Source organism: Sphingobium sp. YR768 (assembly GCF_900111125.1).
Lineage (GTDB): Bacteria > Pseudomonadota > Alphaproteobacteria > Sphingomonadales > Sphingomonadaceae > Sphingobium.
On the sequence record NZ_FOGE01000015.1, the window covers coordinates 1 to 107,609 of the forward strand.

A 107,609-nucleotide genomic window follows, 5' to 3' on the forward strand; every position below is an offset into this window, starting at 1 on the left:
ATGCTCGCTGGCCTCCATGCCCAGCAAGCATCTTGAATCAGAAAATCACCCCAAAGGGAATCCCGCTTGAATCAGCCAAACGTCATCCCGCTCTAACGCGCCGGACGGGGCCTGAACTCCAGCGCGACCGGGCGCATGACGCCATCGGGGCGCACCCGGACGCGGACCAGCCCTTGCAGCTTGGGATCGGCCAGGCGACGGGACAGGGTGATAGCCTCTGTCTGCGAAGCGTAGAAGATGCCGCTGTCCAGCCCGCGCACTTCGCGCCGGGCGCCCAGCGTCGCGCGCAGCACGATGGCGCAGTCCTTATCGTCCGATGCCCGGCTCCTGCCCGGCAACGCCGACAGGGCGCGTACCGATCGAATATGCGGTGCCTCGCCAAGGACGCACAGGGCACTGGCATAGGCCGGCTCCCAGCGGGATTCGTCTTCGTTCGGTTCGGCGACCGGCCAGTCATAGCGATATTGGACATAATGGCCGCGTAACAGGTCGCGCGGATCATAGCCCTGGATCGGGATCAGCCACTCCTCGCCGCTGCGCGACAGCCTGTATGTATCGCCCCAGTTCCAGGCGAAAGCGGCGAGCGGCAGCAGCAATGCGGCAGCGAGCCATGTGCGTGGCGACGGGGCGAGAGTCATGCGTCGGCCTCCCTGCGCGGAGCATGGCGCCCACTGATCCGGATCGTCGCCCATGCCACCGCCAACGCAAACAGGCCTGACAGGATCAGGCCGACGCCGCTGCTGAGCAGATCGTCATTCAGCTCGAAGCTCAGGATGATGATCCGTAACGCCACCAGGGCAATGGCGGTCTGAAAGATGCGGCGCCAGCGGGCATGGAGCGCGCCGGCGGCGATCGCGCCCCACAGAGCGCAGAAAAACAGGCCGCCGATCCAGGCGCGCGCCTCGCCCCGCATCTCGGGAAGCATCGCCTGGAGGATATGAAGGAAGGCCGCGACGATCAGCAGCGCAGCGGTCGTGCTGCCTGATGGGGTCCGGCGGGCATGACCGATGGCAAGGGCTGCGCCCGACAAGGCGGCGCTCTGGATCGCGGCGCTGCCCGGCAGGACGTCGCTATGCCGGTCCCACCCATGGATGACAGTGAAGAGACTGAGACCAGCGAAAATCACCGCGATGGCGATCTGTTCCAGCAGGCGCCAGAAGGCGGGGCGCGCGCTCCGGTCGCGCATCGTCGCGGCAAAGGCGGCGGCGGCCATCGGCGGGCAGGCGATGAGGCCCCAGTAAAGCGCCGAACGGGTCGGTCCCGACGCGCCCATGACGGTCCACGCATGGCCATAATCCTCTGCATGGGACCAGATAGTGCCGATCAGACCTGCCATCCACAGCCCGGCGACCGTCCATCCCCGCCCGAACAGCAGGAGCAGCGGCGAGAAGAGGATGAGCCAGACCAACAGAGGTTGCCATAACGGGGCGCTGCTCTGGTAGACCTGGCCCAGATGGCCGAAGAAGGTCAGGCCGAGCACGGCCGCGACGAACAGCAGGCCATCATGATAATGATCATTGTGCCCGCTTCGCGGCAGCCGCAGCCAGAGGAAAAGGGCAAGCGCGGCCATCAGCATGAAATGGATCGCCAGGCGCGTTTCGCCGGAGATCGCATCCCAGTTTGCGGCCACGACGGAGATCAGGCCCAATCCGATTGTCAGGGCGCCCAGGCCGACAACCGCCCAGGTGCCGATCGGGCGGCTATGTTCGGCTTCCCAGGTGCGAATCTTCTCGGCGATCGCGGCGTCGACGAGTCCCGCTTCCTGCCAGGCTCTGATTTTCCGCTCCGACATCGCGTCCTCTCCATCCCAATAACCGTTGCCGAAATGATCCCAACAGGGTGGGCGCTATCGGGAGACCCTGATCTCGAACAATTTCGACCAGTTCTTTCCGGTGATGAAGACGCGGTCGGTCTTTGCGTCATAGGCGATGCCGTTGGCCACTGCCTCGCTGTCGGTCGCCCCGGCGGCCTTGCGCAGGGCGGCCACATCGATCCAGTCGATGATCGCGCCGGTTCTGGGATCGATCCGGGCGATCTTCGTATCATACCAGATATTGGCCCAGATCTCGCCCTTCACATATTCCAGCTCGTTCAGCCGATCGACCGGCCGACCGTTCCAGGTCACGGTGATCCGGCGCTCTTCGGCTAGGCTGTCGGGGTCGAGGAAGCGGATTTGCGCAGTGCCGTCGCTCATGATCAGCCTATGCCCGTCCTGGGTCATGCCCCAGCCCTCGCCATCATAGCGAAAGTCCGACACCGGCGTGAAATCGGCCAGCTTCCAGACGAAACCCTGCCCGTGGCGCCAGGTCAGGCTGACCAGCCGGTCCTTCCAGTTGACGATGCCCTCGCCGAAATAGGGACGCTCGATGACGCGGCGTTGCAGCACCTTGCCGGTTTTGAGCGCGACCTTGCGAATCTCCGACTGCCCCTCCAGCCCGGTGCTCTCATAGAGCGCGCCATCGAGATAGAAGAGCCCTTCGGTAAAGGCGGAGCTGTCGTGCGGATAGCTGCGCACCAGTTTCCACGGCGTGTCGGCCTGCGCCGGTGCGATCAGGACGAGCGCGCTGACAAGCGCAAGAGTTAGACGCTTCATTCCGCCGCCTGGCTTTCGATCGCGGCGGCCAGCCAGCCGGGCAGGGTGGCGGGATCGATGCTTTCGACCCGGCGCAGTTCGATCGACAGGCCGACATCTTCCAGCGCCGCGCGCTGGCGCTTTTCATCGGCGGCCGCCAGCGGCACGGCGACCAGACGGCGGCTCACCTTGTTGCGATAATGCATGCGCGCGGTATTTTCCTGCCCGACATAGCAGCCCTTGTCATAATCGACGCCGTTCAGCTCTTCCGCATTGGTTTCGAGCCACAATATCTGGTCCTGCCCCAGTTCGGCCACCCCTTCGAAAATGCCGAGCGACAGCCGATGGGCACGGAAGGTCGCGGATGCATCCCCTTCACCGGCCGGTGCAAGCCAGCGATGGCCAAGCGCGGGCAGGCGCGGGTCATGCGGCTGGTCTGCCGCATCCGGCGACCAATGCACCGCCAGCGTTTCGTCGCGCGCGATCATCACCTTGCGGCGCAGGCGATAGAGGGTCAGGCGCTTGCCCAGCATGTCCGCCTGTGCCGCCTCGCAATCGATCAGCACATCGTCGCCGTCGCCCCACAGGATGAAGTCGAACAGCGCCTTGCCCTGCGGCGTCAGCAGCCCGGTCCAGCGCGGCTCGCCTTGCGCCAGCGTCACCACGTCGCGGGTCAGCAGGCCCTGAAGGAAGGGACGGGCTTCCTCGCCCGAAATTCGTAAGAGCGCGCGGTCGCGCAGGGTGGTGCCGGTCATCGGCTTTAGGTAGGACACTCCCGCACAACATCCAAGCCGTCCCGGCCGAGAAGAGAGTCGAAAGCCATGACCCAGACCTATGACCTGATCCTCAAGAACGGCACCGTCCATACGCCGGGCGGCGCGGAGAGCGTGGATGTGGGCGTGCGCGATGGCAAGATCGTGGCGATCGGCACGTCGCTGGGCGATGCGGGCGAGGTGATCGACTGCGCCGGGCTGGACGTACTGCCCGGCTGCATCGACAGCCAGGTCCATTTCCGCGAGCCGGGGCTGGAATATAAGGAAGATCTGGAATCGGGCAGCCGCGCGGCGGTGCTGGGCGGCGTCACGGCCGTCTTCGAAATGCCCAATACCAATCCCAATACCGACACCGCCGAGCGGGTGCATGACAAGCTGAAGCGCGCACATCATCGCATGTGGTGCGACCATGCCTTCTATGTCGGCGCGACGGCGGAAAATGCCGAGCAGCTCAAGGAACTGGAGCGCATTCCCGGCACGTCGGGCGTGAAGATCTTCATGGGCGCCTCGACCGGCAGCCTGCTGGTGGATGATGACAATGCGCTGGCCCGCGTGCTGGCGAGCGGCACCCGCCGCGTCGCCATCCATGCCGAGGATGAGACGCGCATGAACGCGCGCAAGGATTATCGCGTGGAAGGCGACCCGTCCTCCCACCCGGTCTGGCGCGATGATGAAAGCGCGCTGATCGCTACCAAGCGCATCATCGCGCTGGCCCGCAAGGCGCGCCGCCGCATCCATATCCTGCACATCACTACGCCAGCGGAACTGGACTATATCGGCCAGAACAAGGATATCGCCACTTGCGAGGTGACGCCGCAGCATCTGACGCTGGCGGGCGAAGATGCCTATCCGCGCCTTGGCACCTATGCGCAGATGAACCCGCCGATCCGGTCGGGCGCGCATCGCGACGGGCTGTGGCATTTCCTCAATCAGGGCGTGCCCGACGTGTTGGGCAGCGACCATGCGCCTCACACGATCGAGGAAAAGGCCAAGACCTATCCCGCCTCGCCCAGCGGCATGCCCGGCGTGCAGACTCTGGTGCCGCTGCTGCTCAACCATGTGGCGGAAGGGCGGCTGACGCTGCGCCGCTTCATCGAACTGACCAGCTCCGGGCCGCAGCGCGTGTTCGGCCTGACCGGCAAGGGACGGATTGCGCTCGGCTATGATGCCGACTTCACCGTGGTCGACCTCAAGAAGCGCTGGACCGTGGGCAGCGAATGGCTCGCCTCGCGCTGCAACTGGTCGCCCTTCGAAGGCATGGACCTGACCGGCAAGGCGATCGGCACCATCATCCGCGGCCATCGCGTGATGTGGGAAGACACGCTCGCCAATGCCGCGGTGGGCGAACCGGTGCGTTTCGAAGCGACCCAGTTCGCCTGACGCCTGTCTATTCGAAGAAAGCGACGGCGCGGACCTCGATACTGGATCGGGTCCGCGTATCCGGCAGGCTGCTGTCGTGAAATGCGGTATGGGGGCAGCGCCATGTCACATCATGGTCGCTGTCCTGAAATTTGAACAGCAGCACATCGTCCGCCGCCATGTTCGAAAAATACCACCAGCGATGGCGCGCCCGGTAACGGAAGATGGAGGCGGCGATCATCTGATCCTCGCCATCGACCGGCACTGTCAGCGCCTCGCCTGTCGGCAATTCGTCCACCACGAACAAAGTGTTGGACGTCGCCTCCTCATCCGACACGGTGCGCCCGTCGCACACCGCCAGCGGCCAGTCCTGCGGGCCGGGTGAGAATGTGCGCCAGAAGCTGACGCAGACAGACCGTCTATAGCCCGGACCATCGGGGAAAGCGGCGGCATAGGCCCGCTCCGCCGCGCGCCGCCCGGTAATCTCATTATAATCGACATGCGCTTCGCCGGCTGGCGGCTGGATGCCGCCTTCATGGCGATAATTTTCCACCTTCTCTTGCGCTCGCGCGGTAAGGTCAGCCGATGTGCGGATCATCCACCCGCCCGCCGATACGCAGGACGCGCCGGTGAGCGCCTTTATCGCGTCCTCGCATTCGCGCAGATAGAGGCGATCGACCTCTTCCTTGTCGAAGAAATCGCGGATCGCGCTGCGATGCCGGCCCAGCATGAAGCCATGGGTGTCGAAGTCGAAATGATCGCGGATCGGCATCCCGTCGCGCACCATCATGCGATGGTCGCTATAGGTGCCGGTGTTGATCTCCACCCCCTGCGACACATAGCGCCGCGTGACGAAATCGCCCTCGTCCAGATAGCGGATCAGCGCGGGCGCCTGCCGCGCGCTGTCCTCGACATCGGCTTCGACCGGCAGGCTCGCCATCACGCCACCTCTTCGGGCAGCGCGCCGATCACCGATTTGACCTCCAGAAATTCTTCCAGCCCGAACTTGCCGAATTCCCGGCCATTGCCCGATTGCTTGTACCCGCCAAAGGGCATGTCGAAGGCAAGCCCACCCGCATTCACGAACACCGCGCCGGCGCGCAGGCGGCTGACGAATTTGCGGGCATGGGCCGGGTCGCCCGCAACATAGGCGCCCAGGCCATAGGGCGTGTCATTGGCGATGCGGATGGCGTCCTCATCGTCGTCATAGGGCATGAGGACCAGCACGGGGCCGAAAATCTCTTCCTTCGCGATCGTCATGTCCGGCGTCACATTGGCGAAGACGGTCGGCTGCACATAGTTGCCCGCCTCCAGCCCTTCCGGCCGCCCGGTGCCGCCGGTGACGAGGGTGGCGCCTTCGTCGATGCCGGTCTGGATCAGGCTCTGAATCCGGTCCCATTGCCGCTGGCTGACGACCGGGCCGATATGATCGCCCTCCGCCTGTGGATCGCCGACCTTCCTGGCGGCGAACAGCGCGCCGACCTTCTGCGCCGCTTCGTCATGCTGCGAACGATGCACCAGCATGCGGGTGGGGGCCACGCAGCTCTGGCCGCTGTTGAGCAGCACGCCGCCCACGCCGCCGGGCAGCGCGACATCCAGCGGCGTGCCCTCCAATATGATGTTGGGCGACTTGCCGCCCAGTTCCTGTGCGACCCGCTTGACCGTATCGGCGGCGTTCTTCGCCACCATGATGCCTGCGCGGGTCGACCCGGTAAAGCTCACCATGTCGATATCGGGATGCTTCGCGAGCGCGGTGCCCACGCCTTCGCCATCGCCCTGCACCAGATTGAAGACGCCGGCTGGCACGCCAGCCGCCTCCAGCACTTCGGCGAAGATCGCGGCGCAGCTTGGCGCCTCTTCCGAGGGCTTCAGGATCATGGTGCACCCCGCCGCCAGCGCCGGACCGACCTTGGCGACGATCTGGTTCATCGGCCAGTTCCACGGCGTGATCAGCGCCACCACGCCGATCGGCTCGCGCACCACGCGATTGTCGCCGATCTTCTCGCTAAACTCGTAATTTTTGAGCGCCGCCAGCGCCTGCCCCAGATGGCCTAGACCTGATCCGGCCTGCGCCGTCTGGGCGATGGAGATGGGGCAGCCCATTTCGGTCGCGATGGCGCGGGCGATATCGGGCACGCGCTTCTGATATTCACCGATGATGCGTTCCAGCAGCGCGACGCGCTCCTCCCGGCTGGTCAGCGAGAATGTCTCGAACGCCCGGCGGGCGGCGATCACGGCTGCATCGACATCGGCGGCCGTGCCCAATATCAGGTCGGCGGCGCTCTGGTCGGTCGCGGGGTTGATGACGGCAATGGTCCGGCCGCCCTGGCTGTCGATCCACTGGCCATCGATATAATGCTGAAGCGTGTTGGGCATGATGAATGTCCTTATGCGGGAAGAAGGCCGAGTTCGGCGTCGGTGGCGGGCGTGCCCCATTTGTCGCGCGGCGGCAGGGGGCGGCTGTCCCAGGGCGGATCGAGCGTGAAGCTGGAGATGGTGCGGCCTTCGGGCAGGCGCCCGTTGCCGCCACCCTGGCTATAATCATAATAAAGCGTCATCAGCTCGCGATGGCCATGATGCCGCTGGGCGACCGGATGCGACAGACAGGCGTCGCGCCAGCGCAGCAGCCGGGTCAGATGCTGGGGGATCTGATAGGCCTCATAATAATCGAGGAACCACAGCCGCTTGAACATCGGCGTGAAGGCGACTTCGGCCCAGCCGAACCGGTCGAACAGAAAATCCCCGTCCGGCGCATAATGGCGCAGATAGTCGTCCAGCCGCGCATATTGGGCGTCGATCTCGCTCTTATGCTCATCACGCTTCGCCGGGTCGCGGTTCAGGATCATGCGATATCCCGCCCCGGTATATTGCCCGTCGGTCGCGCACAGCATCGCCTCGACCGCATGCTCATAGGGGTCTTGCCGCGCCGCCGGCGGATCGGGAAAGCGATCCTCGAAATAGCGCATGATGACCATGCTTTCCTTCAGCGTCTCGCCATTTTCCAGTTCCAGCGCGGGCAGCGAAGTGGTCCCGCGGGTCTTGGCGAGCAGCCAGTCGGGCCGGGGCTGTGATATGTCGATCTCATGATCGGCCATGATGCCGTGCAGCCCTTTCAGATCGAGCAGCAACTCGATCCGCTCCGAAAAAGGGCAACCGGGAATATGGTACATGCGCAACTGCCCGGCGGGCGGTTCGTCCTGCCAGCTCATGGATCAGGCCGCCGTCGCGGTGGGGCGGGCTGGCATTTCGCTCTTCGATTTGGAGAACATGGCCTGCGTGGCCGGCCGGGCATTGATCCGGTCGATCCAGGCGACCAGATGCGGCGTCGCCGTCTTGTTGACGATGTCCGAATAGCCAAACTGCATCCCGTTCGCGATCGCGAAGTTGCAGATGTCGGCCAGCGTATAGTCTTCGCCAGCGAGCCAGGGGCTTTGCGACAGCCGCTTTTCCAGCCGGTCGATCGACACGCGAATCTTGCGCATTTCCTCGTCCAGCACCGCTTGCGGGAAGCCGGCGCGGGCGCTGCGCCATTTGGCCTGCTGCTCCGGGATCGGTATATGCTTCAGCTTCTCCTCGAACTCGGCGTCGGACAATTTGCGCGCCATCGGGCCGATCATCCGCTCCCAGCCGATGGTCGACACGCACCAGCAGAAATATTCGTCCACCCATTTGGTCCAGACGCGCATTTCCGCAATCTGCACCGGATCGACCGGGCGCAGGCGCGGCGCATCCGGAAAGGCGTCCTCCAGATATTCGCAGATCACGGTCGATTCGGTGATGATATGCCCGTCATGGTCCAGCGCGGGCACCTGACCGCGCGGATTGATCGCCTTGAACCAGTCTTCATGATGTTCGAACCGGGTCGGGTCGACAAAGCGGGGGGTGAATTCCAGCCCCTTTTCATACAGGGCCAGCAGGGGTTTCAACGAATTGGCGGCCGGACCGAAGCTGTAGAGCGTCAACATGCGCTGGTTCATCCTCACCTTGTGGTTATGGCGTCTTTGGCGCCTTCGAACGGGAAAGTGGCTGGCGTTCCGGCGGGTCGCAAGTCCTCTGTCGATACTATCAGTGCCACTACCCGGCATCTTAACCTGTCAGTTTCAATGATAGCGCCGCCACTCGTCTTGCAGCGGGGACAAGCCTTTGCTCTGGATGGGGAAAGACATTTGGAGAGGAAGATGCTGGAACTGCTGACGTCGGAAACGCCCAATGGCTGGAAAGTCGCGATCCTGCTGGAGGAACTGGGCGTGCCCTATCAGGTGACGCCGATATCCCTGACCGACCGGGTGCAGAAGCAGGACTGGTATGTCGCGCTCAATCCCAATGGCCGCATCCCGACGCTGGTCGATCATGACGCCGGCGACTTCGCCATCTTCGAATCCGGTGCGATCCTGCTCTATCTGGCCGAAAAATTCGGGCGGTTCATCCCTGCCGACGCGCAGGATCGCAGCCGCGTCATCCAGTGGGTGATGTGGCAGATGTCCGGCCTTGGCCCGATGATGGGGCAGGCGGCCGTCTTCAACCGTTACTTTGACGAGAAATTGCCGTCGGTGATCGATCGCTATGTCCGCGAAAGCCAGCGCCTGTTCGGCGTCATGGATGCGCGCCTGGCCGATAACGACTATCTGGTCGGGGACTATTCGATCGCCGATATCGCCTGCTTCCCCTGGATACGCGGCCATGACTGGGCCGGCGTCGACATGGGCGGCTTTCCCCACCTTCAGCGCTGGTTCGACAGGATTTCAGCGCGGCCCGCGGTGCAGCGCGGGCTTCTTGTCCCCACGCCGCCGACCGACGAGGAAATGGCGGAAAAAACCACCAAGCAGGGAAAGACCATTCTCGCGTGAGCGCCTTCCTCCAGCGGATCGTCCGCATCGAATGGGGGCATTGCGACCCCGCCGGTATCGTCCATGCGCCCCGCTATTTCGACATTTTCGGCGAGAGCACGATGTTGTTGTTCGAACATGCCGGTCTGCCCAAGAAGCGCCAGATGCTGGCCACCATGCCCTTTGCCGGTTTTCCCATGGTCGATGTGTCGGCCCGCTTCTTCATTCCCACCGCCTATGGCGACGATGTGCTGGTGGAAGCGGATGCGCCGTCCTTCGGCAATAGCAGCTTCACCGTCGCCCATCGCCTGTCGCTGGATGGGAAATTATGTGTGGAATGCACCGAAAAACGGGTTTGGACCGTACCGGATGCCAGCCGTCCGGGCGGACTGCGCGCGGAACGGGTGCCGGATTCGGTACGGACGTTGTTCGCCTGAAGTTTCGTCATTGCGAGCGGAGCGAAGCAATCCATGGTGCGCCCATGGATTGCTTCGCTCCGCTCGCAATGACGGGATGGCGTTCACCGTCCGGCAAGCCTCACCGCGCCATAGCATCCCCAGCAAAAAGGGAGATGCGGCATGGAACAATCATTGGGCCTTTCCGACCGGCGCAGCCTGATCGCGACGCTGGCGTTGCTGCCGCTGGCGGCCTGCGCCACGCCGATGGGCCGCTATACGGTCGAGGATGCGGTGCGCCGCCTGCTCGAACTGTCGAGCCAGCGCGCCTTCGCCCGGCTGACCGAACCGGGCGGTTTCTATGACGACCAGCTGACCCGCATCGTCCCGCCTGATCTTGCAGGCGGGAAAGGAGGCGCCGTGCTCGCCGCCCTGCTGCGCACCAACACCGTGCGCAATCAGGTGTCGCGTGCGCTCAATGACGTGGCGGTCGATCTGGCCGACAATGCGACGCCGGTGGTGATGGATGCGGTGCATCGCATGACGCTGGCCGATGCGGTGTCCGTGCTGCGCGGCGGGCCGACGGCGGCGACCGATCTGCTGGCGCGCGAAGCCCGCGGCTCCGTGGTCGAAGCACTGTTGCCCGGCGCGTCGCGGGCGCTGCGATCGGACCTGTTCGACATGCTGTCGGTCGCGCTGGCAGCGGCCGGGAACAAGGATATCGTCGCAATGGCCGACAATGTGTCGGGGCAGATCGGCGATGCGATCTTCCGGGCGATCGGCCGCGAAGAGGCGGAAATCCGGCGCGATCCCGCCGCCACGCGCGATCCGATGCTGATGGCGCTTCTTCGATAGTTTTTGATGGCGCGATTTCCAGGTAAATCGCTTAGGTCTTGATTTCCACGCCCCGGCATGGTGTCCCCGCGTCATGGAACAGAAATATCCCGGTGTCGCCGGCATCCCCTGGGAACAGCCCGCGACCATGATCGACCTGGACGGCAAGCCGCCGCTGATCGGCACGATTCGCGACTGCGCCGTCCATTTCGGCCTCTACAAGGATCATGCCAAGGCGCAGGCCCGCGTCCTGCTAACCCAGCCGGTCCATCGCGAAGGCCGCAAGACCCGCACCTGGCTGCTGGAACCCGAAGAGATCGGGGCACTAGCCGAACGGCTGAAGCGCGAGACGAACTGACCGGCGACCCTATGCCAGCGCCGGCGCCTCTTCGTCCGCCACCAGCCGGGCGAGGCGCGCGGCGCTGACATCGTCCAGCGGCGCGAACAGCAACAGTCGCTGGCCGGGCGCCTCTTCGATCGCATAGCTGGTGTGGCGGAACATGATTTCGCCCACGCCCGGCATGTCGGCGATATTCGTATCCTCGAAATGGGCCATGATTTCCGAATCCTGCCAGTATCGCTGGAAGAATTCGGACTGCTCCATCATGTCCGCGATGATCCCTTCGAACACGTCGGGCTGGGCGGTGCGGCTATAATCCCATTTGAACCGGGCGATCAGCCGCCGACACATATCCTGAAACTTGTCCGGATCGGCGCGATAGCGCGGATGCAGCATCAGGATACGGAACAGGTTGCGCTCCTCGCGCGGCAACAGGCTGTAATCGCGAAAGGCCTGCCCCACATATCGGTTCCAGCCGATCACCGTCCAGTCCTCCACGATCACCAGCGCGGGGAAGGACAGCGCGTCCATCAGATGCTGGGTGCCGGCATGGATCGTCTCGTCCGCGCGGCGGGCCAGCGGCGGCGGCCGGTGCTGGGCCAGCGCAAACAGGAATTCCCGCTCATTGGGGCTGAGGCGCAGGGTCCGGCTCAACCGCTCCAGCATCGGCGCGGACAATTGCACTTCCCGCCCCTGTTCGAACCAGGTGTACCAGGTCACGCTCATCCCCGCGAGCGTCGCCACTTCCTCCCGCCGCAGGCCGCGCGTGCGGCGACGCTCGCCCGCCGGCAGCCCGACTTCGGATGGCGCCAGCTTCGCGCGTGCGGCTTTCAGAAACCGCGTCAATTCTTCCCGTTGTGCCATGCCTTATCCAGTTACTCGCAATAATGTGACATCCACCGGCCTTCTTGCGGGCCATCTCCTCTGCAAGACTTTCTGGTCTGCGGTCGGCAGCATAGCCGAGATGACACAGGAGAGCGATATTGGCTGGCAAGCTATTTGTGACATGCGCGGTGACGGGAAGTTCGCCCATGCCGTCACATCCCAATTTCCCCTTCCGCCCCGATCATGTCGCGGCGGAAGCACTGGCGGCGGCGGAGGCCGGAGCGTCGATCATCCATCTGCATGTCCGCGATCGGGAAACCGGCGCGCCGTCGCAGGCGCTGGAGGATTATCGCGAGGTCGTCGGCCTCATTCGCGCAAAGAATAACGAAGTCATCCTGAACGTCACCACCGGGCCGGGTTGCACCTGGATGCAGGGCGATGAAGACCCGGCCGTCTGCGGGCCGGGCACATTGATGTTCACGGCCGAACGGCGGCTGGAGCATATTCTCGACCTGAAGCCAGACATGTGCACGCTCGACATCTGCACCATGCAGCTATGGGGCGGGGTGGCGATCAATCTGGATCCGATGATCACGAAAATGGGCCATATGATTCAGGATGCCGGGGTGCTGCCGGAAATCGAATGTTTCGAGGCGGGCGATTTCGTCTTCGCCGACGATCTGATGGCCAAGGGCGCGATTCCGAAGAATGTGCCTTTCACCTTCGTTCTGGGCACCAAATATGGCCTGCCCGCCACGCCGGAGGCGATGCTCTACGCGAAGAACCAGATTCCGCGTGGCGCGCAGTTCACCGGCTTCGGCGTCAGCCGCCACAGCTTCCCCATGGCGGCGCAATCCGCGCTGCTGGGCGGGCATATCCGGGTGGGCTTTGAAGATACCATCTATCTGCGGCGCGGTCGGCTGGCGGCGGACAATGCGGAACTGGTGCGCTGGGGCGTCGACATCATTGAAAAGATCGGCGGCGACCTGGCAAGTGCGGGCGAAACACGGGCCATGCTGGGCCTGAAACAATAAGGGAGTGGACAGGATGACGCAGGCAAAGGCGCCGATGGGCGACGTGCGGGGCCGGACGGCCTTCATCACCGGGGGGGCGAACGGCATTGGCCTTGGCATCGCCCGCGCGCTGGTGCGGGCCGGGGCCAATGTGGTGATCGCCGACATTCGGGAGGACGCGCTGGCACAGGCGAAGGCTGATCTTGGCGCCGACGCACAGGTGGAAATAGTGCAACTGGACGTCACCGACCGCGCCGGTTTCGCTCGCGCCGCCGACGCGGCGGAGGCGCGCTTCGGCAAGATCCACATGCTGATCGGCAATGCCGGCATCGGCGTGATGGGGCCAGTGCTGGACGCGCGGTTCGATGACTGGGACTGGGGCATGGGCGTCAATCTGGGCGGGGTGATCAATGGCCTCGTCACCATATTGCCGCGCATCAAGGCGCATGGGCAGGGCGGTCAGATCGTCACCACATCGTCGCAATCGGCGCTGATCCCGATCAGCTATTCGGCCATCTACACGGCAGCCAAGGCGGCCGTGCTGGGCATTTCCGAAGCGATCCGGGGCGAACTGGCGGCGGAGAATATCGGCGTATCCGCTTTCATGCCGGGACCGGTGCAGAGCAATATCGCCCATAGCGGCGAATTGCGTCCCGCCGAATATCGCAACGACAGCGGCTATCGCCAGCGCGAGGAGGATCTGGAGAAGCGCCCGATATCGCCGCTTTGGATGAGCGCGGACGAAGTCGGCGAACGGGTCTTGGCGGGGATTTGCGCCAATGACCTTTATATCCTGACTCACCCCGAATTTGCGGACGGCATGCGCACCCGCTTCGACGCGATATTGGCGTCGGTGCCGGACGAAACGGTCAATCAGGACCGGGCGAAGGAAATCAGCTTCCTGCTCGGCAACCCGGTGTTTGACGACCAGCTTGCCCGGCGGAGCACCGGGCAACTTCTGCCATCCTGATGGACGGGCACCGGTCCCGATGAAAGCGGGACCGGTGTTTCAGGCCGTCGCCAGCCGGTTTCGCCGCGCGGTGATAAAACTGTCGCTGGCGAACAGGATCAGGCCCAGCCAGATCAGGCCGAAACTGGCCATCTGCCCGCCGCTCAGCTTCTCGCCAAAGATGATGATGCCGCACAGAAATTGCAGCGTCGGCGCCAGATATTGCAGCAAGCCCAGCGTCGCCATCGGCAGGCGCTGCGCCGCCATCGCGAACAGCACCAGCGGCACCGTCGTCACCGCACCGGAAATGATCAGCAGCGCGGTGGTCGGCACATCCTGCCCGAAGCCGACACCGCCATGACTGATTTCCCACAGCAGATAGGCGATGGCCGGTGGCGTCAGAAGCAGCGTTTCGACGCCAAGGCCCGTCATCGGCGCGACCGGCGTCAGTTTGCGCAGCAGCCCGTAAAAGGCGAAGCTGAAGGCCAGCGCCAGACTTATCCACAGGGTCGTCAGCGCCGATGCCGCCAGAATCGCGACCCCGATTGCCGCGACGCCAATGGCCAGCATCTGCGACCGGCGCAGCTTTTCCTTCAGTACCACCACGCCCAGCGTGACGACGACCAGCGGGTTGAGGAAATAGCCCAGGCTCGCCGCGACGACATGGCCGTCATTGACCGCCCAGACATAGGTCAGCCAGTTGATGCCGATCATCAGGGCCGAACCGGCCAGCGGCAGCAGCAATCGCGGCGTGCGCAACGCCGCCAGAAAGGGCGGCAACCCGCTCCGCAGGGCCAGCAGCGCCAGAATCAGCAACAGCGACCACAGCACGCGCTGGGTCACGATCTCCACCGGGTCGACATGGTGCAACAGGCGGAAGAAGAGCGGCAACAGCCCCCACAGCCCATAGGCGCCGGCTGCGGCCATCAGTCCGCGCCGCGTTTCTGCATGGGCGTCGGTCAGAAAATGCCTCCGCCCAGAAACAGGCGCAGCGCACCGAACGCCGCGACGATCAGGCAGAAATTGCGCCCGCCATTCCGGGAAGAAATCATGCCGATAAAGGCGCCGAACAGCGCGAGCGGCACGAACAGCCAGTTGAGCGCTCCCAGCAGCGGCAGCACCGCAGGGATCATCAGGATGAGGGCGACAAGGCCGATGAAGCCGGACAGGATGTTGAGCATCGTCAACACATGGCCTTCAACCTGTCCCAGAGCAAGACATGCGCATGGCGCCAGTCATAGGAAACTGGCATTTTACAGGAAAATCGGCCAATTCCACTTCATCCTAATCGAAGATCAACGCTTCCTGTTCATGGCCCGGTGGCGAAGGAGTAGAATATGACGCTTGTCCGGTCCGCCGCTTTGTTGTCGCTCGTGCTGGCGCTCGCCGCCTGTGGCAAGGGCGACAAGGATGCCAGCCTCGCCGCGCTCGACGCGCAATTGACCAACAATGTCGCCGATCCCGCGCTCAAGGGCGCGCTGGCCGATCCGATCGTGGTCGATCCGCAGTTGGTGGGCCAGTCCAACCGCAACGCCGTGCGCCCGGCCGACAAGCCCGCCAATGGCGCGGTGCCGGTATTGGCGGGCGATGCCGGCGCGGCGCAGGCGCAGGCGGTGAAGCAGGCCGGCGGCAAACTGCTGCCCGCGCCGACCGCGACCGAAGGGGAAGCGATGGCCTCCGCCGTGACGCTGGGCGCGGTCGCGCGTGAACAGGCGACCCGGCGCGGCGGCAACGGCAATTGCGCGAAGAAACTGAACTACGGCATGGAATGGGCGCATCGTCTGCCCGAACCCTTCGCCCTCTATCCCGGTGCGCAACTGACCGAAGCGGCGGGCACGCAGGTCGACGGCTGCACCCTGCGCGCGGCCAGCTTCGTGACGCCGGTCCCGCGTCAGGGCGTGATGGACTATTATTACACCCTCGCGCGCCGCGCGGGCTATGACGGCGAACATCGCATATTGGGTGGAGATCATGTGCTGGGCGGCACCCGCGGCGCGGACGGCAGCGCCTATTTCATCCTCTTCACCGACGCGCCGGGCGGCAAGACCAGTGTCGATATCATCGCGGATAATGGGCGGTAAGGGGCGAAGGGGTGATAGGTGCCTCATTGCGGGCACGCCTTCTTCAAGGCCCTATCGCGAACTTTAATGAGGTGACGATGCTCGCTTTGAATAAAGTGACGAAATGGTTGCTGCTGCTGTCTTATGTCGGCCTGATGGCAAGCCTTGGGCTTCAGCGCCTTGATGGCCCGCTTATGGGCAACTGGCCGCTTGTGCTGCTGAGCATTTCAGCCTTCAGCCTGGCCTTCATATGTGAAAGTCTTCTCCGTCGTGAGAAGAAGTGACGGAATGCTACCAGTTCGTTGACAGAGTGCAGACCTTGTTCCCCCTCCCGTTTACGGGAGGGGGTTAGGGGGTGGGCCAGCGCGACGCTGCAAATGCCCACCCCGCTGCGACTAAATTCGCTCCGCTCATTAAGTCTCGCTCCCCCTCCAGCAAGCGGGCGGGGAATAGAAAGTCACCAGTCGCCTTTCTACCCGAAATGGCCGCACACGCCGTTGGAGAAAAAGCGGCACATGGTCCATGCGTGCTGCCTCTTACCCCGCCGCGCCGGTCAGCGCGTCGATCGAAGGGCGGTTGGCGGCATCGATGCTACCGTCGGCGATCATTTCCTTGCCGAGGTTAATCGCTTCGTCACGCATGCCTTCCACCATTGATGTCTGGCAGGCGCCGATCAGCACCGCCAGCAACTGGTTCCGCGCCGCCGGATCGCCCGGCTTTTCTTCCACGCCCTGCCGCGCCAGCGGCAGCGCTTCGTTATAATAGGGGTCGGCCCCGGCGACATCCGCATCGGCCAGCTTCTGATTGCCGATCTGGACCAATATGCCGGTCAGGATCGTGCGGGTCGTCGCATCCTCCGGCTTCGCTTCGGCCAGCTTGCGCCAATAGGGCAGCGATTCTTCATGCAGCGGGATCACCTTGTCCATCTGCCCCAGCGCGCCATAGGCGGCGGCATCGGCATAAAGCGCGTTGGCGAGGAAATTGACATTGTCCATCTTTGCCGCATCGGCCTCCACCGCGACACGGATGGCGGGCAGCGCGGCGTCATATTTGGCGACCGCGCCCTGATTGTCGCCCTGCTGCTGGGCGGTCTGACCGGCGGTGAAGTCGGTCACGGCCTGATTGAAGGCAGCGATTTCGGCAGAGGTCAATTCGCGCGCGACCGGGGCCGCTTCCTCGACCGGAGCGGCTTCCTCCGGCGGCGTCTCGGGCGGGGGCGCTGGCGGGAGTTGGGCCAGAACAGGGGTCGCAAAGGCGAAAAGGGCGGTCAGCACGGACCTGGTCAGCATCTGCGCCAAGCTCTGGGTCTCCTCATGGCGTGAAAGTCGGTCGGGGCCTATCGCCCGCATCATCGATCGGCAGAATGACCGAAAGGGCGCGCGGGTTCCAGCCTCTCAGGCGCGGGCAAGTGCGCAAAAAGCGGCGGCCGTGGCGAAATCGGCCGCGCGGCCGGCGCTGCGGGCGCTGGCTTCGGCATCCTCGCCCCATTGTTCGACCTGCCAGGCCTCGTCAATCTCCGCCGCCTGCCAGATCGTATCGCGATCCTCCCCGCCCTCGACCAGCGCCAGACCGCAGACCAGCGATCCGCTCAATGTTACCAAAGTCGACAGGCCGGTCAGGGTGAAGGAATCAAGCGCGACGACGGCCGCCTCCAGCCGGGCCAGCGTCTCGTCCGGCTGGGGCACGGGGATGATTCCCTGCGTCACGGCGAAGGCGACACCATAGCGCGCCCGCGCCCAGTCGAGCAGCGGCTCCCACGCGGCGGCCTGCCGCGCGACCAAAGTATCGGGGCCATCGGCGCGATAGCAGAGCAGGTCGCTCTGCGCATAGCGGGCCACCCCGGCGGCGAAATCCGCCTTGTTGGCCGCGACATGGTCGATCGCCGCATTGGCAAGCCCGGTCATCGGCATGGAGGCGGGTTCGACCGTCTCGCCCTGCGCCCGCCATTCCTCTGCAACCGCCTCCGCCAGCGCCTGCGTCGGCAGCGCCAGAAGGGCGCGCGCCGGGGTGCGGACCGGGCGGCCATCCAGCTGGATCGCGAAGCCGCCCTCGACCTCGACGATCGTCACCTCACTATAGAAACGCTTCATTGCGGCGGCCTCTGACGGAACAGCGCCAGCAGCAGGCGCGGAACGACGACGAACTGGAACAGGCCGGTGACGACCATGATCGCGCCGAACGCCTTGGCCCGGTTGCCCTGTACCCAGTCGAACCGCTGCATGATGGCGAGGAAGCCGAACATCACGATGAAGGCGCCCGACAGGCGAAAAATGCCGATAGCGAAGTGGCGCTGGCGCGCAATCTTTTCGGGATCGACGGGCGGGGGCGGGGGAGGAAGGTCGGTCATGGCGCGCCGATATGGCCGCGCAAGGCCGCGCTGTCCATCGCCACGGCATGGGCGCCGGCCGCGACCAGTTCATCGGGCAGATGATAGCCCCAGCCCACGCCGATCGTGCGCGCGCCCGCCGCCAGCCCCATGTCGATGTCGAAACTGGTGTCGCCGATCATAACCGTGGTTTCGGGCGTCGCGCCCGCTTCCACCATGGCGGTCAGCAGCATGGAGGGGTGTGGCTTGGACGGGTGGCGATCGGCGGTCTGGAGCGTCACGAACCGGTCGATGATGCCATGATGGGTGAGGCAGAGGTTCAACCCGCGATCGGACTTGCCGGTCGCCACGCCCAGCAACCATCCGGCCGCATCCAGCTCCCGCACCAGATCGCCAATGCCGGGATAGAGCGGTTCCGACACCGCATTTTCGCGCCGCAAGGCGTGGAAGGCCTGTTTGTAGCGCTCCGTCAGATGATCGTGGAAATCGCTCTCCGCCTCCGGCAACAGCCGCGCCATCGCCGCGGGCAGCGACAGGCCGACCACCGACAGGATCGCCAGCCGCTCCGGCGGGGCCAGCTTCACATCCTCGAACGCGCGGGCCATCGCCGTGCAGATGCTATGCTGGCTGTCGACCAGCGTGCCATCGCAATCGAAGACGACCAGGGGATTGCTCATGCCACGTCCGCCCCAATGTCCGCCCCAGTCGCCGCCGCGCCCGTCATCGTTGCCCGCATCAGCGCCGCCAATTCTCCATTACCGCCGGCCTCCAGCGCATCCGCCACGCCGGCGCGCGCGGCTTCCGGCTTGTCCTGCCCCAGCTTGGCGGTGCCCTGCATCGTCTCCACCTGCATGGAAAAGCCGATCAGGCCGCCCAGCAGCCGGTCGAAACTATCCGGCGTCATCTTGTCGCGCGACCACACCGGCTTGGGCGCCAGCCGCGCTTCCTGATCATGGCTCAGCGCGTCGATCTGCGCGATGGTTGCGTCATCACCCAACCGCGCCATCGGCCCGCGCAGTTCGGCGGACAGATAATTCCAGGTCGGCACCTTGTCGGGCAGGCCATACCAGTCCGGGCTGACATAGCCATGCGGGCCGGTGACGACGATCAGCGCGTGATGGCCCTCCAGATGCCGGACTATCGGATTGGCGCGATGGATATGCACCCCGATCCGCCGGTCATCCAGCCACAGGAGCGGCAGATGCACGACATGCACCCTGTCCGGCTCCGCGACGCACAGCAGGCCAAAGCCCGCTTGCGCCACGAAGGCCCGGATCGCCGACTCGTCACGCCAGCGATAGGGCGCGCCCGGCGTCATCCCTTATTCGGGCCGCCTCGCGACCGGCGCTCACCCTTGCGATCCTTGCGAACCTGCTTGGCATGCTGGCGCGCGAACCGCTTTTCATCCTCGCGGGTCGGGGTGCGATCGATCTCGTCGTCCAGCGGCATGTCGCCGAGGGAAAGGTCGAAGCCCAGTTCGTGCAGACTGTTGGCGAAATGCGTCGGCAGATCGGCCATCACGTCGACCCGCCCACCATCGGGATGGTCAACCCGGATGCGGCGGGCGTGCAGATGCATCTTGCGGCTGATCGTGCCGGACAGGAAGGCATCCTTGCCGCCATATTTGCCGTCGCCCACGATCGGGAAGCCGATCGCGGCCAGATGCACGCGCAACTGGTGGGTGCGGCCGGTATAGGGTTGCAATTCGACCCAGGCCGCGCGGTTGCCGGCGCGTTCGATCACGCGATAGCGGGTGCGGGCGGGCAGCCCCTCCTCCTGATCGACATGCATCTTCTCGCCGCCGGTGCCCGGCTGCTTGGCGAGCGGCAATTCGATCATGCCGTCATTGATGGACGGCACGCCCATCACCAGCGCCCAATAGACCTTGCGCGCCGTGCGGCTGGAGAAAGCCTTGGCGAAATGCGCGGCGGAGCGGCTGGAGCGGGCCAGCAGCAGCGCGCCCGACGTATCCTTGTCCAGCCGGTGGACCAGCTTGGGGCGCGATTCGGCGTCGAACAGCAGTCCGTCGAGCAGCTTGTCGACATGTTCGTCGGTCTTGGTGCCGCCCTGCGTGGCGAGGCCGGGGGGCTTGTTGATGACGATCGCCTGTTCGTCGCGATGGATCACCATCTCCTGCGCATAGGCGATCTCGTCCGGCGTCAGATCGATCACGCGGACGCGCTTGGGCTTTTCCGCCGCTTCGGGCTTCGCTTCGGCGGGGGGCACGCGGATCATCTGGCCTTCGACGATGCGGTCGCCCGGCGCGGCGCGCGCGCCATCGACGCGGAGCTGGCCGGTGCGCGACCAGCGCGACACCAGATTGAAGCCGACATCGGGCAGATGGCGCTGGAACCAGCGGTCGAGGCGGATGCCGTCATCATCCGCCTTCACCCGGAACTGCCGCACGTCGAGCGAAACGCCCTTGGCGGGATTGGGCTTGGCGGGAGCGGGCTTTGGCGCGGCGGGCTTGGCGACGGCCGATTTGGCTGCGGCGGGCGCCTTGGGCCGGAAAGCGGGCTTGTCGCCGTCGCTTCTGCGCGGGCCGGAAGGCTTGCCGCGACCCGGCGCGCCGACGGGCTTGCGATCGGCGGACTTGCGGTCCGATGGACGACCGGTCGACGGTTTGCCGCCCGTCGGCTTGCCGCCGCGCGGGCCGGTGCCGCTTTTGCCCGTGCCACCCTTGGCTGGAGGACGTCCCTTCATGCCACGGCACTCCGTATCACGGTCAGGCCCAGCGCCAGCGCGCCGACCGCGCCGATCACCGAAGCGACCGCATAGGCCATGGCCAGCGGCGCTTGCCCGCGTTCGATCATCAGCATGGTTTCCAGGCTGAAGGCGGAAAAGGTGGTGAAGCCGCCCAGCACGCCCACGCCCAGCAACAGGCGGATCGGTTCGCCTGATGCGGCGCTGCCGCGCGCCAGCCATCCGGCGAGCAGCCCCATGGCGAAGCCGCCGATCAGGTTGACGGAAAAGGTGCCCCAGGGCCAGGCTGCGCCGGGCATCAATTGCCCCGCCAGCCGCCCGGTCAGATAGCGCGCCAGCGAGCCAATCGCGCCGCCGCCCATCACAAGAAACATGTTGGTCATGAAAAGCGCCCTATAGCGATTCCGTCAAAGGGGAAAGGACGCAATCAGGCCGCGATCGTCGCGTCCGCCGCCACCGGCCGCCGGTGCGCGGCAATGCAGGTGATCACGCTGCCGATCACGAGCGCGAAGGCGGTCCCTTCCAGCGGCGTCGGCAAGCGCTGTTCCCAGAGGAAGCCATAGAGCAGCGCAAAGCCGGTTTCGAACAGGATCATCTGGCCGACCATGGTCAGGGGCAACAGGCGGCTCATGCGGTTCCACAGCGCATTGCCGACGATCGAGGCAAGCAGGGCGACAGCGAAGGAGACAGAAGCGAACTTCGTCCAGGCCGCCGCATCATGATCGCCCAGGCCGATCAGCAGCACGACCGGCAGGAACAGCAGGGCCTGCGCTCCGGTGGCCAGACCGATCAGCAGATTCCAGTCCTGCGCCTGCATATCCGGCTGCCGCCGCAGCCAGTGATTATTGCCGATGGCGAAGGCGGTCCAGGATAGGAGCGCGCCGACCGCGCAGAAAAAGCCCGTCAGCCGCGTGGCGACCGGCCCGTCTCCCGGCATCACAACCGCCTGCCAGCCGATGCAGAGCGCGCCCGCGACGCACAGCAGCAGCGAGGGCGCCAATTGCCGCAGCGGGAGCGCCCCGGCTTCCCGACTTCCGATGATCGTCACCGCCACCGGCAGGAAGCCGACCACCAGCGATGTCATGGCGATGCCGCCCATCTGCACCGCGCTCGCCAGCAGCACATAATAAAAGAGGTTGCCCGCCAGCGCGAGCCAGGCCAGCGCCCAGAGCAGGCGCGGCGTCAGGCGCCCGGCGATCGATCGCCAGCGCGGCGCGATCAGGATCAGCGACAGCGCGCCATAGGCCAGATAGCGGCCGACCGCCTGCTGCAACGGACTGAAGCCGCGGATCACTTCCGGCGCCAGGAACACCAGTCCCCACAGCGCGCCCGCGCCCATGCCGCAGGCGATTCCCGCATAAATATTGCTATTGTCCGTCCTGCTCATGCCGCGTCTGCCCTGCCCCTTGTGCGATGCGGGTTTTATCATCATTGGGGCGGGAAAAATGCTCTTGATTGGGCAGCTAAATGCAACAATTACTCGTTCATGCCCGCTATTCGCCCCTCCTATCGCCCTCTCGATGCCTTCGACCGGGCGATCTTGCGACTCGTCCAGCGTGACAATCGCATGCCGCAACGCGCCATTGCGCAAGCGGTGAACCTGTCCACCGCCGCCGTGCAGCGCCGCATCGCTGCGATGGAAAAGGATGGGGTAATCGCCGCCAATGCCGCGATCGTCGATCCCGATGCGGTGGGGCTGGGCGTCACATCGATCGTGGAGGTCAATCTGGTCGATGAAAAGGCGACGCGGGTGGATCAGGCCAAGGCGCTGTTCCGCGCGGACCCGGACGTGCAGCAATGCTATTATGTCACCGGCGGCCGCAGCTTCATCATACTGATCGTCGCGCCGGACATGCGCAGTTACGAAGCAATCACCCGCCGCCTGTTCGCCGAGAATGACTCGGTCGCCAGTTATAGCAGCTATCTGGCGCTCGACCGGGTGAAGGCCGGGATGGAACTGGTCATCCCCTGATCCTTGCAGGATGCAGGCAGAGTTGTTCTTTGGAAAATGCGCCTCTGCACCGGCCCACACCGCCACCCGATCGCCCAGACATAGTATTCTAGATGGGAGGTCGGGTGGGGGTGTGGGCCGGTGCGGCATCGAAAATGCGCTCTTTCGCGCATTTTCCAAATAGACGCTCAGGCCGTGCCCAGCCTGTCCGCATAGAGCATCCGCCCCGGCCCCAGCAGCGCCAGCACCTGCGGCACCAGATGCGGCGCCACGGCGAAACAGCCTTCGCTGCGGCCGCATTTGCCCCAGGCGGCGACATGATCCTCGCTCACATAATCGGCGCCATGGACGACGATGGCGCGCGATTCGGCATTGTTGTTCTGTGCGTCCAGGCCGATCAGCCGCATCGACCGGCCATGCTGGCCGACATAGATATCGCCGGTCTTGAACGCGCCCTGGCTGCTGGCCAGCGAATTGGGTTCGTTGGAAAAGCTGTGCAGCCAGCCCGAATGGGCCGGATCGGACCCGCGCCCGTGCGACACCAGATAGCTGCTGGTCTGCCCGCCGATCAGGTCGACGATATGCATCCGCATATCCTTTGACGGGGCGTCGAAATCGACGATCGCCACCCGATCGCGCAGTTCGAACCGATGGGCATGATTGTCGAGCGCCGCCTTGGCCCGCTCCAGCAGCGGGGCATAGGGTTTTTCTGCGACGGCGCGCGGCGTCGCCGGAACCGGAGCGAGGCTCGCGGGTTCAGGCGCCAGAGCTTTCGATCCAAGCGTTTCTGATGCTGTCGGCAGAGCGGCGCGACCTATGCTGTCCGACAGAAACGAAAAGGCGAGTCCGCTTAAAGCGAACTTCGTAAAATTGCGGCGATCCATGGCCGCAATATAGCAAAGCCGTCGCCCCGGTTGAAGACCGGGGCGGGCGGTTTCAGTTGCCTGTCGTGCTCGATCCGTCCACTGGCTGGCTCTGTTCGCCGCCTTCGGGCAGGCGCGACGTCATCCCGGTGGCTTCGGCATCATCCTGAATCTGTTGCTGTTCCGATACGGAAGGCGGCGGCGCGACCGGAGTCGCGACGGCATTATTTTGCACTTCGGGCAACGGTGCTTCGGGTTCGTCGACGATCACATTTTCGACCGGCGGCTCGACCAGATTGTTGGTCATGGGCGCTTCCTCTTCCTTCTTGCCGCAGGCGGCAAGGGCGAGGGCGCCAGCGAGGGCGATAAGGGCAATTTTGCGCATGGGGTGTCAGTCCTTCGATGCGATAGCGGGGGATGGGGCGGCGGTGGGATCGACCCGGCGGCTCGATGCCTCGATTTTCTGGGCCAGCAGCTTGTCCCAGCCATAGGGATCGGCGCGGAAGCTGACCGTGCCATTATTGCCGGCAAAGGCGGTCCAGTAGAGCAGATAGACCGCGACCTGGCTGGGCAGCGAGACGCGCTGCGTCTTGCCCTCATCGATCAGCGTCTGGATCTGGCCGTTCAGATTGGGGTCGGCGGATACCATGCGTTCGGCCAGCGCCACCGGCTTTTCCAGCCGGATGCAGCCATGGCTGGCCAGCCGGTCATAGCTGGAAAATTTGCCGCGCGACGGCGTGTCGTGCAGATAGACGGCGAAGGGGTTGTTGAAATCGAACTTCAACCGGCCGAGCGCGCTGCCGGGGCCGGCTGGTTGCACGATGCGTTCGCCGCCTTCGGGCGTCTTGACGATCTTGTAACCCTGCTTGATCAGCGTCGCTCGCCCCTTGGGGAACAATTCCCGATTGGCGATCGACATCGGTACGTTCCAGGGCGGATTGACCACGATCGAATGGATGCTGGACGTCAGCATCGGCGTCTGGTTGGTCGGGCTGCCGGTGACGGCGCGCATCGACGTGACCGGCTGGTCGCCTTCGAACACGGTCAGCACGGCGGCGGCGATATTCACCTGCACCCGGTTGACCGGCAGGCTGCGCGGCATCCAGCGCCACCGCTCCATATTCGCCATGATCGCGGCGATCCGGTCGTCCACGCTGACATTGAGCGCTTCGAGCGTGCGGGCGCCCAGCGCACCGGTCGGCTCCAGCCCATAGCGGCGCTGGGCGCGCTGGATCACGTCGACCAGATTTTCATTCTGGGTGACGGCGGGGTCTTCCAGCGCGATGCGCGCGCGCACCACGTCGGGCGATGTGCTGGCGGTCAGGGTCGGCCAGCCGCCCTTGTCGCGGATCGCCTCATATTTGATAAGGCCCTTGCGCAGCGTGTCATAGCCCGACCAGGGCGGCGTCAGGCCATTAGCCCATTGTTGCAGCCGGTCCTCGCTGACCGCCTTGGCCAGGGCAGGGCGGGGATCGATGGCGGCAGGACGCAGCGCCCAAACTTCCAGAAAATCGGCGCTGTCGACCCGGCCAGTGCCCAGCGCCTTTGCGCGATCGAGCAGGGCATTGACCAGCGCCTCGCCCTTCAGCGGGCCGCTCGCCTTCTGCCGCGCCATCAGCCCCTGCGCCGCGCCGGTCTGCAACCAGCCATTGGCCCAGTCTTCCTGCGAAGGTGACAGGGCCGGGATCGGCACCGGCGGCGGTGGCACGGGCAGCGGCTGGACGGTTTGCGGCGTCAGCGTCGGCGCGACCACGGGTGGCTGCGTCTGTGCCGCAAGCGGAGTTGTGCCGACGCCAAGCAGCGTCAGCAGCGAAAAACGGATCAAATCGGGACGGTTCATGCTGGACCAGATAGCGCAAAGCCGCCACGGTTCAAATCGCGATAGCGGGAAAAGATCATGCTGCACGTTATTCACCATCCCGCCTATGTCTCTCCTGCAACGGATGGGAGCGCTTTTCGTTTCGACAAATATGGGCTGGTGATGGATGCGCTGGCGGAAAGCGGCGTCGTTTTTCAGCGTCATACCCCACAGCCAATGCCCCGTTCCTGGATAGAAGCGGTGCATGATCCCGCCTATGTCGAACAGGTATTGACCCTGTCGGCGCCGCCGGAAAAGGAACGGCGGATCGGCTTTCCCGTGACCGACCGGGTGATGCGTCGATCGCTGCTGTCGCCCGGCGGCACCTGGCTGGCGGCGAAACTGGCGCTGACCCATGGCTATGCCGCCAATGCGGCGGGCGGCAGCCACCATGCGCTGGCCGATACCGGCGCGGGCTATTGCGTGTTCAACGACCTTGCCATCGCCGCCAACCGGTTGATTGCGGAGGGGGATGCGGCGCGCATCCTGATCCTCGACCTCGACGTGCATCAGGGCGACGGCACCGCGTCGCTGCTGGCGGGGCGCAGCGACATCTTCACTCTGTCGATCCACGCGGAAAAGAATTTCCCGGTGCGAAAGGCGCGATCGACGCTCGACATCGGGCTGGAAGACGGGACCGGGGACGACGCCTATCTGGCGGTGCTGACGGACATATTGCCGCGCGTGCTGGACGATTTCCGTCCCGACCTCATCCTCTATCAGGCCGGGATCGATCCGCATGAAGATGATCGTCTGGGGCGACTGGCGCTGAGCGATGCCGGTCTGGACGCCCGCGACCGCTTCGTCATGCGACAGGCGCGGGGGCGGGGTCTGCCCGTCGCCAGCACCATGGGCGGCGGCTATGGCGCGGACCGTATGGCCATCGCCCGCCGCCATGCCGCCTGCATGATCCGCATGGCGGAACGCGACCGCTAAATCCTTGCAAATCGGGCGGGATATTGAGATCACGGGATGACCGGCGGGCTTCGTGGGGACGGAGCGTCTTGCGCCGAACGGGGGTTTATGAAGCATCTTGCCATATTGCTTGCCGCAACCAGCCTGACCACCATCGGCGCCAGAGCAGCCGACAAGCCGGTGCTGGCGCCCGCGCCTGCCTGGGTCGTGGCGCCGGGTGACTTGCCGGAAGCGAAGAAGGACGGCGACCTGCCGGTCGAGCTGCTCCGTTCGGACCAGCAGGTGAAGCTGGAGAAGGGGCGGGAGACCGTCTATGCCGACGTGGCGATGCGGATCGGCACGCCCCAGGGGCTTGCGGCCGGCAATATCTCCTTCCCCTGGCGACCCGAAACCGAAGAGTTGACCGTCCACAAGTTGGTGATCCGGCGCGGTGACCAGTTGATCGACGTGCTTGCCAGCCAGAGCTTCACGGTCATGCGCCGCGAGCAGAATTTGGAAAGCGCGACGCTGGATGGCGTGCTGACCGCCAATATTCAGCCCGAAGGGCTTCAGGTTGGCGATATCGTCGAATTTGCCATGTCGGTCAGCAGTTCCGATCCGACCATGCAGGGGCATGTCGAACAGGTGGCGGGCGCCTGGAACGCCATGCCGATCGGCCAGGCACGGCTGCGCATGCAATGGCCCGCCAGTCTGCCCGCCCGCCTGCAGGCCAGCCGGGACATGCCGTCGGTCAGGCCGGTGCGCAAGGGCGACATGATGAGCGTCGATTATGCGCCCGGCGCGATCGAACCGATCATCCCGCCCAAGGGCGCGCCGGCCCGCTATGCCATGGGTCGCTATGTCGAACTCAGCGACTTTGGGTCATGGGCGGATCTGGGCGCCTTGCTGGCGCCGCTCTATGACAAGGCGGCGGCCCTGCCGGCGCAGGGCGCGTTGAAGACGGAACTGGACCGGATCGCTGCGCTCTCCGCCGATCCCAGGCTGCGGGCACAGGCGGCGCTGGCGCTGGTGCAGGACCGGGTGCGTTATGTCGCGCTGGCGATGGGGACGGGCGGGCTGGTCCCGGCCGATGCGGAAACCACATGGTCGCGCCGCTATGGCGATTGCAAGGGCAAGACGGCGCTGCTGCTGGGCCTGCTCCATGCGCTGGACATCGCGGCCGATCCGGTCGCGGTCAATTCCCTGTCGGGCGATGGCATCGACCAGCGACTGCCGATGGTCGGCCTGTTCAACCATGTGCTGGTGCGCGCGACGATCGGCGGGAAGACCTATTGGCTGGACGGCACCCGCACCGGCGACACCAATCTCGACCGGCTGGAAGTGCCCGCCTATGGCTGGGGCCTGCCCCTGACGCCCAAGGGCGCAGCACTGGTGCGCATGGTGCCCGAACCGTCCGCCACGCCCGACGAAACAGTGACGATCCGGATCGACGCGACCGCCGGCCTCACCATCCCCGCGCCGATCAAGGTCGAGGCGGTTTTGACCGGCGATTCGGCGATCGGCACGAAAAATGCGCTCGCCAGCCTGACTGGTGCCGCCCGTGAGGAAGCGCTGCGGCGTTACTGGAAGGAGCAATATGACTTCGTCGACGTCCAGTCGACCAGTGCGACCTTCGATCCCGCGACAGGCGAGCAACGGCTGACGATGCAGGGTCTGGCGAAGATGGACTGGGACGATGGCTGGTATGAAACCGACAAGATGCGTGTCGGGTACAAGGCCGATTTCAGTCGGCAGACCGGGCAGGACCAGAAGGCGCCCTTCGCTGTGCTCTTCCCTTATTATAATAAGGCGAGCGAAACGATCCTGCTGCCGCCGGGCTTTGTCGACAAGGCGGGCGCGGACAATGCCGATGTGGACGAAACGGTCGCCGGCATCGCCTATAAGCGGACCGCCAAGCTCGACGACAATGTCTTCCACATCGAACGCACCGAACGCAGCCTGATGCCGGAATTCCCGGCAGCCGATGCGCCCGCCGCGCAGGCGGCGCTCAGAAAGCTGGCGGACAAGGTCGTCTATCTGCGCAAGCCCGCCGGCTATCGCGCGACGCCGCAGGAACTGGCGGCGATGAATGCCGCCACGCCCGCCGATGCCAAGGCTTATTTCGAACGTGGCCGGATGCGCATGGACAACAGCCAGTTCAAGGAGGCGATCGTCGATTTCAACAAGGCGCTGGAACTGGACCCGAAAAATGAATGGGCGCTCGCAAATCGCGGGATGAGCCAAGTCTGGACCGGTGATTATGCCGCCGCCAAGGCGGATCTGGATGCGGTGGCCGCGCTCAATCCCAAAAATCCGGTCGTGCCGAGCGCGCAGGGGCTGATGGCTGAACGCAATGGGCAATGGCCGGAAGCGGTTGAGGCATACACCCGATCGCTCGCGTTTGGCGAGAATAACGGCTTCGCGCTGGGGCACCGCGCCTTTGCCCAGCGTTCTGCCGGGAATGACGATGCTGCCTTGGCGGATGCCGCTTCGGCGCTTCGGCTCGATCCGCGCTGGAGCGAACTTTACATGTTCCGCGCCACCATTTTCCGGGGCAAGGGCAACACCGATGCCGGTCTGAAGGAGGCGGAGGCGTTGGAAAGCGCTCTGCCGAACGACGGCTATGCCCATGTCGCTGCCGCCAGCATATATCATAGTTTCGGCCGCTGGGATCAGGCGCTCAAGGCCTATGACCGGGCGATCGCCATCAAGCCGGAAGCCTATATCTACCTCAATCGCGGACAGCGGCGCCCCCGAACCGATCTGGCCGGGAAGAAGGCGGATTTCGCCGAAGCCCTGCGTCTCGACCCGGAGGATGTGAATATTCTAACGGCCAGCGCCAGCCTGCAACTGGACAATGGCGATGCGGATGGCGCGGTCCGCACCTATTCCCAGGCGCTCTCCAAATTCCCCGACGTTGCCCAATATCTGGCTGGCCGGGGCCTTGCCTATGATCGGATGGGTAACCGGGCGGCGGCGGACAAGGATTTCGCCAGTGCGCGGACAAAGGTGGCGGGCGTACCGGTCCTGCTGAACAATCTATGCTGGATGAAGGCGACATCGCCGGCCGCATCGCGCGCGGCGTTGGAGGCCGCGCTGGCCGACTGCGACGCCGCCCTTGCCCCGCAGCAGGATGCCGCGCCCTATCTCGACAGTCGTGGTCTGGTGCTGCTGCGCCTTGGCCGGCTGGATGATGCGATCCGCGATTATGATGCGGCTCTGTCCAAACGGGGCAGCTTCCCCGGCTCCTTTTACGGTCGGGCACTGGCCTGGGCGGCCAAGGGCGACCGCAGCAAAGCTGATGCCGACCGCGTGGCCGCCATCAAGCAGAATGCCAGGGTCGCGGAAGAATTTGAAGACTATGGCCTGTCGTGGTCGGCGGATGCCGCACCACGCTGATCCCGTCCGTCAATGCAGGGTGTCGTCCGGCCGGGCGATCCCTGCCTTGCCCTCCATCAGCTTCGCGGCGATCAGGCCGGCCAGCGCCAGCGCCACGAAATCGCTGAAGGCGAGGTAGAGGATATAGCCCCAGGGCGCATGGTTGAACACGGCCTGCCCGATATGCAGCCACAGCACCGCCGCCAGCGCAAACAGGATGCTCACCCGCACCCGGCTGGCGAAATCGCTCAGGGCAAAGCGCAGCGCCAGCGCAATCAGCACGCCAACGATCAGCGACAGGATCAGTCCGCCGATCAGCGCGCTGCCATCCATCACCGGAAAACCGCTGCTATTGTAGAAGACCTGCGCCACCGGGCCACGGCCATAGAGGATCGTGCCCTGCGCCGTCGCCGGATCGGGAATGATATAGACGCCGGTGCCGGTCGGGGTGAGCGCCTGTGCCATGGCGGCTTGCAGATTGGCGCTGGCCTCATCGCCCGCGCGGCTGAACGCCAGCGCGGACAGCGGCGTCCCCCAGAAGATAAATCCGGTAATGAACATGGCGATCCCGCCAAGCAATCCGCCGATGACTGTCCGGACCATGATGTCTTCCCCTGCGCCTGATGCCAAACTGCATCAACGCAAAGCGGGCCACATCTTTCCGTTCAATCCTTCTGGCGCGCGGCTTTCTCTGCGACACCCGAAACGCCCTCGCGCCGGTCCAGTTCGTTCAGCACTGCGTCGAACGGCACGTCCAGATCGGCCAGCAACATCATCAGGTGAAAGATCAGGTCGGCGCTCTCGCCGATCAGTTCCTGTCGATCGTCCGCCATGGCGGCGATGACGGCTTCCACCGCTTCCTCGCCGACCTTCTGCGCAATCTTGGCGCGGCCCTTTGCGGCGAGCTTGGCGACATAGGAGGCGGACGGGTCGGCCTTCCGTCGCTGGAGGATGGTCTGTTCCAGGGTTTGAAGGGTCGCGCGCATGGCCCTGCATCAAGCGCCGCGCGCGCGGCCCGTCAACTATATTATTTGCGCTTGCGGTTCGCGATGAACAGGCGGCCGACCAGTACGGCTGCGCCCATGCCGAACAGCGCCATCTGTTCCGGTTCGGGCACCGGGGTCGGCGTGCCGCCCGAAGATCCGCCCGAACTGGTCGTGCCACCCGAACTGGTGGTGCCGCCGGAGCTGGTCGTGCCGCCGGAGCTGGTCGTGCCGCCCGACGAAGAGCCGCCGCACTTGCCGAACCAGCACCACCAGGTGGCCTGCGCCGGTGCGGGCACGGCGGCGCCCATCAGTCCTGCGGCCCCGATCGCGAGGAGAGTTTTGCTGATTTTCATAATATTCACCCCTGTCTCAAGAAGAAATAATCGCTTTGAAACGACCCTGATCTTCCCTTCGCAGGTTGCGTGCCAATTTTGCGAGATGACGTTTTTCCGGGGCCGGCCGGATGGCCCGCTGCGCCGAAAATATGGTTACTGTAAATTAACCCGACATAAGCCTGCTTTTCCAGAGCTTAGTGGTGGCGGACCGGAATGCCCGCCGCCGCCAGAGCCTGATGCGCCTCAGCAATAGTGTGTTGACCGAAATGAAATATGGAGGCGGCCAGCACCGCACTGGCATGGCCTTCGACCACGCCTTCGACCAGATGATCGAGCGTGCCGACGCCGCCGCTGGCGATCACCGGCACCGATACCGCGTCGGCAATGGCGCGGGTCAGGGCCAGGTCATAGCCCTGCTTCGTGCCATCCCCGTCCATCGACGTGACGAGCAGTTCGCCCGCGCCCAGTTCGGCCAGCTTCAGCGCATGCTCCAGCGCGTCGATGCCGGTCGGCTTGCGTCCGCCATGGGTGAAGATTTCCCATTTATCGTCGCCCACCCGCCGGGCGTCGACCGATCCGACGATGCACTGGCTGCCGAAGCGGTCGGCAATGTCGGCGACCAGTTCGGGCCGCACCACCGCCGCGCTGTTGACCGCCACCTTGTCCGCGCCGGCCAGCAGCAACGCGCGCGCATCCTCGGCGCTGCGCACGCCGCCGCCCACGGTCACGGGCATGAAGCAGACTTCGGCGGTGCGGCGCACCACGTCCAATATGGTCCCGCGCGCCTCATGGGTGGCGGTGATGTCGAGGAAGCAGAGTTCGTCCGCCCCCGCCGCGTCATAGAGCTTGGCCTGTTCGACCGGATCGCCGGCATCCTTCAGGTCGACGAAATTGACGCCCTTCACCACGCGCCCATTGGCAACGTCGAGGCAGGGGATGACACGGGTGCGGACGGTCATCATTCCTCCCCTGCAAGGGGAGGGGGACCGCCGGCGCAGCCGGTGGTGGAGGGGGTTGGCCCCATGGCGATGCGCAAGGGGCAAGCCCCCTCCACCATGCTTCGCATGGTCCCCCTCCCCGTACCGGGGGGGACCAGGCCGGCGCCGCTCACGCCGCCGCCTGCGCAACCGCTAGCGCGGTTTTCAGGTCCAGCCGCCCGTCATACAGCGCGCGGCCGGTGATGACGCCTTCGATCCCTTCGTCGGCATGGAGGCTCAGGATACGGATATCCGCAATTCCTGCCACGCCGCCGCTGGCGATCACCGGCATGTCGGTGGCGCGAGCCAGATCCACGGTCGCGTCGATATTCACGCCTTTCAACAATCCGTCACGTCCCACATCGGTGAAGAGCAGGCTGGCGACGCCCGCATCCTCGAACCGGCGGGCCAGGTCGATGACCGGCATGTCGCTCTTTTCCGCCCAACCGTCGGTCGCGACGAAGCCGTCGCGCGCATCGACCGCAACGACGATGCCGCCGGGAAAGTCGCGCGCCACCGCCTTGACGAAGGCCGGGTCTTTCAGCGCCGCCGTGCCGATGACGATGCGCGATACGCCCAGGTCGAACCAGCGCTCCACCGCTTCCCGGTTGCGGATGCCGCCGCCCAGTTGCACATGGCCGGGAAAGGCTTCCACGATCGCCTCGACCGCTGCGGCGTTGACCGCATGCCCCGCAAAGCTGCCGTCGAGATCCACGACATGCAGATGCTGCGCGCCGCTCTCGGCAAACAGCAGCGCCTGCGCGGCCGGATTGTCGCCATAGACGGTGGCACGATCCATATCGCCCTCGGCCAGGCGGACGACCTGGCCGCCTTTAAGGTCGATGGCGGGAAAGACGATCAGGGACATGCGCTCACCAAATCTGCAAATGACGTGCTCCAGCGAAAGCAGGAGCCCAGTTGAAACGACGGACCTGGGCTCCTGCTTTCGCAGGAGCACGCAGCTCCAAATGACTCACGGCTTCCAATCCAGAAACCGCGACAGAAACGATAGCCCGTAGCGCTGGCTCTTTTCCGGGTGGAACTGGCAGCCGATGATGGTGTCGCGCGCCACGGCGGCGACCAGCGATCCACCATGATTGGTCACCGCAGCGACATGCGCCGGATCAGCGGCTTCATAATGATAGCTGTGCAGGAAATAGGCTTCGCCCGCTTCGATCAAAGGGGGGGCGCCATTCAGCACCACATCGTTCCAGCCCATATGCGGCACCTTCACGGTCGCATCGGTCGGCTCGACCAGCCGCACCGTGCCGGGAATCCAGCCCAGCCCCTCATGCCGGCCAAATTCCTCGCCCGCATCGGCCAGCAACTGCATGCCCACGCATACGCCCAGAAAAGGGATGCCGCGCCCGTGCACCGCTTCGCTCATCGCGTCCACCATGCCGGGGATCGCGACCAGCGCATCGCGGCACGCGCGAAAGGCGCCCACGCCCGGCAGCACGATGCGGTCGGCCTTCGCCACCACATCGGCATCTGCGGTGATGATCACATCCGTCGCACCCGCCTTGCGCAGGGCATTATGCACCGAATGGAGATTGCCCGCGCCATAATCAATGAGGGCGATGGTCATGTCAGCAGCGTGTCCAGATTGACGCTGGCGGCGCGCGCCGGCAGAAATTCGATCAGCTCGAACGATGCCGCGCCGTTCACCACGAAGGGATCGGTCGCCGCCTTTTCCTGAATATCCGCCTTTGTGCCGCGCGCCAGCAAGATACCGCCGGTGCGCGGTTCGCGCCGCCCGGCGAGCAGCAGCCAGCCGTCCGCAATTCCCTGGTCGAGCCACGCCCGATGATCCGCCAGATGCCCGTCCAGCACTTCGATCGAAGCGGTATAGGTCAGCGCGATGACGAACATGGAATGGCCCTTTCTTCAGGCTTACAAAATGCCCTTGGTGGACGGGATCGCATCCGCCTTGCGCGGGTCGATCTCCACCGCCTGCCGCAGCGCGCGGGCCAGGCCCTTGAACGCGCTTTCGACGATATGATGATTGTTGCTGCCATAGAGCAGCTCGATGTGGAGCGTAATGCCGGCCGCCTGCGCGAAGCTGTGGAAGAAATGCTCCACCATCTCCGTGTCCCATTCGCCGATCTTGGTGACGGTGAAGGGCAGTTTGCACACCAGCCAGGGGCGGCCCGAAATGTCGAGCGCCACGCGGCTCAGCGTCTCGTCCATCGGCGAATAGACGCTGCCGTAACGACTGATGCCGCGCTTGTCGGCCAGCGCCTTGGCCACCGCCTCGCCGATCGCGATCGCGGTATCCTCGGTCGTGTGATGCTGGTCGACATGCAGGTCACCGACCGTCTTCACATCCATGTCGATCAGCGAATGGCGCGACAACTGCTCGATCATATGATCGAAGAAGCCGATGCCCGTCGACACCGTATAGAGGCCAGTCCCGTCGAGGTTGACGGTGACGTCGATCTGGGTTTCCGCCGTGTTGCGGTGAATCTCGGCCGTGCGCATGGCCGCCCTATAGCGCGTGTCGCCATTCATGCAATCTGTCAGGACGGGGTTGACCGTCGGTTTCGTGCCGTTAGGACATTGCGCCATGAGTGAAGACCTGCCCGATAGCCTGATTCCCTATGACGAAATCGTGCAGGAGGCCCTGCGCGCAGTCGTCGGCCGCGTGCTGGGCGAAGTGCAGCAGTCGGGCGGCCTGCCCGGCGCGCATCATTTCTACATCACGTTCAAGACGCAGGCGCCCGGTGTCGACATTCCCAAGCATCTGATCGAGCGCTTCCCGGACGAAATGACCATCGTCCTCCAGAATAAATATTGGGATCTCAAGGTCAGCGATCGCCATTTCGAGGTCAGCCTGACCTTCAATCAGGTCGCGGCGCACCTCTACATCCCCTTCAGCGCGATCACCGCCTTCGTCGACCCGGCCGTCAATTTCGCCCTCCAGTTTCAGGTTGCGGCGGATGAACTGCCCGAACCCCATGACGCCGCTGAAAATGACGCGCCGACGGTGACGAGCGAAGATGGCTCCAACGTCGTGACGGTGGACTTCGGGAAGAAGAAGTAAAAGGGCTGTTGCGAGTATGGGTTGGTTGTAGCGAACCGATTGACCTCTACTCCTTCGTCTGCTTCTTCAACTTGTGTGTAAGCGAGAGATTTTCCATCTCGTCAGCAGGCATGTCGAGAGTCCATCTCTCGTGAAACAGCTTAAAGAACGTCACAGCGTTGACCCAACTCTCATGGGCGTCCTCGCGTGTCGCGCCGCCGTTAACCATCCCGTAATCGGCTTTAACCCGCAATGCGCGCGCTTGATTGAGCCACTCTGCTGTCTCTGAAAGTGGAGCGATTTCGCCCTCCACCAATTTGGCATAATGCTGAAGCACGTGCTCGTGGCTCTCGACCACCATCCCACTTTTGCCGGTCTTGCCTTCGAGATAGAGAGCCGCCGCGGCGCAATGGTGCATCGCATAGTAGGCCGCATGGGCACAGGCGTTCGGCGTGTCATTTCTCTTGATGAGCAATTCAGCTTCGCGAAGATGAAGCTCTCCTAGCCGGAGCCGCCCTCGGGCGAAGTTAAGAAGGAAGGCGAGTTCCTCTGGCCGAGGCTTCTTGGCCTTTTCCTTCTTGCTAGCCATTTGCCTAACGGATTGAAACACCGTCACGCACGATGTTCCGTGCGAGCGGATGCAAGTCAGCTTGATCGAATAAATCATTGGTTAGAACGATCGGCCGAAAGTGAAAGCCTGCTCGGATGAACGGCAATGCGAGCGCCGTCACGGCACGATCAATCTGATGTTGATCTTGGTCAGGTGAGATCAAAACGGCGATGTCGTAATCCGATCCTCGGCGCGCATCGCCTCGTGCTCTCGATCCAAAAAGAACCACGTCTGCGACTCGACCTATCTCTTGTTCAATCTTCGACCGGAGAGAACGCAGCTGCGCAGCGGCCTTAACGCCGGTGATCGAGTCCAGTGAGTTGATCGCTTGCAGCACGCTGGGATTGTACCGCGGTACGCTTATTCTGCCAACGGGCGATTTCTGTTCGATTGGGTGCGCATTGCCGTGGCACTTCGCAGATGCCTATTTCCGAGCCTAAGCGCTGACGAACTAAATGGCCAAGCTAGCTGCCACAAATCATTCGTTCTCCACATTAACCCTTGGATTTCCCCTATATCCCCCTACATCCAACCCAGTTTTGCGACTGATTCTTAACTGGGAGTAATGCATGTCCGCCACCCGCACCGAAACCGACAGCATTGGCGCGATCGAAGTTCCTGCCGACGCCTATTGGGGCGCACAGACGCAGCGCAGTATCGAAAATTTCCCCTTCGGCCTGACCGAACGCATGCCGATCGGCATCGTCCATGCGCAGGCGATCGTGAAGCAGGCGGCGGCGCGGGTGAATGCCAGGCATGGTCTGGATGCCGGGATCGTCGCGGGAATCGAGAATGCCGCGCAGCAGATCGTCTCCGGCGCGCTGGACGACCAGTTTCCGCTCGTCATCTGGCAGACGGGCAGCGGCACCCAGACCAATATGAACGTCAATGAAGTGATTGCCGGCTATGCCAATGAGCAACTGGCCGGCACCCGCGGCGGCAAGAGCCCGGTCCACCCCAACGACCATGTGAATATGAGCCAGTCGTCCAACGACAGCTTCCCGACCGCGCTGCATGTCGCGACCGTGATCGCCACGCGCGACCTGCTGATCCCGGCGCTGGAAAAGCTGACCGCCTCTCTCACGGCCAAGGCGCAGGGCTGGGGCCATATCGTCAAGATCGGCCGCACCCATACGCAGGATGCCACGCCGCTGACGCTGGGGCAGGAATTTTCCGGCTATGCCGCGCAGCTTGTCAGCGCGAAGGCGCGGATCGAAGGCGCATTGAACGGCAATATCCGCAAGCTGGCGATCGGCGGCACGGCGGTCGGCACCGGCCTCAACGCGCCTGAAGGCTGGGCGGAGGATATGACGGCGGCGATCAGCGACATTGCCGGCACCGCCTTCGAAAGCGCGCCCAACAAGTTCGAACAACTTGCCGCCAAGGACGGCCTCGTCTTCTTCTCCGGCGCATTGAGCACGCTGGCGGTGGCCCTGACCAAGATCGCCAACGACATCCGCTTCCTTGGCTCCGGGCCGCGCTCGGGGCTGGGCGAGTTGGACCTGCCCGCCAATGAACCGGGCAGCTCGATCATGCCGGGCAAGGTCAACCCGACCCAGTGCGAGTCGCTGACCATGGTGGCCGCGCAGGTGATCGGCAATCATCAGGCCGTCACCGTCGGCGGCATGCAGGGCCATTTCGAACTGAATGTCTTCATGCCCTTGATCGGCGCCAATGTGCTGCGCTCCATCCATCTGCTCAGCGTCGGCATGGAGAGCTTCGCCGAACGCTGCGTCGACGGCTTGCAGGCCAATGAAGCGCGGATCGCCGATCTGGTGAACCGGTCGCTGATGCTGGTGACGGCGCTGGCCCCCGAAATCGGCTATGACAATGCCGCCACCATCGCCAAGCATGCCCACAAGAAGGGGCTGACGCTCAAGGAAGCCGGGCTGGAACTGGGGCTGGTGGATGAAGCGACCTTCGATCGCCTCGTGCGCCCCGAAAATATGGTCTGATCCAGATCAACTGGCGGAACCGGTGGGGCTGCGGTACATTAATCCTCTATGAAGAGGAAAGCCCCCCGCCCCGTCTCTGGCCCCGCCGCACCGCTGGTGACGATCCGCCCGCCGAAAAAGGCCGGGCTGTTGCGAAAGGCGGCCCGTGTCGGCGCGACGATCGTCGCGGCCCGGGTCGCGGCAGCCACGGGCAAGAAGGGCGTGGTCGGTCTGCTCGCCGGGGCCGGAGCCAAGCGGTTGATCATGCGCTACCCCGCCGGCGCGCTGTTCGTGACCGGCGCCTATATGGCGGGCCGGGTATATGAAGCGAATCGGGAGTTGAAGCGCAAGAAGGCGCAAAAGCTGCTGTCCGACCAGAGCGGCGGCGCCATCCCGATCGAAAGCGCGCGCAAGGCGCTCAAGGGGCAGTAAGCCCGCACGCCGCCTCTTGCAAAAAGGGCGCTCTGGCGTCACTAGCGGCCATGGCCGACACGAACCTTTCCGAGACTCCCGATTTCAAGCGCCGCGGCGTGCTGTTCGTCCTTTCCTCGCCCTCGGGCGCGGGCAAATCGACGATCGCGCGCAAATTGCTGGCGGCCGAGGCGGATCTGTCCATGTCGATTTCCGCCACCACCCGGTCGATCCGGCCGGGCGAAGTCGATGGCAAGGACTATCATTTCGTCGATCTGGAAGAATTTCGCCGGATGACGGGCGAGCAGGAATTTCTGGAATGGGCGCATGTCTTCGGCCAGCGCTACGGCACGCCGCGCGCGCCGGTCGAAGAAATGCTCAAGTCCGGCAAGGACGTGCTGTTCGATATCGACTGGCAGGGCGCGCAGCAATTGCACCAGATTGCCGGTGGCGATGTGGTCCGCATCTTCATCCTGCCGCCCTCGATGGAGGAACTGGAGCGCCGCCTGCGCGGCCGCGCGACCGACAGCAATGAAGTGATCGAGGGCCGCATGGCCCGCGCCGCCAACGAGATCGCGCACTGGGACGGCTATGACTATGTCCTGTGCAATGTCGATGCGGAGGATTGCTTCCAGCGGGTGCAAACCATCCTGCACGCCGAACGCATGAAGCGCAGCCGCCAGACCGGCCTCATCGGCTTCATCCGCCGCCTCAGCCGCTATCATCAGGAAGATTGAGTCTTCCTCTATAAGTTATGCTTGGAGTTCGGAGATACCTAACCGCCGTTCGTCCTGAGTAGCCATTGAGCGAAGTCGAAATGGCGTATCGAAGGATAGATGCTTCGATACGGGTCTCCGACAAGCTCAGGCCCTACTCAGCACGAACGGTACTTAACGCGGGATGCTCTGAAATTCGACGCTCTACCGCGCAAAGCCCGCCGGATCGGCCCAGTCGGGATGCGTCCAGGCCATCGCCTTGAACAAAGTCCCCATTTCCTGCTCCCCCGTCAGGCGGCGGCGGGCCGCTTCCACTTCCGCGGCCCGTTCCGGCGCGGTGCGGGCCAGTTGATCGGCGCGCCCGTCAATGCCCAGCTGGCGCAGAAATTCGCCCTGACCCACCGGGCCATGCACGCGCAGCCCCGCCTGCCGCGCCATATTGCCCAATACGGTGAAGTCGACATGGGTGGTCAGGTCCACTTCGCCCGGATCGGCGAAGGGATCGGCAAACTGGTGCGCCTTCACCGCCTGCAACGTGTCGCCCAGCGCCGGCCCTTCATAGCCATAGTCGATGATGATCGCCGCGCCGCCCTGCCTGGCGATGCGATGGGCCAGCGCATAGGCGATGCTGGCGCCCGCGATCGGGCTTTCGATGATCGCGCCATCGGGCGCTTCGCTGGCGATCGGCGGCAGGCCCGATTCGATCCGGCGATACCCGGCCACGGGGATAAACCGCCCTTCCTCCTCGCGCCGGATGACGACGCGCTCGCGCCATTCGTCGCCGACGCGGATGCACTGGCGCACGGGCAGGGCATCAAAAAATTCATTGGCGACGATCAGCAACGGCCCCTGATCGGGCAGGCTTTCGATGGAATCATGATGAACCGCATGCGGAAGCAAGGCGCGCTGGCGGCCGCGCAGCGTCGGGCTGGTTTCCACCAGATGCACCTTGGGCGCCAGCGCCGTGCGCTCCATCGCCCGGATCGCGTCCGACGCCAGCGTGCCACGCCCCGGTCCCAGTTCGGCATAGACGGGATCGGCGCGCCGCCCCGACCGCATCCACACGTCAGCCAGCGCCAGTCCCACCAGTTCGCCGAACATCTGGCTGATTTCCGGCGCGGTGGTAAAATCGCCTTCCGCGCCCAGCGGGTCGCGGGTGGCGTAATAATGCTGGTTCGCCTCGCCCATATAGTGCGCGACGGAAATCGGCCCGCCCGAATCGATCTGTCGCGCCAGCCGTTCGGCCAGCGGGATCGATCCGGGCGGAAAGGGATCAGGCGACACTGCTGGTCCCGGCCACCGGCTCGACGCGCAGGCGGCGGCCCTTGGCGGTGACGATCAGGTACAGGCCGCCGACGATCATCGGGATGCACAGCCACTGGCCCATATGCAGGCCGGTGCGGGCGGCGAACTCCATCAGCTGGGAATCGGCTTCGCGCACATATTCGATCGCGAAGCGGAAGCAGCCATAGCCAAAGACGAAGATGCCGACCAGCATGCCGGGCTTGTAGCGCGCGCGGGTCTTCCAGAAGGCGAAGGCGAGGATCAGGAACAGGACGATCCCTTCCAGCGCGGCTTCATAAAGCTGGCTGGGGTGACGGGGGAAGGGGCCGCCGGTGGGGAAGATAATGGCCCAGGGCACGTCTGTTTCCTTGCCCCACAATTCGCCGTTCACGAAATTGGCGAGCCGGCCGAAGAACAGGCCGAAGGGCACGACGCAGGCGACATAGTCATGGATGCGCAGCCAGCTCAGCTTTTCCTTCCACGCCATGTATAATATGCCCAGCGACACGCCTAGCGCCCCGCCATGGAAGGACATGCCGCCATTCCAAAGCTTGAAGATATCGATCGGGTTGCGCAGGATTTCGGGCTGGTAGAAGATCACATAGGCCAGCCGCCCGCCGATGATGATGCCCAGCGTCGCATAGAAGATCATGTCGTCGGCATGGCGCCGCGCCATCGGCGATCCGGGCTGCTCCACCAGTTTCAGCAGATACCAGTAGCCGATCAGGATGCCCGCCAGATAGGCGAGGCTGTACCATTTCAGCGTGAAGAAGCCCAGATTGAGCGCGACCGGGTCCAGACCCAGATCTTTGAATTGAATGGCGCCCGAAGCGGCGGCGGCAAGGTCCAGGATCAAAATGGCGTCCTTCTGGAATGAGGATTGCGGCCATAGAACAAGCGGACGGCAAGATGAAGGGGGATGACGCCGCGCGCGGGATTTGCCGATGAGGGAGAAGGGAAGAGGGGCTTGTGTCTCAAACCCCTTCGTCAGCCTTCAACAGCCGCATCCTCCCGCCCCTTGGCGCCACGAACCCCGGCACGCCCACGCTCCGCCAATATCCGTTTCAATGCCGTGGGGTGCGGCGCGATCAGAAAGCCGAAGCTGACCGTGCCTTCCTTCGTTTCCACCGCATGGTGCAGGCGATGGGCCTGCACGATCCGCTTCATATAGCGCGATCGGGCCACGTAACGGTGCCTGACCCGCTGATGCACGATGATGTCATGGAAACCCAGATAAATGGCGCCATAAGCGGCGATGCCCGCGCCGCACGCCGTCGCCCAATTGCCCCAGTCCCATTGCACCCCGCCCAGCAGCATCAGGATGGAGGGCAGGGCGAAGATCACGAAATAGAGGTCGTTCGCTTCGAAGAAGCCGGTGCGGGGACGGTGGTGGCTGGCGTGCAGGAACCAGCCGGGGCCATGCATCACCCAGCGGTGCATGACATAGGCAAAACCTTCCATCGCAGAGACCGTGGCGACGAAGATCAGGAGCAGGGATAGGGACGACATGGCGCGACTATAGGGTGCGGCGCTGCCGGAGGCGACCGGTAAAGCACCTTATGACAGTTGCCATGGCGGCCGGCATGGGCGTGGCGGCAATCTTCGCGAAAAATTGTGCGATGCAATATTGAAGCTGATCAGAATGATCTGGTGCCAGGTCTCAGATCGCGAGAATCTGTCGCGCCGCCTCGTCGCACGCGTATTTTATCTTTCCGCAGGGATTAACCAGAAATTGCAGCTCTCGCTGCGCCGGAATGCCGCACCTGCGAGATGGCGCGATTTGCCTTTGGCGGCAAAGCCCTTATCATTGCGCTCTCGATACTATTGGAGGAAGCATGGCGTCCGCGGCTAAAAGCAAAAAACTGTTGATGGACCTTGATGCGGCCCGGCTTGAAGCGATTCTGGTCGGACAGGGCATTGATTGCTCCACCCAGGAATCGCGCGATGGCACCGTCCTGCGCGTGAATGGGAAGGATCAGCATGGCCCTGTGCTGGTGCCGCTCGATTTCCCTTCTTATGTGAAAGCGGTGAAGGCAGAGGCTATCGTCACGGGACGCAAGGCCAGGTCGGCCGTGGCGATCGACAGTCTGGCCTTGTCCTTCGTGCAGGATGGGGTCGATGGCGCCGCGACACAATTTGCGCTGGAAGCGGAATTGGCGGAATCCAGCCTCAGCGTGGAAAAGGCGCTGCCGACGGCCCTGTCCATCGCCATTCCGTCGGGAACCGGCAGCTATGTGCTTCAGCGGCTTCAGATCAGCTATGCCAGCGTACCGGTACGCAAGGGCGGGTCGAAGAAACGCAAATAGCCTTGGCCATGCGACCTTGCTAGTGGTCCGATTCTGACATTCGATACCGCTTGAAGCCATGTGGCACAGAAATGTCAGAATCTGTTCGGACCACTAGAAATATTTGATCCTAGTGGATTTCACGATTTTGACATTTGCAGACCCAACCCAGTCGCCAGGGGATGCAAATGTCAAAATCAATCCACTAGGCGAGGTCGCATGACCCTGAAGACCATTTTGCCCGCATGATCGCTGTCCTGTTTCGCCGACTGCTGTTCCTGCTCGCCTTCTGGCCCGGCCTTGCCGCTGCGCTTCCCGCCAACCGGCCGACGCCCGGCTTCGTCCGGGTGGCGATCGAGACGTCGGTCGGCACGATCATCGTTGCCGCCGATCAGAAACATGCGCCGCGCACCGCGGCCAATTTCCTGACCTATGTCGATGATGGCCGCTTCGACGGTGTCACCTTCTACCGCGCCGCGCGGCGCAAGAGCGATCCCAAATATGGTCTGATTCAGGGCGGCATCGATACCGACGCGCGCCGGTCGCTGCCGCCAATCCCGCATGAACCGACGACCCAGACCGGCATCCGGCATCTCGACGCCACTTTGTCCATGGCCCGGCCCAATCGACCGGATTCGGCCATGGGCAATTTCTTCATCACCATCGGCCCCACGCCCAATATGGACGCGCGCGGCGACTATATCGGTTACGCCGCCTTCGGCCATGTCGTGGGAGGCATGGATGTAGTGAAGAAGATATTGGCGGTGCCGACCTGCTGCGGATCGGGGCCGATGCGCGGGCAGATGATCATCAAGCCGATCACCATATTGCGCGCCCGGCGTCTGGACGGCACGCCCAAGCCCTCGCGCGGCGTGAAGCCTTGGCTGATCGGCCTCAACCGCAAACCGGCGAAATAACCTTTCAGGCAAACGCCGCCTGATCCCGCAGCCATGCCCGCCCGCTGCCCTTGGGCGGCCGGGCCTGAATCTTCTTCCAGGCCTGTTCGTGGAAGAAGAAGGCGACGGCGTTGATCATCGGTTCGATCAGCGCAATGCCACCGGCCAGCGCGAGCGATCCGGTCATCATATAGGCGACGGTGAAACCGACGGTCAGGTGGATGGTCAGGTAAGTTCCGGTCTTGATCAGGTCGAGCGACATGGGGCGTCTCCTTGTTGCGCTTCATTTAAGATTCGTTCGCAATAAAGGCCAATGCGTCTTTCCACTGGCTCTGATCGATTCGGGCGATCACTATGCTGCGGCAAAAGGAGATGGCGACATGGCGGGATCGATCCGGGTGGGCATTGGCGGCTGGGTCTATGAACCCTGGCGCGGCAGCTTCTATCCGGCTGGCCTGCGCCAAAAGGATGAGCTGGCCTATGTCGGCACCCACCTGACCGCGACGGAAATCAACGCGACCTATTATAGCAGCCAGAAGCCCGCGACCTTCGCCAATTGGGCGAAGGCGGTGCCGGACGGCTTCCAGTTCGCGGTCAAGGCGTCGCGCTATTGCACCAATCGCAAGATACTGGCCGATGCGGGCGATTCGGTCGCGAAATTCGTGGGGCAGGGCATCGCGGAACTGGGCGACCGGCTCGGGCCGATCCTGTGGCAATTCATGGCGACCAAGCAATTTGATCCGGATGATTTCGGCGCCTTCCTGAAGCTATTGCCGTCCAGCATCGATGGCGTGCCGCTGCGTCACGCGCTGGAGGTGCGCCATGACAGTTTCGACGATCCCGCTTTCCTCGCGCTGGCACGGGATGCCGGGGCGGCGATCGTGCTGGCCGATCATGACAGCTATCCCGCGATCCGGGGACATGATGTCGGCCTGTCCTATCGACGGCTAATGCGCACGCAGGCGGAAGAGCCGACCGGCTATGCGGCGGCAGACATTGCTGGCTGGGTGAATGATGCCCGGCAGGCGTCGGCCGATGGCGGCGACGTCTTCACCTTCTTCATCAGCGGCGCGAAGGAGAAAAACCCGCAGGCTGCGCAGGCGATGATCGTGGCTTTGCGGTAACAGTTCTGTTGCGTTTGATGCAATCGGAAAGCTGTACTTTGCGATTGTTACAAGAATATGACGGGCGTAGAGGCGCCCTCCACCCGCATTAGGTGGATAATTCTTGTCATGATGGAGTCAAATATGCGTCCTGCTTTTCAGGGTACGGTGCTGGCGATCGCAGTCGGCGTTCAGATGCTCACCTTCTATTCGGTGCTCTATGCCTGATCGCGCCGATAACGCGATCTTTATCCCGATTCGACGGGATAGCAAAAGGCCGCTTCTGGGTTAACCAGAGCGGCCTTTTTACTGTCTGATGACTTTGGATCGGTGTGGCGCCAGGCCGGGAAGGCATCAGCCCTCCGCCAGCCAACCGGCGAGCAGATAGGCCACGACGCCGATCGGCCCCAGCGCGCACAGCGTCAGCAGCACAAGCGCGACGCGGATCAGCGTGACGTCGAAGCCGGTCCGGTTGGCAATGCCCGCGCAAACGCCCATGATCTTGCCATTGCGACGGTCGAGGGTGAAGCTGTTGTTCATGTGTCTGGCCTTCTGTCTGAATGATCGTGTGGGGGAAGGGGTGGTCCGGTCAGGCGACCGGCACTACCGGCAGCGCCGCGCCGACGAACAGGCTGGCGAAGAAGACGGCGCCAACGAGGGCGAAGGCGGCGTTCTGGATCTTGGCGATGGTCATGATGGATACTCCCTGATGTGGTGGCCGGATCGTCCGGCCTTGATGTCAGGCGACATAGCAGGGGGTGTGCCAATTCCGATTAATGACGGAAATCTGCCGATTTTTACAGATGGCGCAAATGGTGGACGTAGAAAAAACTCCCGCTATTGGGGAAAAATACCGCAACTTGGTGAAAATGTCGGATGCGGCAATGGCTGACGCGCTTCTGTTCGTCTATGGTACCCTGCGCGTCGGCTTTGACGGCCCGATGGCCCGGCGGTTGCAGGACGAAGCCCGTCATCTCGGCGCCGCGCGCATCCAGGGCAGCCTCTACCGCGTCGATCATTATCCGGGTTTCGTACCGGGCGGCGCGGATTGGGTAACAGGTGACCTGTTCGCGCTCTCTGATACTGAGGCGACGCTCGCTTGGCTCGACGAGTATGAGGAATGCGGTCCGGCCTTTCCCGCGCCGCAGGAATATCGCCGCGACCGGCTGACGGTCGAGGCGGCGGACGGCCCGGTGCGAGCCTGGTCCTATATTTATGTGCAGAGCGTCGACGGGCTGGAGCGGATCGCCGGTGGCGATTTCCTGGCGGTCGGCTAGCGATTCAGCCCCTTCCTGTCACATGGAGCGAAGCCGAAAGTCGCTCGTGCGACCATGCCCGACCTCGCCCTGGAATATCCTGTGTCAAATCGGGGGGGGCACCCAGTCTCCGTTCGCTCTCAGGCTGAACGAAGCTGGATTTACCCCGCCTCCGCCAAAGCCTCCAGAGCAGCCTTGTCCGCCAGCCTTACGCCGCGCCGGCCGACCAGGTCGATCACGCCTTCGCGCTTCATTTCGGTCATCTGCCGCGACACGGTTTCGATGGTGATGCCCAGCACATCGGCGATCTGCTGGCGCGACAAGGGCAATTCGATCACCCCCTCCGCGTCGGCGCGCAGCCGCCGCCCCATGTCGAGCAGGAAGGTGGCGACCTTCTCCCGCGCGGTCTTGCGGCCCAGCAGCAGCATCCAGTCGCGCGTGCGATCCAGATCGTCCAGCGTCCGTTGCAACAGGCGATGCTGCAATTCGCCATGCCGCATCGCAAAGCCGTCAAAGGCGCCGCGCGGGAAGAGGCAGAGCCGCGCATCGGACAGCGCCGTCACGCTGTGCGGCGTGCGCGCGCCAAAGGGGCGGCCGATGAAATCAGACGCATAGACCACGCCGACAATCTGTTCGCGCCCATCGCCGGTGGAGGTGGCGAGCTTCAGCGTTCCTTCGATCACATTGGCGACGACGGTGCTGTCGTCGCCCTCCCACATCACCGTCTGCCCGGCATGCAGCGCTACCCGCCGCCCGATCCGGCTGAGCGCCTCCCGATCGGTGTCGGACAGGTCAGCGCAAATGGCATGGTCCCGCACGATGCAGCTATCGCAGGACTGCCCGCCGCAGGTGCGGGCCATCGGGGCGGCGCCGTCCTTTTGCGCCATGTCAAATCGCATATCCATGACCGCTGCATGACGTTGGAGCAGGCGATGACCTATCCGTAAATATGCGTAGGTGCGGTGCGATCGGCGAAGACGGAATAGGACTATGGCCGCTTAACTTCGCACTTTTCCCGCAAGTTTCGACATTTCAGAACAAATGTAGGAAATTTTATTACGAACAAGGGCGTATGCAGAGGAAGCCTTGTTAGAAAAGGCAGCGGGAATAGGACAGTTGCAGCTCCGGCGCCCTGTCGACATAGGCGAGCAGCGAAGCCGGGACGAGCAGGGCAAAATATAGCAACCAGCTTGCTATCAGCCAATGCCGCGCCGACGGCTCAGAGGTTGCACCCACCATATCCCAACTATCCGTGATCCGTCCGATGTCTGCAATCATGATCCTTTCGATCATCTCCTCGTCGCGCCAGCGCAGGTTGAATATGCCAGGATCATGATCGATTATGGCCTGATCATACCCCTTGCATCGGAGCGTCCTGACATGACCATCGACCTTGCCGACTATGAACAGGGCGCGAAATACAAGGGCGATTATGAGGCGGACCTTGCCGCCCTCCAGCATCGCCTCGCCAAGATTCAGGTCGCCCACATCCTCCACGGCCGGCGCAGCGTCATCCTGCTGGAGGGCTGGGATGCGGCGGGGAAGGGCGGCATCATCAAGCGACTGAGCGCCGACTGGGACCCGCGTTACTATCAGGTCCATCCCATATCCGCGCCGACGCAGGAGGAGCGCGACCATCATTTCCTCTGGCGTTTCTGGACCCGTTTGCCCGCCAGCCGCAACATCGCCATCTTCGACCGTAGCTGGTATGGCCGCGTGCTGGTGGAGCGGGTCGAGGGCTTTTGCAGCAAGGCCGACTGGAAGCGCGGCTATGAGGAAATCAACGCTTTCGAAGCGCAACTGGCGCAGGCGGGCACCAATTTCGTGAAGCTGTTCGTCCACATCACCCAGAAGGTGCAGGACGAACAACTCGCCCAGCGGCTCGACACGCCGTGGAAGCGATGGAAGACCGGCGCTGACGATTATCGCAACCGCGCCCGTCGCGACGATTATCTCGACGCCATGCACGCCATGTTCAAGAAGACCGACAGCAAGGTCGCGCCCTGGCAGGTGATCGACAACAACAACCGCAAGGCCGGCCGGATCGCCGCGCTGACCTATGTCGCCGATCGGCTGGAGGCGCTGGTGCCGATGGATTTCCCCGAAGCCGATCCGGCCGTCGTCAGTCTGGCGCGGGAGGCGTTCGGATATAAATCGAGGTAAATCAGTTACTTGTCATAAAAGTGTCACGAAATTCTAACGCGGCATTTACCATTGCGGCGCTAATCCGGGGTTATGTCCCCACGCCGTTCCGTCCTGTCCGCTATGTCCGATCGTCCTCCGGCCGACCGCTCGCCCGTCGTGCGGCTTGGTCAGCCGCTCAGCGAGGCGGTCGACTGGTTTCAGCGCGATTCGGCGCTACGCCTGCTGCCGGTGCTGGATGCGGTCGATCGCCCCGTCGGCGCCATCTACGAACGCGACATGCGCCGCATCCTGTTCAACCCCTTCGGCCATGCGCTGCTCCGCAATCCCAGCTTCGGCGGGCGGCTGGACGATCATGTCCGGCCCTGCGCCCATGTCGATCAGGCGACCGACATAGAGGTGCTGGTCGACCTATTCGCCGGGCAGGGGGCGGGCTGTGAAGGGCTGATCGTCACCGCAGATGGCCGCTATGCGGGGGTGCTGGGCGGCACGTTACTGCTGCGCCTCACGGCCGAGCGGGATGCGCACGTGGCGCTGGCGCGGGCCGAACGGGCCGATCGTATCACCCGCCAGAGCGCCGATTTCCGGCAGGACATTGCCAGCATGATCACCGACATGGCCACCATGGCCGATCGGCTCGCGAGCCTTGCCAGCCAGTCGGCCGAGCGGGCCGCCGGCGACAGCGCCGATTCCGTCGCCATGGCCGTCGCCGCCGCCCAGACCGCCGAACGGCTGGCGCAACTCGCGGCCGGGGGCGTGGACCTCAGCCAGCTTTTCCAGTCGATGGAGGCCGAAGCGCAGGATGCTGGCGCCACCATCGCCGAAGCCGCCGCCCACAGCCGGTCCGGCATGCTGCGCAGCGACGCGCTGCGGGTCGAGGCGGACGGTATCGGAGAAGTCGTCGCCCTGATCGATGACATCGCCCGCGCCACCGCCATGCTCGCGCTCAACGCGGGAATAGAGGCGGCGCGCGCCGGCGAAGCCGGGCGGGGCTTCGCTGTGGTCGCCCGCGAAGTCCAGTCGCTCGCCCAGCAAACGCGGGAAGCCGCCGCCGGTATAGCCGGTCGGATCGACCATATCCGCGCCACCATCGCCGACGTCGCATCCGGCCATGCGCATATGGACGCCACCATGATCCGCGCCGATCGCCTGTCCGCTGCCGTGTTCGAAGCGGTCGCCCGGCAAAGCGCCTTCAGCCGCGCCATTGCCGACAGCGTGGCGGAGGCCGGTGCCTCCAGCGCCCATATCCGCGCCGGCGCCCGCCAGATCAGCGACAATGCGCAGGCGAGCGTCCTGGCCGCACGTGGCATGCGCGACATGGCGGACCGGCTGGCAGACGAAGCCCACCGTCTGGAACAGCGCGCCGGCGGCTTCATCGCGGCCATGCACGCCGCCTGAAGCCCTCGGCCAGAATCTCCGCTGGCGCGCGCGTCGGAAAGCGCTAGCATGGTCGCCCATAAAAAGGAGAGGACGCCATGCTCGTGATGTTCGTCGGCACCGATCGCACCCAGACTGCGGTCAACCCTGCGCAAGTCACCTTCGTCACACAGGTCAGCGACGGTACCCGCATCCGCTTTGGCGAGGGACGCAGCGTCACCGTGACCGAACCGATCGCCGCCGTGCTGGAAGGCCTCAATCAGGCCCTCCGCCCGCACGAATAAAGCGCCCTCCGTTCGGTTCGAGCCTGTTGAGAACCCGACGCGCGAACCGACCGGATCGCGTCACTCCGCCAGCTTCTTCCCAAGCGCTGCCTCTGCCCGCTCGGCGTAGCGGCGGCAGGCGCCGGGATCGATGAAGGGATTGGGCGTGCGCGCCTTCATCAGGCGCGCCACCCGCCCGGCATCGCCATCCAGCGGATGCGACGCGATCAGCATGTCGCATCGCATCGCCTTCACCCGCGCGAAACTCCCGCGAAACGCATCGACGAAACGCCGGTGCCCGGGGTTGGCAAAGCGCCAGCCTTCCACCGCGATCGGGTTGAGACTGGCGGCGAACACGATCGTCCGGCAATCCTTCCCCTCACAGCTTTTCCAGCTCCAGCTCATGCTACCCAGCGTATGGCCCGGCGTCGCATGGGCGGTGATGGCCGTATCGCCCAGCTTTATCACCTCGCCATCGCGCGCCACGCGCAGTTTCGTGACAGCCGGAAAGCGCTCCAGCCAGGCTGCCTGCGGATCGTCCGGATCGCCACCACCCTGCCGCAGCACGGCAGCAGCCGGTCCACTGGCCACCACGCTCGCGCCACTATCCCGCGCCAGCGCAGCGATCCCCCCGGCATGGTCGAAATGCGGCTCCGTGCTCAGGATCAGCTTCACCTGCCTGACCGAAAAGCCCAGCTTGCGCATCTTCGCCTCGATATCCCCCACCGCCTGCGGCACCGCCCCGTCGATCAGGATCAGCCCCGCGCTGGTGCGAATCAGCGCGACATTCAGCCCGCCAAAGCCGATCAGATAGGTCCGGCCATGCAGTCGCACCGGCGGTTGCGGCGCCAGCCAGCGCTTTGCCGATTCCGGCGCAATCGGCCGGGTCAGCATATCGTCCGCCTTGCCGGCCCCCATCGCCATAAACCCAGACAGACTAATAGCCGCTATCGCCCAATTCCGCATGCTCTCGCCTCCATTCCCTTGTGAAGGCGAGATTGCCGCCTGCCATCGCCCGCGACAAAGCATCATTTCTCGACAGAGCCATGAGGTCAGCTTATGCCTTCTGCCCCATGGACCGCGCCCAGCTCCCGCTCAACGCCCTGCGCGCCTTCGAGGCGGCGGCCCGCCATCTCAACTTCACCAAAGCAGCGATCGAACTCTGCGTCAGTCAGGGCGCCGTCAGCCAGCAGGTCGCCCAACTGGAGGCGCGGCTCGGCGCACCGCTCTTCCGCCGCCTGCCGCGCGGGCTGATGCTGACGGATGAGGGGCGCGCCTTGCTACCGGTCATGGGCGACGCGCTCGATCGGATCGGGGCGATGCTCGGCCGGATCGAGGGCGGCCGCCCCCGCGAAATCCTGAACCTCGGTGTCGTCGGCACCTTCGCGGGTGGCTGGCTGCTCGACCGGCTTGACGATTTCGCCCGCGCCTGCCCGCATGTCGATCTGCGCGTCATGACCAATAATAATCGCGTCGATCTGGCGGGGGAGGGGCTGGACCTCGCCATCCGCTTTGGCGACGGCGCCTGGCACGGCACCCATGCCGACCCGATCCTGCGCGCGCCACTCGCCCCGCTCTGCACATCGGACTTGGCGGCGCGCCTGCCCGATCCCGCCGCACTCGCCCGCGAAACCCTGCTGCGCTCCTATCGCGCCGACGAATGGCCCCGCTGGTTCGCCGCCGCCGGTGCGCCATGCCCACCCCTGCGCGGGCCACTGTTCGATAGCTCGATCCTGATGGTGCAGGCGGCCTTACGCGGCCTCGGCGTCGCACTCGCGCCGCCTGCCTTGTTCGACCATGAACTGCGCACCGGCCAGCTGGTCCAGCCCTTCGCCGTCTCGGTCGACCTGGGCGGCTACTGGCTCACCCGCCTCATGTCCCGCCCCGACAGTCCGGCCATGGCGGACTTCCGGGCATGGCTGCGCGCAGCGGCTCAGGCCGGATAGGCGATGTCCATCACTTCATATTCCTTCTCGCCCGCCGGCAGCCGGACGCGGCGCAGATCGCCCACCGCCGCGCCGCGCAGGGCACGGGCCATGGGCGATCCCCAGCCGATCCGGCCAGCATCCACATCCGTCTCGTCATTGCCCACGATCGTCACGGTGCGGTGGTTGTCATCCTCGTCGGCGATGGTGACGGTGGCGCCGAAATAGACCTTGTCCTTGTCGGGCTGCTGCCGGGGATCGACGACCTTGGCGTCCTTCATCTTCTTCGACAGGCGCTTCAATTGCCCGTCAATCTCGCGCATCCGCTTGCGCCCATAGAGATAGTCGCCATTCTCGCTGCGATCGCCATTACCCGCCGCCCAACTCACCACCTCGACGATCGCCGGCCGCTCCACGCCCAGCAACTGGTCATATTCGGCTCGCAGCTTCGCGAACCCTTCGGGGGAGATATAATTGGGATAGGGCGTGGTCATGCCGCTGCCTTATCCTGTGACGGGCATGTTGCGCAATTTGGTTCGCGCAGAGGCGCAGAGGACGCTGAGCTATACTATGTTCACGCGGAGGCGCGGAGGCGTGGAGATTTTCTGAAGCGGCCTGCGGCCGAAAGCCAGCCGCGTAGCGGCCCTCAAATCTCTCTGCGCCCTCTGCGCCTCTGCGCGCAAAGAAATCATCAGGACCAGCCTGCTGGCCAATCCCCTCCGCGTCTTCGCGCCTCCGCGTGAACCAGAATCACCCCGGCGTCTGCTTCCCCAGATACCGGCTCAGCACCGCGCTGGTCCCCCGGAACTTCGCCCGCTCCGGGTTCATCGCCTCATAGACGACGGCATTTTCCAGCACCCGCTGCACATAGTTGCGCGTCTCGAAAATCGGAATCTGCTCGATCCACCGCAGCATGTCCGCGCCGGGCAGGCGGGGGTCGCCATTGGCGCGCACCCATTTGTTCACATTGCCGGGGCCTGCATTATAGGCCGCCACGGCCAATGGGTAACTCCCGCCATAATAGTCCAGCATCCGCTGGAAATAGGCCGATCCCAGCATGATATTATAGCCCGGCTCGTTCAGCGATCCGGGGTTGTAGCCCATGCCCAACTTCCCCGCCTGCTCGCGCGCGGTGCCGGGCATCAGCTGCATCAGGCCCCGAGCGCCCGCATGCGACACGATCTGCTTGTCGAACTGGCTTTCCTGCCGGGCGATGGCATGGACCATGGTCCAGTTATATTGCGCTTCGGATGGCACCGGCACGCGCGGGAAGGCGCTCTGGCCATAGCCGGTCAGCCCGCTCGACACCGCGCGGCGCCCCACCATCACGCCCATGTCGGGGCGGCCGATCTTCTGCGCCAGTTCGGCCGCCAGATAATGGTCGGTATCGCTATCGGCATTGTTGGCGATGGCGCGGGCGAATTTGCTCTGATCTTCCCAATAGCCCATCTGCCCCAGCGCCGCGACCGCGCGCACGACCGACCGGCTATCGAAAGCGGCGCGCTCGGCGGCGGAGATCGGCACCGGCCGCTCTACCGTGGCGGGGGCGGGGATCGGCCGGCTCAGCCGCTCCAGCGCCAGCTGCCCGTAAAACTGGTCGGGATAGACGCCCGCCTGACTGAAATAGCTGTTCGCGCCGGCCGCATCCCCGGCATGAAGCGCGGCACGACCGGCCCAATAATAGCCCTTCGACCGGGTCTGGGGCGATTTGGCCGCGTCGGCATAACGGCGGAACATCGTCACCGCGTCGGTCGGGCGATTGAGATTATAGAAGGCGGTGCTGCCCGCCAGCCAGGCCAGACTGGTATAATCGTCACGCACGCCGATCGGCTGGTCGCTCATCGCGATGCCGGGTGCGACCGCATCGTCGATCTTGCTGGCGATGCCATAGGCGAAGCTCCACTGGCTGTCACTCGCGGCGGCCCGCGCCTGATTCAGCAGCACTTCATAGAATTTCTCGGCATTGCTCGGCCGATATGTCACGGCGTTGCGGTTCGCCAGATATTGCCGCGCCGCGACCCAATTGCCGCTGTCGCGCAGCCACACCGCCTTGTCGGCGACGAAACCGGCATCGCTCGCGCCGGTCGATTCGGCCGCCTGCATCAGCATCGCCGCATCGGGCGACTTGCGGCGGAAGGCGATCCGCGCCTCGAACGCGGCCCGCCGCGCCGGGCTGACATAGGCGATCATCCGCATGGCGCCGGTCGTGTCATTGGCCCACAGCAGCGCATCGGCGCGCAGATCATGATCGGCCGGCGTCAGGCTCGATCCGAACAGCGACAGCAATCGCGCCTCGTCCGCGGGGGAGAGCGATTCGCCGATCCAGGCATTGCGCGCGGCGACCTGCGCCTCGCCCATGCGGCCCATCTGCATCAGCGCCACGGCGTTGCGGGCATGGCCGGTCGCCGTGCGCGCCGGAAAGCGGGCGAAGAAGGTCGCGACCTGCACCGGATCGAAACTGTCGGGGTTGATGCCCGTTTCGGCCAGCCGCCGCATCCGGTCCTCGCCCGGCCAGCCGGGATTGGCGATCATGAAGCTGGCATAGGTGGAAAAGCCCAGCCCGTCGCTCGATTGCAGCGCGCGCCACTGGCTGATCGTCCCGGCGATGCTACCATCCTGCGCCACGCCGATCCGGCTCTGCACCTGTTGCCAGGGGCTGGGATGCGCGTCCTGCGAGGGAAGCTGCTGCACCACCGGTCCCTGCGCCGGATATTCGGGCGGCAATGGCTGCACGACTTCGGTCTGCGCGCCTGCACCGGCGGTCATGAGCAAGAGGGCAATAATCGGCATGCGGATGATGTAACTTTCGACATGGGTTGAGGCGCGCATGCTGGACATTATCCCCATTGCATCCTTATCAGGCCCTGAATGACGCGCTATAGCGCCCCGCTGATTTGATCATGCCCCGGCCGCCCGGAGATTTGAAGGAGTTTAATGATGTTTTCGGGCTCGATTCCGGCTCTGATCACCCCATTTCGCGATGACCGGATCGATGAAGCGGCGTTTCGCGCCTTTGTCGACTGGCAGATTGCCGAAGGATCGAGCGCGCTCGTCCCCTGCGGCACCACCGGCGAAAGCGCCACCATGACGGTGGAGGAGCATAACCGGGTCATCGCCATCTGCGTCGATCAGGCCGCCGGGCGCGTGCCGGTGATCGCCGGTTGCGGGTCCAACGATACGCGAATCGCGCTGGAACATATGTATGCGGCGCAGGCCGCCGGGGCGGACGCCGCGCTGGTGGTTGCGCCTTATTATAACAAGCCGAATCAGGACGGCGTCTACCAGCATTTCGCCTATCTCGCCGAACGCTGCGACCTGCCGATCGTGCTCTATAACGTCCCGGGCCGCACCATCACCGATATCGGCGTGCCGGTGCTGTATCGTCTGGCGGAAGATTATCAGTCGATCGTGGGAATCAAGGACGCCACCGGGAATCTGGGGCGTGTCACCGCGCAGCGTCTGGCCTGCGGTCCGGACTTTTGCCAGCTTTCGGGCAATGACGAAACGGCGCTGGGCTTCAACGCGATGGGCGGCAGCGGGTGCATCAGCGTCACCGCCAATGTCGCGCCGCGCCTCTGCGCCGATTTTCAGGCGGCGATGGCCGCGCATGACTGGGATGGCGCCTTGGCGCTTCAGGATCGTCTTTATCCCCTGCATGACGCGCTGTTCAGCGATTCTTCACCGGGTCCGGTCAAATATGCGCTTTCGCGGGTTCGCCCCGACATGCCCGGCGCGGTCCGTCTGCCGATCACCTGGCCGTCGGAATCGAGCCGCGCCGCGGTCGACCGCGCGCTGGAGATTGCGGGATTGGTTTAAGGCGCAGCCGACACCATATCCTGACGGGTCCGGGCACTGGCACGGAATAAAGGAGAGGCGGGCCGCGTATAATGAGCGACCGCGTTCGACACGAATGGAAGACTAGAAAAGACCGATGGCCCGTCCCCGCCCTGCCACTTTCGACAAGAAGAAGATCGTCGCCGAAAACCGGCGCGCGCGTTTCGATTATTTCATCGAGGACGTGTTCGAGGCCGGCATCGCCCTGCAAGGGACCGAGGTGAAGGCGCTGCGTGGCGGTGAGGGCAATATCGCCGAAAGCTATGCCGAGGTGAAGGGCAATCAGGTGTGGCTGGTTAACAGCAACATCCCCGAATATAGTCATGGCAACCGCGAAAATCACACGCCCAAGCGCCCGCGCAAGCTGTTGTTGCATGAGCGAGAGATCCAGAAGATGCACGGCGCGGTCGAGCGCAAGGGCATGACGCTGGTGCCGCTGATGGTCTATTTCAACAGTCAGGGCCGGGCCAAGGTCGAACTGGCGCTGGCCAAGGGCAAGCAGAATCACGACAAGCGCGACAGCATCAAGGAACGCGACTGGAAGAGGGATCAGCAGCGCATCATGCGGGACAAGGGCTGATCCGATGAGCAACCGGCAACAGGGTCGTCTGGCCCGCTGGTGGCACGCCAATGCCCCGACCCGCGAATCGCTGGAAAAGAGCAAGGTGCTGGCCCCGGTCGCGCACCGGGTGCTGGAACCCTCGCTCTGGCGCTTCACCCGCCGGTCGGTGCCGCGCGGTGTGGCGCTGGGCCTGTTCGTCGGCATCTTCTTCCTGATCCCCGGCGTGCAGATTGCCGGGGCGGCGCTCTTCGCTTTGCCGTTCCGCGCCAATATCCCGGTCGCCGCGGCGATGACCTTCCTCTCCAACCCCGCCACCACGCCGCTGATCCTGATGGCGTCGGTGTGGCTGGGCAATTGGATATTGGGTCGCAGCGCGGACGCCACCGGCTTCATGGCGCTGGTCGATGGCCATGCCACGGTCCGCGAATGGACCACCTGGCTGCTGTCCGAAGCGGCCCCTGCCATGCTGCTCGGCCTGTTCCTCATTTCGCTTGCCAGCGCCGTGATCGGCTATTTCCTGTCGGACTGGTTCTGGCGCCATCGCATGGGCCGCAAATGGCAGGCGCGCAAATTGAGGATTGGCAAGGTCCACCAAAGCAGCGCATTGGAGGAAACCGCCCGCGTCTGACGCTGGCTGTTCGACTTGCGCATCAGGGGTATGGGTTTGAAAAGAGGTGAAGAGGCCTGGCTGATCCAGCCGCGCTCGCGCATTGCGTTGCCGCTGCTGGTTCTCGCCGCTTTGGCCTCCGCCGCTCTGGTCCTCTATGCGGTGGGCAGCTGGGCGCTGGCCGCCGGCTTTGGCGCGACCATCCTGACCGCCGCCGCGCTGCTCACCTGGTATCAGCATCTCTACCCGCCGCAGATTTCCGACCGGGAAGCCACGCCCGACTGGACCGTCGCCCGTGCCGCCGCCGATGCGTCCAGCATGGCGATCGCCGTCACCGACCGCACCGGCCGTCTGGTCTGCGCCAGCGACCTGTTCGGCGAATGGTTCCCCGGCTATCCCACGCCGCCTGCCGTCACGGCGGACGAAGCGCTGGCCGCCAGCCTCTCCACCGCCGCCCGCGCCGCCTGGCGCGATGGCGAGGCGCGCTACGAAGGCATGGTGCAGGGCGGCCTGCGCCTGGACGTCGATATCACCCGCACCGGCCGGACGGAGGATTATCTCCTCTGGCGCTTCACGCCCGTTCGCCAGCCCAGCGCGCTGGACGACGTGCATCGCTTCCTGACCGGGGAAGCCGGCCGCCAGCTTGGCGAGGCAGGCATCATGGCGGTGATGATCGGCGGGGAAGGGCGCATCCGCGCCGCCAATGGCGCCTTCCTGTTGCGCGCTGCGGGCCGTATCGACGCCAATATCACCGGCCGCGATTTCGCCGCCCATATGCGCGTGGATGACAAGGGGCGCCTGTTCCTCGCGCGCGAGGAGCAGGGCGGCCTGCCGCTGCGCCTGCTGCAAGTGCCGCTCAAGCGCGCCGCCCAGCCCAACGGGTCACAAGCGTCGGCGCAGGACGGCCCGATGCTGCTGCTGCTGATCGATGAACCGGCGGGTGGCGGCGGCACCTCCGCGCTCTCCTATATCGAAACCCTGCTCTCGCTTCTGCCCTTCGGCCTTGCCATGGCGGATCGGGACGGCCGCGTCCTCTTCGTCAACAATGCCTTTGCCCGTGTCGCTGGCCTCAAGGATGGCGAAAAGCCCAGCTATCCGGGCGACCTCGTCGTGCGGGAGGATCAGGCGGCGGTGGCCGATGCGGTGCGCCGCTTCGCCGTCGGCCCGCAAATGTCCGGCGACATCGCCGTGCGGATGCGCGACACGCCCGACGATCCGGTCGCGCTCAGCCTGGCGGGCGTGCGCGGCCTGGGCGAAGCGGCCGTACTCCTCAGCCTCAAGGACAATAGCGAGGAATCCAAGCTCAAGCGGCAGGTCGCGCAGGCGACCAAGATGCAGGCGATCGGCCAGCTCGCCGGCGGCGTCGCGCATGACTTCAACAATATCCTGACCGCCATCATCGGCCATTGCGACCTGATGCTGATGCGCCATACGCCGGGCGACAGCGACTATGACGATATTCAGCAGGTCAAATCGAACAGCAACCGCGCCGCCGGCCTCACCCGTCAGCTTCTGGCCTTCTCCCGGCAACAGACGCTGCGCCCACAAATCCTCCAGTTGCCCGATATCGTCGCCGACGTCTCCACGCTTCTGAAGCGCCTGCTGGGCGAAAATGTGAAGCTGGACGTCACCCATGGCCGCAATCTGGGCGCCGTGCGCGCGGACCCCGGTCAGATGGAGCAGGTGATCGTCAACCTGGCGGTCAACGCCCGCGACGCCATGCCCGAAGGCGGCACCGTCAATATCCAGACCTATGCGGTGCCCGCCGTCCGCGTCCGCGAGATGCGCCAGCAGATCCTGCCCGTCGGCGATTACAGCGCGCTGCGCGTGTCCGACACGGGCCTTGGCATCCCGCCGGATATCCTCGCGAAAATCTTCGAACCCTTCTTCACCACGAAGGAACTGGGCAAGGGCACCGGCCTTGGCCTCTCCACCGTCTATGGCATCGTCAAGCAATCGGGCGGCTATATCTTCGCCGAATCCGAACTGGGACGCGGCGCCAGCTTCGTCATCTATCTCCCCGTCTATGCCGGGGCCGACGCCGAACAGCCGGTGGAGGTGAAGCCCGCCGCGCCCCGCACCGAAACCTGGGGCACCGGCACGGTGCTGCTGGTGGAGGATGAGGATATGGTCCGCGCCGTCGCCGAACGCGCACTCACGCGACAGGGCTATAAGGTGCTGACCGCCAATGACGGCGAACAGGGGCTGGAAGTGCTGAACGGCGGCGAGCAGATCGACCTGCTCATTTCCGACGTGGTGATGCCCAATATGGACGGCCCCGCCATGGTCGCCCACGCCCGCCGCACCCATCCCGACCTGCCGGTCCTCTTCATGTCGGGCTATGCCGAGGAGCAACTGCGCAAATCGATCGACATCGCCAATGTCGCCTTCCTTCCCAAGCCCTTCTCGGTCAACCAGCTCGCCGAAGCGGCGCGCGACGCGCTGCTGACCCGGCCGGCGGCGGAGTGATCTTGCGCCAGATCAAGCGGAATGGGCTGGGCAAGGCGCGGCCAATCGTTTAGCGATTCGTTGTTACGAATAAGGGAAAACAGGGCATGTCGGACGCAAAGAGCATTTTGATTGTCGAGGATGAGGCGATGATCGGCATGATGCTCGAAGATTATCTCGATGCGCTCGGCTATCGGCTGCACGCCATTGCCGCCACGGTCGATGAAGCCTGCGATCAGGCGCGCGCGGGCGGCTTCGACGCGGCGCTGGTCGACTGCAATTTGCAGGGCGAAAAAAGCTGGCCGGTGGCCGACATATTGGCGCAGGCCGACATTCCTTTCATCTTCGCCACCGGCGGCATGGCGGACGATCTGCCATCGGATCATGCGGGGCGACCGACACTGGCCAAGCCCTTCACCATCGGCGCGGTCGAACGCGCGCTGGGCAAGGTGCTGGGCGGTTAAACTATCGTTCGGTCAATTTCGTCATTGCGAGCACAGCGAAGCAATCCATGGTGCGCCCGTGTATTGCTTCGCTGTGCTCGCAATGAGGGATTTCATCGGCTAGAGAGGCAGTCGAAGCTGGGAACCGCAGGCGAATAGGAAATTTCCGTTCCCCTCTTGTTCTTGTGGAACAAACAGGATACATCATCGTCCAGACGCACGATATCATGCGTTTCCCTTGACAGAGGACTGGCCGATGACTGCACTGCTCTCACTCATCGATTCCAAGAAGACGGGAAACATGGACAGACAGAAAGCATTGGACGCGGCGCTCGCACAGATCGACCGCGCCTTCGGCAAGGGCAGCGCCATGAAGCTGGGCAGCCGGGAAAAGCTGGAGATCGAGGCGATCTCGACCGGCTCGCTCGGCCTCGACATCGCGCTCGGCATCGGCGGCCTGCCCAAGGGGCGGATCATCGAAATCTATGGCCCGGAAAGTTCGGGCAAGACCACGCTGGCGCTCCACGCCATCGCCGAAGCGCAAAAGGGCGGCGGCACCGCCGCTTTCGTCGACGCGGAACATGCGCTTGACCCTGGCTATGCCAAGAAGCTGGGCGTCAACATCGACGAACTGATCGTGTCGCAGCCGGACACCGGCGAGCAGGCGCTGGAAATCGTCGACACGCTGGTTCGGTCCAACGCCATCGACATCCTCGTGATCGACTCGGTCGCCGCGCTGGTGCCGCGCGCCGAAATCGAGGGCGAGATGGGCGACAGCCATGTCGGTCTTCAGGCCCGCCTCATGTCGCAGGCGCTGCGCAAGCTGACCGGTTCGATCTCGCGCTCCAAATGCATGGTGATCTTCATCAACCAGGTGCGCATGAAGATCGGCGTGATGTACGGCAATCCGGAAACCACGACCGGCGGCAACGCGCTCAAATTCTACGCCTCGGTCCGTCTCGACATCCGCCGCACCGGCCAGATCAAGGACCGCGACGATATCGTCGGCAACGCGACCCGGGTGAAGGTGGTCAAGAACAAGGTGGCGCCGCCCTTCAAGCAGGTCGAATTCGACATCATGTATGGCGAAGGCATCTCCAAGATCGGCGAGATGCTGGATCTGGGCGTCAAGGCCGGGCTGGTCGAAAAATCGGGGGCCTGGTTCTCCTATGACTCGGTCCGCATCGGCCAGGGTCGTGAAAACGCCAAAACCTATCTCAAGGAACATCCCGAACTGGCGGACAAGCTGGAAAAGGCGATCCGTGGCAAGACCGAAGAGGTCGCCGAAGGGATGATGACTGGACCCGATGCGGAGGATGATGGCGAATAAGCACGGGATCGGCGCCCGGCCGGATCAGCCGGACGCCACCCATGCAGGCTCGCCCGCCTTGCGCATCACGCACCGAAAAGGCCCGCCGCGCTCCCCGCGTGACGGGCCTTTTACCGTTCGGGCGGAAGGGCGGTGGGGGTAGAGACTTTCCAATAGGATCAATGCATCGTAAGAAAAGAACAGTATTTGCGGGAAATATGTGAAGCTAACGGTGGCTCTTTGGGTTCGTCTGCGAAGTATTTCTGATAAATTGCCTCGATTGCGCACCGTCTCAACTTCACTAGAATGATGCTCATGAAGCCAATTCTTACGGTCGATGATATCTTTGATGTTCCTGCATGGGGTGGTCTGGTCGTTGTTCCTGGACCACTTGTCGCGGAAGGACCAGTACGACCAGAAGGTCCGGTTGTCCTGAAGAGGCCAGATGGTTCGACAATTGCCGCGATTCTACGGATGGGAGGAATCTCGCAATCTCCTCCGTCGATGAAGGAGCCACGCTGGGCTTGTTTGCTCAAAGGGGTCGACAAGGTTGATGTGCCGATAGGCACGAAGATAATGCCGACGGATTAAATAGAACTTTTGGTGCAAGAGGCATTTAGTTCAATACCGATGTCAGCCCAGCTTCAGGGGGCAACTCTTCCTCGCTTAACCCGCATCATATGCAATCCGCTTGCTAACCCCTTGCCACCCAACGATGCTGCCCGTTGCAGGCCGACTCGGTCCTGCCTCCTCTGACATCTGGACCCCATCGCCATGCGCGTCGCGATCGAAGCGATTCTCGACTATGATTTTGCCGAGCAGACCGACGTCCTCCTCGCGGTGGAGGCGGCCGCGCTCCCCGACCAGCGGGTGATCGAACAGTCGCACATCATCAACAATGCCGGGCCGCTCACCAACAAGGTCGGCGGCAGCGGCGTCGGCCGCCGCACCTGGACCCGCACCGGCGTCGGCCGCATGGTCAGCACCTATCGCGCCACGCTCGACGTCGAGCGCCCGAGCGTCGATATCGCCAGCCTCCACAAAAGCCCGCTCGCCAGCCTGCCCGAAGATGTGCTGCCCTTCATCTGGCCCAGCCGCTATTGCGAGGCGGACCGGTTCGTCAGCTTCGTTTGCGGCCATTTCCCCGATCTGGAAGGGGGCGCGCTGGTCCATGCGCTGGTCGAATGGGTGCACGCCAATCTCGTCTATGTTCCGGGCAGTTCCAACGTCACCACCACCGCCGCCGACACCTTCGTCGCGCAACAGGGCGTGTGCCGCGACTATGCCCATCTCACCGCCGCGCTGATCCGTTCGCGCGACATTCCCGCCCGGCTGGTGTCGGTCTATGCGCTCGATCTCGACCCGCCGGACTTCCACGCCGTGGTCGAAGTCTGGCTCGACGGCGCCTGGCACATTGTCGACGCGACCGGCCTCGCGCCGGTCGAAACCATGGTCCGTATCGCCGTCGGCCGGGACGCCACCGACATCGCCTTCATGACCGCCTTCGGCAATGCGGTCATGAACGCTCAGTCGATCACGGTAACTCGACTATAGAGACTGCAAAGCGATCACCGCCAGCCGGTCGGCGGATGTCAGGAACAGCCGCCCGCCGGCCGCATCGATGGCGCAATTGGCGATCGCCTTGCCGGTGCGGATCATCCCGAGCAACTGCCCGTCCGGCGCGCAGACATGCACGCCGCCCGGCCCGGTCGCAAACACATGCCCCCGCGCATCGACCTTGATCCCGTCGGGCAGGCCCGGCAGCCCCTGCGCCAGTTCCGCCCGCATGTCCCGGAACAGCCGCCGCTCCGTCGCCAGCCCGTCGCCATCCAGCGCATAGGTCAGCACCTCCGGCTGCCTCTCGTCCGACAGCGCCAGATAGAGGGTGCGCCCGTCCGGCGACAGGGCAACGCCATTGGGCCGCCGATGATCGCCATCCAGCAAGTTGACCGTGCCGTCGGGCGCCAAGCGGTACAGCCCGCATTGGTCCAGTTCGCGCAAGGGGGACGCATCGCCCTCCGCCAGCCCATAGGTCGGATCGGTGAAGTAGATCGCCCCGGACGCCGCGATGCACAGATCATTGGGGCTGTTGAAGCGCTTGCCCTCAAACCGGTCGGCCAGGATGCGGCGCTCCCCGCTGGCAAGGTCGATCCGCACGATCGCCCGCGTCCCGCTGTCCGCCGCGATCAGTGCGCCGTCTGCATCGATCGCCAGCCCGTTCAGCCCGGCTTCCCGTATCCCGGTGGGAACCGGCGTCTGCAAACCCGACGGAGAAAGGAAAGGCTTCGCCCCGTCCCCCGCGCGCCAGCGATACAGGATGTTGGAGGGCGGATCGTTGAAGAACAGGCAATCCTGCCGCGCCGCCCAGACCGGCCCTTCGGCCCAGCGAAAACCGCTCGCCAGAAACTCGACGCGGGCCGATGGCGCGATGATCCGGTCCAGCCCCGGATCGATCCGCATCACGCCCGCCGCGTCCGCCGCCCGTGCAACAGCCGCGATCGGCAAACAGCCAAGCCCCGCCAGCAGCGTCCGTCGCCCGATCATGCGCCCATCCGCACGCTGCGCCCTTCCGCGGCCGATCGATAGATCGCCTCGATCACCCGCAGATCGGCCAGCCCTTCCTCGCCTGGCACGATCGGCGTCGTCCCGCGCTGGATGCATTCGGCCAGATGATCGAGTTGGCCCGCAAACTGGTTCTTCGCCGGCGCGGGCAAAGTGCGTGGCGCGGTCACGCCATCCTTGCGGATCGTCATGCTCTGCCCGCTATAGGGTGTCGCCGGTTCCATATCGATCCACCCCTGCGTGCCGATCACGCGATAGCCATTATGCCCCGAACTATAGCTGGAAATGCAGTTGGCGATGATCCCCGACGGGAAGCGCAGCATGAAATTGATCCGGTCCTCCACCGTGACAAAGCGCGGATCGTTGCGGTCCGTACTCTCCACTGCGCTCACCTCCACCGGCTCCTCCCCGGTCAGGTAGCGCGCCGCGTTCAGGCTGTAGATGCCGATATCCATCAGCGATCCGCCGCCGGACAAAGGCTTGTCCAGCCGCCACTGATTGGGCTGCGCCGAAAAGCCATGCTCGGCCGTGATCAGTCGCGTCGGCCCGACATGCCCGCCCCGTGCCAACTCGATCGCCAGCCGGTTATAGGGCTCGAACCGCGATCGATATCCGATCATCAGCTTCTTGCCGGCCTTGGCGCAGGCGGCGATCATCGCCTCGCATTCCGCCGCCGACACCGCCATCGGCTTTTCGCATAGCACATGCTTGCCCGCCTGCGCGGCGCGGATCACATATTCCGCATGCAGGCTGTTGGGCAGCACGACATAGACGGCGTCGATATCGGGATTGTCGCGAATGCGATCGAAATCGGCATAGCTATAGCGGTGCGTCGCCGGGATGTCGTACTGATCGCCATATTGGGCCAGCTTGGCCGGCGTCCCGCTGACCAGCGCAACCAGTTTCGCCTGATCGCACCCCGCGAAATTGGGCATGATCTGCCGCGTCGCATAGGAACCAAGCCCCACGATCGCATAACCGATCCGGCGCGACGCCGCGAAGGCGGGGCCAGCCATGCCGGCCAGCGCCAGTCCCGCGCCGAAACCGCCCATCATTTCCCGTCTCGATCGGTCCACGCCGCCTTCTCCAACGGCTAGAGGAATGTCAGTCGGCGGCGTGGCCCAGCGTCGGGCGCATCCAGCCGAAATGCCCGGCGGCAATCGCCACCTGGGTCCGGTTGCGGACATTCAGCTTGCGCATCAGCGCGGTCATATGAACCTTCACCGTCGCCTCCGCCATGCCCAGTTCATAGGCGATCTGCTTGTTCAACAGGCCCGAATGCACGCAGCGCATGACCTTGATCTGGGTCGGCGTAAGGTGCGGGGGTTCCGGGGCGTAGCGATCCTGACGATCGGGTATATGGTGCAAATCCGTCGCGATATGCATCGATCCTCTCCCTTTTCGATCTGCCGAGGCAGCCCCATCTTGGCCGGACTGTCCTTAGATTCGTTAGCGCTAACGATAGTGGAATCAGTCAGACAGGTTCAAGCAAAAATTCGCGTGAATCGGGATTTATTCTAGTTTAACCCGAAATTCCGCGTATAAGCTGTCTAACAGATTTTCGGGATTCGCCCGTCGGATCATCGATCGAACAAAGTCAGGGAGAGGGTGGGGATGGCGTTACCATTTCGTCGATCGGCAGCATGCGGACCAGTTCTGATCCGTCAGGAGGCGCGCCGATGACGCCTGCCGACTATCGCCTGCTGATCGCCGCCATCATCGGCATTGCCCTTTCCATCGCCCTGATCATTCGCGGCCGCCTGCACCCCTTTGTCGGCTTGCTCTGCGGCGCCTTCACCGTCGGCCTGATCGCCGGCCTGCCGATGGAGGACACGGCCAAGGCGGTTGAGAAGGGCGCGGGCAGTATCCTCGGCGGCACCGGCCTCGTCGTGGCATTGGGCCTGGGCCTCGGCGCGATGCTGCAATTGTCGGACGGCGCCGGCGGCCTCGCCCGCGCGGCGTTGCGTATCTCGGGCGTAAAGGGCGCCCCTTGGGCCAGCCTGTTCACCGCCATCGTCATCGGCCTGCCGCTCTTCTTCGAAACCGGCCTCGTCCTGCTGCTGCCGATCGTTGCGTCGGCCGCCGCCGCGCTCCCTGCCGGACAGAATGGCGATACGGCAAAGCTCAAACTGATGCTGCCCGCGCTGTCGGGCCTGTCGGTGGTCCATGCGCTGGTGCCGCCGCATCCCGGCCCCTTGCTCGCGGTCAACGCGCTCGGCGCCAATCTCGGCCTCGCCCTCGTCTATGGCCTGATCGTCGGCATCCCCACCGCGATCATCGCCGGTCCCGTGCTCGCCCGCTTCACCGCCCCCGGTGTAAAGCTCAACCCGCCCTTGCTCGATCCGGTGAAGGTCGATGTCGCCACCCCTTCGGTCGGCCGCGCGCTGGCCGCCGTGCTGCTGCCGGTCGTCCTGATCGCCGCCGGACAGGCGGTGGCGCTGCTGCCACCCGCCGTCGCGCCGCATTTCCACTGGCTCGGCTGGGTCAGCGATCCCGTCGTCGCGCTGCTGATCGCGGTGCTGGTCGCGCTGCCTCTGTTGTTCGGCCGCCGCATCACCGACGCGAAGATTCAGAACGCCATCTGGTCCGAAGCGATGATCCCGGCCGGCGGCATCATCCTGGCGATCGGCGCGGGCGGCGCGCTCAAGCAGGTGCTGGTCACGGCGGGCCTCTCCGACCTGCTGGTCCGATTCGCCGCAGGCGGCGCGATTTCGCCGATCCTGCTCGCGTGGGGCGTGTCGGTCTGCATCCGCCTCGCCACCGGTTCGGCCACGGTTGCCACCATCACCACCGCGGGCGTGATGCAGGGGCTGGTCGCCGCATCGGGCGTGGAGCCCGAATGGATGGTGCTGGCGATCGGCGCGGGCTCGCTCTTCTTCTCCCACGTCAACGATCCCGGCTTCTGGCTGGTCAAATCCTATCTCGGCACGGACATGTCCGGCACGTTCAAGACCTGGTCGATCATGGAAACCGTGGTCGCGGTGGTCGGCCTGCTCCTCGTGCTTGTCGCGAGCAGCATCTTCTGACTAGGAGGCACAGAATGTTGCCCAGCGATCCACAGGTGCGCCGATGAACCAGGTCCGGCTGTCCGACCATGCCTATGCCGGCATTGTCGAGATCATCAACGACCAGGATCTGGAAGTCGGCGCCCGCCTGCCGTCGGAGGCGGCGCTGGCCGAGCGGTTCGGCGTATCCCGCGCGATCGTGCGCGAAGCGCTGGTCCGCCTCGCTTCGGACGGCATTACCGAAGCGCGCCGGGGCGCCGGCTCCTTCGTGAAGAGCCGCCCGTCGCAGCGCCTCGCCGCCTTCATGCCCGCGACCGAACTGCCCGCGACGCTGGGCAGCTATGAAGTCCGCTTCGTGCTGGAGGCGGAGGCTGCGCGCCTCGCCGCCACCCGCCGCAGCGCGCTGGAAATGGCGCATGTCGAGGAAGGGATGGAGATGCTGCGCATCGCTCTCCTGTCGAGCGAACCCGCCCACGCCGAGGATATGGAACTGCACCGCCGCATTGCCGAGGCGACCGGCAACCCGGCCTTCCTGATCGCCTTCGACGCGCTCCATGCCGATGTCGACAAGATCATGCGCGCCGGCGTCGACATCAGTCGCTCCCGCCCGCCCGAAGTGATCGCGACGATGCTGCGCGAACATCAACAGATCGTCGCCGCCATCCGCGCCCAGGACTCCGAAGGCGCCGCGCTCGCGATGCGTTGGCATTTGTGGGAAGGGCGGCGGCGGTTGATGCCTTGAAGGTACGGACGATTTTGGGTGGCTAGAGCGGGATGACTTCACATTGAATCGTCATTGCGAGCGCAGCGAAGCAATCCATGAGCGCGCCATTGGATTGGTTGGGCTTTGCTCGCCTTCGGCCCGCTGCGCTCGCAATGACGGCGTGGGTCAAGTCAATCTCATCTCACTCTAGCGGAGGGTGCAGTTTTGCTCCCCTTTCCGCAAGCGAGATCATTGCAAAAGGCTGTTGGTGCTGATTTGCTGCCGTCGCAGTGGGGGATTGGAATTTCCATGGGAAGCATCATGGAGCATTTTGCATCTGCGCCCGCCCTGTCCTATAAGGGCGGCATGGCGATCTTTCCCCGTCCCGTTTCCCCAAAAAGTGCGCTCGGCGACTTCTGGGGCTATTTCAAACAGCAGCGGCAGCATAAATGGCCGTTGCTGGGCCTGTCGATCGCCCTGACATGGGTGATTATCTGGACGTTCGTCATCGACGCGAACACCAATACGATGCCGACGCGCAACAAGATCATCTATGTGCAAAGCTGGGATGCGAACCGGTCCGACGCAGCGGTGATTTTGCAGCAGAAGATCGATTTCGCCAAGCGCGAATCGGCGCTGGTCAAGCAGCAGAAGAAGATGCAGGGCTTTGCCGACGCCTTCGGTATCGAATGGCGGGAGGAAGAAGCCCGTAACTCCGCCAAACGCAAGGAAGCGGTGAAGGCCATCGACGCGCTGCTGGACGACCGGCTGGCCAAGGCGGAAGCGGCGGAAAAGACCGCGCCCAAAACCGCTGCTGCACCGTCGGCCGGAGCCGCGCAGCCCTGAGCAAGCCGCCCCTGCCCGCAACGACCGCCGCGCAGGACCGGCGCTATATGGCCGCCGCCATCGCGCTGTCGGGGCGCGGGCGCGGCCTTTCCACCCCCAATCCCAATGTCGGCTGCCTGATCGTGAAGGACGGGCATGTCGTCGGGCGCGGCTGGACCCAGAAAGGCGGCCGCCCCCATGCCGAGGCGCAGGCGCTGGAACAGGCGATGGACCGGGCGCGCGGGGCCACCGCCTATGTGACGCTGGAACCCTGTTTTCACCTCAGCCCGCGCGGGCCGCGCTGCGCCGACCTGATGGCCCGTGCCGGCGTCGCGCGGGTGGTGATCGCGCTGCGCGATCCCGATCCGCGCACCGACGGGCAAGGCGCGGCCTGGCTGCGCGACCGGGGCATTGTCGTCGAAATGGGGCTGATGGCGCAGGAAGCGGCGGAGGCGATGGCGGGGTTCGTGCTGCGCCAGACGCTGGGGCGGCCGCATGTGACGCTGAAGCTCGGCCTCTCGCTCGACGGGCGGATCGCGCTGGCGGACGGATCCAGCCGCTGGATCACCGGGCCGGATGCCCGCGCGCATGCGCATATGGAGCGGGCGCGGCATGACGCGATATTGGTAGGCGGCGGCACGCTGCGCGCCGACGCGCCCAGGTTGGATGTGCGGCTGGCGGGGCTGGAGGATCGTTCGCCGCGCCGGTTGCTGCTGACGCGCGGGAATGCGCCCGACGGCTGGAGCCGGATCGGCGCGCCGGAAGAGATCGCGACGCTCGATCGGGTCGATCATCTGCTGGTGGAGGGCGGCGCGGAAACGGCCGCCGCTTTCCTGCGGGACGATCTGGTAGACCGGTTGATGCTCTATCGTGCACCGATCATCGTGGGCGCGGGGCTGGCGGGGATCGGCGACATTGGCCTCGCCGACCTGCCGCACGCGCATGGCCGCTGGCGCATGAGCGACGCGCGCGCTCTGGGTGTCGACCGGCTGGAGGTTTACGAGCGGACGCGGAGCGCCTAGATCAGCCCCGAACTCACCCGTTCGGGCTGAGCGAAGTCGAAGCCCATGGCTGAGCGAAGCGAAGACACCTCCCTGCGTTCGGTGCTGCCCTTCGACTTCGCTCAGGGCGAACGGAAGATTGGATTGGCACATGTTCACCGGCATCATCACCGACATCGGCACCATCCGCAGCCATGAGCAGCGCGGCGACCTGCGGCTGGTCATCGGCTGCACCTATGCAATGGATGGCGTGGCGATCGGCGCGTCGATCGCCTGTTCGGGCGCGTGCCTGACGGTGGTGGAAAAGGGCGCGGACTGGTTCGCGGTCGACCTGTCGGCGGAAACCGTCGCCCGCACCGCGCCGGGCCTGTGGGCAGAGGGTGGCCGGCTGAATCTGGAGCGCGCGCTGAAGGTCGGCGACGAACTGGGCGGGCATATCGTGACCGGCCATGTCGACGGCATCGGCCATCTGGTGTCGGCAACCCGCGAAGGCGATTCGACCCGGCTGGTCATCCGCGCGCCACAGGAACTGGCGGCGGCGCTGGCGGCCAAGGGATCGATCACGGTCGACGGCATTTCGCTGACGGTGAATGCGGTCGAGGATCAGGCCGATGGCAGCGTGCATTTCGGCCTGAACATCATTCCGCATACCGCCGCCGCGACCACGCTGGACCAGTTGGCCGAAGGTCGTGCCTTCAATCTGGAGATTGATGTGCTGGCCCGCTATCTGGACCGGATGCAGAGCCTGCGCTCCAGGGCATAATCCTGTTAGTGGCGATAGAATAACCGGGAGACGCGCTCTTATTGTGATTTCTCACTTGAAATAATCACATTGCAATGTGATATGCTGGCCACCCCGTCAAGGGAAGGAGTATATCATGTCGTCCGCGCTTCTCGATTCCGTCCGCAGCCTCGTCACCGATGGCGGCATGTCCCGATCCGGTCTGGCGCGCGCCGCCGGCCTGCACGCCAATAGCCTGCGCAAGCTGGGCGAAAGCGACTGGAACCCGACGGCGGACACGCTGGGCAAGCTGGAAGCCTATCTCTTGAAGCGCGAGGGCGGCACCGCGCTCGCCAGCCCGGAAGAAATCATCAACGAAGCCCGCAACGGCCGCATGTTCATTCTGGTCGATGACGAGGATCGCGAGAATGAGGGCGATCTGGTCATCCCCGCGCAGATGGCGACGCCCGATGCGATCAATTTCATGGCCACCCATGGCCGTGGCCTGATCTGCCTCGCCATGACGCGCCAGCGGGTCGAGCATCTGGGTCTGGACCTGATGAGCCGCAACAACGGCACCCGCCACGAAACCGCCTTCACCGTGTCGATCGAGGCGCGCGAAGGCGTGACCACCGGCATCAGCGCCGCCGACCGTGCCCGCACCGTCTCCGTCGCGATCGACGGCGCGAAGGGCAAGGCGGATATCGTCACGCCCGGCCATGTCTTCCCGCTGATCGCCAAGGATGGCGGCGTGCTGGTGCGCACCGGCCATACCGAAGCGGCGGTGGATGTCGCGCGGCTGGCTGGCCTGAACCCGTCGGGCGTCATCTGCGAAGTCATGAAGGATGACGGCACGATGGCGCGGCTCGACGACCTGATCGTCTTCGCGCAGAAGCATAAACTCAAGATCGGCACGATCCGCGACCTGATCGCCTATCGCCGCCGCCACGACCATATGGTCGAGCGCCGGTCCGAAACGACTTTCCACAGCAAGTGGGGCGGCGACTGGAAGGCGATCAGCTTCTACAACAAGGCGACGCAGAGCGAACAGCTGGTGTTGCAGAAGGGCCATGTCGTGCCCGACCAGCCGACGCTGGTGCGCATGCATCAGCTGTCGCTGCTGGACGATGTTTATGGCGCGGAAGGGCCGCGGGGCGACATGCTCGCCCGGTCGATGGACATCATCGGTCGTGAAGGCGCCGGCCTGATCGTGATCCTGACCGGCAATGAAGACGGCAATTTCGTCACCCGCTGTGTCGAAGCGCATGCGGGCAAGGCGCCTGCCGGGATGGACGAATTGCGCAATTATGGCGTCGGCGCGCAGTTGCTCGCCGAACTGGGCGTGCATGACATGATTCTGCTGTCCAACACCCAGCACAGCCTGATCGCGCTTGACGGCTATGACCTCTCCGTGGTTGGGCAGCGCCCGATCGAGCTGTAAGGAACCAAGACATGGCGAAATTCCTGATCGTCGAAGCCCGCTTCTACGACCATCTCAACGACCTGCTGATCGAAGGCGCGAAGGCCGCGCTGGACGAGGCCGGCCATAAATATGAGGTGGTTACGGTGCCGGGCGCGCTGGAAATCCCGGGCGCGGTGGCGCTGGCGGCGGAAACCGGCCGCTATGACGGCTTCGTCGCGATCGGCGTGGTGATCCGCGGCGAAACCTATCATTTCGAAGTGGTGTCGAACGAAAGCGCCCGCGGCCTGATGGCGCTGAGCATGGACGCGATCCCGATCGGCAACGGCATCCTGACCGTCGAGAATGAAGAACAGGCGCTGGTCCGCGCCCGCCCCGACCAGAAGGACAAGGGCGGCGAAGCGGCCAAGGCGGCGATCGCCATGCTGGGCTTGCGGGAACGCTTTGGCGCCTGATTGAGGCGCGACTTGTGAATGGAAAGGGGCGGTACCCGAACGGACCGCCCTTTTTTGTATCTGCGCGACTTGTCCGAAAGGTCGCTTGGTGACGAGGACGTACAGGGGTAGCTGGTTGGCTTGACACATGCCGGTTGAGCGTGCGGCAGTGGACGCTGAACGATGCGCGCCTGATGCAGGCGCTATCGCCATCGGGATATGGCCTGGCCTAACCGCTATGACCCGCGCATCTCCCTCAAAAGCCAACAAGGGCACCCGTCTACAGCAATCCGGCCTTGGTCCGGTACCTTCGCAACCGTCTCGCCTGCGGGAGCGGGAACAGGATCCGCTTATGTGCTCTACCCGCCTGTCGCCTCCGCGCCATCCCCGGCGTGGAAGGCAATCCGCAGCGCTTCGGCCAGGCTCTTCACTTCCAGCTTCTGCATCAGGTTGGCGCGGTGGATTTCCACTGTGCGGGGGCTGATGCCCAGGTCATAGGCGATGCTCTTATTGGGTAGCCCCTCGACGAGGCCATCCAGTACGTCGCGTTCCCGGTCGGTCAGGACGTTAAGGCGCGCCTGTGCTTCCTGCGCGCGGGCGCTTGCCCCGCGTGCGGCCACCGATTGTTTGCGGGCCGCCTCGATACAGGCGAGCAGCGATTGCTTGTCGAACGGCTTTTCGATGAAATCGCTGGCTCCGGCCTTCATCGCCGCGACCGCCATGTCGACGTCGCCATGGCCGGTCATGATCACGACCGGCAGCATCACGCCGCGCGCGCGCAATTCGCGCTGCACCTCCAGCCCGTCCATGTCGGGCATGCGCACGTCCAGCAGCACGCAGCCCTGCGGCAGGTCGGCGGCCTCCTTCAGGAAGGGCAGGCCGCCGTCGAACAGGGTGACGGCAAAGCCGCTGGTCTTGAGCAGGAAGGACAGGGACCGGCGGATCGCCTCGTCATCGTCCACGACATAAATGGGATAGGTGTCGCTCATTCTTCGTCCGCGCGGTCCAGGGTGAAATGAAAGGCGGTCCCGCCCCAGGGGGAGGGGGTCGCCCAGATGCGGCCGCCATGGCCTTCGACTATGGTCTGGCTGATCGACAGGCCCACGCCCATGCCGGTCGCCTTGCTGGTGGTGAAGGGGGTGAAGAGCGTGCGCGACATGTCGGGGCTGAGACCCGGCCCGGAATCGGCGACCACCACCTCCACCTTGCCATCCTCCACCGGTATGGCCGTCAGGCGCAGGATGCGGACCGGGCGGCCCTCCATCGCTTCGACCGCATTCCTGACGAGGTTGATGATGACCTGCTGCAACTGCACCCGGTTGACCAGCACATGGTCGACGGCGCGGTCGACCTGCACGTCCATGTCGATGCCGCGGCTGTCGGTGCCGATGAAGGCCAGTGCCGCCCCTTCCGCCAGCAGCGCGCGCATCGGTTCGGGCTGGCGCACGGTTTCGCCGCGCTTGATGAACTCGCGCAGCGACCGGATGATCTCGCCCGCGCGCAGCGCCTGTTTTGCGCTTTCATCCATCGCCTCGCCCAGCATCTCGCGGTCGACCTCGCCCGGCATGGCGAGCAGGTCGCGCCCTGCCTCCATATAATTGGCGATCGCGGTCAGCGGCTGGTTCAGTTCATGCGCCAGCGCGGACGCCAGCGTGCCCATCGCCGTCACCCGGCTGGCATGGGCGAGCTCGGATTGCAGGTCGGCGACCCGCCGTTCGGCCTGTTGCCGCTCGGTAAGGTCGCGGATGAAGCCGGTGAACAGCCGCTGCCCCTGATCCTGCACTTCGCCCACCGACAATTCGATCGGAAAGGTGGAACCGTCCCGCCGCCGCGCGCTGGTGAGGCGACCGACGCCGATGATCCGCTTTTCGCCGGTGGTGCGATAATGCTCGATATAGCCGTCATGCCGTTCCCGGTCGGGGGAGGGCATCAGCATCGAGATATTCTCGCCCAGCACGTCGCTTTCGGCATATTGGAACATGCGCTGTGCCGCCGCGCTGAACGACACGATCCGCCCGCGCAGGTCGATCACGATCAGCGCATCGGGCACCGTCGCTAGGATCGATCCCAGCAGCGCCTGTTCCAGACTATGCGCATTCGTAAGTGCGTCGCTGTCATCATCCGCTACCGCCATGCGCCTTCCATGCCGTCCTTTCAGTGCGCCAGCAAGAGCGGCACGGGCGCGGTGCGCAGCAGCGAGCGAGTGACGCCACCGAAGATCAGTTCGCGCCAGCGGCCATGGCCAAAGGCGCCCATCACGACCCAGTCGGCACCCAAGGTGGCGATCGCTTCCCGCAGGGCGATATCGGTCGTCCGGTCGGCGCGCGGCCAACTGTGCAATTGCGCCTTTATGCCATGGCGGGCCAGATATTCCGGCGCATCGATCGCAGGAAAGGGCGTGTCGCGATCCTCCACGGTCACGATGTCGACCGCCTCCGCCAGCTTGAGCAGCGGCACTGCTGCGCGCAGCGCGGCCCCGGCGGGATGCGATCCGTCCCACGCCACCAGCGCGCGGCCGGTGACGGCAAAGCCCTTCGCCTCCAGCGGCACGGCCAGCACCGGCGTCCGTCCGCCCAGCGCCAGATCGGCGGCGATTGGCAGGGGGGATTGCAGGCTGCTCCGCCCGCCTTCGGGCAGGCTGGCGACGATCAGGTCCGCCAATTTCGCCGCATCGAGCAGGCCGGGCAGGCTGTCGCCCTCCATCTGGCGCCAGTCCCAGGCGACGTCCTCCTGCACGAAGCGCGCCTCGATCCGGGTGCGGAAGGCCTGATCTATCGCATGGAGTTCCGCCGCGATCACCGGGGAATAGCCCATGCCATCCTGCGCCCCTGCCGCCATCAGTTCGGGCATGGGCGTCACCTGGACGCACTGGACATGGGCGCTACAGGCGCGGGCCAGATCGCAGGCGGCCTGCAACCGGCTTTCGGCGCCCAGATCGTCATGGATATGCAGCAGGATCGTCTTCATGACATGTCTCCATCCGTTCCTGACCGGATTAGGCCTGCCCCCGTAGGACCACCATCAGGGATAGTCCTTATAGCATTTTCGGGCTTGAAACGGGATTCAAACCGGCATGACGTGGACCACGATACGCCTCGAACTCGGCCGCACGCCGGCCTTTCCCAACGGGTCCGCTGCGCGCAGCTATGTGATGCGGCTGCCGCTGGGTGCGGACGGCCAGATCGACGAGCAGGAATATGGCCACAATCCCGAATATGCGACCGTGCGCCGTTTCTGGCCCAATGAGCCGGACCGGCACGGCCATCTGCTGCGCACGGCCGAGGGGTGGGCGCTGTCCTATGCGCCGGAAGACGCCCCGCTGTCGCTGGAAGCCGCGATGATCCGGTCGGGCAGTCATATGACGCTGACCGAACCGGGTGGTCTGCGCCTGCCCTTCGAGGTGAAGGCGCTGGGTTCGATCTGAAGCCATTTTTCCGTCATCACGAAAGACAGCGGCGGCATCCCGGCCGGAATGCCGCCGCTCTGGCGTCACAGCTTGAAGCCGACGCCCACGCCGAAGACGAACGGGTCGAGATGGACGCGCACCTTCTGCACCCCGGCCGCCGTGGTCGACAGGCGCGTGGTCGTGTCCATGTCGATATATTTGACGTCGAGATTGAGGAACATCCGGTCATTGAGTTGGATGTCGACGCCTGCCTGCCCGGCCACGCCGAAGCTGTCGGACATATGCACTTTCGTATCGCCCACCGCGCCTTCCAGCGCGCTCGACGCCTTCTCATTATAGAAGATGGTGTAGTTCACACCTGCGCCGACATAGGGGCGGATCTTGCCTTCGGGCAGGAAATGATATTGCGCCGTCAGCGTCGGCGGCAGCACCCAGGTCGATGCCAGCTTGCCCAGCGATCCGGTCGTGCCGGTGCGGCCGCTGGCGGAATGTTTCGTGGTGGCCGCGATCAGTTCGAAGCCGATATGGTCGGTCGCCATATAGGTGAAGTCGATTTCCGGCGTCACCGCATTGTCGACGCTGACCTTCTCGCCGGGAAAGCCGGGCAGGACGCTGCTGCTCTTCTCATTGGGCGCGACCATGATGCCGCGCAGACGGATCAGTACGTCGCCCTGTCTGGCCTGTGCCGGGGTGGCCAGTGCGCCCGCGATTGCGGCGGCGCCCAGCATTATGCCCTTGATATGCATGAGGGGGGTCTCCTTCCCTTGGTTGATGACCCGCCTTTGCGCCCGGCCGCGCGTGTCGGCATTGATCGAGCGCAAGCCGCAATTTGACATGGCGCAATGCAGGGGGAGGGCCGGTTATGCGATGCCGCTCTGCATGTGGACCTATCATCCCGACCTGCTGGCCCGGCCGGTGCCGCGCTACACCAGCTATCCCACCGCCGCGCAGTTCGGCGACGCCGTCGGCGCGGCCGATCTTGCCAGTCGGCTCGATGCGGTGGTGGAGGACACGGCGCTGTCGCTCTATGTCCACATTCCCTATTGCCATGACATATGCTGGTATTGCGGTTGCAACACCGGGGCCGCCAACAAGGCGCAGCGCCTGAGCGCCTATGTCGACGCGCTGGAGCGGGAAATTGCGATGGTCGCCGCGCGGCTGGGCGGGCGCGGGCGGGTGGGGCGCATCGCCTTTGGCGGGGGCAGCCCCAATTCCCTGCCGCTGGTCGATTTCATCCGGCTGCTCCAGCATATCACCCTGTGTTTCGAGGCGCATGACGCGCAGATTTCGGTCGAACTGGACCCCCGCCAACTGGACGCCCGGTGGATCGAGGCGATGGCGGTGATGGGGGTGGATCGGGTCAATCTGGGCGTGCAGACCTTCACGCCGCATGTGCAGGCGCGGATCGGGCGCATCCAGCCGCTCGACATGGTGGAGCGGGCGGTCGAGGGCTTCGCCCGGGCTGGTGTCGCCACCGGGTTCGACCTGATGTACGGATTGCCCGGCCAGACGATGGACGATCTGGCGGCCACGCTGGACGCCAGCAGCGCCATGGCGCCTGCGCGCATCGCCTTGTTCGGCTATGCGCATATGCCGCGACTGCTGCCGCGTCAGCGCCGGATCGATGCGCAGGATTTGCCTGATGTCGCAACGCGGTTCGCGATGGCGGATGCCGGGCATCGGCAACTGACGGCGGCAGGCTGGCAGCCGGTGGGGTTCGATCATTTCGCGCGGCCGGATGACGGGCTGGCTATCGCCGTGCGGCAGGGGCGGTTGCGGCGCAATTTTCAGGGCTTTACCGACGATCCGGCCGATGTGCTGCTAGGCTTCGGGGCAAGCGCGATCAGCCAGTTTCCCGATCTGATCGTCCAGAATGAGAAGCGCGCGGGGCCATGGCGCGAACGGATCGAGGCGGGGGCACTGACCGCATCGCGCGGCACGCTGCGCAGCGCGGACGATCGTCGGCGCGGCCGGGTGATCGAAGCGCTGTTGTGTCGGGGCGAGGCGCAGGTGGGGGAAGGGCTGGCGATGCCGGACCTGCGCATGTTCGAGCAACTGGGGCTGGTGCATGTCACTGCCGGGCGGCTGGCGCTGACGCCGCAGGCTCTGCCCTATGCCCGCAGCATCGCCGCCTGTTTCGACGCCTATCTCCAGCCGGTCGAGCAGCGGTTCAGCCATGCGGTGTAGCGGCCTGTTGCTGGCGGCGCTGGTCGCCACGACCATCGCGCCGCGTCCCGCCGCATCCGGCGCCATGGTGGCGGGCTTTTGCGGGCAGGCCCCGCCGGGCTGGAAACCGCCCTGGCAGCGCAAGCCGGCTGCGCCGTCGGCGCCCGATACCACCTGTCACCTGATGCTGTGCGATCGGCGCAAGGCGGGCGGCAAAGCCGGAGCGGAAAGTCCGGCATAGCTTTTCTGTCCCGCGCGCCAGCATTGCTTGCGCGCCGATTCTCTATAGCATCGGTAGATAAGCCGTGCGATTCGGTCGGGAGGATATATGCAGGACGATCAGATGCAGGATCAGGACGGGCTTTTCGCCCGCTGGCGCACGCGCCTGTCGCAGGCCCTGTTGCGTGAGCCTGCCGTCATCCTGCTGGAACGGGATGCGGACGCGCTGGAGCAGGAGGCGGGCCTTTCTGCCCTTTGCGAAGCGGCGCACTGACCCCCTTCGCATTTGATGCAGGCGCCCCTACATGGTGGCGGACCCTCATCGCATATTTGCAGGAGATAGAATGGCTACCAATCCCCGCGCGGTAACCCGTGCCGTCGATACGCTTTTTCTCGATCGCTGGTCGCCCCGCGCATTCGATTCCTCCGCCATTCCGCAGGATGATCTGGACACGATTTTCGATGGTGCGCGCTGGGCGCCGTCCGCCTTCAACTATCAGCCCTGGCGCTTCCTCTATGCGCATCGCGATGGCGCCGACTGGCAGCGTTTCCTGGACGTCCTGCTGCCTTTCAACCAGAGCTGGGTGCAGAATGCCGGCGCCATCGTCTTCGTCCTGTCCGACACGCTGATGGCGGCGCCGGGCTCCGAAGACTATAAGCCGTCCTACAGCCACAGCTTCGATGCCGGCGCCGCCTGGGCGCTGCTGGCGTTGCAAGCGACGCGGCTGGGCTACCACACCCATGGCATGACCGGGGTGGATTTCGACAAGGCGCGCGCCGAACTGGGCGTGCCCGATCGTTTCCGTATCGAAGCCGCCATCGCCATCGGCAAGCAGGGCGACAAGGCCGTGCTGCCCGAAGCGCTGCAGGCGCGCGAAGCGCCCAGCGATCGCAAGCCGATCGAGAGCTTCGCTTTCGAAGGGAATTTCCCCGCCTGATCCAGCCGCTTGCGGCTGGCGTCCAGATTGGGCAACATGGCTGAAGGGCGCCGCATTGGTGGCGCCCTTTTCGTCATCTGGTGCCCTGTCCATGTCTCTGCCCGAAATGATCGCCGAAAGTGCCGTGGCGGCGGTCATCACCAATCCGCGCCTGCCGGACAATCCGATCGTCGAATGCAACGATGCCTTCACCGCGCTGACCGGATTCCAGCGGGACGAGATTGTCGGGCGCAACTGCCGCTTTCTGGCAGGGGACGATCCGCCGGGGCCGCAGGTGGAGATTATCCGTGCGGCGCTGCGCGATCGTCGGCCGATATTGGTGGAACTGCGCAATTATCGCAAGGATGGCACGCCCTTTCGCAATGCGGTGATGATCGCGCCGATCTTTGGCGCGGACGGAACGCTGGATTATTTCCTGGGATCGCAGATGGCGGTCGAAGGCGACCGGGGAGATGATGCGCGGGCCCGGATCGCGACCCTGACCGATCGGCAACGCACCGTATTGGTCGCCATGACGGCCGGCCGGCTGAACAAGCAGATCGCCTTTGATCTTGGCCTGACGGAACGCACCGTGAAGATGCACCGCGCCGCGATGCTGCGCGCGCTGGATGTGCGGACGGCGGCCGAAGCGATCCGGCTGGCGATCGAGGCGGGGCTGTAGCGGCATGGTGCTGCTGGGCATCGCGATCATCGTGGCGGGATTCCTGCTGCGCTTTCATCCCTTGCTGGTCATCCTCGCGTCGGCGATCGTCACCGGCCTTGCCGCCGGGCTGGACCCGCTGGCGATCATCGCCGCGCTGGGCAAGGCCTTCAACGAGGCGCGCTATGTCAGCATCATCTGGATCGTGCTGCCGGTCGTGGGCCTGCTGGAGGCGAACGGGCTTCAGGAGCGGGCACGGGGCCTGATCGGCCGGATGCATGGGGCGACCGTCGGCCGCTTCCTCACCGGCTATCTGCTGCTGCGACAGGCGCTGGCGGCGGTGGGGCTGACATCGGTGGCGGGCCATCCACAGACGGTGCGCCCGCTGGTCGCGCCGATCGCCGAAGCGGCCGCTGAGGCGCAGGCCGGGGAATTGAGCGAGGGCGATCGCGAAGAAATCAAAGCCTGGGCCGCAGCGACCGACAATATCGGGCTGTTCTTTGGCGAGGATATCTTTCTGGCGATCGGATCGATCCTTCTGATCAAGGGGCTGCTGGAGCAATATGACATCGTGCTGGAGCCGCTCCAGCTATCGGTCTGGGCGATCCCGACCGCGATCGCGGCCTTCCTGATCCACGGTTTCCGGCTCTGGCGGCTCGACAGGCGGCTGAAGCGGGGCCGGGGAGCCAGGGCAGCATGATCACGCTCCACTGGGTCTATGCCATCGCCGGGGCTATCTTTGCCGCCTATGCGCTGCTCGGCGCGCGCGAACGGCCGGTCAACGCCGCCTTCTGGGCGTTGCTGGCGCTCAGCATGTGGGCGGGCGACCGGCTTGGCGATCTGGGCAACGGTATCTTGGTGCTGGGGCTGGTGGCTCTGGGCGTGCTGGGGCGACTGGGGCGCAGCGATGGCGCGGTGCCGTTGGAGGTGCGTCAAGCACGGGCAGCGAAATTCGGCAATCGGCTGTTCGTCATCGCGCTGATCATCCCCGCTACGGCGCTGCTTGGCACGATCCTGTTCAAGCAGGCGCCCGACTGGTTCGACGGGAAACAGGCGACGCTGATCGCGCTGGCGCTGGGCGTGCTGATCGCCATGGTCACGGGATGCCTGTGGTTGCGCGCCGGGCCGATGGTGCCGCTGGAACAGGGGCGGCGCCTGATGGACAGTGTCGGCTGGGCGGCGATCCTGCCGCAGATGCTGGCCAGCCTGGGCGCTGTCTTCGCTCTGGCGGGCGTCGGCGATGTCGTGGGCGGCATCGTGCAACAGGCGATCCCGCAGGGCAGCCTGCTGGGCGCGGTGATCGCCTATGGGCTGGGCATGGCGCTCTTCACCATGATCATGGGCAATGCCTTCGCCGCCTTTCCGGTGATGACGGCGGCGATCGGCATTCCGCTGTTGATCCACACCTATCATGGCGATCCCGCCGTGGTCTGCGCGATCGGGATGCTGGCGGGCTTTTGCGGCACATTGCTGACGCCCATGGCCGCCAATTTCAACCTCGTCCCCGCCGCCCTGCTGGAACTGAAAGACGAGCATGGCGTCATCAAGCGGCAGGTCGGCACCGCCGTTCCGTTGCTGATCGTCAACATCCTCCTGATCTACTGGCTGGCTTTCCCATGACCCTTTTGACCCAAGATATTGCCGGCCGTTTTGCGGTGCTCACTTTGTCGCATCTCGGGCGGCGCTACCCCTATAAGATGGATCTGGTCTGGGCCGGGCCGCAGGATGCGCGGGAACCGGCCGAACATCACCCCATCTTCCATGGCAGTTTCGACTGGCATAGCTGCGTCCATGGCTGGTGGCAGGTGATGCGGTTGATGCGGCTTTATCCCGACATGGAGATTGCCGCTGAAATCCGCGCGTGGGCGGACGCGATGCTGGTGCCGGACAAGGTGGCGGGCGAACTGGCCTATCTTAACCGGCCGCTCAGCGCGGGGTTTGAGCGGCCCTATGGCTGGGCTTGGCTGCTGGCGCTGCATCAGGAACTGGTGCTGCATGACGCACCCTGGGCGCAGGCGATCGCGCCGCTGGCCGACGCCTTTGCCGCGCGCTTCCATGCCTTCCTGCCCAAGCTGACCTATCCGCTGCGGGTCGGCACCCATTTCAACATCGCCTTCGCGCTGACGCTGGCGCTGGGCTGGGCGCAGACGCGTGATCCCGCATTGGTGACGCTGATTCGCGATCGGGCGATCGGCTGGTTCGGGCAGGACAAGGGCTGTCAGGCGTGGGAGCCGGGTGGGGACGAATTCCTGTCCTCCGCGCTCACCGAAGCGCTGTTGATGAGCCGCCTGCTGTCCGGCGCGGATTTCGCCATCTGGTTCCATGATTTCCTGCCGCATCTGGGGGAAGGAACACCGAGGACCCTGTTCACCCCGGCCATCGTGTCCGATCGCGGCGACGGCAAGATCGCGCATCTCGACGGGCTGAACCTCAGCCGCGCCTGGTGCTGGCGCGGGATCGCGGCGGCGCTGGGGGTGGATGATCCGGTCAGCGCTTTGGCGCAGGATGCCGCGCGCGTGCATATCGACGCCAGCCTGCCGCATGTCGCAGGCGACTATATGGGCGAACATTGGCTCGCCACCTTCGCGCTGCTGGCGCTGGAATAGGGAGGCGTAGACTTACGTCTGGAAGCAGGCTTGTCGATGGGGAGAAAGGCGTTCCCCATCTGTTGGGGGAACCGATACTCAATTTCACCAAAACCCTGCATTCACAAGGTGATGGTGACCCCTACGGGAATCGAACCCGTGTTTCAGCCGTGAAAGGGCCGCGTCCTAACCGCTAGACGAAGGGGCCGTTCGTTGTCGCCGCCGTGGCAGCGCTGCGAAGCGAGGGCGCAATTAGGCGGGGACGGGGAAACGGTCAACCCCCTATGCGCAAGAAAATTGCAATTAATCTCAATCGGCCCATGCGGCGTCCTCCAGATGCAGTTCGGCGGCGGGGCGGCTGCCCCAATCGTCGATCTTCGCCTTGCCTGCGATCCACAGCCGCCGGTCGCGCGGCGCGCCCAGGATCGCCTGGCCCAGATCGGTTTCGGCCTGACGGAAGGCGATGGTCTTGATCGAGCGGCCGTCATCCCCCGCCATGATCGCGCGCAGATGGCCGTTGCCCACGACATCGGCCTTGATCACGCGCATCTTGCCTGCGGCGATCAGGGGCGCGGGCCAGCCCGCGCCATAGGGGCCGCCCTGTTCGATCGCGGCGACGAAATCCGGGTTGACGGCCGATGGCGCCAGCACGGCATCGATCAGCAATGCGCGGTCGTCCCGCGCCTTGGCGACGGCGGCGGACAGGCGATCGTCCAGGTATTCGGCCAGCGCGTCGATCCGGTCGGCCGCGACGGTAAGGCCCGCCGCCATGGCATGGCCTCCGCCCGCGACCAGCAGGCCGCTATCCTTGGCCGCCAGCACCGCCGCGCCCAGATCCACGCCGGAAATGGAACGGCCGGAGCCTTTGCCCACGCCCGCGTCGTCAAGGGCGATGACGATGGCCGGGCGGCCAGCCTTTTCCTTGATGCGGCCGGCGACGATGCCGATGACGCCGGGATGCCAGCCTTCGCCCGCGATTACCGCGACCGCGCGATTGCCCTGCGCGGCGAGCAGCGCCTCGGCCTGTTCCTGCACCGTCGATTCGATGGCGCGGCGTTCTTCATTATACTGATCGAGCTCTGCGGCGATGCGGGCGGCTTCGGCCGGGTCCGTCGTCGTCAGCAGGCGCACGCCAAGGTCCGCCTGTCCCACACGCCCGCCAGCGTTGATGCGCGGCCCCAGCGCGAAGCCCAGATCATGGCAAAGCGGGGCGCGGGTCAGGCGGCTGGCGTCGATCAGGGCGGACAGGCCGATATTGCGGCGCTTGGCCATGACCTTGAGCCCCTGCGCCACGAAGGCGCGGTTGAGGCCTCTGAGTTGCGCCACGTCCGCGACGGTGCCCAGCGCAACGATATCCAGCAGGTCCAATATATTGGGCTTGGCCCGAACGGCGAACCAGCCGCGTGCGTCGAGCGCCTTCAGCAGCCGGGCGCCGAGCAGGAAGGCGACGCCGACGGCGGCCAGATGGCCGTGCAGGGCGGCTTCGGGATGTTCGTCCAGCCGGTTGGGGTTCACCAGCGCGAAGGCTTCGGGCAACTGGGTCGCGCATTTATGATGGTCGACCACGACGACATCGACGCCGGTCTGCTTTGCCATGGCCAGCGCCTCGAACGCCTGTGCGCCGCAATCGACGGTGACGATCAGCGTGGCGCCTTCGCCCGCCAGCCGGACCAGCGCCTCGCCCGAGGGGCCATAGCCCTCCATCAGGCGGTCGGGAATATAGGGGCGGGCGTTCAGCCCCAGATCGCGCAGCAGCAGGATCAGCAGGGCGGCGCTGGTGGCGCCATCGACGTCATAATCGCCGAAGATGCGGACATCTTCGCCGCGCTGGACGGCGTCGGCCAGTCGTTCGGCGGCGGCGTCCATGTCGCGGAACAGGCTGGGATCGGGCATGAACTGCCGGATGGTGGGGTTGCGATGCGCCTCCAGCCCGTCGCGCGGGCAGCCACGCGCCAGCAGCAATTGCGTCACCAGATCATCGGGCAGATAGGTCGGGTCGCGCGCGTCTGCGCCGCCCCCCCGCCAGCGCCAGGGCTGGCCGGAAATGGATCGCGAGATATTGAGCGCAAATGTCATGTTCCGCCTCTAGACCGGGTGACGTCATGAGGGAAGCAGGCCAAATCATGTCGCAGGCGGAACCGTCGCAACATCCTGAGCGTATTGCCTCTTTGCTGCGCATGTGGAATGCGCGGCGTGAAAGGGGCATCGCAGGTTCATGATCAGACGACAGGCATATCATGTCCGGCGCATGTTGAGCCTGTTCCTGCTGACGGCCTCGCCTCTGCCCCTGATGGCGCAGACGGCGCCGTCGACGACGGAGCCCGCGACCGAAGAACCGATCCTGCCCGATGACCAGTTTGAGGCCCGCCTGTCCAAGATGGAGGGCGCCGATCCCAACGCGCCCCTGCCGTCGATCGACAACTGGATCGACCAGCAAATGCCGGCGCAGGGCAGTGCGGCGACCGATCTGCCGCCGGCGACCGAACCGGCCGAAGAACAGGAACTGGCGCAGCCGCTGCCGCCGCTCGACAGCGTGACGGTTCCGGCCAATGCGGCGGCCAATAGCGATCCCAATGCCAAGCTGCCCGATATCCGCTATGCCACCAGCATCGAAGGGTTCGGCAAGACCGGGCTGGAGGATGAATTCCGCGCCGAATCGGCCCTGATCGATGGAAAGGGCAAGGCGGAAACCGCCGCCATGGTGCAGGCGCGCGCGCATGAAGATGAAAAGCTCGCCACGCGCCTTTTCTATTCGCAGGGCTATTATGATGCGACCGCGCTCGCCAGCCTGGATCAGGCCGGGGACGGGACGCTGAAGGCCGTCATCTCCGTCACGCCGGGCAAGCGCTACAAGATCGGCGCGATCGTCGTCACCGCCGATCCGACCGTGCCGCCGACGCTGATCCGTGACAGCCTGCCGCTCAAGACCGGCGACTATATCATCGCCACTAATGTCGAGGGGGCGGAGGCCAATGTCGCGCTGAAGCTGCCGGAAAATGGCTATGCCTTCGCCAAGGTCGGCGAACGAGACATATTGCTCGATGCCGCGACGGTGACGGGCGACTATACGCTGCCGGTCGATGTCGGACCGCGCGGTACCTTCCGCAAGATCACGACCAGCGGCGAAAAGCAGGCGTTCGGCGCCGACCATATGGAGGTCATCAAGCGCTACAAGCCGGGCCAGATCTATGACAGCCGCAAGGTGGATGATCTGCGCAAGGCGCTGGTGGCGACCGGGCTGTTCTCCACCGTCGGGGTCGATCCTGTGCGGACGGGCGAGGTCGCGCCGGATGGCACCGAATATGTCGACCTGCATGTCGAACAGGAAGCCGGGCCGCCACGCACGCTGGCGGGCGAGGCAGGCTATGGCACGGGGCAGGGCTTCCGCGCGGAGGGGACATGGACCCACCGCAACCTCTTCCCGCCCGAAGGCGCGCTGATCGGTGGCGTGATCGCGGGCACGCAGGAACAGGGCGTTTCGGGCACATTCCGCCGCTCCAATGCGGGCAAGCGGGACAAGACGTTCCAGACCGGCATCACGCTCAATCACCAGAATTACGACGCCTATGAAGCCTTTACGGCGGGTCTCAACATCGGCTGGTCGCGTGCGTCAACGCCGATCTTCCAGAAGCGCTGGACATACAGCTATGGCGGGGAAATCCTGCTGACCAACGAACAGGTGGTGGTCGATCCGGCGACGGCGGACAAGACGCGGCGCACCTATTTCATCGGCGGCCTGCCGGTGCAGATCGGCTATGACCGGTCCAACGACCTGTTGAACCCGACCAAGGGGTTCCGCGCCACCGTGCGGGCCGAACCGGAAGGATCGCTCCAGGGCAATTTCTCCCCCTATCTGCGCGCCAGCTTCGACCTGACCGGCTATTATCCGGTGTCCGACAGTCTGGTGATTGCGGGCCGGGCCAAGGTCGGCACGATCACCGGCGTCAGCCGCGACGATGTTGCGCCGTCCCGGCGCATCTATGCGGGCGGCGGCGGATCGGTGCGCGGCTATGGCTATCAGGAACTGGGGCCGAAGGACGCCAATAATGATCCGATCGGTGGACGGTCGGTCAATGAATTCGCGGTCGAGAGCCGCTATCGCTTCGGCAATTATGGCGTCGTCGCCTTTGTGGATGCCGGTCAGGTCTATGAAAGCTCCATGCCCAAATTCTCCGACATGCGCTATGGCGTCGGCCTGGGTGGCCGTTTCTACACCAATTTCGGCCCCTTCCGCGCGGACATAGCGATGCCGATCAACCGGCAGCCCGGTGAATCCAAATTCTCCCTCTATATCGGCATCGGACAGGCCTTCTGATGGCGCAGGATGACACCCCGCCCGCCGCCACCGAAACCATGGTGATCCGCGCGAAGCGGCCTTTGTGGCAGAAGATCGCGATTGGCGCCGTCGGCCTTGTCGTGGGGCTGGTCGTGCTGGTCGCGGGCCTGTTGCTGGGCCTCAATACCCAGCCGGGCAAGAAATTCCTGATCCAGCAGATTGCCGCGCTTCAGATGGAGTCCGGCATGAAGATCGAGGTCGGCCGGATCGACGGATCGATCTATAGCGACATGACGATCCATGATCTGGTGCTGCGCGATCCCAAGGGCGTGTTCGCGGTCAGCCCCAAGGTGCATGTGGTGTGGCGCCCCTTCCGCTACATCAACAACCATATTTCGGTCAGCCTGCTGGAAACGCCGCTGGTCGTGCTGGCGCGCAGCCCGCAATTCAATGTGGTGGAAAGCGATCCCAACGCGCCGATCCTGCCGGATCTGGACATCGACGTCGACCGGATGAAGATTGGCAAGTTCATCCTGGCCAAGCCGGTGATCGGCCAGAAGCGCGAAATCGCGATCGACGGCGTCACCCATATTGCCGACGGCCGGGCGATATTGTCCGCCGATGCCATTGTCGACAGCGGCGATCGGTTGCAGGCGAAGCTGGATGCGGTGCCCGCGCAAAATCGTCTGGCGATGAGCGGCACGCTGACCGCGCCCAAGGGCGGTGTCATTGCCGCCATGTCGGGCCTGACCGACGGCATGACCGCGACGCTGGATGGCAAGGGCAGCTGGCAGGCGTGGGACGGCCGGATCATCGCCCATACGCCCAAGGGCGAACTGGCGAATATCGCGCTGGCCGCGCGTGACGGCAATTTCACCGCCAAGGGACCGGTGCGGCCCGGATTGGTGTTCGAGGGGCCGGTGGACCGGCTGACCGCGCCGCAACTGGACGTCGACCTGTTCGCCGGTCTCAACGAACGGCGCGTGAACCTGAAGGGCACGGTGCGCTCGCCCGCCATGACGGCGGATGCGCAGGGCCTGATCGACCTTGGCAAGAGCCAGTTCAGCGCGCTGAAGATCAACGCCGCGCTGCTGACGCCCGGTGCGATCATGGAAAAGGTGAAGGGCAGCGACGTGCGCGCCTCCATCATCCTCGATGGGCCGATGGCGACGCCTTTCATCGACTATGACATCACCGCCAAGAGCATCGCCTTCGACGCGACCGGGATCGAGAATCTGAAGGCCAGCGGCCGGGCGGTGATCGACGCCGATCGCATCCGCATTCCGGTGAACGCCACGGCGACCCGTGTGACCGGCCTCAACGCCGCGGCGGGCGGCCTGCTCCAGAATCTGCGGGTAAAGGGCGATTTCGCTTATGCTGCGGGCAAGCTGATCAGCGACAATCTGAAGATCGACAGCAACAAGATCGACGCCACCGCCATCGTGCTCGCCGACATCGACAATGCCATCTATCGCGGCGCGCTCAAAGGTCGGGTGAATGATTACAAGGTGGACGGCGTCGGCATCGTCAACCTCAATACCGATGTGGAGCTGATCCCCGGTCCCAGGGGCGGCTTTGGTCTGGGCGGGCGCTTTGGCGTGCGGACGGCACGGTGGGAAAATGCATCGGTCCGCGATTTTCTGGGCGGCAATGCTGTCATGTCCGGCCGGATCGGCATGACGCCGGAGGGCAAGTTCACGCTGGCGGGCCTGAAGGGCGCGGCGCCCAATTTCACCATCCATAGCGGTTCGGGCAGCTACGACACCGACGGGCAGGTCGCGTTTGATGCGACGGCTTCGTCCAAACAATATGGCCCGCTGGCACTGACGGTGCGCGGGACGATGGAGCGGCCGCAGGCGGTGTTGCGCGCGGCGCGGCCCAATGTCGGCGTGCAACTGACCGACGTGGTCGCCAGGCTGAACGGCGAGGCGGCGGGCTATCGGCTCGAAGCCACGGGTGGTTCGCCTTATGGTCCCTTCTTCGCCAATGTGCTGATCCGGACGGCACAGGGGCCGCTGACCATCGACGTGACGAAGGCCCGATTTGCCGGGATCGACATGAACGGCCGCATCCAGCAGAGCGCCGCCGGTCCCTTCACCGGGCAACTGGCGATGAACGGCTCCGGCATCAACGGCGCGGTCAAGCTGGCGGCGGTCGGTAAGGTGCAGGGGGTGGACGTGAACGCCACGGCCAGCAATGCCAAGCTGCCTGGCGAAGCGGATATCGTCATCGGCCGGGCGATCGTCACCGCCTCCATGCTGCTGACCGACCAGCCGCAGATCAAGGCCGACGCGCAGATCGCCAATGCGGCCTATGGCGCCTATGTCGTGCGCAAGGCGCGGGCGCGGGTGGACTATCAGGGCGGGCGCGGGCGCGCGCAACTGGTTGCGGATGGCTCCAGCGGCGTGCCCTTCTCGGTCGCGGTCAACGCGGCGCTGCGGCCCGATCTCTATGCCGTGCATATGCAGGGCAAGGCCGCGAATATCGACTTCAAGCTGGCGCAGCCCGCCATCATCCGGGTCGAACAGGGCGGCTATCGTCTGGAACCGGCCACGCTGGTCCTGCCGCAGGGCAAGGTCGATCTGGCGGGTCGCTTCGGTGACAGCACGACCGCGCAGGCGCGGTTCAAGGATTTCGATCTGGCGATCGTCAATCTCGCTTCGCCGGGGCTGGGCATTGGCGGGCGGGCGACCGGCACGCTGGATTATAGCCAGCAGGGCAGCGCCTTCCCGACCGCGACGACGCGGCTGGCCATCGCCGATTTCCGCCGGTCGAGCCTGAGCGCCGTGTCCGATCCGGTGTCGATGAATGTGGAAGGCAAGCTGTCTTCGGCGGGCGGCGACATGCGCGGACTGATCCGCGAAGGGAACAGCACGCTCGGCCGCTTCGTCGCGACGTTGGCGCCACCGGGGGCTGGCGCAAGCTGGGCGGAGCAGTTGCAGAATGCGCCGCTTGGCGGGGGCATCCGCTATGCGGGGCCGGCCGATGTGCTCTTCTCCTTCGCGGGGCTGGCCGACCAGCAACTGACGGGCGGGCTGGCGGTTGCGGTGGACTTTAGCGGGAAGCTGGCCGATCCGCGCCTGAATGGCGTGGTGCGCGCCAATGCGCTGACCTATGAGAATGAGACGTTCGGCACCCGCGTCACCCAGATGAAGCTGGATGGCCGCTTTACCAACGATCATTTGGAAATCCGTGATTTCTCCGGCCGGGCCGGTGACGGCACCGTGCAGGCGTCCGGCAATGTCGGGCTGGCGGCGGACAGCGGCTTCCCGATGGCGATCGCGGTGAAGATGGATCATGCGCGACTGGCGCGCAGCGAAGACATCACCAGCGTCGTCAGCGGTACGCTGAACATCACCAACAGCGCGCAGACCGGCGGCCTGATCAAGGGCGACCTGTCGCTGCCCGAAACCCGGTACAAGGTGGCGTGGCAGGGCGGCACCGAGATTCGCGAGCTGACCGGCATCCGGCGCAAGGGCGCTGGCCCCGATGCCCTGGACCAGCGGCTGGCGGCGCGCAAGGCGGAAGCCAAAGCGACCGACTGGAAGCTCGACATTCGGGTGCGGGCGGACAATCAGATCTATGTCACCGGCATGGGGCTGGATTCCGAATGGAAAACCGACATGCGCGTGACCGGCACCACCGCCGCGCCGCGTGTCATCGGCAAGATCCAGGTGCTGCGTGGCCGCTACAGCTTCTCGGGCCATCAGTTCGATCTGGAGCAGGGCATCATCACCTTCAACGGGCCGATGCTGAACCCGACGCTGGCTATCAAGGCGGAAACGACGATCGACAGCGTGACGGCGGGCCTTCAGGTGACCGGATCGGCGCAGCAGCCGGAAATCGCCTTCATCTCCACGCCGACCTTGCCGCAGGATGAAATCCTGTCGCGCATCCTGTTCGGCGAGAATGTCGCCAACCTCTCCGCGACGCAGGCGATCCAGCTTGCTGCTGCTCTCAACGGGTTGCGGGGTGGCAGCGGCGGCCTCAATCCGATGGGCAAGCTACAGGGCGCGACCGGGCTGGACCGCATCGGTATCGTTGGTGGCGATGAAGCGACCGGACGCAGCACGTCGCTGGCGGTCGGGCAGCATATCTCCAACAATATCTATGTGGAGGTGATCACCGATTCGAAGGGCTTCACCGCGACGCAGCTGGAAATCGCCCTGTCGAAGACGCTGAGCCTGTTGTCGAAGACCGGCACCAATGCCGGATCGTCGGCGAACCTGCGCTATTCGAAGGATTATTGACCGGGTGTCGGCGCGAAAGCGCTGACGCGAAACCCTTCAGAGGCGGGCGATCAGTTCGTCCTGTCGCGCGGTGTCGATGAACGGGCAGGCACGCAGGAGCGCCGCCAGGTCGACCGGCATGGCGGGTAGCTGGCACAGGTCATAGAGATCGCGATACGTATCCCCTTCGCCGAACGGTACGGGTTCGATGTCCCATGTTCCGGTCGAGGCATAATAGTCGCGGAACTTGGTGCCGTCGCCCAGCAGATTGTCGCCCAACTTCAGCCACATCGCTGGTACGCCATAGGCATGGGCGGCGATGATGCCATGCAGCGAGCTGGATGCGATGCGGCGACAGGCGGCGATCTGGTCAATCACCTGCAAGAGTTCGCCGTTGATGTCTATTTCGATGATGCCTTCGGGCAGCGCGGGAATGGCGGTCAGGGGCTGATCGCGGACATGGCGGATCAGGCCGAGCTTGTGTCGCTTGCGCGCCGCCGGGCGATAGAAGAGCGGCATCAGTAGCGCCGGATCGCCATAGCAGGGCGGACAGTCGATCCCCTGATCCAGCAGCATCTGGCGGCTGATCGGGCCGCGCACCGCGCAAATCCGCCTTGGCGCCTCGCGGACGCGGTCGCCCGCCGCGATGAAGCCGGTGCCCCAGACGATGGTGCGTCCGTTGGCGTTGGCAAGGTGGCTGCCGATGACGCTCTGGATCGGTTCCGGATCGCTCTTGCGCACATGATGCGCGTGGTGGACCGGGCGGCCGGTCAGTAACTCGACCAGATGGGGATTGAGCTTGTCGCCCCAATTTTCCCGCACGATCGGGGTGATCGACCAATGAAGCGTAACCGGCGGCGGGACGGCGCCATGATCATAGGCGTCCCATTGCGGCGTGGACCGCAGCGCGCCGGCATTGATCAACGATTGGGATCCTTCGAACCGGCGGGAATCGGCCGACAGCATCGGTCGCGCCCGATCTGTCTCCAGATCGGCATAGCAGCTATATTCCTGCGAGCTGTCACCATATTGATGCTCGGCCGCAACCCGTCGGGCGCGCTCGGCGAAATCGGGCCGGAACTTATAGTGGAGCAAAAGCATCGAAACCGATGCGACCTTAGCCGGGGAGGTGTAATGCGAGGCGTAGAGTTGCTCTATCCGTCCGCCGCCGCGCAGCCCCGAACTTTTCGTCAGCGGCATGGGGCGATAGTCGAGCAGTCGCGATCGCGGTCCGCCGCTATAGTTGACATAGGGCGCGAGAATATAGGGGGCAGGGGCAGCAGGTGGGTCGAAATGGCGGCAGACCTGCGTGAAATCACCCTGTGGATCGTCCAGCGCGGCCATGGTTTCGGGCAACATGTCGAGCATGAAGCCCGCCAGCACCTCAGCCCCCTCCGCCCGCATATGATCCCACAGCGCGCTGATCGGGCGGCTTTCATAATGGGGATAGACCAGATGTTCGTCGGCATCGACGCGCAGACATAATGTGTCTGCATAGTCGGGACGGGCGATCAGCGGATTGAACCAATGATTGCCTGCGGCCGCCCGGCGAAAGCTTGCCGATGTGCTGTAGAGTTCGACATCCTCCTGGGCCATCAGCCATTCCCGGCTGCCATCGGTCGATCCATTGTCGATCATCACGAAACGACGCACGCCGATCCGACGGTAATGGGCCAAGAAGGCTGGAAGCATGACGAGCTCGTTGCGCAGCTGGCAGAAAACGACCACCGATGGGGGCGGGCCGGACAGCGCCTTGAGGCATTGCAATTCGTGGCTGCGATCGAGCCCGGCCGTCATCCGCCGTCGATGCCAATAGGATGCCTGCGCCTGTGCGATCCGGCCGCGCTGCGCATCCTGCCATTCGAATATCTGGCCCAGCACGGGCGGGCTATAGGGCCAGTCTCGTACCGTCGCGCGTAAGGCGTCGATCATGGCTTCGGCCTCGTCCGTGGCGCCATTCTTGACCAGGGCTTCGGCAAGCCTGCCGCGCGCCACGATTGCGGCCGGGCTGTCGGGATAGGCCTGGTGTGTTTCGAACTCTGCGCGTGCGTTGCGCAACGCCACGGCTTCATCACTCTCCTGCGAATGACGGCGGAAGATCAGCCCTCGCAACTCGTCGTTCGCGCCCGTCAGTTCCGCCAGTCGATGCTGGAGCGTGTCGGAGAAATAATGATTGCGCCCGTTGACCAGCTTCAGGACGATCCGTCCCAATATCGCTGCGTCCAGCGGCAGAGAGTTGATGCGTTGCAGAAAGGCGCACATGTCGGCATCGTCGCCCTGCTGGTTGATCAGCCGCGCTTCATGAGTCAGAAAGCGCCGGTCTGCCGGGAAGCGGAGGGCGGCAGTTTGTAGGACACGCCGCACCTGCGCCGCATCGCGGTCTTTCAGGAAGATGTCGATCATGCCGATCAGGGCGGACGGATCGTCGGGTTGAAGCGCATCCGCCACCATCTGGTCGGCCAGTGCTTCGGTCAGCCGTCCGGCATCGGTAGCCACGCGGGCGCGCAGGCGGCGCATCTCAGCCTCGATCGGCGTGCCCAGATGGAGCGACACGGCGCTGTCCAGCAGGTCGAAGGCCAAAACAGGATGGCCGAGCGTGGCATGAATGGCGGCTTCACGCGGAACGCCGCCGGCATTGCGCCCTTTCGCCGGCAAAAAGGCGCGATAGGCGGAAAGGGCAGCCCCGATGTCCCCGCATTGCTCCAGCGCCAGGCCCAGCCTACCCTGATCCGCGCGTGACAAGGGTTGCTGTGCGGCGCAACGTTGCCACAGCGCGGCGGCATCGCGATAATGGCGTTCGCGTGACGCGCACAGGGCCTGCACCCGGATGATCTCTGCCGCATCAAGATGCAGGAAGGGTGCGATCAGGGCATTGGCGGCCTGGATATCGCCCGATTGCATGGCGACGATCGCCTGATCGACTGCTGTGCGCATTGCCACGGCTTGCCCTGCGTCGTTCATCCGCGCTCCCTCTGTCTCTCGCGCACGAAGACGTAGCCGAATTTTACCGGAGGTCCAGCCGTCCGGTATCGGAATTAGGCGCCATCGGGCAGAGCGATCATCGATATCTGCCGCCCATAGTCGCTTTCCTGCGCGTGGCAGGCGCGGCGATAGCTGTAGAAGCGGTCGGGCTGGCTATAGGTGTCCTCGTCCAGCAGGGCGATCCGTCCGATGCCTGCACCAGCAAGGCGTGTGGCCACATAGGCTGCTATGTCGAACTGGTGATGGCCGGGACGTCCGGGGGTGAAGAAGCGCTCATTGGCGCTGTCGTCCTGTTCGAAGCGGGCGGCGAAATCGTCGCCCACTTCATAGGAGGCGCGGCCGATGCAGGGGCCGATGGCGCAGGCGATTCGGGCCGGATCGGCGCCCAGCGCGACCATCGCCTCGATCGTCCGGTCGGTCACGCCGCCGATCGCGCCCTTCCACCCGGCATGGGCCGCGCCCACGACGCCCGCATTCGCGTCGGCGAACAGCACCGGGACGCAGTCTGCGGTCAATATGCCCAGAACCAGCCCCGGATGGTTCGTCACCATCGCATCGGCGGCGGGTCGTGCGGTGTCGGCGATCGGATCGGTCACCGTCACCACATCGGGGGAGTGCACCTGATGCACCGTCACCAGAGTCGCGCCCGGCAGCAGCGCATCCCGCGCCAGATCACGGTTGCGCATCACGGCTTCGCGATCATCCTGCGACCCAAGGCCGACATTCAGCCCGGCATGCACGCCCGTCGATACGCCGCCGCGCCGTCCCGCAAAGCCGTGCGGCACGTCTTCCAGCCCGTTCGCGCGCAGCAATTCGATCATAGGTCAGCTCCTTGTCAGTCTGCGCCGCTATTGGACGAGCATGTCTCATCCACGCAACATACTTGCGCGTGGCGGATTAGGCGATAGTCTCGCGTTCATAGCTCAAGGGGGGCGGCGTCACGCTGCCCGAGCAAAACAGATGAGTGTAAAGGGCATCATTCATGATTTTCGGGCGCGTTAAGCCTCTCGACGCCATATTGGCGACGGCAGAGAAAAAATCGCTGCACCGGTCGCTGGGCGCATTCCAGTTGACCATGCTGGGCATCGGCGCCGTTATCGGCACCGGCATTTTCGTGCTCACGGCGGAGGCGGCGCAGAAGGCCGGCCCCGGCATGATGCTTTCCTTCGTCATTGCCGGCTTCGTCTGCGCCGTAGCAGCGCTATGTTACGCCGAAATGGCGGCGATGGTCCCGGTTTCCGGTTCCGCCTACACCTATAGCTATGCCGTGATGGGCGAATTGATCGCCTGGATGGTCGGCTGGGCGTTGATTCTGGAATATGCGGTCGCCGCGGGCGCCGTGTCGGTGGGCTGGTCCGGCTATGTCGTGGGCCTGATCGAACATACATTCCACCTCGACATACCAGATTTGCTGACGCGCGGACCGTTCGATGGCGGCATGGTGAACCTGCCGGCGATGCTGATCGCGTCGCTCGTCACCTGGCTGCTGGTCATCGGCACGAAGGAGAGCGCGACCGTCAACGCCGTGCTGGTGCTGATCAAGGTGTCGGCGCTCACCCTGTTCATCGTTCTGGCCCTGCCGGTCATCAACATGGACAAGTTCACGCCCTTCGCCCCGCTCGGTTTTTCGGGCATTTCGGCTGCGGCCGCCTCGATCTTCTTCGCCTATGTCGGTTTCGACGCCGTTTCGACCGCCGCGGAAGAAACCAAAAATCCGCAGCGTAACATGCCGATCGGCCTGATCGGTTCGCTCGGTATCTGCACCATCTTCTACATGCTGGTTGCCGCTGGCGTCATCGGCACCGTCGGCGCCCAGCCGGTCGCTGGTCCGGCCGGCGAAGTGCTGGCCCCCGGTTCGACCGCTTTGTCGCAGCAATGCGCCGCGCTGGCCGCCGCTGGTACGGAAGCCGTCACCTGCTCGAAGGAGGCGCTGGCCTGGACCCTGCGTGAAATCGGCTGGCCCCAGATCGGCAACCTGCTCGGCCTCGCCGCCGGTCTGGCGCTGCCCTCGGTCATCCTGATGATGATGTTCGGCCAGACCCGCATCTTCTTCGTCATGAGCCGTGACGGCTTGCTCCCGGCCGTCTTCTCGAAGGTCCACCCGACCTACAAGACGCCGCATGTCATCACCATCCTGACCGGCATCTTCGTGGCGCTGTTCGCCGCCTTCTTCCCGGTTGGCATTCTGGCCGACATCTCCAATTCGGGCACGCTCTTTGCCTTCGCCGCCGTGTCGATCGCGGTGATGCAGTTGCGCAAGACCGATCCGAACCGCGCCCGTCCGTTCCGCACTCCCGCGATCATGGTGACCGCACCGATCGCGATCCTGGGCTGCCTCTATCTCTTCTGGAGCCTGGGCGTCGAAACCAAGCTGATGTTCGTCGGCTGGGCTGCCGTCGGCCTGATCGTCTATTTCGCTTATAGCCGCAGCCGCAGCCATGTCGGCCGGGGCGTGGTGGATGTCGCGGAAGATGATGCGGGCATCCCGCCGCAGCCGGTGCCGCCGCTTCCCGGCGCGCATACGCCGGGCGGCAAGGACGCCTGATCGAAGCAAAAAAAGGGGCGGGAAACCGCCCCTTTTTTAATGCTCCATTTTAATGGAAGTCGACGTCGGCGTCGCGGAGCGAACCCAGATTGGGGCGCGTGAACAGCTTGCCATGTTCGGCCCAGATCACGATCAGGAAAGATACCGAGCCAAAGACCAGCAACCCGATGGTGAAGGGCAGTGTCGTGCCATCGAATGCCCGCCCGACCACGCTGCCCAAAGCGCTCGACAGGGCGGTCGTCAGAAAGGCCTGGAAGGACGATGCGACACCAGCCCCCTTGTGGAACGGTTCCATCGAGATTGCGCTGAAATTGGACGCGGTGAAGGCGACCGTCATCATCGTCATCGCCTGAAGCGCCATGAAGCTGACCAGCGTCTCATGCCCGGTCAGGATCACCGCCAGATGGATCGCCGCGATCAGGATGAAGGCGATCAGCGCACTCTGGCTCATCCGCCGGGCACCGAAGCGCGACACCAGCCGACTGTTGATCAGGCTGCCCAGTCCCATACAGCCGGCGATCGTCGCAAAGCCGATCGGGAAGATTTTCTCCGCATGGAACACATCGAAGAAGATCTGCTGGATCGACAGGATGAAGCCGATCAGGCCGCCCATCACCACGCCGCTCGCCAGCATATAGCCGATCGAACTGCGGGTGCGGATGACGGTGCCGATGGTGTGGAGCAGGGCGCCCGGCGTGATGCGGATGCGGTTTTCGGGCTTGAGCGTTTCGGGCAGGCGCGTGATCATCCAGCCCAGGATCAGGCTGGCCAGAATCACCAGCACCCAGAAAATCCAGCGCCATGGCGCGACCCACAGGACCGCTTGTCCAAAGCTGGGCGCCATCACCGGGATCAGCATGAACACCGCGAAGATCAATGACATGACTCGCGCCATGGCGTCACCCTTGAACTGGTCGCGGACGATGCCGACGGTGATGACGCGGCTTGCCCCGGCAAAGAAACCGGCACTGGCCCGCGCCGCCAGCATCATGAAGAAGCTTTGCGCACTGGCGCAGGCAATGGTGGACAGGATGAACAGCGCCATCGCGCATCCCAGGACCCGCTTGCGCCCGAACCGGTCGGACAGCACGCCGAACAGCAGCGATCCGAACCCCAGCCCCAGAAAATAGATGCTGATGATCAATTGCCGGTCGTTGGGATGCGGAATGGCCAGATCACGGCCGATATCCGGCAGCGCCGGCAGCATGGGATCGATCGACAGGGCGTTCATCGCCATAAGGCAGGCGCACAGCAGCACGAATTCGCGGAAATGGATTTCTCGCGATGGGGCGGCGGTGGAAGGTGTCTGGGTCATGCGGGCGGCTATGGGGGCAACAGGCCCCTTGTTCCAGTCTTTATCTGCCACGCAATGCCGTAACGGCACCCGATCATTCCAAGCAGAGGCCCATTTCTTCCTATGATATCATGGAAAATTTCGCGTTAACCATTTTTTATCGCTTCCCGGTCCAACCTGCTGCTCGTGGAAAAGGGGGTCCAGATCCATTGCATTAGGATTGAACAGGGGCAGACATCATGGGTAACAGCATCAAGAGCGCACAATTTCTGATGGAAGCCCGCCTGTCGCGGGCGGCATATGGAACGGCGGACGACTGTTTTGACTTGGGCGTCGCTTATAGCTGCGGCGAAGGCGAACTCCCGATCGACCTGATCGAAGCGCATAAATGGTTCAACCTCGCCGCGCTGCGTGGCAGCGAGCAGGGGCAATCGATGCGCGCCGAAATCGCCGAGGAAATGACGGCCCGCGAAATCGCCGAAGCCCAGCGTCAGGCGCGCGCGGTGATCGCCTTCACGCAGATGCGGGCCGCCTGATCAGTCGCCTTTCCGGAACGGCGTTCGTTCGCTGAGCCATAGCCGATCGCGCTGCACGCCTTCGCGTTCGGCGGCCAGAAAATCGGCGATCGCCCGGCGAAATCCCGGATTGGGGATATGGTGGGCTGACCAGGTCGGCTCAGGTGCATAGCCGCGTGCCAGCTTGTGGCCGCCCTGTGCACCGGCCTCGACCTTGTTCAGGCCGCGCGCGATGGCGACGTCGATCGCCTGATAATAGCAAAGTTCGAAATGCAGGTTGGGGACATCTTCGGTGCAGCCCCAATAGCGACCATAGAGCGTGTCCGCGCCGATCAGGTTGAGCGCGCCCGCGATCGGCTGGCCGTCGCGTAGAGCGAGCATCAGCAAAGCCTTATCCGCCATGGTTTCGCCCAGGATCGAGAAGAAAGCGCGGGTCAGATAGGGCTGGCCCCATTTGCGCGCGCCGGTATCCTGGTAGAAAGTCCAGAAAATATCCCAATGCGCTTCGGTCAGGTCGCTGCCGGTCAGGTGCAGTATCTCCAGCCCTTCGACGGCACGTCGCCTTTCCTTGCGGATGTTCTTGCGCTTTTCGCTCGACAGGTCGGCCAGAAAATCGTCGAAGCTGCCATAGCCGCGATTGGTCCAGTGGAACTGGCTATCCTCGCGGATCAGCCATCCTGCCGCTTCGAATAGCGGCACCTGATCGGCATCGATGAAGGTCGCGTGGGCCGATGACAGCCCGTTGCGCTCGACCAGCATCTCCAGTCCGTCGATCAGTGCGGGCGCCTGTTCAGGATCGCGCAGCAGCAGGCGCGGGCCGGGCACGGGGGAGAAGGGGGCAGCGATCTGGATCTTGGGATAATAGCGTCCGCCAGCCCGCTCCCATGCGTCGGCCCAGCTATGGTCGAACACATATTCGCCCTGGCTGTGGCTCTTGCCATAGGCGGGCGCGGCAGCGGCGATGCGGCCGTCCGAGCCGTCGATGACGAGCGGGATGGGCTGCCAGCCGCTGGCGCCGCCCACGCTGCCCGATCGTTCCAGCGCGACGAGGAAATCCCATGACACGAAGGGGTTGGCATCCCCCGCGCAGGCATCCCACTCCGCACGGTCGAAATCCGCCACGCCTGACGCGATGCGTGCCGTGACGTCAGCCATGCGCGATCTCGAAGATGATCTGGTCGGCATGGACCGCTGCACGATGGCGGTCGCTGTCGCTGCGCACCGTCCATGTCAGCACGGGCAGACCCCTTGCGCGGGCGCGGCGGGACAGGGCGGAGGGCAGGTCGCGAATGTCACAGGCGATAAAATCGGGTTTCGCGAGCCAAAGCGCAAGGGTGCGTTCGATCCGGCCGCGCAGCCAGCCCTTGCCCTGTTGCGTCACGACCAGTCCGCGTATCTGATCGGGGCGATGGCGCGCAAACCAGCGCATCGCCCGGGGGTTGAAGGACATGACCGCCACGGGCGCATCGGGCCAGGATGCGAGGTCATGCGCCACCGCCCGGCAAATCGGGGCGATGTCCCGGTCATCCGACTTGATTTCGACCAGCAAGGGAGTCTGTCCGCCGCAGCGGGCTAGCAATGTGGAGAGGCGCGGGATCATGCCGCCATCGGGCAGCGCTAGGCAATCCAGCGTGGCGCCATCCAGATCGGCCAGCTTGTCGTCCCGGCTGGCCAAGCGACCCAGCCGGGCGTCGTGAAACACGAAGGCGGCGCCATCCCGGCTTGGCCGGACATCGCATTCGATGCCGTAATGGCCAGCGATGGCGGCTTCGAAGGCCGCCATCCCGTTTTCGCTGATCCAGCCCCCATGCAGGCCCCTATGGGCGAAGGGGCGGGCGGTCAGCCAGTCGGTCGGGCGATCAGGCCGCCGGGCGGACAAGGACGACCGCGTCGATTTCGACCACCGCACCCAGCGGCAAGACGGGCACGCCCACGGCGCTGCGCGCATGCTTGCCCGCTTCGCCGAAAATCTCGACCATCAGTTCGGATGCGCCATTGGCGACCTTGGGCTGGTCGGTGAAGGTCGGCGCGCTGGAAATGAAGGCGCCCAGCTTCACGATCCGCTCGACCCGGTCGAGGTCGCCCAGCGCCGCCTTCATCTGCGCGATCAGGTTGAGGCCGCAGACGCGCGCAGCGGCGACGCCATAGTCCAGGTCGCGATCTTCCCCCAGTCGGCCGGTCATCAGGCCATCGGGCGCCAGGGCGATCTGGCCGCTGATATGCAGCAGGCCATTGGCCTCCACCGTGGGCACATAGGCGGCGACCGGTGCGGCGGCCTGGGGCAGGGTGATGCCGAGTTCGGCAATACGGGCTTCGATGCTCATGCGATAACTCCATCGGATAAAGGTGATTCGATCGGGGCCGGGCCTTGCGCCAGTCGCTCCATGATCCAGTGTTCGGCGGTGGCCCAATCGTCGATCCGGGCATGGGCATAGGGCGCGGTCGGCACATAGGCGGCGATTTCGGGTTCGCCCACCAGATGCAGCCGCCAGACGCCCGGCGCATGGGTGGCGACCGAATGATGATGTTCGGCCAGATCGTCGATGAACAAGGCGACGCTGGGCTGCCGCTCCGCGACGATCGCCGCGAGAGGCCGACCCTTGCCGCCCTGGTTCCAGTGGACCGGCAGGGTAAGGCCATGGGCTGCGAGTTGCTGCGCCCGTGCCGCCTGATGCCGCTCGGTAATGTTGGTCAGCACTTCGATATCGGCGATCACGGACAGGCGCAGCAAGGCTTCGACCGCATTTGCGATCGGAGTCTGGCGGTGCATTTCCGTTTCGAAAAAGCCCAGCAGCAATTCCCAGACATGCTGCCGCTCCAGCGGCTCGCCGCTATCCTTGTGCCGCAGCGCCTCGGCAAAACCCCGCTCGCGCATGTCGAAATGCACGCCATGGGTTTCGTCCAGCCATTCCCGGAACGGCACGACCATGTGCAACAGCACTTCGTCGCAGTCGGTGATGATCAGGGGACGGGTCATGCGTTCAATCTCTGCTGCGCTGCGATCAGGGCGGCGGGGGTGGCGTCGATCGCTTCGGCGCAGGCGATCAGGTCGGGCTCATGGTCGGACAGGAAGGTGAGGACCGCGCCCAATATGGCGGGATTGTCGATCCCCGCGCGCAGGGCGTCGACATCAAGGCCGGTCAGCGCCAGCAACCGATCGGCACGGCCACTGTCGCCCAGCGTCCAGCCCAGCGCCATCAGCGCCAGCGTTGCCGCCTCTTCCGCGCTATCCTGTCGGCTATCCGGCTTGCCATTCTCGGCTGTGGGTCGCATGATGGCCTTTCGGGGCGGGGCGGCTGACGGGTGCGCTCCAATAGGCATTTCGGAACGCGGGTGACTGGTGGCAAAGCGCGTGCTCGTTGTCGAGGACAACGAACTCAATCTCAAACTTTTTTGCGACCTGCTGCGCGCGCACGGGCATGAAGTGCTTCCGCTGCGCGACGGGCGCGACGTATTGGCGCAAGCGCAGGCGTTCCTGCCCGATCTTGTCATCACCGACATCCATCTGCCTCATGTCAGCGGGCTGGACCTGATCATTTCGCTGAAGGCCGACGACCGGCTGTCCGCCGTCCCGATCATGGCGGTCACGGCCTATGCGGGGCAGGGCGATGAGGAACGGATTCGCACGGCGGGGGCGCAAGCCTATGTGTCCAAGCCGATTTCCGTGCTGCGCTTCGTGGAGCAGGTGAACGCCCTGTTGTAACGATCGGGCAAAGCGCTTCACAATATCGTCATCCAGCTTTCATCACGCCTACATCGACCCGCCCTTTTCGCGTCATCCCCGTCTGTCACCCCCCGCAACGCAGGGGCGCGGCGCATTGCCGACAGCCTGAACGCACAGGGGTAATATTCATGTCTCATCTGACCGACGAGGCGCGCGCGGCCTATCGCGACGCGCAGCCGACCATTGATATGGGCGACAACAGCCTGGAATCGATCGTCGCGGCCAATCCGGCCCGCCGCACCATCCTGAAGAACGGCCTGCTCGGCCTGTCGATCCTGCCGATGCTGGGCGCGCTGGCCGCCTGCGACGATGACGATGATTCGAGCAGCCCGACGCCAACCCCCACGCCTACGCCGACCCCGACGCCCAGCTATGGCATCGCCTTCACGCCGGTCGCCGCCAACATGAACGATACGGTGACGGTGCCCAACGGCTATACCGTCGACATCCTGCTGAAGGCGGGCGATTCGATCGAAACCGGCGCCGCCTATTCGGGCAGCTATCCGACCCCGGCCGACGCCGAAAAGTGGGCCGGCGGCAATCATGACGGCATGGAATATTTCGAACTGTCGGGCACTAACGCCAATAGTGGCGGCTTGCTGGCGCTGAACTTCGAATATCCCGACTTCAACATCCTGATGGCGGGCGGCTATGACGCCGCGACCGCGACCGCCGACCAGAAGGCGCTGGCCCTGTCGGCCGTCGGCATCGGCGTGGTGGAAATCGCCAAGGCTTCCGACGGCAAATGGTCGGTCAAGTCGGGCTCTAAATATAATAAGCGCTACACAGGCAACAGCAGCTACAAGGCGACCGGTCCTGCCGCTGGTCTGCTGTCCGGCACGATCAAGGGCATGCTCAACAATTGCTCGTCGGGCCGCACCCCCTGGGGCACCTATCTGACCTGCGAGGAATCGACCGACAATTATCTCGATCCGACGCAGCCGGAGGAAAATTACGGCTGGGTGGTCGAAATCGATCCCTATCAGGAACTGGATGCGCCGACCAAGCGCACCGCGCTCGGCCGTTTCGACCATGAAAATGTCGCCCACATGGTCGACAGCAACAGCCGTGTCGCCTTCTATATGGGTCATGACGGCACGCCGGGCTGCATCTACAAGTTCGTCTGTGATCGCGCCTTCAACGCGAGCAATCGCGCCAACAACCGCGACATGCTCGACCATGGCACGCTCTATGTCGCCCGTTTCAATGCGGACGGCACGGGCGAATGGCGCGCGCTGGTTCAGGGGCAGAACGGCCTGACCGCTGGCGCGTCCGACCCCGGCAACACCAGCCAGAGCGCGACGCCGATCACCCCGACGACGGTCGACTTCAACAATCAGGCCGATGTCATGATCAACACCATCTCGGCGGCGCGTGTCGCCGGTGGTACGGTGATGGATCGCCCGGAATGGATCACGGTTGCGCCCGACAACAGCGCCATCTTCGTGACGCTGACCAACAATAGCAGCCGCCGTTCGACCGACGCCGCCAATCCGCGCACCGTCAACCGCCACGGGCATATCGTGAAGTTCAAGGAAACCGGCAACTCGCCGCTGGCCATGACCTTCACCTGGGAAATCTTCCTGCTGGCGGGCGATCCGTCGCTGGCCGGTTTCGGCGACAAGCTGGAAGGCAATATCAACGGCGACACCTTCTCCAGCCCCGACGGCATCCGCATCGATCCGCAGGGCCGTCTGTGGGTCCAGACCGATCATTCGGTGCCGGGCAATTCGGGTGATTCGTCGCGCACGATCGAACAGGTGTTCGGCCAGAATGCGATGTTCTACATCGACCAGTCGACCAAAAAGTCGATGCGCTTCCTGGTGGGGCCTGAAGGGTGCGAGATCACCGGCATCGCCTATACGCCGGACCTGACCAACTTTTTCATCAACATCCAGCACCCGACCGGCGAATGGCCGGTGTCGGGTCAGGAACCGCGTTCCTCGACCATCGTCGTGCGCCGTACCGACGCCAAGCCGGTCGGCAACTAATATCGGAAAAGGCCCCTGTCCTTTGAGGGCAGGGGTTTATTGGGGGCGTTCCGGCAGGAGCGCCCCCTTTTCCGTATCCGGCTGGCACCCGGCATGTCCGGCCAACAGCAAAAGGCCCGCTCCCTTGCAGGGACGGGCCTTTGTCCGTTCCGAAAAAGCCGGAAAGATCAGGCGCGCGGGCGAAAGGCCCGCAGCGGCTTACTTGATCTTGGCTTCCTTGAATTCGACATGCTTGCGCACGACCGGGTCATACTTGCTGAAGCTCAGCTTTTCGGTCTTGGTGCGCGGATTCTTCTTGGTGACGTAGAAAAAGCCAGTGTCAGCCGTGCTGACGAGGCGGATCTTGACAGTTGCTGGCTTGGCCATGGCCTTATTCCCTGGTCGTAAAGAGCGTAAAAAATAAAGCGGCTCGCCAATGGTGAGTGGCGGACCGCCCGTTTCAGCGGTCGCCCATGGGCCAGATTCGGCCCTCTGTCAAGGCTGCGACGATTGGCCCTTCAGGCTTTACGCGCCTTTAACCCGGGTAAGGCTATGAAGAAACGGGGCGAAACGAAGGGAGTGCATCCCATGCGACATGATCCGATGCTGGCGATTTTAACGGACCTGATGCGCCGGGTCGATGGGCTGGCGGGGCAGCGGGGCCATTTTTCGGTTGCTCGCTTGCAGGATGAGGTCGACCAGATTCGCCACATCGCCCGTGCCTTTGGTCTGGACGCGGTGGAGGGGCTGGCCGCCACATTGGGGTCGGCCACCTCGCTCCATGGTCTGGGGCCGGTGGTGCTCTCCTATCTCGACCTGATGCGCGATGCGATTGCCGAGGATATGCCGGTGGTCGATATCGTGCCGATCATTCCGCCGACCATCGCCACCGTCACAGCCTTGCGCGCCTGAGCCCGGCTGGCCGATGGACGCCCTGCTGATCGCGTTGCTCGGCTGTCTGCTTGGCGAAATGGGGGGCAAGAGCCAGTTGCTCGTGCTTGCGCTCGCCACCCGTTATGAACGCAATGGCGCGATCATCGGCGGCATCATCGTGGCAGCGGTGGCCAATGCGGCTATATCCGCCTTTGCCGGTGCGTGGATCGGCCCGATGCTGGGGAGCGACGCACGGCTGCTGTTCCTGGCGCTTTCCATCCTGTTTCTGGGCGTGGGCCTGTTCTGGCGGGCTTCTCCGCCCGACACGCTCGGTGGCTGGCGGACCGGCGCCTTCCTGACCACGGCGCTGGGCCTTTTCATCCTGGGCTTTGGCGACGGCCCGCAATTCCTGATCCTGGGCATCGCGACGCGCACGGCTGATCCCATCCTCGCTGGCATAGGTGGTGCGATCGGCGTCATCGTCGCGCTGGTGCCGGTGGTGGTGGTCCGCGGCCAGTTACTGGCTGCCCTGCCGTTGCGCGCGATTCGCTGGACCGGAGGGATCATATTGCTCGCTGTCGGCGTCCTCATGGCGCTGTCCGCGACGGGGATCATCTGATCGAAGGCATTGATCAGCCTGATCGGGATTTCCGTCGTGAAAAAATGGCACCAACTTGCCGCGCGATCATTATATGTCCGAAACCAGTTTCCCGAACAGGAGGACAGTGAATGACCGCCCCCGACCTCAAGACCCCGACTGATCTGAAAAGCAACGCGACCAAGTCCGTCGCCGAAGCGCTGAACGGTGCGCTGGCGGACAGCTATGCGCTGTACCTGAAGACCAAGAATTTCCACTGGCACGTCTCCGGCCCGCATTTCCGCGACTATCATCTGATGTTCGATGAGCAGGCGACCGAGATTCTGGGCGTGACCGACCTGATCGCCGAGCGCGTGCGCAAGACCGGCAATGTCACGCTGCGTTCCATCGGCGATATCGCCCGGCACCAGAGCGTGAAAGATAATGACGCCGACTTCGTCAGCCCGGCCGACATGCTCAAGGAACTGCGCGACGACAATCTGGCGCTGGTCGAAACCTTCCGCGCGGTGAAGGCCGCCGCCACCGAAGCGGGCGATAACGCCACCGAAGGCATTGTCGACGACTGGACCGATCAGGCCGAACAGCGCGCCTGGTTCCTGTTCGAGGCGGCACGCGGCGCCTGATTGGCCGTTACGGCAAAGAAAAAGCCCTCCGGTGGAAATCGGGGGGCTTTTTCATGATCACTCTTCGGTGAGTATCTCGATCGCGACAATCTCGATCGCCTCGACCTTCCCGGCGAAATCCACCTTCTCGCCGACTTCCGCATCCATCATCGCGCGGGCGAGGGGGGAGGAGAAACTGATCCGGCCTTCATGGGGATCGGCTTCGTCATCGCCGACCAGCGCAACCGTCTTTTCCTGCTTGTTCAGCCGATAGGTGACCCGTGTGCCGAAGGCGACGGCCTCGCCATCCGCCACCGGCCGCAATTCCGCCGTCGCCAGCCGCGTGCGCCAATAGCGCAATTCGCGCTTATGCTTCTTGGCGGCCTCTTCCTCCATGGCGGCGGTGTCGATGGCTTCCAGCGCCTCGACCTTGTCCCGCGTCAGCCGCAATCCGCGCGCCGTCACCCAATTGGGACCGGGCGGGATCGGCAGCTCGAACTTGGGCTCCATATGCTCATCATCGCTCTCGCGACGAAAGGCGACACTCACGTCATCACTCTCCTGAAAATAGCGAACCATGCCCCGGATGCTCTCCGGCGCATGGTTCAACCCATCCCTATGTCGGGATCAATCTTCGTCGAACAAGCCCGCAAGCTGCTCGACCATGGTGCCGCCCAATTGCTCGGCATCCATGATCGTCACGGCACGGCGATAATAGCGGGTCACGTCATGGCCGATGCCGATCGCCACCAGTTGCACCGGCGAGCGATTCTCGATCCAGTCGATCACCTGCCGCAAATGGCGCTCCAGATAGGTGCCGCTGTTCACCGACAGGGTCGAATCATCCACTGGCGCGCCGTCGGAAATCACCATCAGGATGCGGCGCTCTTCCTGGCGTGCGATCAGGCGGCTATGCGCCCAGAGCAGCGCTTCGCCGTCGATATTTTCTTTCAGCAGCCCTTCGCGCATCATCAGGCCCAGATTCTTGCGCGCGCGGCGCCAGGGATCGTCGGCCTTCTTGTAGATGATGTGGCGCAGGTCGTTCAGGCGGCCGGGCATGGGCGGACGGCCCGCGGCCAGCCATTGCTCGCGGCTCTGCCCGCCCTTCCACGCGCGGGTGGTGAAGCCCAAAATCTCGGTCTTCACGCCGCAGCGTTCCAGCGTGCGCGCCATGATGTCGGCGCTGATCGCCGCGATGCTGATCGGCCGCCCGCGCATCGATCCCGAATTGTCGATCAGCAGCGTGACGACGGTATCGCGAAACTCGGTATCCCGCTCTATCTTGTAGGATAGCGAGCGAGTGGGATCGATCACGATCCGCGCCAGCCGCGCTGCGTCCAGCATGCCTTCTTCCTGATCGAAATCCCAGCTGCGCGATTGTTGCGCCATCAGCCGGCGTTGCAGCCGGTTGGCCAGCTTCGTCACCGCGCCCTGCAAGCTGACAAGCTGCTGGTCGAGGAAGCCGCGCAGCCGCACCAGCTCATCCTCGTCGCACAAATCCTCCGGCGCGACGACTTCGTCGAACTTGGTCGTATAGGGCTTATAGTCGAAGCCGGGCGGCAGGTCGGACATCGGGCGATTGGGGCGAACCGGCATCATGCCTTCCTCGCCCATATCGTCGGCGCCCTCGTCGCTGTCGGCGTCGAACTCGTCGCTATAGTCGGTTTCGCCCTCTTCGGTGTCGCCGCCCTGATCTTCGGCGCGCGCCTCGGCATTCATGTCGCTGTCGCCGGCCTCGTCCTGGCCGCTTTCGCCTTCTTCCTGCTGCTCTTCCTCGTCTTCACCTTCATCCTGCGATTCGGGTTCTTCGGTGTCGGGCGGCACATCGGCGTCGATCAACTGGAGATGTTCCAGCATCGTCGTGGTCAGCTTCTGGAAGGCGCGCTGATCGTCGATCGCCAGCATCAGCGAATCAAGGTCCGGTCCGGCCTTGTCCTCGATCCACTGGTCGAGCATCGCCACACCGGACGCCGCATCCTTGGGGATCGCCTGCCCGGTCAGTCGCTCGCGCACCTTGAGCGCCAATGCGGTCGACAGCGGCACTTCGTCGGCGGCGCGGGCGCGCCGGATCGCGTCGGATTTCAGTCGCAGATCCAGCGCATGGTTGAGGTTGGCGCGCACGCCCGCCATCGCCCGCGATCCGATCGCCTCGACCCGCGCCTGCTCGACAGCATCGAATACGGCGCGCGCCACTGCTTCGGACGGGGTGGTAGCGGCATGGAGCTTTGCATCATGATGCCGCAGCTTGAGGGCATGGGCATCGGCAAAGCCGCGCGCTAGGGCCACCTGATCGGCGGGCAGGGCGCGGCCGGGCGTCGGCACCTTGATCGCCTTGCCCGCAGCATGGGGCGTGTCAGCGGTGAAGCTGACCTCAACCTCCGCATCGCGCGTGATGGCGCGGGCGGTGCCGGACAAGACATCCTTGAAGGCGTCGATGGGCGATCGTTCGGTCATGGCCGCTCCGGTTCGCCGACGCGCGGCACGGCGATCGTCTCGATCTGAGTCTCCACCTCGCTCATCAGCTTGTGGACCGGGCATTTTGCGGCCACGGCGATCAACTTGTCATGCTGCTCGTCGGTCATCGGCCCGGTCAGCGCGATACGGGTGGTCAGCTTATAGACGCCCTTACGCTCCTCGCTCGCGTCGCGGACCACGCCGACATGGATATTCTCCACCGGAATGCCGTTGCGCTGCGCATACCACAGCATGGTCATCGCCTTGCACGCGCCCAG

At 64.5% G+C, this 107,609-nt stretch carries 118 protein-coding genes and 1 tRNA gene (1 of these 119 running past the window's edge); 57 read left to right on the top strand and 62 right to left on the bottom strand.

The genetic code is table 11. The annotated features are described in order from the left end of the window. Positions 1–92: 92 nt before the first annotated feature. From BMX92_RS16260 to BMX92_RS16275, 4 genes are read right to left on the bottom strand one after another with little or no spacing between them, the layout of a single operon-like run. Positions 93–638: a GDYXXLXY domain-containing protein gene (locus tag BMX92_RS16260; protein WP_177185096.1), complete on the bottom strand. Its 546-nt coding sequence runs from the start codon at positions 636–638 to the stop codon at positions 93–95. Beyond that, on the bottom strand, positions 635–1,792 hold the full coding sequence (locus BMX92_RS16265; RefSeq protein WP_093018401.1) for a DUF2157 domain-containing protein: 1,158 nt from the start codon (positions 1,790–1,792) through the stop codon (positions 635–637). Before BMX92_RS16265 ends, BMX92_RS16260 begins: the two co-directional genes overlap by 4 nt. A 54-nt stretch (positions 1,793–1,846) precedes the next feature. Then, positions 1,847–2,593 (bottom strand): glutaminyl-peptide cyclotransferase, encoded by a 747-nt coding sequence (locus BMX92_RS16270; RefSeq protein WP_093018403.1) that lies wholly within the window; start codon positions 2,591–2,593, stop codon positions 1,847–1,849. Further along, positions 2,590–3,327: a CAF17-like 4Fe-4S cluster assembly/insertion protein YgfZ gene (locus tag BMX92_RS16275; RefSeq protein ID WP_093018405.1), complete on the bottom strand. Its 738-nt coding sequence runs from the start codon at positions 3,325–3,327 to the stop codon at positions 2,590–2,592. Before BMX92_RS16275 ends, BMX92_RS16270 begins: the two co-directional genes overlap by 4 nt. Positions 3,328–3,393: 66 nt before the next feature. On the opposite strand from BMX92_RS16275, the gene BMX92_RS16280 reads away from it, so the two are divergent. Beyond that, positions 3,394–4,725, top strand: a complete 1,332-nt coding sequence (locus BMX92_RS16280) for a dihydroorotase (protein WP_093018407.1) — start codon at positions 3,394–3,396, stop codon at positions 4,723–4,725. 7 nt (positions 4,726–4,732) lie between these two features. Here BMX92_RS16280 and BMX92_RS16285 read toward each other — a convergent pair whose 3' ends face one another. The 4 genes from BMX92_RS16285 to BMX92_RS16300 are packed head-to-tail and all read right to left on the bottom strand — an operon-like array spanning position 4,733 to position 8,681. Then, positions 4,733–5,644, bottom strand: coding sequence for a CmcJ/NvfI family oxidoreductase (locus tag BMX92_RS16285; RefSeq protein ID WP_093018409.1), 912 nt, complete (start codon positions 5,642–5,644; stop codon positions 4,733–4,735). Further along, positions 5,644–7,080, bottom strand: coding sequence for an aldehyde dehydrogenase family protein (locus BMX92_RS16290; protein ID WP_093018411.1), 1,437 nt, complete (start codon positions 7,078–7,080; stop codon positions 5,644–5,646). The genes BMX92_RS16285 and BMX92_RS16290 overlap by 1 nt, the downstream gene beginning before the upstream one ends. Before the next feature lie 11 nt (positions 7,081–7,091). Further along, positions 7,092–7,913 (bottom strand): glutathione S-transferase family protein, encoded by an 822-nt coding sequence (locus BMX92_RS16295; protein WP_256213469.1) that lies wholly within the window; start codon positions 7,911–7,913, stop codon positions 7,092–7,094. A 3-nt stretch (positions 7,914–7,916) separates the two neighbouring features. Further along, positions 7,917–8,681, bottom strand: coding sequence for a glutathione S-transferase family protein (locus BMX92_RS16300; RefSeq protein WP_256213470.1), 765 nt, complete (start codon positions 8,679–8,681; stop codon positions 7,917–7,919). 201 nt (positions 8,682–8,882) lie between these two features. Between BMX92_RS16300 and BMX92_RS16305 the strand changes: the two genes are divergently transcribed. The 4 genes from BMX92_RS16305 (at position 8,883) to BMX92_RS16320 (ending at position 11,117) form a co-directional block, all read left to right on the top strand. After that, positions 8,883–9,551 carry a glutathione S-transferase family protein gene (locus tag BMX92_RS16305; protein ID WP_093018413.1) on the top strand — a complete coding sequence of 223 codons (669 nt, stop codon included), beginning with the start codon at positions 8,883–8,885 and terminating at the stop codon, positions 9,549–9,551. Next, positions 9,548–9,967 (top strand): acyl-CoA thioesterase, encoded by a 420-nt coding sequence (locus tag BMX92_RS16310; protein WP_093018415.1) that lies wholly within the window; start codon positions 9,548–9,550, stop codon positions 9,965–9,967. Before BMX92_RS16305 ends, BMX92_RS16310 begins: the two co-directional genes overlap by 4 nt. A gap of 141 nt (positions 9,968–10,108) precedes the next feature. Beyond that, entirely contained in the window at positions 10,109–10,780 is a 672-nt protein-coding gene (locus BMX92_RS16315) for a DUF4197 domain-containing protein (RefSeq protein WP_093018417.1), read from the top strand. Positions 10,781–10,853: 73 nt separating this feature from the next. Further along, positions 10,854–11,117, top strand: coding sequence for a hypothetical protein (locus tag BMX92_RS16320; RefSeq protein ID WP_093018419.1), 264 nt, complete (start codon positions 10,854–10,856; stop codon positions 11,115–11,117). A gap of 9 nt (positions 11,118–11,126) precedes the next feature. Here the strand turns inward: BMX92_RS16320 and BMX92_RS16325 are convergent, their stop codons facing one another. After that, complete coding sequence (locus tag BMX92_RS16325) at positions 11,127–11,963, bottom strand: helix-turn-helix transcriptional regulator (RefSeq protein ID WP_093018421.1); 837 nt, start codon at positions 11,961–11,963, stop codon at positions 11,127–11,129. A gap of 137 nt (positions 11,964–12,100) precedes the next feature. Here BMX92_RS16325 and BMX92_RS16330 point away from each other — a divergent pair, with 137 nt between their 5' ends. Then, the gene (locus tag BMX92_RS16330) at positions 12,101–12,958 is read left to right on the top strand and encodes a BKACE family enzyme (protein WP_256213475.1); all 858 of its coding nucleotides are present in this window, start codon (positions 12,101–12,103) and stop codon (positions 12,956–12,958) included. Positions 12,959–12,971: 13 nt separating this feature from the next. After that, a complete protein-coding gene (locus BMX92_RS16335) occupies positions 12,972–13,907 on the top strand; it encodes an SDR family oxidoreductase (RefSeq protein WP_093018425.1) in 936 nt (311 codons plus the stop codon). Between the two features lie 39 nt (positions 13,908–13,946). Here BMX92_RS16335 and rarD read toward each other — a convergent pair whose 3' ends face one another. Then, positions 13,947–14,813 carry an EamA family transporter RarD gene (rarD, locus tag BMX92_RS16340; protein ID WP_093018427.1) on the bottom strand — a complete coding sequence of 289 codons (867 nt, stop codon included), beginning with the start codon at positions 14,811–14,813 and terminating at the stop codon, positions 13,947–13,949. Positions 14,814–14,845: 32 nt separating this feature from the next. Next, positions 14,846–15,067, bottom strand: a complete 222-nt coding sequence (locus BMX92_RS16345) for a hypothetical protein (RefSeq protein ID WP_093018429.1) — start codon at positions 15,065–15,067, stop codon at positions 14,846–14,848. Positions 15,068–15,223: 156 nt separating this feature from the next. On the opposite strand from BMX92_RS16345, the gene BMX92_RS16350 reads away from it, so the two are divergent. Together BMX92_RS16350 and BMX92_RS16355 are read left to right on the top strand one after the other, a co-directional pair. Next, complete coding sequence (locus tag BMX92_RS16350; RefSeq protein WP_093018431.1) at positions 15,224–15,967, top strand: hypothetical protein; 744 nt, start codon at positions 15,224–15,226, stop codon at positions 15,965–15,967. A 77-nt stretch (positions 15,968–16,044) separates the two neighbouring features. Further along, complete coding sequence (locus BMX92_RS16355) at positions 16,045–16,230, top strand: hypothetical protein (RefSeq protein ID WP_093018433.1); 186 nt, start codon at positions 16,045–16,047, stop codon at positions 16,228–16,230. Positions 16,231–16,482: 252 nt separating this feature from the next. Here BMX92_RS16355 and BMX92_RS16360 read toward each other — a convergent pair whose 3' ends face one another. The 8 genes from BMX92_RS16360 to BMX92_RS16395 form a co-directional block, all read right to left on the bottom strand. Further along, positions 16,483–17,235, bottom strand: a complete 753-nt coding sequence (locus BMX92_RS16360) for a hypothetical protein (protein ID WP_093018629.1) — start codon at positions 17,233–17,235, stop codon at positions 16,483–16,485. Positions 17,236–17,340: 105 nt separating this feature from the next. Beyond that, positions 17,341–18,036 (bottom strand): ATP12 family chaperone protein, encoded by a 696-nt coding sequence (locus BMX92_RS16365; RefSeq protein ID WP_093018435.1) that lies wholly within the window; start codon positions 18,034–18,036, stop codon positions 17,341–17,343. Continuing rightward, positions 18,033–18,293, bottom strand: coding sequence for a hypothetical protein (locus BMX92_RS16370; protein ID WP_093018437.1), 261 nt, complete (start codon positions 18,291–18,293; stop codon positions 18,033–18,035). Before BMX92_RS16370 ends, BMX92_RS16365 begins: the two co-directional genes overlap by 4 nt. Then, a complete protein-coding gene (locus BMX92_RS16375; protein ID WP_093018439.1) occupies positions 18,290–18,949 on the bottom strand; it encodes an HAD-IA family hydrolase in 660 nt (219 codons plus the stop codon). Before BMX92_RS16375 ends, BMX92_RS16370 begins: the two co-directional genes overlap by 4 nt. After that, entirely contained in the window at positions 18,946–19,590 is a 645-nt protein-coding gene (locus BMX92_RS16380; RefSeq protein ID WP_093018441.1) for an FMN-binding negative transcriptional regulator, read from the bottom strand. Before BMX92_RS16380 ends, BMX92_RS16375 begins: the two co-directional genes overlap by 4 nt. Then, positions 19,587–20,975 (bottom strand): RluA family pseudouridine synthase, encoded by a 1,389-nt coding sequence (locus BMX92_RS16385; RefSeq protein ID WP_093018443.1) that lies wholly within the window; start codon positions 20,973–20,975, stop codon positions 19,587–19,589. Before BMX92_RS16385 ends, BMX92_RS16380 begins: the two co-directional genes overlap by 4 nt. Beyond that, positions 20,972–21,358, bottom strand: coding sequence for a fluoride efflux transporter CrcB (crcB, locus tag BMX92_RS16390; RefSeq protein WP_093018445.1), 387 nt, complete (start codon positions 21,356–21,358; stop codon positions 20,972–20,974). The genes BMX92_RS16385 and crcB overlap by 4 nt, the downstream gene beginning before the upstream one ends. 44 nt (positions 21,359–21,402) lie before the next feature. Beyond that, on the bottom strand, positions 21,403–22,362 hold the full coding sequence (locus tag BMX92_RS16395) for a DMT family transporter (protein ID WP_093018631.1): 960 nt from the start codon (positions 22,360–22,362) through the stop codon (positions 21,403–21,405). 99 nt (positions 22,363–22,461) lie between these two features. Here BMX92_RS16395 and BMX92_RS16400 point away from each other — a divergent pair, with 99 nt between their 5' ends. After that, positions 22,462–22,947: an Lrp/AsnC family transcriptional regulator gene (locus tag BMX92_RS16400; protein WP_093018447.1), complete on the top strand. Its 486-nt coding sequence runs from the start codon at positions 22,462–22,464 to the stop codon at positions 22,945–22,947. 167 nt (positions 22,948–23,114) lie between these two features. Here the strand turns inward: BMX92_RS16400 and BMX92_RS16405 are convergent, their stop codons facing one another. Genes BMX92_RS16405 through BMX92_RS16415 form a run of 3 tightly spaced genes read right to left on the bottom strand, consistent with a single transcriptional unit; the run spans position 23,115 to position 25,629 of the window. Continuing rightward, positions 23,115–23,810 carry a murein L,D-transpeptidase catalytic domain family protein gene (locus BMX92_RS16405; RefSeq protein WP_093018449.1) on the bottom strand — a complete coding sequence of 232 codons (696 nt, stop codon included), beginning with the start codon at positions 23,808–23,810 and terminating at the stop codon, positions 23,115–23,117. Positions 23,811–23,862: 52 nt separating this feature from the next. Continuing rightward, positions 23,863–24,174 carry a hypothetical protein gene (locus tag BMX92_RS16410; protein ID WP_093018451.1) on the bottom strand — a complete coding sequence of 104 codons (312 nt, stop codon included), beginning with the start codon at positions 24,172–24,174 and terminating at the stop codon, positions 23,863–23,865. Between the two features lie 6 nt (positions 24,175–24,180). After that, entirely contained in the window at positions 24,181–25,629 is a 1,449-nt protein-coding gene (locus BMX92_RS16415; RefSeq protein ID WP_093018453.1) for a L,D-transpeptidase family protein, read from the bottom strand. Between the two features lie 57 nt (positions 25,630–25,686). Here BMX92_RS16415 and BMX92_RS16420 point away from each other — a divergent pair, with 57 nt between their 5' ends. Both BMX92_RS16420 and BMX92_RS16425 read left to right on the top strand, forming a co-directional pair. Beyond that, complete coding sequence (locus BMX92_RS16420; RefSeq protein WP_093018455.1) at positions 25,687–26,583, top strand: histone deacetylase family protein; 897 nt, start codon at positions 25,687–25,689, stop codon at positions 26,581–26,583. A gap of 87 nt (positions 26,584–26,670) precedes the next feature. Then, on the top strand, positions 26,671–29,940 hold the full coding sequence (locus BMX92_RS16425; protein WP_177185097.1) for a tetratricopeptide repeat protein: 3,270 nt from the start codon (positions 26,671–26,673) through the stop codon (positions 29,938–29,940). Positions 29,941–29,949: 9 nt separating this feature from the next. Here BMX92_RS16425 and BMX92_RS16430 read toward each other — a convergent pair whose 3' ends face one another. The 8 genes from BMX92_RS16430 to hisB all read right to left on the bottom strand — a co-directional run bounded on the left by BMX92_RS16430 (position 29,950) and on the right by hisB (position 34,698). Next, complete coding sequence (locus BMX92_RS16430; protein ID WP_177185098.1) at positions 29,950–30,522, bottom strand: hypothetical protein; 573 nt, start codon at positions 30,520–30,522, stop codon at positions 29,950–29,952. Positions 30,523–30,584: 62 nt separating this feature from the next. Then, positions 30,585–30,905, bottom strand: a complete 321-nt coding sequence (locus BMX92_RS16435; protein ID WP_093018459.1) for a phosphoribosyl-ATP diphosphatase — start codon at positions 30,903–30,905, stop codon at positions 30,585–30,587. Between the two features lie 41 nt (positions 30,906–30,946). After that, positions 30,947–31,258: a PEP-CTERM sorting domain-containing protein gene (locus tag BMX92_RS16440; protein ID WP_093018460.1), complete on the bottom strand. Its 312-nt coding sequence runs from the start codon at positions 31,256–31,258 to the stop codon at positions 30,947–30,949. 176 nt (positions 31,259–31,434) lie between these two features. Next, the gene (hisF, locus tag BMX92_RS16445) at positions 31,435–32,199 is read right to left on the bottom strand and encodes an imidazole glycerol phosphate synthase subunit HisF (RefSeq protein WP_093018635.1); all 765 of its coding nucleotides are present in this window, start codon (positions 32,197–32,199) and stop codon (positions 31,435–31,437) included. A gap of 148 nt (positions 32,200–32,347) precedes the next feature. Beyond that, a complete protein-coding gene (gene hisA, locus BMX92_RS16450; protein ID WP_093018462.1) occupies positions 32,348–33,085 on the bottom strand; it encodes a 1-(5-phosphoribosyl)-5-[(5-phosphoribosylamino)methylideneamino]imidazole-4-carboxamide isomerase in 738 nt (245 codons plus the stop codon). A gap of 105 nt (positions 33,086–33,190) precedes the next feature. Next, entirely contained in the window at positions 33,191–33,805 is a 615-nt protein-coding gene (gene hisH, locus BMX92_RS16455) for an imidazole glycerol phosphate synthase subunit HisH (protein WP_093018463.1), read from the bottom strand. Further along, positions 33,802–34,089 carry a YciI family protein gene (locus tag BMX92_RS16460; RefSeq protein ID WP_093018465.1) on the bottom strand — a complete coding sequence of 96 codons (288 nt, stop codon included), beginning with the start codon at positions 34,087–34,089 and terminating at the stop codon, positions 33,802–33,804. Before BMX92_RS16460 ends, hisH begins: the two co-directional genes overlap by 4 nt. 21 nt (positions 34,090–34,110) lie before the next feature. Continuing rightward, complete coding sequence (gene hisB / locus BMX92_RS16465; RefSeq protein WP_093018637.1) at positions 34,111–34,698, bottom strand: imidazoleglycerol-phosphate dehydratase HisB; 588 nt, start codon at positions 34,696–34,698, stop codon at positions 34,111–34,113. Positions 34,699–34,783: 85 nt separating this feature from the next. Between hisB and BMX92_RS16470 the strand changes: the two genes are divergently transcribed. Next, the gene (locus BMX92_RS16470) at positions 34,784–35,260 is read left to right on the top strand and encodes an SspB family protein (RefSeq protein WP_093018467.1); all 477 of its coding nucleotides are present in this window, start codon (positions 34,784–34,786) and stop codon (positions 35,258–35,260) included. Positions 35,261–35,306: 46 nt separating this feature from the next. On the opposite strand, the gene BMX92_RS16475 is transcribed toward BMX92_RS16470, so the two are convergent. Together BMX92_RS16475 and BMX92_RS16480 are read right to left on the bottom strand one after the other, a co-directional pair. Further along, positions 35,307–35,828 carry a HEPN domain-containing protein gene (locus BMX92_RS16475; RefSeq protein ID WP_177185099.1) on the bottom strand — a complete coding sequence of 174 codons (522 nt, stop codon included), beginning with the start codon at positions 35,826–35,828 and terminating at the stop codon, positions 35,307–35,309. Between the two features lie 4 nt (positions 35,829–35,832). Continuing rightward, the gene (locus BMX92_RS16480) at positions 35,833–36,186 is read right to left on the bottom strand and encodes a nucleotidyltransferase family protein (RefSeq protein ID WP_218145798.1); all 354 of its coding nucleotides are present in this window, start codon (positions 36,184–36,186) and stop codon (positions 35,833–35,835) included. 232 nt (positions 36,187–36,418) lie between these two features. Between BMX92_RS16480 and fumC the strand changes: the two genes are divergently transcribed. The 3 genes from fumC to gmk are packed head-to-tail and all read left to right on the top strand — an operon-like array spanning position 36,419 to position 38,931. Next, positions 36,419–37,804 carry a class II fumarate hydratase gene (fumC, locus tag BMX92_RS16485; protein ID WP_093018471.1) on the top strand — a complete coding sequence of 462 codons (1,386 nt, stop codon included), beginning with the start codon at positions 36,419–36,421 and terminating at the stop codon, positions 37,802–37,804. A 48-nt stretch (positions 37,805–37,852) separates the two neighbouring features. Continuing rightward, on the top strand, positions 37,853–38,215 hold the full coding sequence (locus BMX92_RS16490; protein ID WP_093018473.1) for a hypothetical protein: 363 nt from the start codon (positions 37,853–37,855) through the stop codon (positions 38,213–38,215). A 50-nt stretch (positions 38,216–38,265) separates the two neighbouring features. Continuing rightward, a complete protein-coding gene (gene gmk / locus BMX92_RS16495) occupies positions 38,266–38,931 on the top strand; it encodes a guanylate kinase (protein ID WP_093018475.1) in 666 nt (221 codons plus the stop codon). Between the two features lie 183 nt (positions 38,932–39,114). On the opposite strand, the gene BMX92_RS16500 is transcribed toward gmk, so the two are convergent. From BMX92_RS16500 to BMX92_RS16510, 3 genes are all read right to left on the bottom strand, one after another. After that, on the bottom strand, positions 39,115–40,194 hold the full coding sequence (locus tag BMX92_RS16500) for a class I SAM-dependent methyltransferase (RefSeq protein WP_093018477.1): 1,080 nt from the start codon (positions 40,192–40,194) through the stop codon (positions 39,115–39,117). Next, a complete protein-coding gene (gene lgt, locus BMX92_RS16505) occupies positions 40,184–41,050 on the bottom strand; it encodes a prolipoprotein diacylglyceryl transferase (protein WP_093018479.1) in 867 nt (288 codons plus the stop codon). Before lgt ends, BMX92_RS16500 begins: the two co-directional genes overlap by 11 nt. Positions 41,051–41,181: 131 nt before the next feature. Next, positions 41,182–41,703: a sterol desaturase family protein gene (locus BMX92_RS16510; RefSeq protein WP_093018481.1), complete on the bottom strand. Its 522-nt coding sequence runs from the start codon at positions 41,701–41,703 to the stop codon at positions 41,182–41,184. A 356-nt stretch (positions 41,704–42,059) separates the two neighbouring features. On the opposite strand from BMX92_RS16510, the gene BMX92_RS16515 reads away from it, so the two are divergent. Then, positions 42,060–42,500, top strand: coding sequence for a hypothetical protein (locus tag BMX92_RS16515; RefSeq protein ID WP_143066810.1), 441 nt, complete (start codon positions 42,060–42,062; stop codon positions 42,498–42,500). Positions 42,501–42,724: 224 nt separating this feature from the next. Next, on the top strand, positions 42,725–43,396 hold the full coding sequence (locus BMX92_RS16520; protein ID WP_093018485.1) for a peptidylprolyl isomerase: 672 nt from the start codon (positions 42,725–42,727) through the stop codon (positions 43,394–43,396). A 4-nt stretch (positions 43,397–43,400) separates the two neighbouring features. Here the strand turns inward: BMX92_RS16520 and BMX92_RS16525 are convergent, their stop codons facing one another. After that, complete coding sequence (locus BMX92_RS16525; protein WP_093018487.1) at positions 43,401–43,637, bottom strand: DUF2061 domain-containing protein; 237 nt, start codon at positions 43,635–43,637, stop codon at positions 43,401–43,403. Positions 43,638–43,755: 118 nt separating this feature from the next. Between BMX92_RS16525 and BMX92_RS16530 the strand changes: the two genes are divergently transcribed. Then, positions 43,756–44,499 (top strand): DUF72 domain-containing protein, encoded by a 744-nt coding sequence (locus tag BMX92_RS16530; RefSeq protein WP_093018641.1) that lies wholly within the window; start codon positions 43,756–43,758, stop codon positions 44,497–44,499. A gap of 333 nt (positions 44,500–44,832) precedes the next feature. Here the strand turns inward: BMX92_RS16530 and BMX92_RS16535 are convergent, their stop codons facing one another. Beyond that, positions 44,833–45,018 carry a PspC domain-containing protein gene (locus BMX92_RS16535; RefSeq protein WP_093018489.1) on the bottom strand — a complete coding sequence of 62 codons (186 nt, stop codon included), beginning with the start codon at positions 45,016–45,018 and terminating at the stop codon, positions 44,833–44,835. Positions 45,019–45,187: 169 nt separating this feature from the next. Here BMX92_RS16535 and BMX92_RS26975 point away from each other — a divergent pair, with 169 nt between their 5' ends. Together BMX92_RS26975 and BMX92_RS16540 are read left to right on the top strand one after the other, a co-directional pair. Then, positions 45,188–45,370 (top strand): hypothetical protein, encoded by a 183-nt coding sequence (locus BMX92_RS26975; protein WP_143066811.1) that lies wholly within the window; start codon positions 45,188–45,190, stop codon positions 45,368–45,370. After that, complete coding sequence (locus BMX92_RS16540) at positions 45,363–45,755, top strand: gamma-glutamylcyclotransferase family protein (RefSeq protein WP_093018643.1); 393 nt, start codon at positions 45,363–45,365, stop codon at positions 45,753–45,755. The genes BMX92_RS26975 and BMX92_RS16540 overlap by 8 nt, the downstream gene beginning before the upstream one ends. A 140-nt stretch (positions 45,756–45,895) precedes the next feature. On the opposite strand, the gene BMX92_RS16545 is transcribed toward BMX92_RS16540, so the two are convergent. Further along, a complete protein-coding gene (locus BMX92_RS16545; RefSeq protein ID WP_093018491.1) occupies positions 45,896–46,639 on the bottom strand; it encodes a Crp/Fnr family transcriptional regulator in 744 nt (247 codons plus the stop codon). A gap of 475 nt (positions 46,640–47,114) precedes the next feature. Between BMX92_RS16545 and BMX92_RS16555 the strand changes: the two genes are divergently transcribed. From BMX92_RS16555 to BMX92_RS16565, 3 genes are all read left to right on the top strand, one after another. After that, positions 47,115–47,897: a polyphosphate kinase 2 family protein gene (locus BMX92_RS16555; protein WP_093018645.1), complete on the top strand. Its 783-nt coding sequence runs from the start codon at positions 47,115–47,117 to the stop codon at positions 47,895–47,897. 102 nt (positions 47,898–47,999) lie between these two features. Beyond that, positions 48,000–49,274 (top strand): methyl-accepting chemotaxis protein, encoded by a 1,275-nt coding sequence (locus tag BMX92_RS28315; protein WP_305728189.1) that lies wholly within the window; start codon positions 48,000–48,002, stop codon positions 49,272–49,274. A gap of 77 nt (positions 49,275–49,351) precedes the next feature. Continuing rightward, a complete protein-coding gene (locus tag BMX92_RS16565; protein WP_093018497.1) occupies positions 49,352–49,537 on the top strand; it encodes a hypothetical protein in 186 nt (61 codons plus the stop codon). A gap of 60 nt (positions 49,538–49,597) precedes the next feature. Here BMX92_RS16565 and bla read toward each other — a convergent pair whose 3' ends face one another. Next, positions 49,598–50,482, bottom strand: coding sequence for a subclass B3 metallo-beta-lactamase (bla, locus tag BMX92_RS16570; RefSeq protein WP_093018499.1), 885 nt, complete (start codon positions 50,480–50,482; stop codon positions 49,598–49,600). 107 nt (positions 50,483–50,589) lie between these two features. On the opposite strand from bla, the gene BMX92_RS16575 reads away from it, so the two are divergent. Next, positions 50,590–51,462, top strand: a complete 873-nt coding sequence (locus BMX92_RS16575) for a LysR family transcriptional regulator (protein WP_093018501.1) — start codon at positions 50,590–50,592, stop codon at positions 51,460–51,462. Here BMX92_RS16575 and greB read toward each other — a convergent pair. Continuing rightward, a complete protein-coding gene (greB, locus tag BMX92_RS16580) occupies positions 51,450–51,935 on the bottom strand; it encodes a transcription elongation factor GreB (protein ID WP_093018503.1) in 486 nt (161 codons plus the stop codon). The genes BMX92_RS16575 and greB overlap by 13 nt on opposite strands. A gap of 256 nt (positions 51,936–52,191) precedes the next feature. Further along, the gene (locus tag BMX92_RS16585; RefSeq protein WP_093018505.1) at positions 52,192–54,279 is read right to left on the bottom strand and encodes a lytic transglycosylase domain-containing protein; all 2,088 of its coding nucleotides are present in this window, start codon (positions 54,277–54,279) and stop codon (positions 52,192–52,194) included. A 99-nt stretch (positions 54,280–54,378) separates the two neighbouring features. Between BMX92_RS16585 and dapA the strand changes: the two genes are divergently transcribed. The 7 genes from dapA (at position 54,379) to BMX92_RS16620 (ending at position 62,198) form a co-directional block, all read left to right on the top strand. Beyond that, positions 54,379–55,257: a 4-hydroxy-tetrahydrodipicolinate synthase gene (gene dapA, locus BMX92_RS16590; protein ID WP_093018647.1), complete on the top strand. Its 879-nt coding sequence runs from the start codon at positions 54,379–54,381 to the stop codon at positions 55,255–55,257. A 115-nt stretch (positions 55,258–55,372) separates the two neighbouring features. Beyond that, entirely contained in the window at positions 55,373–55,855 is a 483-nt protein-coding gene (gene smpB, locus BMX92_RS16595) for an SsrA-binding protein SmpB (protein ID WP_093018507.1), read from the top strand. 4 nt (positions 55,856–55,859) lie between these two features. Further along, positions 55,860–56,465 (top strand): DUF2062 domain-containing protein, encoded by a 606-nt coding sequence (locus BMX92_RS16600; protein WP_093018509.1) that lies wholly within the window; start codon positions 55,860–55,862, stop codon positions 56,463–56,465. A gap of 30 nt (positions 56,466–56,495) precedes the next feature. Beyond that, a complete protein-coding gene (locus BMX92_RS16605) occupies positions 56,496–58,913 on the top strand; it encodes a hybrid sensor histidine kinase/response regulator (protein ID WP_177185101.1) in 2,418 nt (805 codons plus the stop codon). A gap of 86 nt (positions 58,914–58,999) precedes the next feature. Next, positions 59,000–59,356: a response regulator gene (locus BMX92_RS16610; RefSeq protein WP_093018511.1), complete on the top strand. Its 357-nt coding sequence runs from the start codon at positions 59,000–59,002 to the stop codon at positions 59,354–59,356. Between the two features lie 235 nt (positions 59,357–59,591). Then, on the top strand, positions 59,592–60,665 hold the full coding sequence (gene recA, locus BMX92_RS16615) for a recombinase RecA (RefSeq protein WP_093018513.1): 1,074 nt from the start codon (positions 59,592–59,594) through the stop codon (positions 60,663–60,665). Between the two features lie 753 nt (positions 60,666–61,418). Continuing rightward, complete coding sequence (locus BMX92_RS16620; protein ID WP_093018515.1) at positions 61,419–62,198, top strand: transglutaminase-like domain-containing protein; 780 nt, start codon at positions 61,419–61,421, stop codon at positions 62,196–62,198. Here BMX92_RS16620 and BMX92_RS16625 read toward each other — a convergent pair. Genes BMX92_RS16625 through BMX92_RS16635 form a run of 3 tightly spaced genes read right to left on the bottom strand, consistent with a single transcriptional unit; the run spans position 62,193 to position 64,592 of the window. Continuing rightward, positions 62,193–63,188 (bottom strand): SMP-30/gluconolactonase/LRE family protein, encoded by a 996-nt coding sequence (locus BMX92_RS16625; RefSeq protein ID WP_093018517.1) that lies wholly within the window; start codon positions 63,186–63,188, stop codon positions 62,193–62,195. The two genes, BMX92_RS16620 and BMX92_RS16625, sit on opposite strands and share 6 nt — an antisense overlap. Beyond that, positions 63,185–64,282, bottom strand: coding sequence for a Gfo/Idh/MocA family protein (locus tag BMX92_RS16630; protein ID WP_256213473.1), 1,098 nt, complete (start codon positions 64,280–64,282; stop codon positions 63,185–63,187). Before BMX92_RS16630 ends, BMX92_RS16625 begins: the two co-directional genes overlap by 4 nt. Positions 64,283–64,310: 28 nt before the next feature. After that, complete coding sequence (locus BMX92_RS16635; protein ID WP_093018519.1) at positions 64,311–64,592, bottom strand: helix-turn-helix domain-containing protein; 282 nt, start codon at positions 64,590–64,592, stop codon at positions 64,311–64,313. 293 nt (positions 64,593–64,885) lie between these two features. On the opposite strand from BMX92_RS16635, the gene BMX92_RS16640 reads away from it, so the two are divergent. From BMX92_RS16640 to ribH, 7 genes are all read left to right on the top strand, one after another. Next, positions 64,886–66,232: a GntT/GntP/DsdX family permease gene (locus BMX92_RS16640; RefSeq protein ID WP_093018521.1), complete on the top strand. Its 1,347-nt coding sequence runs from the start codon at positions 64,886–64,888 to the stop codon at positions 66,230–66,232. A 43-nt stretch (positions 66,233–66,275) separates the two neighbouring features. Continuing rightward, positions 66,276–66,953, top strand: coding sequence for a FadR/GntR family transcriptional regulator (locus BMX92_RS16645; RefSeq protein ID WP_093018523.1), 678 nt, complete (start codon positions 66,276–66,278; stop codon positions 66,951–66,953). Between the two features lie 282 nt (positions 66,954–67,235). Continuing rightward, entirely contained in the window at positions 67,236–67,760 is a 525-nt protein-coding gene (locus tag BMX92_RS16650; protein WP_093018654.1) for a hypothetical protein, read from the top strand. A gap of 11 nt (positions 67,761–67,771) precedes the next feature. Then, on the top strand, positions 67,772–68,761 hold the full coding sequence (ribD, locus tag BMX92_RS16655; protein WP_256213478.1) for a bifunctional diaminohydroxyphosphoribosylaminopyrimidine deaminase/5-amino-6-(5-phosphoribosylamino)uracil reductase RibD: 990 nt from the start codon (positions 67,772–67,774) through the stop codon (positions 68,759–68,761). Between the two features lie 130 nt (positions 68,762–68,891). Beyond that, positions 68,892–69,503 (top strand): riboflavin synthase, encoded by a 612-nt coding sequence (locus BMX92_RS16660; RefSeq protein WP_093018527.1) that lies wholly within the window; start codon positions 68,892–68,894, stop codon positions 69,501–69,503. Between the two features lie 115 nt (positions 69,504–69,618). Beyond that, a complete protein-coding gene (gene ribB / locus BMX92_RS16665) occupies positions 69,619–70,902 on the top strand; it encodes a 3,4-dihydroxy-2-butanone-4-phosphate synthase (protein WP_093018529.1) in 1,284 nt (427 codons plus the stop codon). Positions 70,903–70,913: 11 nt separating this feature from the next. Next, the gene (gene ribH, locus BMX92_RS16670) at positions 70,914–71,336 is read left to right on the top strand and encodes a 6,7-dimethyl-8-ribityllumazine synthase (protein ID WP_093018531.1); all 423 of its coding nucleotides are present in this window, start codon (positions 70,914–70,916) and stop codon (positions 71,334–71,336) included. A gap of 338 nt (positions 71,337–71,674) precedes the next feature. On the opposite strand, the gene fixJ is transcribed toward ribH, so the two are convergent. The 3 genes from fixJ to BMX92_RS16685 are packed head-to-tail and all read right to left on the bottom strand — an operon-like array spanning position 71,675 to position 74,282. Further along, complete coding sequence (gene fixJ, locus BMX92_RS16675) at positions 71,675–72,304, bottom strand: response regulator FixJ (RefSeq protein WP_093018533.1); 630 nt, start codon at positions 72,302–72,304, stop codon at positions 71,675–71,677. Beyond that, positions 72,301–73,449, bottom strand: a complete 1,149-nt coding sequence (locus BMX92_RS16680) for a sensor histidine kinase (RefSeq protein WP_093018535.1) — start codon at positions 73,447–73,449, stop codon at positions 72,301–72,303. The genes fixJ and BMX92_RS16680 overlap by 4 nt, the downstream gene beginning before the upstream one ends. A 20-nt stretch (positions 73,450–73,469) precedes the next feature. After that, positions 73,470–74,282 carry a universal stress protein gene (locus BMX92_RS16685; protein ID WP_093018537.1) on the bottom strand — a complete coding sequence of 271 codons (813 nt, stop codon included), beginning with the start codon at positions 74,280–74,282 and terminating at the stop codon, positions 73,470–73,472. Between the two features lie 106 nt (positions 74,283–74,388). Here BMX92_RS16685 and BMX92_RS16690 point away from each other — a divergent pair, with 106 nt between their 5' ends. Then, positions 74,389–74,739 carry a hypothetical protein gene (locus tag BMX92_RS16690; RefSeq protein ID WP_093018539.1) on the top strand — a complete coding sequence of 117 codons (351 nt, stop codon included), beginning with the start codon at positions 74,389–74,391 and terminating at the stop codon, positions 74,737–74,739. 65 nt (positions 74,740–74,804) lie between these two features. Here BMX92_RS16690 and BMX92_RS16695 read toward each other — a convergent pair whose 3' ends face one another. Next, positions 74,805–75,467, bottom strand: a complete 663-nt coding sequence (locus tag BMX92_RS16695) for an OmpW/AlkL family protein (protein WP_093018656.1) — start codon at positions 75,465–75,467, stop codon at positions 74,805–74,807. Positions 75,468–75,600: 133 nt separating this feature from the next. Here BMX92_RS16695 and hemN point away from each other — a divergent pair, with 133 nt between their 5' ends. The 8 genes from hemN to BMX92_RS16730 all read left to right on the top strand — a co-directional run bounded on the left by hemN (position 75,601) and on the right by BMX92_RS16730 (position 81,290). Further along, on the top strand, positions 75,601–76,908 hold the full coding sequence (hemN, locus tag BMX92_RS16700; protein ID WP_093018658.1) for an oxygen-independent coproporphyrinogen III oxidase: 1,308 nt from the start codon (positions 75,601–75,603) through the stop codon (positions 76,906–76,908). Continuing rightward, positions 76,898–77,128 carry a hypothetical protein gene (locus BMX92_RS16705; protein WP_093018541.1) on the top strand — a complete coding sequence of 77 codons (231 nt, stop codon included), beginning with the start codon at positions 76,898–76,900 and terminating at the stop codon, positions 77,126–77,128. The genes hemN and BMX92_RS16705 overlap by 11 nt, the downstream gene beginning before the upstream one ends. Before the next feature lie 87 nt (positions 77,129–77,215). After that, positions 77,216–77,380, top strand: a complete 165-nt coding sequence (locus BMX92_RS27420) for a hypothetical protein (protein ID WP_177185095.1) — start codon at positions 77,216–77,218, stop codon at positions 77,378–77,380. A gap of 70 nt (positions 77,381–77,450) precedes the next feature. After that, positions 77,451–78,044 (top strand): nitroreductase family protein, encoded by a 594-nt coding sequence (locus BMX92_RS16710; protein ID WP_093018543.1) that lies wholly within the window; start codon positions 77,451–77,453, stop codon positions 78,042–78,044. Between the two features lie 91 nt (positions 78,045–78,135). Continuing rightward, positions 78,136–78,705: a PAS domain-containing protein gene (locus BMX92_RS16715; RefSeq protein WP_177185102.1), complete on the top strand. Its 570-nt coding sequence runs from the start codon at positions 78,136–78,138 to the stop codon at positions 78,703–78,705. Between the two features lie 4 nt (positions 78,706–78,709). After that, positions 78,710–79,384, top strand: a complete 675-nt coding sequence (locus BMX92_RS16720; RefSeq protein WP_093018545.1) for a DUF969 domain-containing protein — start codon at positions 78,710–78,712, stop codon at positions 79,382–79,384. Further along, the gene (locus BMX92_RS16725) at positions 79,381–80,304 is read left to right on the top strand and encodes a DUF979 domain-containing protein (RefSeq protein ID WP_093018547.1); all 924 of its coding nucleotides are present in this window, start codon (positions 79,381–79,383) and stop codon (positions 80,302–80,304) included. Before BMX92_RS16720 ends, BMX92_RS16725 begins: the two co-directional genes overlap by 4 nt. Beyond that, positions 80,301–81,290: a DUF2891 domain-containing protein gene (locus BMX92_RS16730; protein ID WP_093018549.1), complete on the top strand. Its 990-nt coding sequence runs from the start codon at positions 80,301–80,303 to the stop codon at positions 81,288–81,290. Before BMX92_RS16725 ends, BMX92_RS16730 begins: the two co-directional genes overlap by 4 nt. 112 nt (positions 81,291–81,402) lie before the next feature. Here BMX92_RS16730 and BMX92_RS16735 read toward each other — a convergent pair. Beyond that, a tRNA-Glu gene (locus BMX92_RS16735) sits at positions 81,403–81,477 on the bottom strand. Between the two features lie 101 nt (positions 81,478–81,578). Continuing rightward, positions 81,579–83,345, bottom strand: a complete 1,767-nt coding sequence (gene recJ / locus BMX92_RS16740) for a single-stranded-DNA-specific exonuclease RecJ (RefSeq protein WP_093018551.1) — start codon at positions 83,343–83,345, stop codon at positions 81,579–81,581. A gap of 139 nt (positions 83,346–83,484) precedes the next feature. On the opposite strand from recJ, the gene BMX92_RS16745 reads away from it, so the two are divergent. Both BMX92_RS16745 and BMX92_RS16750 read left to right on the top strand, forming a co-directional pair. Next, entirely contained in the window at positions 83,485–85,584 is a 2,100-nt protein-coding gene (locus tag BMX92_RS16745) for an autotransporter assembly complex protein TamA (protein WP_093018553.1), read from the top strand. Beyond that, on the top strand, positions 85,584–89,795 hold the full coding sequence (locus BMX92_RS16750) for a translocation/assembly module TamB domain-containing protein (protein ID WP_093018555.1): 4,212 nt from the start codon (positions 85,584–85,586) through the stop codon (positions 89,793–89,795). The genes BMX92_RS16745 and BMX92_RS16750 overlap by 1 nt, the downstream gene beginning before the upstream one ends. A 36-nt stretch (positions 89,796–89,831) precedes the next feature. Here BMX92_RS16750 and BMX92_RS16755 read toward each other — a convergent pair whose 3' ends face one another. Further along, a complete protein-coding gene (locus tag BMX92_RS16755; protein WP_093018557.1) occupies positions 89,832–92,735 on the bottom strand; it encodes a glycosyltransferase family 2 protein in 2,904 nt (967 codons plus the stop codon). A gap of 74 nt (positions 92,736–92,809) precedes the next feature. Next, positions 92,810–93,577 carry a peptidoglycan editing factor PgeF gene (pgeF, locus tag BMX92_RS16760; protein ID WP_093018559.1) on the bottom strand — a complete coding sequence of 256 codons (768 nt, stop codon included), beginning with the start codon at positions 93,575–93,577 and terminating at the stop codon, positions 92,810–92,812. 161 nt (positions 93,578–93,738) lie between these two features. Between pgeF and BMX92_RS16765 the strand changes: the two genes are divergently transcribed. Beyond that, positions 93,739–95,301: an amino acid permease gene (locus BMX92_RS16765; protein WP_093018560.1), complete on the top strand. Its 1,563-nt coding sequence runs from the start codon at positions 93,739–93,741 to the stop codon at positions 95,299–95,301. A gap of 49 nt (positions 95,302–95,350) precedes the next feature. Here BMX92_RS16765 and BMX92_RS16770 read toward each other — a convergent pair whose 3' ends face one another. Next, positions 95,351–96,616 carry a multidrug effflux MFS transporter gene (locus BMX92_RS16770; RefSeq protein ID WP_093018562.1) on the bottom strand — a complete coding sequence of 422 codons (1,266 nt, stop codon included), beginning with the start codon at positions 96,614–96,616 and terminating at the stop codon, positions 95,351–95,353. Positions 96,617–96,834: 218 nt separating this feature from the next. On the opposite strand from BMX92_RS16770, the gene BMX92_RS16775 reads away from it, so the two are divergent. Continuing rightward, a complete protein-coding gene (locus tag BMX92_RS16775) occupies positions 96,835–97,131 on the top strand; it encodes a hypothetical protein (protein ID WP_093018564.1) in 297 nt (98 codons plus the stop codon). On the opposite strand, the gene BMX92_RS16780 is transcribed toward BMX92_RS16775, so the two are convergent. Genes BMX92_RS16780 through BMX92_RS16800 form a run of 5 tightly spaced genes read right to left on the bottom strand, consistent with a single transcriptional unit; the run spans position 97,132 to position 100,383 of the window. Further along, a complete protein-coding gene (locus tag BMX92_RS16780; RefSeq protein ID WP_093018566.1) occupies positions 97,132–98,265 on the bottom strand; it encodes a GNAT family N-acetyltransferase in 1,134 nt (377 codons plus the stop codon). It lies immediately after the preceding gene. After that, the gene (locus tag BMX92_RS16785; RefSeq protein ID WP_256213474.1) at positions 98,258–98,989 is read right to left on the bottom strand and encodes a glycerophosphodiester phosphodiesterase family protein; all 732 of its coding nucleotides are present in this window, start codon (positions 98,987–98,989) and stop codon (positions 98,258–98,260) included. The genes BMX92_RS16780 and BMX92_RS16785 overlap by 8 nt, the downstream gene beginning before the upstream one ends. Continuing rightward, the gene (locus BMX92_RS16790; RefSeq protein WP_093018570.1) at positions 98,970–99,434 is read right to left on the bottom strand and encodes a RidA family protein; all 465 of its coding nucleotides are present in this window, start codon (positions 99,432–99,434) and stop codon (positions 98,970–98,972) included. The genes BMX92_RS16785 and BMX92_RS16790 overlap by 20 nt, the downstream gene beginning before the upstream one ends. Then, positions 99,431–100,087: a hypothetical protein gene (locus BMX92_RS16795; RefSeq protein ID WP_093018572.1), complete on the bottom strand. Its 657-nt coding sequence runs from the start codon at positions 100,085–100,087 to the stop codon at positions 99,431–99,433. The genes BMX92_RS16790 and BMX92_RS16795 overlap by 4 nt, the downstream gene beginning before the upstream one ends. Then, complete coding sequence (locus tag BMX92_RS16800) at positions 100,084–100,383, bottom strand: DUF3572 domain-containing protein (RefSeq protein ID WP_093018661.1); 300 nt, start codon at positions 100,381–100,383, stop codon at positions 100,084–100,086. The genes BMX92_RS16795 and BMX92_RS16800 overlap by 4 nt, the downstream gene beginning before the upstream one ends. Positions 100,384–100,450: 67 nt before the next feature. On the opposite strand from BMX92_RS16800, the gene BMX92_RS16805 reads away from it, so the two are divergent. Next, a complete protein-coding gene (locus BMX92_RS16805) occupies positions 100,451–100,813 on the top strand; it encodes a response regulator (protein WP_177185103.1) in 363 nt (120 codons plus the stop codon). 149 nt (positions 100,814–100,962) lie between these two features. Next, on the top strand, positions 100,963–102,825 hold the full coding sequence (locus BMX92_RS16810; RefSeq protein ID WP_093018574.1) for a PhoX family protein: 1,863 nt from the start codon (positions 100,963–100,965) through the stop codon (positions 102,823–102,825). 198 nt (positions 102,826–103,023) lie between these two features. On the opposite strand, the gene rpmG is transcribed toward BMX92_RS16810, so the two are convergent. Next, complete coding sequence (rpmG, locus tag BMX92_RS16815; protein ID WP_006959016.1) at positions 103,024–103,191, bottom strand: 50S ribosomal protein L33; 168 nt, start codon at positions 103,189–103,191, stop codon at positions 103,024–103,026. Between the two features lie 201 nt (positions 103,192–103,392). Here rpmG and BMX92_RS16820 point away from each other — a divergent pair, with 201 nt between their 5' ends. The 3 genes from BMX92_RS16820 (at position 103,393) to BMX92_RS16830 (ending at position 104,898) form a co-directional block, all read left to right on the top strand. Beyond that, a complete protein-coding gene (locus BMX92_RS16820; protein ID WP_093018665.1) occupies positions 103,393–103,716 on the top strand; it encodes a hypothetical protein in 324 nt (107 codons plus the stop codon). A 13-nt stretch (positions 103,717–103,729) separates the two neighbouring features. Further along, on the top strand, positions 103,730–104,296 hold the full coding sequence (locus tag BMX92_RS16825) for a TMEM165/GDT1 family protein (protein WP_093018576.1): 567 nt from the start codon (positions 103,730–103,732) through the stop codon (positions 104,294–104,296). Positions 104,297–104,406: 110 nt separating this feature from the next. After that, positions 104,407–104,898: a Dps family protein gene (locus tag BMX92_RS16830; protein WP_093018578.1), complete on the top strand. Its 492-nt coding sequence runs from the start codon at positions 104,407–104,409 to the stop codon at positions 104,896–104,898. Between the two features lie 57 nt (positions 104,899–104,955). Here BMX92_RS16830 and BMX92_RS16835 read toward each other — a convergent pair whose 3' ends face one another. From BMX92_RS16835 to BMX92_RS16845, 3 genes are all read right to left on the bottom strand, one after another. Then, positions 104,956–105,426 carry a GreA/GreB family elongation factor gene (locus BMX92_RS16835; RefSeq protein WP_093018667.1) on the bottom strand — a complete coding sequence of 157 codons (471 nt, stop codon included), beginning with the start codon at positions 105,424–105,426 and terminating at the stop codon, positions 104,956–104,958. A gap of 78 nt (positions 105,427–105,504) precedes the next feature. Then, positions 105,505–107,331 (bottom strand): cobaltochelatase subunit CobT, encoded by a 1,827-nt coding sequence (gene cobT, locus BMX92_RS16840; protein ID WP_093018580.1) that lies wholly within the window; start codon positions 107,329–107,331, stop codon positions 105,505–105,507. Then, positions 107,328–107,609 carry the 3' portion of an OsmC family protein gene (locus BMX92_RS16845; protein ID WP_093018582.1) on the bottom strand. Its footprint extends 141 nt past the window's final position, so the window shows 282 of its 423 coding nt (coding positions 142–423); its start codon lies off the right edge, out of view; it ends in the stop codon at positions 107,328–107,330. The genes cobT and BMX92_RS16845 overlap by 4 nt, the downstream gene beginning before the upstream one ends.

What these genes read in the sequence shown, in the direction of transcription:
- BMX92_RS16385 (WP_093018443.1), bottom strand. Translation starts at nt 20,975, where the DNA reads ATGAAGGGACGTCCTCCAGCCAAGGGTGGCACGGGCAAAAGCGGCACC.
- crcB (WP_093018445.1), bottom strand. Translation starts at nt 21,358, where the DNA reads ATGACCAACATGTTTCTTGTGATGGGCGGCGGCGCGATTGGCTCGCTG.
- BMX92_RS16690 (WP_093018539.1), top strand. Translation starts at nt 74,389, where the DNA reads ATGACGTGGACCACGATACGCCTCGAACTCGGCCGCACGCCGGCCTTT.
- BMX92_RS16355 (WP_093018433.1), top strand. Translation starts at nt 16,045, where the DNA reads ATGCTCGCTTTGAATAAAGTGACGAAATGGTTGCTGCTGCTGTCTTAT.
- BMX92_RS16520 (WP_093018485.1), top strand. Translation starts at nt 42,725, where the DNA reads ATGATCGCTGTCCTGTTTCGCCGACTGCTGTTCCTGCTCGCCTTCTGG.
- rarD (WP_093018427.1), bottom strand. Translation starts at nt 14,813, where the DNA reads ATGGCCGCAGCCGGCGCCTATGGGCTGTGGGGGCTGTTGCCGCTCTTC.
- BMX92_RS16395 (WP_093018631.1), bottom strand. Translation starts at nt 22,362, where the DNA reads ATGAGCAGGACGGACAATAGCAATATTTATGCGGGAATCGCCTGCGGC.
- BMX92_RS16510 (WP_093018481.1), bottom strand. Translation starts at nt 41,703, where the DNA reads ATGTCGTCCCTATCCCTGCTCCTGATCTTCGTCGCCACGGTCTCTGCG.
- BMX92_RS16475 (WP_177185099.1), bottom strand. Translation starts at nt 35,828, where the DNA reads ATGGCTAGCAAGAAGGAAAAGGCCAAGAAGCCTCGGCCAGAGGAACTC.
- BMX92_RS16435 (WP_093018459.1), bottom strand. Translation starts at nt 30,905, where the DNA reads ATGCGCGCGACCCTTCAAACCCTGGAACAGACCATCCTCCAGCGACGG.
- ribB (WP_093018529.1), top strand. Translation starts at nt 69,619, where the DNA reads ATGTCGTCCGCGCTTCTCGATTCCGTCCGCAGCCTCGTCACCGATGGC.
- BMX92_RS16280 (WP_093018407.1), top strand. Translation starts at nt 3,394, where the DNA reads ATGACCCAGACCTATGACCTGATCCTCAAGAACGGCACCGTCCATACG.
- BMX92_RS16800 (WP_093018661.1), bottom strand. Translation starts at nt 100,383, where the DNA reads ATGCGACCCACAGCCGAGAATGGCAAGCCGGATAGCCGACAGGATAGC.
- BMX92_RS16290 (WP_093018411.1), bottom strand. Translation starts at nt 7,080, where the DNA reads ATGCCCAACACGCTTCAGCATTATATCGATGGCCAGTGGATCGACAGC.
- BMX92_RS16715 (WP_177185102.1), top strand. Translation starts at nt 78,136, where the DNA reads ATGTCTCTGCCCGAAATGATCGCCGAAAGTGCCGTGGCGGCGGTCATC.
- BMX92_RS16720 (WP_093018545.1), top strand. Translation starts at nt 78,710, where the DNA reads ATGGTGCTGCTGGGCATCGCGATCATCGTGGCGGGATTCCTGCTGCGC.
- BMX92_RS16795 (WP_093018572.1), bottom strand. Translation starts at nt 100,087, where the DNA reads ATGACCCGTCCCCTGATCATCACCGACTGCGACGAAGTGCTGTTGCAC.
- BMX92_RS16775 (WP_093018564.1), top strand. Translation starts at nt 96,835, where the DNA reads ATGGGTAACAGCATCAAGAGCGCACAATTTCTGATGGAAGCCCGCCTG.
- fumC (WP_093018471.1), top strand. Translation starts at nt 36,419, where the DNA reads ATGTCCGCCACCCGCACCGAAACCGACAGCATTGGCGCGATCGAAGTT.
- BMX92_RS16610 (WP_093018511.1), top strand. Translation starts at nt 59,000, where the DNA reads ATGTCGGACGCAAAGAGCATTTTGATTGTCGAGGATGAGGCGATGATC.
- BMX92_RS16825 (WP_093018576.1), top strand. Translation starts at nt 103,730, where the DNA reads ATGGACGCCCTGCTGATCGCGTTGCTCGGCTGTCTGCTTGGCGAAATG.
- dapA (WP_093018647.1), top strand. Translation starts at nt 54,379, where the DNA reads ATGTTTTCGGGCTCGATTCCGGCTCTGATCACCCCATTTCGCGATGAC.
- BMX92_RS16830 (WP_093018578.1), top strand. Translation starts at nt 104,407, where the DNA reads ATGACCGCCCCCGACCTCAAGACCCCGACTGATCTGAAAAGCAACGCG.
- hemN (WP_093018658.1), top strand. Translation starts at nt 75,601, where the DNA reads ATGTGGACCTATCATCCCGACCTGCTGGCCCGGCCGGTGCCGCGCTAC.
- BMX92_RS16360 (WP_093018629.1), bottom strand. Translation starts at nt 17,235, where the DNA reads ATGCTGACCAGGTCCGTGCTGACCGCCCTTTTCGCCTTTGCGACCCCT.
- BMX92_RS16545 (WP_093018491.1), bottom strand. Translation starts at nt 46,639, where the DNA reads ATGGATATGCGATTTGACATGGCGCAAAAGGACGGCGCCGCCCCGATG.
- BMX92_RS16600 (WP_093018509.1), top strand. Translation starts at nt 55,860, where the DNA reads ATGAGCAACCGGCAACAGGGTCGTCTGGCCCGCTGGTGGCACGCCAAT.
- BMX92_RS16375 (WP_093018439.1), bottom strand. Translation starts at nt 18,949, where the DNA reads ATGAGCAATCCCCTGGTCGTCTTCGATTGCGATGGCACGCTGGTCGAC.
- BMX92_RS16525 (WP_093018487.1), bottom strand. Translation starts at nt 43,637, where the DNA reads ATGTCGCTCGACCTGATCAAGACCGGAACTTACCTGACCATCCACCTG.
- BMX92_RS16305 (WP_093018413.1), top strand. Translation starts at nt 8,883, where the DNA reads ATGCTGGAACTGCTGACGTCGGAAACGCCCAATGGCTGGAAAGTCGCG.
- BMX92_RS16680 (WP_093018535.1), bottom strand. Translation starts at nt 73,449, where the DNA reads ATGGCGGTAGCGGATGATGACAGCGACGCACTTACGAATGCGCATAGT.
- bla (WP_093018499.1), bottom strand. Translation starts at nt 50,482, where the DNA reads ATGCGGAATTGGGCGATAGCGGCTATTAGTCTGTCTGGGTTTATGGCG.
- BMX92_RS27420 (WP_177185095.1), top strand. Translation starts at nt 77,216, where the DNA reads ATGCAGGACGATCAGATGCAGGATCAGGACGGGCTTTTCGCCCGCTGG.
- BMX92_RS16770 (WP_093018562.1), bottom strand. Translation starts at nt 96,616, where the DNA reads ATGACCCAGACACCTTCCACCGCCGCCCCATCGCGAGAAATCCATTTC.
- pgeF (WP_093018559.1), bottom strand. Translation starts at nt 93,577, where the DNA reads ATGATCGAATTGCTGCGCGCGAACGGGCTGGAAGACGTGCCGCACGGC.
- BMX92_RS16415 (WP_093018453.1), bottom strand. Translation starts at nt 25,629, where the DNA reads ATGAACCGTCCCGATTTGATCCGTTTTTCGCTGCTGACGCTGCTTGGC.
- BMX92_RS16730 (WP_093018549.1), top strand. Translation starts at nt 80,301, where the DNA reads ATGACCCTTTTGACCCAAGATATTGCCGGCCGTTTTGCGGTGCTCACT.
- BMX92_RS16745 (WP_093018553.1), top strand. Translation starts at nt 83,485, where the DNA reads ATGATCAGACGACAGGCATATCATGTCCGGCGCATGTTGAGCCTGTTC.
- cobT (WP_093018580.1), bottom strand. Translation starts at nt 107,331, where the DNA reads ATGACCGAACGATCGCCCATCGACGCCTTCAAGGATGTCTTGTCCGGC.
- BMX92_RS16365 (WP_093018435.1), bottom strand. Translation starts at nt 18,036, where the DNA reads ATGAAGCGTTTCTATAGTGAGGTGACGATCGTCGAGGTCGAGGGCGGC.
- BMX92_RS16635 (WP_093018519.1), bottom strand. Translation starts at nt 64,592, where the DNA reads ATGCATATCGCGACGGATTTGCACCATATACCCGATCGTCAGGATCGC.
- BMX92_RS16705 (WP_093018541.1), top strand. Translation starts at nt 76,898, where the DNA reads ATGCGGTGTAGCGGCCTGTTGCTGGCGGCGCTGGTCGCCACGACCATC.
- BMX92_RS16335 (WP_093018425.1), top strand. Translation starts at nt 12,972, where the DNA reads ATGACGCAGGCAAAGGCGCCGATGGGCGACGTGCGGGGCCGGACGGCC.
- BMX92_RS16440 (WP_093018460.1), bottom strand. Translation starts at nt 31,258, where the DNA reads ATGAAAATCAGCAAAACTCTCCTCGCGATCGGGGCCGCAGGACTGATG.
- BMX92_RS16490 (WP_093018473.1), top strand. Translation starts at nt 37,853, where the DNA reads ATGAAGAGGAAAGCCCCCCGCCCCGTCTCTGGCCCCGCCGCACCGCTG.
- BMX92_RS16325 (WP_093018421.1), bottom strand. Translation starts at nt 11,963, where the DNA reads ATGGCACAACGGGAAGAATTGACGCGGTTTCTGAAAGCCGCACGCGCG.
- BMX92_RS16370 (WP_093018437.1), bottom strand. Translation starts at nt 18,293, where the DNA reads ATGACCGACCTTCCTCCCCCGCCCCCGCCCGTCGATCCCGAAAAGATT.
- BMX92_RS16345 (WP_093018429.1), bottom strand. Translation starts at nt 15,067, where the DNA reads ATGCTCAACATCCTGTCCGGCTTCATCGGCCTTGTCGCCCTCATCCTG.
- recJ (WP_093018551.1), bottom strand. Translation starts at nt 83,345, where the DNA reads ATGACATTTGCGCTCAATATCTCGCGATCCATTTCCGGCCAGCCCTGG.
- gmk (WP_093018475.1), top strand. Translation starts at nt 38,266, where the DNA reads ATGGCCGACACGAACCTTTCCGAGACTCCCGATTTCAAGCGCCGCGGC.
- hisB (WP_093018637.1), bottom strand. Translation starts at nt 34,698, where the DNA reads ATGCGCACGGCCGAGATTCACCGCAACACGGCGGAAACCCAGATCGAC.
- BMX92_RS16420 (WP_093018455.1), top strand. Translation starts at nt 25,687, where the DNA reads ATGCTGCACGTTATTCACCATCCCGCCTATGTCTCTCCTGCAACGGAT.
- BMX92_RS16620 (WP_093018515.1), top strand. Translation starts at nt 61,419, where the DNA reads ATGCGCGTCGCGATCGAAGCGATTCTCGACTATGATTTTGCCGAGCAG.
- BMX92_RS16780 (WP_093018566.1), bottom strand. Translation starts at nt 98,265, where the DNA reads ATGGCTGACGTCACGGCACGCATCGCGTCAGGCGTGGCGGATTTCGAC.
- BMX92_RS16750 (WP_093018555.1), top strand. Translation starts at nt 85,584, where the DNA reads ATGGCGCAGGATGACACCCCGCCCGCCGCCACCGAAACCATGGTGATC.
- ribH (WP_093018531.1), top strand. Translation starts at nt 70,914, where the DNA reads ATGGCGAAATTCCTGATCGTCGAAGCCCGCTTCTACGACCATCTCAAC.
- BMX92_RS16565 (WP_093018497.1), top strand. Translation starts at nt 49,352, where the DNA reads ATGCTCGTGATGTTCGTCGGCACCGATCGCACCCAGACTGCGGTCAAC.
- BMX92_RS16695 (WP_093018656.1), bottom strand. Translation starts at nt 75,467, where the DNA reads ATGCATATCAAGGGCATAATGCTGGGCGCCGCCGCAATCGCGGGCGCA.
- BMX92_RS26975 (WP_143066811.1), top strand. Translation starts at nt 45,188, where the DNA reads ATGTGGTGGCCGGATCGTCCGGCCTTGATGTCAGGCGACATAGCAGGG.
- BMX92_RS16640 (WP_093018521.1), top strand. Translation starts at nt 64,886, where the DNA reads ATGACGCCTGCCGACTATCGCCTGCTGATCGCCGCCATCATCGGCATT.
- BMX92_RS16295 (WP_256213469.1), bottom strand. Translation starts at nt 7,913, where the DNA reads ATGAGCTGGCAGGACGAACCGCCCGCCGGGCAGTTGCGCATGTACCAT.
- BMX92_RS16810 (WP_093018574.1), top strand. Translation starts at nt 100,963, where the DNA reads ATGTCTCATCTGACCGACGAGGCGCGCGCGGCCTATCGCGACGCGCAG.
- hisF (WP_093018635.1), bottom strand. Translation starts at nt 32,199, where the DNA reads ATGACCGTCCGCACCCGTGTCATCCCCTGCCTCGACGTTGCCAATGGG.
- BMX92_RS16625 (WP_093018517.1), bottom strand. Translation starts at nt 63,188, where the DNA reads ATGATCGGGCGACGGACGCTGCTGGCGGGGCTTGGCTGTTTGCCGATC.
- hisH (WP_093018463.1), bottom strand. Translation starts at nt 33,805, where the DNA reads ATGACCATCGCCCTCATTGATTATGGCGCGGGCAATCTCCATTCGGTG.
- BMX92_RS16300 (WP_256213470.1), bottom strand. Translation starts at nt 8,681, where the DNA reads ATGAACCAGCGCATGTTGACGCTCTACAGCTTCGGTCCGGCCGCCAAT.
- BMX92_RS16645 (WP_093018523.1), top strand. Translation starts at nt 66,276, where the DNA reads ATGAACCAGGTCCGGCTGTCCGACCATGCCTATGCCGGCATTGTCGAG.
- BMX92_RS16460 (WP_093018465.1), bottom strand. Translation starts at nt 34,089, where the DNA reads ATGTTCGTCATCGCGCTGACCTATACCGCTTCGATCGAAGTGCTGGAC.
- BMX92_RS16725 (WP_093018547.1), top strand. Translation starts at nt 79,381, where the DNA reads ATGATCACGCTCCACTGGGTCTATGCCATCGCCGGGGCTATCTTTGCC.
- BMX92_RS16575 (WP_093018501.1), top strand. Translation starts at nt 50,590, where the DNA reads ATGGACCGCGCCCAGCTCCCGCTCAACGCCCTGCGCGCCTTCGAGGCG.
- BMX92_RS16555 (WP_093018645.1), top strand. Translation starts at nt 47,115, where the DNA reads ATGACCATCGACCTTGCCGACTATGAACAGGGCGCGAAATACAAGGGC.
- BMX92_RS16320 (WP_093018419.1), top strand. Translation starts at nt 10,854, where the DNA reads ATGGAACAGAAATATCCCGGTGTCGCCGGCATCCCCTGGGAACAGCCC.
- BMX92_RS16470 (WP_093018467.1), top strand. Translation starts at nt 34,784, where the DNA reads ATGAGTGAAGACCTGCCCGATAGCCTGATTCCCTATGACGAAATCGTG.
- BMX92_RS16650 (WP_093018654.1), top strand. Translation starts at nt 67,236, where the DNA reads ATGGAGCATTTTGCATCTGCGCCCGCCCTGTCCTATAAGGGCGGCATG.
- BMX92_RS16685 (WP_093018537.1), bottom strand. Translation starts at nt 74,282, where the DNA reads ATGAAGACGATCCTGCTGCATATCCATGACGATCTGGGCGCCGAAAGC.
- BMX92_RS16765 (WP_093018560.1), top strand. Translation starts at nt 93,739, where the DNA reads ATGATTTTCGGGCGCGTTAAGCCTCTCGACGCCATATTGGCGACGGCA.
- BMX92_RS16270 (WP_093018403.1), bottom strand. Translation starts at nt 2,593, where the DNA reads ATGAAGCGTCTAACTCTTGCGCTTGTCAGCGCGCTCGTCCTGATCGCA.
- BMX92_RS16660 (WP_093018527.1), top strand. Translation starts at nt 68,892, where the DNA reads ATGTTCACCGGCATCATCACCGACATCGGCACCATCCGCAGCCATGAG.
- recA (WP_093018513.1), top strand. Translation starts at nt 59,592, where the DNA reads ATGACTGCACTGCTCTCACTCATCGATTCCAAGAAGACGGGAAACATG.
- BMX92_RS16265 (WP_093018401.1), bottom strand. Translation starts at nt 1,792, where the DNA reads ATGTCGGAGCGGAAAATCAGAGCCTGGCAGGAAGCGGGACTCGTCGAC.
- fixJ (WP_093018533.1), bottom strand. Translation starts at nt 72,304, where the DNA reads ATGAGCGACACCTATCCCATTTATGTCGTGGACGATGACGAGGCGATC.
- greB (WP_093018503.1), bottom strand. Translation starts at nt 51,935, where the DNA reads ATGACCACGCCCTATCCCAATTATATCTCCCCCGAAGGGTTCGCGAAG.
- BMX92_RS16315 (WP_093018417.1), top strand. Translation starts at nt 10,109, where the DNA reads ATGGAACAATCATTGGGCCTTTCCGACCGGCGCAGCCTGATCGCGACG.
- BMX92_RS16405 (WP_093018449.1), bottom strand. Translation starts at nt 23,810, where the DNA reads ATGGATCGCCGCAATTTTACGAAGTTCGCTTTAAGCGGACTCGCCTTT.
- BMX92_RS16710 (WP_093018543.1), top strand. Translation starts at nt 77,451, where the DNA reads ATGGCTACCAATCCCCGCGCGGTAACCCGTGCCGTCGATACGCTTTTT.
- rpmG (WP_006959016.1), bottom strand. Translation starts at nt 103,191, where the DNA reads ATGGCCAAGCCAGCAACTGTCAAGATCCGCCTCGTCAGCACGGCTGAC.
- hisA (WP_093018462.1), bottom strand. Translation starts at nt 33,085, where the DNA reads ATGTCCCTGATCGTCTTTCCCGCCATCGACCTTAAAGGCGGCCAGGTC.
- BMX92_RS16285 (WP_093018409.1), bottom strand. Translation starts at nt 5,644, where the DNA reads ATGGCGAGCCTGCCGGTCGAAGCCGATGTCGAGGACAGCGCGCGGCAG.
- BMX92_RS16820 (WP_093018665.1), top strand. Translation starts at nt 103,393, where the DNA reads ATGCGACATGATCCGATGCTGGCGATTTTAACGGACCTGATGCGCCGG.
- BMX92_RS16605 (WP_177185101.1), top strand. Translation starts at nt 56,496, where the DNA reads ATGGGTTTGAAAAGAGGTGAAGAGGCCTGGCTGATCCAGCCGCGCTCG.
- BMX92_RS16425 (WP_177185097.1), top strand. Translation starts at nt 26,671, where the DNA reads ATGAAGCATCTTGCCATATTGCTTGCCGCAACCAGCCTGACCACCATC.
- BMX92_RS16275 (WP_093018405.1), bottom strand. Translation starts at nt 3,327, where the DNA reads ATGACCGGCACCACCCTGCGCGACCGCGCGCTCTTACGAATTTCGGGC.
- BMX92_RS16585 (WP_093018505.1), bottom strand. Translation starts at nt 54,279, where the DNA reads ATGTCCAGCATGCGCGCCTCAACCCATGTCGAAAGTTACATCATCCGC.
- BMX92_RS16535 (WP_093018489.1), bottom strand. Translation starts at nt 45,018, where the DNA reads ATGAACAACAGCTTCACCCTCGACCGTCGCAATGGCAAGATCATGGGC.
- BMX92_RS16350 (WP_093018431.1), top strand. Translation starts at nt 15,224, where the DNA reads ATGACGCTTGTCCGGTCCGCCGCTTTGTTGTCGCTCGTGCTGGCGCTC.
- BMX92_RS16400 (WP_093018447.1), top strand. Translation starts at nt 22,462, where the DNA reads ATGCCCGCTATTCGCCCCTCCTATCGCCCTCTCGATGCCTTCGACCGG.
- BMX92_RS16755 (WP_093018557.1), bottom strand. Translation starts at nt 92,735, where the DNA reads ATGAACGACGCAGGGCAAGCCGTGGCAATGCGCACAGCAGTCGATCAG.
- BMX92_RS16380 (WP_093018441.1), bottom strand. Translation starts at nt 19,590, where the DNA reads ATGACGCCGGGCGCGCCCTATCGCTGGCGTGACGAGTCGGCGATCCGG.
- BMX92_RS16430 (WP_177185098.1), bottom strand. Translation starts at nt 30,522, where the DNA reads ATGGTCCGGACAGTCATCGGCGGATTGCTTGGCGGGATCGCCATGTTC.
- smpB (WP_093018507.1), top strand. Translation starts at nt 55,373, where the DNA reads ATGGCCCGTCCCCGCCCTGCCACTTTCGACAAGAAGAAGATCGTCGCC.
- BMX92_RS16410 (WP_093018451.1), bottom strand. Translation starts at nt 24,174, where the DNA reads ATGCGCAAAATTGCCCTTATCGCCCTCGCTGGCGCCCTCGCCCTTGCC.
- BMX92_RS16260 (WP_177185096.1), bottom strand. Translation starts at nt 638, where the DNA reads ATGACTCTCGCCCCGTCGCCACGCACATGGCTCGCTGCCGCATTGCTG.
- BMX92_RS16790 (WP_093018570.1), bottom strand. Translation starts at nt 99,434, where the DNA reads ATGAGCATCGAAGCCCGTATTGCCGAACTCGGCATCACCCTGCCCCAG.
- BMX92_RS16530 (WP_093018641.1), top strand. Translation starts at nt 43,756, where the DNA reads ATGGCGGGATCGATCCGGGTGGGCATTGGCGGCTGGGTCTATGAACCC.
- BMX92_RS28315 (WP_305728189.1), top strand. Translation starts at nt 48,000, where the DNA reads ATGTCCGATCGTCCTCCGGCCGACCGCTCGCCCGTCGTGCGGCTTGGT.
- BMX92_RS16540 (WP_093018643.1), top strand. Translation starts at nt 45,363, where the DNA reads ATGGCTGACGCGCTTCTGTTCGTCTATGGTACCCTGCGCGTCGGCTTT.